General features: G+C 50.7%; 103 protein-coding genes and 1 riboswitch (2 of these 104 only partly in view). Of the genes, 62 read left to right on the top strand and 41 right to left on the bottom strand.

Annotated elements, in window-relative coordinates; translation table 11 throughout:
* From AB4124_RS07660 to AB4124_RS07645, 4 genes are all read left to right on the top strand, one after another.
* Positions 1 to 232: the end of an ABC transporter substrate-binding protein gene (locus tag AB4124_RS07660; protein WP_441972141.1), read on the top strand. 1,406 nt of this gene lie to the left of the window's left edge; 232 of the gene's 1,638 nt are visible here — the last part of the coding sequence; its start codon lies off the left edge, out of view; the stop codon is at positions 230 to 232.
* A 104-nt stretch (positions 233 to 336) separates the two neighbouring features.
* The gene (locus AB4124_RS07655) at positions 337 to 1,287 is read left to right on the top strand and encodes an ABC transporter permease (protein WP_441972139.1); all 951 of its coding nucleotides are present in this window, start codon (positions 337 to 339) and stop codon (positions 1,285 to 1,287) included.
* Positions 1,288 to 1,297: 10 nt separating this feature from the next.
* Positions 1,298 to 2,185 (top strand): carbohydrate ABC transporter permease, encoded by an 888-nt coding sequence (locus tag AB4124_RS07650; RefSeq protein ID WP_076322487.1) that lies wholly within the window; start codon positions 1,298 to 1,300, stop codon positions 2,183 to 2,185.
* A 274-nt stretch (positions 2,186 to 2,459) separates the two neighbouring features.
* Positions 2,460 to 3,620 carry a GntR family transcriptional regulator gene (locus AB4124_RS07645; protein WP_441972136.1) on the top strand — a complete coding sequence of 387 codons (1,161 nt, stop codon included), beginning with the start codon at positions 2,460 to 2,462 and terminating at the stop codon, positions 3,618 to 3,620.
* Between the two features lie 494 nt (positions 3,621 to 4,114).
* On the opposite strand, the gene AB4124_RS07640 is transcribed toward AB4124_RS07645, so the two are convergent.
* Positions 4,115 to 5,230 (bottom strand): glycosyltransferase family 2 protein, encoded by a 1,116-nt coding sequence (locus AB4124_RS07640; protein WP_441972134.1) that lies wholly within the window; start codon positions 5,228 to 5,230, stop codon positions 4,115 to 4,117.
* 91 nt (positions 5,231 to 5,321) lie between these two features.
* Here AB4124_RS07640 and AB4124_RS07635 point away from each other — a divergent pair, with 91 nt between their 5' ends.
* Positions 5,322 to 5,459, top strand: a complete 138-nt coding sequence (locus AB4124_RS07635) for a hypothetical protein (protein ID WP_430110298.1) — start codon at positions 5,322 to 5,324, stop codon at positions 5,457 to 5,459.
* A gap of 23 nt (positions 5,460 to 5,482) precedes the next feature.
* Here the strand turns inward: AB4124_RS07635 and AB4124_RS07630 are convergent, their stop codons facing one another.
* Positions 5,483 to 6,838: a sodium-dependent transporter gene (locus AB4124_RS07630; protein ID WP_379408508.1), complete on the bottom strand. Its 1,356-nt coding sequence runs from the start codon at positions 6,836 to 6,838 to the stop codon at positions 5,483 to 5,485.
* Between the two features lie 322 nt (positions 6,839 to 7,160).
* Here AB4124_RS07630 and AB4124_RS07625 point away from each other — a divergent pair, with 322 nt between their 5' ends.
* Positions 7,161 to 7,385: a DUF896 domain-containing protein gene (locus tag AB4124_RS07625; protein WP_441972131.1), complete on the top strand. Its 225-nt coding sequence runs from the start codon at positions 7,161 to 7,163 to the stop codon at positions 7,383 to 7,385.
* Positions 7,386 to 7,504: 119 nt separating this feature from the next.
* Here AB4124_RS07625 and AB4124_RS07620 read toward each other — a convergent pair whose 3' ends face one another.
* From AB4124_RS07620 to AB4124_RS07610, 3 genes are read right to left on the bottom strand one after another with little or no spacing between them, the layout of a single operon-like run.
* A complete protein-coding gene (locus AB4124_RS07620) occupies positions 7,505 to 8,800 on the bottom strand; it encodes a glycosyltransferase family 2 protein (RefSeq protein WP_441972129.1) in 1,296 nt (431 codons plus the stop codon).
* A complete protein-coding gene (locus AB4124_RS07615; RefSeq protein WP_339269699.1) occupies positions 8,793 to 8,936 on the bottom strand; it encodes a hypothetical protein in 144 nt (47 codons plus the stop codon). The genes AB4124_RS07620 and AB4124_RS07615 overlap by 8 nt, the downstream gene beginning before the upstream one ends.
* A gap of 44 nt (positions 8,937 to 8,980) precedes the next feature.
* Positions 8,981 to 9,856, bottom strand: coding sequence for a GGDEF domain-containing protein (locus tag AB4124_RS07610; RefSeq protein ID WP_441972127.1), 876 nt, complete (start codon positions 9,854 to 9,856; stop codon positions 8,981 to 8,983).
* Between the two features lie 305 nt (positions 9,857 to 10,161).
* Here AB4124_RS07610 and AB4124_RS07605 point away from each other — a divergent pair, with 305 nt between their 5' ends.
* Positions 10,162 to 11,061: a sigma-70 family RNA polymerase sigma factor gene (locus tag AB4124_RS07605; RefSeq protein ID WP_441972125.1), complete on the top strand. Its 900-nt coding sequence runs from the start codon at positions 10,162 to 10,164 to the stop codon at positions 11,059 to 11,061.
* Here AB4124_RS07605 and AB4124_RS07600 read toward each other — a convergent pair.
* The 4 genes from AB4124_RS07600 to AB4124_RS07585 form a co-directional block, all read right to left on the bottom strand.
* On the bottom strand, positions 11,030 to 11,476 hold the full coding sequence (locus tag AB4124_RS07600) for a carboxymuconolactone decarboxylase family protein (protein WP_009593821.1): 447 nt from the start codon (positions 11,474 to 11,476) through the stop codon (positions 11,030 to 11,032). The two genes, AB4124_RS07605 and AB4124_RS07600, sit on opposite strands and share 32 nt — an antisense overlap.
* A 215-nt stretch (positions 11,477 to 11,691) precedes the next feature.
* Complete coding sequence (locus AB4124_RS07595) at positions 11,692 to 13,338, bottom strand: DUF4179 domain-containing protein (protein WP_441972123.1); 1,647 nt, start codon at positions 13,336 to 13,338, stop codon at positions 11,692 to 11,694.
* The gene (locus AB4124_RS07590; protein ID WP_098741543.1) at positions 13,325 to 13,858 is read right to left on the bottom strand and encodes an RNA polymerase sigma factor; all 534 of its coding nucleotides are present in this window, start codon (positions 13,856 to 13,858) and stop codon (positions 13,325 to 13,327) included. The genes AB4124_RS07595 and AB4124_RS07590 overlap by 14 nt, the downstream gene beginning before the upstream one ends.
* Before the next feature lie 274 nt (positions 13,859 to 14,132).
* The gene (locus tag AB4124_RS07585; RefSeq protein ID WP_441972121.1) at positions 14,133 to 16,937 is read right to left on the bottom strand and encodes a glycoside hydrolase family 3 C-terminal domain-containing protein; all 2,805 of its coding nucleotides are present in this window, start codon (positions 16,935 to 16,937) and stop codon (positions 14,133 to 14,135) included.
* 347 nt (positions 16,938 to 17,284) lie between these two features.
* On the opposite strand from AB4124_RS07585, the gene AB4124_RS07580 reads away from it, so the two are divergent.
* Positions 17,285 to 17,800, top strand: coding sequence for a hypothetical protein (locus tag AB4124_RS07580; protein ID WP_076322477.1), 516 nt, complete (start codon positions 17,285 to 17,287; stop codon positions 17,798 to 17,800).
* Between the two features lie 114 nt (positions 17,801 to 17,914).
* On the opposite strand, the gene AB4124_RS07575 is transcribed toward AB4124_RS07580, so the two are convergent.
* Complete coding sequence (locus tag AB4124_RS07575; protein ID WP_441972119.1) at positions 17,915 to 18,664, bottom strand: Crp/Fnr family transcriptional regulator; 750 nt, start codon at positions 18,662 to 18,664, stop codon at positions 17,915 to 17,917.
* A 22-nt stretch (positions 18,665 to 18,686) separates the two neighbouring features.
* Positions 18,687 to 19,751 carry an FAD:protein FMN transferase gene (locus AB4124_RS07570; protein ID WP_441972117.1) on the bottom strand — a complete coding sequence of 355 codons (1,065 nt, stop codon included), beginning with the start codon at positions 19,749 to 19,751 and terminating at the stop codon, positions 18,687 to 18,689.
* A 159-nt stretch (positions 19,752 to 19,910) separates the two neighbouring features.
* Between AB4124_RS07570 and AB4124_RS07565 the strand changes: the two genes are divergently transcribed.
* The 5 genes from AB4124_RS07565 to AB4124_RS07545 are packed head-to-tail and all read left to right on the top strand — an operon-like array spanning position 19,911 to position 23,346.
* Positions 19,911 to 20,291: a NusG domain II-containing protein gene (locus AB4124_RS07565; RefSeq protein WP_076322474.1), complete on the top strand. Its 381-nt coding sequence runs from the start codon at positions 19,911 to 19,913 to the stop codon at positions 20,289 to 20,291.
* Positions 20,275 to 20,820 (top strand): Gx transporter family protein, encoded by a 546-nt coding sequence (locus AB4124_RS07560; protein ID WP_098741549.1) that lies wholly within the window; start codon positions 20,275 to 20,277, stop codon positions 20,818 to 20,820. Before AB4124_RS07565 ends, AB4124_RS07560 begins: the two co-directional genes overlap by 17 nt.
* Before the next feature lie 16 nt (positions 20,821 to 20,836).
* Positions 20,837 to 21,712: an energy-coupling factor transporter ATPase gene (locus AB4124_RS07555; protein WP_076322472.1), complete on the top strand. Its 876-nt coding sequence runs from the start codon at positions 20,837 to 20,839 to the stop codon at positions 21,710 to 21,712.
* Entirely contained in the window at positions 21,661 to 22,518 is an 858-nt protein-coding gene (locus AB4124_RS07550; protein ID WP_441972114.1) for an ATP-binding cassette domain-containing protein, read from the top strand. The genes AB4124_RS07555 and AB4124_RS07550 overlap by 52 nt, the downstream gene beginning before the upstream one ends.
* A 36-nt stretch (positions 22,519 to 22,554) precedes the next feature.
* Complete coding sequence (locus AB4124_RS07545) at positions 22,555 to 23,346, top strand: energy-coupling factor transporter transmembrane component T family protein (RefSeq protein WP_076322470.1); 792 nt, start codon at positions 22,555 to 22,557, stop codon at positions 23,344 to 23,346.
* A 58-nt stretch (positions 23,347 to 23,404) separates the two neighbouring features.
* Here the strand turns inward: AB4124_RS07545 and AB4124_RS07540 are convergent, their stop codons facing one another.
* The 7 genes from AB4124_RS07540 to AB4124_RS07510 all read right to left on the bottom strand — a co-directional run bounded on the left by AB4124_RS07540 (position 23,405) and on the right by AB4124_RS07510 (position 30,876).
* The gene (locus AB4124_RS07540) at positions 23,405 to 24,082 is read right to left on the bottom strand and encodes a hypothetical protein (protein ID WP_441972492.1); all 678 of its coding nucleotides are present in this window, start codon (positions 24,080 to 24,082) and stop codon (positions 23,405 to 23,407) included.
* 589 nt (positions 24,083 to 24,671) lie between these two features.
* The gene (locus AB4124_RS07535; RefSeq protein WP_441972112.1) at positions 24,672 to 25,676 is read right to left on the bottom strand and encodes a polyprenyl synthetase family protein; all 1,005 of its coding nucleotides are present in this window, start codon (positions 25,674 to 25,676) and stop codon (positions 24,672 to 24,674) included.
* Positions 25,677 to 25,707: 31 nt separating this feature from the next.
* On the bottom strand, positions 25,708 to 26,145 hold the full coding sequence (locus AB4124_RS07530; RefSeq protein WP_098741555.1) for a hypothetical protein: 438 nt from the start codon (positions 26,143 to 26,145) through the stop codon (positions 25,708 to 25,710).
* A gap of 119 nt (positions 26,146 to 26,264) precedes the next feature.
* Positions 26,265 to 28,148, bottom strand: a complete 1,884-nt coding sequence (locus AB4124_RS07525) for an FAD-dependent oxidoreductase (protein WP_076322467.1) — start codon at positions 28,146 to 28,148, stop codon at positions 26,265 to 26,267.
* 49 nt (positions 28,149 to 28,197) lie between these two features.
* The gene (locus tag AB4124_RS07520) at positions 28,198 to 29,106 is read right to left on the bottom strand and encodes an FMN-binding protein (RefSeq protein ID WP_441972109.1); all 909 of its coding nucleotides are present in this window, start codon (positions 29,104 to 29,106) and stop codon (positions 28,198 to 28,200) included.
* 155 nt (positions 29,107 to 29,261) lie between these two features.
* Positions 29,262 to 30,194 carry a dihydroorotate dehydrogenase gene (locus AB4124_RS07515; RefSeq protein WP_076322465.1) on the bottom strand — a complete coding sequence of 311 codons (933 nt, stop codon included), beginning with the start codon at positions 30,192 to 30,194 and terminating at the stop codon, positions 29,262 to 29,264.
* Positions 30,175 to 30,876: a dihydroorotate dehydrogenase electron transfer subunit gene (locus AB4124_RS07510; RefSeq protein WP_430110335.1), complete on the bottom strand. Its 702-nt coding sequence runs from the start codon at positions 30,874 to 30,876 to the stop codon at positions 30,175 to 30,177. The genes AB4124_RS07515 and AB4124_RS07510 overlap by 20 nt, the downstream gene beginning before the upstream one ends.
* A 164-nt stretch (positions 30,877 to 31,040) precedes the next feature.
* On the opposite strand from AB4124_RS07510, the gene AB4124_RS07505 reads away from it, so the two are divergent.
* The 5 genes from AB4124_RS07505 (at position 31,041) to AB4124_RS07485 (ending at position 34,958) form a co-directional block, all read left to right on the top strand.
* A complete protein-coding gene (locus AB4124_RS07505; protein ID WP_430204491.1) occupies positions 31,041 to 31,577 on the top strand; it encodes an NAD(P)H-dependent oxidoreductase in 537 nt (178 codons plus the stop codon).
* A 449-nt stretch (positions 31,578 to 32,026) separates the two neighbouring features.
* A complete protein-coding gene (locus AB4124_RS07500; RefSeq protein ID WP_441972106.1) occupies positions 32,027 to 32,356 on the top strand; it encodes a PadR family transcriptional regulator in 330 nt (109 codons plus the stop codon).
* Between the two features lies 1 nt (position 32,357).
* On the top strand, positions 32,358 to 33,680 hold the full coding sequence (locus tag AB4124_RS07495) for an FtsW/RodA/SpoVE family cell cycle protein (RefSeq protein ID WP_441972104.1): 1,323 nt from the start codon (positions 32,358 to 32,360) through the stop codon (positions 33,678 to 33,680).
* A gap of 181 nt (positions 33,681 to 33,861) precedes the next feature.
* Positions 33,862 to 34,668, top strand: coding sequence for an FtsW/RodA/SpoVE family cell cycle protein (locus AB4124_RS07490; protein ID WP_441972102.1), 807 nt, complete (start codon positions 33,862 to 33,864; stop codon positions 34,666 to 34,668).
* A complete protein-coding gene (locus AB4124_RS07485) occupies positions 34,629 to 34,958 on the top strand; it encodes an FtsW/RodA/SpoVE family cell cycle protein (RefSeq protein ID WP_441972100.1) in 330 nt (109 codons plus the stop codon). The genes AB4124_RS07490 and AB4124_RS07485 overlap by 40 nt, the downstream gene beginning before the upstream one ends.
* Positions 34,959 to 35,088: 130 nt before the next feature.
* Here AB4124_RS07485 and AB4124_RS07480 read toward each other — a convergent pair whose 3' ends face one another.
* From AB4124_RS07480 to nikC, 4 genes are all read right to left on the bottom strand, one after another.
* A complete protein-coding gene (locus tag AB4124_RS07480; RefSeq protein WP_441972098.1) occupies positions 35,089 to 36,093 on the bottom strand; it encodes an ABC transporter ATP-binding protein in 1,005 nt (334 codons plus the stop codon).
* Positions 36,090 to 37,103: an ABC transporter ATP-binding protein gene (locus AB4124_RS07475; RefSeq protein ID WP_441972096.1), complete on the bottom strand. Its 1,014-nt coding sequence runs from the start codon at positions 37,101 to 37,103 to the stop codon at positions 36,090 to 36,092. Before AB4124_RS07475 ends, AB4124_RS07480 begins: the two co-directional genes overlap by 4 nt.
* Positions 37,104 to 37,736: 633 nt before the next feature.
* A complete protein-coding gene (locus AB4124_RS07470) occupies positions 37,737 to 38,660 on the bottom strand; it encodes an ABC transporter permease (protein ID WP_339269737.1) in 924 nt (307 codons plus the stop codon).
* 19 nt (positions 38,661 to 38,679) lie between these two features.
* Entirely contained in the window at positions 38,680 to 39,576 is an 897-nt protein-coding gene (gene nikC, locus AB4124_RS07465) for a nickel transporter permease (protein WP_076322457.1), read from the bottom strand.
* 160 nt (positions 39,577 to 39,736) lie between these two features.
* On the opposite strand from nikC, the gene AB4124_RS07460 reads away from it, so the two are divergent.
* The 4 genes from AB4124_RS07460 (at position 39,737) to AB4124_RS07445 (ending at position 43,425) form a co-directional block, all read left to right on the top strand.
* Complete coding sequence (locus tag AB4124_RS07460; RefSeq protein ID WP_339269739.1) at positions 39,737 to 41,386, top strand: glutathione ABC transporter substrate-binding protein; 1,650 nt, start codon at positions 39,737 to 39,739, stop codon at positions 41,384 to 41,386.
* Positions 41,387 to 41,667: 281 nt separating this feature from the next.
* Positions 41,668 to 42,000, top strand: coding sequence for an ArsR/SmtB family transcription factor (locus AB4124_RS07455; protein ID WP_441972093.1), 333 nt, complete (start codon positions 41,668 to 41,670; stop codon positions 41,998 to 42,000).
* 76 nt (positions 42,001 to 42,076) lie between these two features.
* Positions 42,077 to 42,583 (top strand): SRPBCC family protein, encoded by a 507-nt coding sequence (locus AB4124_RS07450; RefSeq protein WP_441972091.1) that lies wholly within the window; start codon positions 42,077 to 42,079, stop codon positions 42,581 to 42,583.
* Between the two features lie 17 nt (positions 42,584 to 42,600).
* The gene (locus AB4124_RS07445; protein ID WP_076322454.1) at positions 42,601 to 43,425 is read left to right on the top strand and encodes an alpha/beta fold hydrolase; all 825 of its coding nucleotides are present in this window, start codon (positions 42,601 to 42,603) and stop codon (positions 43,423 to 43,425) included.
* 72 nt (positions 43,426 to 43,497) lie between these two features.
* Here AB4124_RS07445 and AB4124_RS07440 read toward each other — a convergent pair whose 3' ends face one another.
* Positions 43,498 to 44,355 (bottom strand): LysR family transcriptional regulator, encoded by an 858-nt coding sequence (locus AB4124_RS07440; RefSeq protein ID WP_430110352.1) that lies wholly within the window; start codon positions 44,353 to 44,355, stop codon positions 43,498 to 43,500.
* A 124-nt stretch (positions 44,356 to 44,479) separates the two neighbouring features.
* Here AB4124_RS07440 and AB4124_RS07435 point away from each other — a divergent pair, with 124 nt between their 5' ends.
* The 7 genes from AB4124_RS07435 to AB4124_RS07405 all read left to right on the top strand — a co-directional run bounded on the left by AB4124_RS07435 (position 44,480) and on the right by AB4124_RS07405 (position 52,121).
* Entirely contained in the window at positions 44,480 to 45,391 is a 912-nt protein-coding gene (locus AB4124_RS07435; protein WP_441972088.1) for a DMT family transporter, read from the top strand.
* Positions 45,392 to 45,624: 233 nt separating this feature from the next.
* Complete coding sequence (locus AB4124_RS07430) at positions 45,625 to 46,584, top strand: LacI family DNA-binding transcriptional regulator (RefSeq protein WP_071219137.1); 960 nt, start codon at positions 45,625 to 45,627, stop codon at positions 46,582 to 46,584.
* Positions 46,585 to 46,748: 164 nt separating this feature from the next.
* On the top strand, positions 46,749 to 48,002 hold the full coding sequence (locus AB4124_RS07425) for an ABC transporter substrate-binding protein (RefSeq protein WP_441972085.1): 1,254 nt from the start codon (positions 46,749 to 46,751) through the stop codon (positions 48,000 to 48,002).
* 162 nt (positions 48,003 to 48,164) lie between these two features.
* Complete coding sequence (locus AB4124_RS07420; RefSeq protein WP_076322449.1) at positions 48,165 to 49,040, top strand: carbohydrate ABC transporter permease; 876 nt, start codon at positions 48,165 to 48,167, stop codon at positions 49,038 to 49,040.
* The gene (locus AB4124_RS07415; RefSeq protein WP_076322448.1) at positions 49,040 to 49,876 is read left to right on the top strand and encodes a carbohydrate ABC transporter permease; all 837 of its coding nucleotides are present in this window, start codon (positions 49,040 to 49,042) and stop codon (positions 49,874 to 49,876) included. The genes AB4124_RS07420 and AB4124_RS07415 overlap by 1 nt, the downstream gene beginning before the upstream one ends.
* Complete coding sequence (locus tag AB4124_RS07410) at positions 49,873 to 50,634, top strand: polysaccharide deacetylase family protein (RefSeq protein ID WP_430137652.1); 762 nt, start codon at positions 49,873 to 49,875, stop codon at positions 50,632 to 50,634. The genes AB4124_RS07415 and AB4124_RS07410 overlap by 4 nt, the downstream gene beginning before the upstream one ends.
* A gap of 59 nt (positions 50,635 to 50,693) precedes the next feature.
* Positions 50,694 to 52,121: a serine hydrolase domain-containing protein gene (locus AB4124_RS07405; RefSeq protein WP_441972082.1), complete on the top strand. Its 1,428-nt coding sequence runs from the start codon at positions 50,694 to 50,696 to the stop codon at positions 52,119 to 52,121.
* A 72-nt stretch (positions 52,122 to 52,193) separates the two neighbouring features.
* Here the strand turns inward: AB4124_RS07405 and pruA are convergent, their stop codons facing one another.
* Positions 52,194 to 53,741 carry an L-glutamate gamma-semialdehyde dehydrogenase gene (pruA, locus tag AB4124_RS07400; RefSeq protein WP_441972080.1) on the bottom strand — a complete coding sequence of 516 codons (1,548 nt, stop codon included), beginning with the start codon at positions 53,739 to 53,741 and terminating at the stop codon, positions 52,194 to 52,196.
* Between the two features lie 204 nt (positions 53,742 to 53,945).
* Between pruA and AB4124_RS07395 the strand changes: the two genes are divergently transcribed.
* Positions 53,946 to 54,866: a proline dehydrogenase family protein gene (locus tag AB4124_RS07395; RefSeq protein ID WP_076322444.1), complete on the top strand. Its 921-nt coding sequence runs from the start codon at positions 53,946 to 53,948 to the stop codon at positions 54,864 to 54,866.
* Between the two features lie 58 nt (positions 54,867 to 54,924).
* Here the strand turns inward: AB4124_RS07395 and AB4124_RS07390 are convergent, their stop codons facing one another.
* Positions 54,925 to 55,389 carry a hypothetical protein gene (locus AB4124_RS07390; RefSeq protein WP_441972078.1) on the bottom strand — a complete coding sequence of 155 codons (465 nt, stop codon included), beginning with the start codon at positions 55,387 to 55,389 and terminating at the stop codon, positions 54,925 to 54,927.
* A 702-nt stretch (positions 55,390 to 56,091) separates the two neighbouring features.
* A riboswitch (cyclic di-AMP (ydaO/yuaA leader) is annotated at positions 56,092 to 56,259 on the top strand.
* A gap of 130 nt (positions 56,260 to 56,389) precedes the next feature.
* Here AB4124_RS07390 and AB4124_RS07385 point away from each other — a divergent pair.
* The 6 genes from AB4124_RS07385 to AB4124_RS07360 all read left to right on the top strand — a co-directional run bounded on the left by AB4124_RS07385 (position 56,390) and on the right by AB4124_RS07360 (position 63,825).
* Positions 56,390 to 56,800 carry a hypothetical protein gene (locus AB4124_RS07385; protein ID WP_379408669.1) on the top strand — a complete coding sequence of 137 codons (411 nt, stop codon included), beginning with the start codon at positions 56,390 to 56,392 and terminating at the stop codon, positions 56,798 to 56,800.
* A 150-nt stretch (positions 56,801 to 56,950) separates the two neighbouring features.
* Positions 56,951 to 57,028, top strand: a complete 78-nt coding sequence (locus tag AB4124_RS07380; RefSeq protein WP_076322684.1) for a potassium-transporting ATPase subunit F — start codon at positions 56,951 to 56,953, stop codon at positions 57,026 to 57,028.
* Between the two features lie 30 nt (positions 57,029 to 57,058).
* Positions 57,059 to 58,738 carry a potassium-transporting ATPase subunit KdpA gene (gene kdpA, locus AB4124_RS07375; protein WP_441972075.1) on the top strand — a complete coding sequence of 560 codons (1,680 nt, stop codon included), beginning with the start codon at positions 57,059 to 57,061 and terminating at the stop codon, positions 58,736 to 58,738.
* 21 nt (positions 58,739 to 58,759) lie between these two features.
* Positions 58,760 to 60,793, top strand: a complete 2,034-nt coding sequence (gene kdpB / locus AB4124_RS07370) for a potassium-transporting ATPase subunit KdpB (RefSeq protein ID WP_441972073.1) — start codon at positions 58,760 to 58,762, stop codon at positions 60,791 to 60,793.
* 81 nt (positions 60,794 to 60,874) lie between these two features.
* Positions 60,875 to 61,501, top strand: coding sequence for a potassium-transporting ATPase subunit KdpC (gene kdpC, locus AB4124_RS07365; protein ID WP_430110381.1), 627 nt, complete (start codon positions 60,875 to 60,877; stop codon positions 61,499 to 61,501).
* 2 nt (positions 61,502 to 61,503) lie between these two features.
* Positions 61,504 to 63,825 carry a histidine kinase gene (locus AB4124_RS07360; RefSeq protein ID WP_441972071.1) on the top strand — a complete coding sequence of 774 codons (2,322 nt, stop codon included), beginning with the start codon at positions 61,504 to 61,506 and terminating at the stop codon, positions 63,823 to 63,825.
* Between the two features lie 507 nt (positions 63,826 to 64,332).
* Here the strand turns inward: AB4124_RS07360 and AB4124_RS07355 are convergent.
* Complete coding sequence (locus AB4124_RS07355) at positions 64,333 to 64,878, bottom strand: helix-turn-helix domain-containing protein (protein ID WP_339269766.1); 546 nt, start codon at positions 64,876 to 64,878, stop codon at positions 64,333 to 64,335.
* Positions 64,879 to 65,213: 335 nt separating this feature from the next.
* Here AB4124_RS07355 and AB4124_RS07350 point away from each other — a divergent pair, with 335 nt between their 5' ends.
* From AB4124_RS07350 to AB4124_RS07335, 4 genes are all read left to right on the top strand, one after another.
* Positions 65,214 to 66,110 (top strand): MBL fold metallo-hydrolase, encoded by an 897-nt coding sequence (locus tag AB4124_RS07350; protein WP_441972069.1) that lies wholly within the window; start codon positions 65,214 to 65,216, stop codon positions 66,108 to 66,110.
* Positions 66,111 to 66,150: 40 nt separating this feature from the next.
* Positions 66,151 to 67,149 carry an alpha/beta hydrolase gene (locus AB4124_RS07345; RefSeq protein WP_441972067.1) on the top strand — a complete coding sequence of 333 codons (999 nt, stop codon included), beginning with the start codon at positions 66,151 to 66,153 and terminating at the stop codon, positions 67,147 to 67,149.
* Positions 67,150 to 67,269: 120 nt separating this feature from the next.
* On the top strand, positions 67,270 to 67,551 hold the full coding sequence (locus tag AB4124_RS07340) for a Rid family hydrolase (protein WP_441972065.1): 282 nt from the start codon (positions 67,270 to 67,272) through the stop codon (positions 67,549 to 67,551).
* Positions 67,491 to 68,402 carry a DMT family transporter gene (locus AB4124_RS07335; RefSeq protein WP_441972063.1) on the top strand — a complete coding sequence of 304 codons (912 nt, stop codon included), beginning with the start codon at positions 67,491 to 67,493 and terminating at the stop codon, positions 68,400 to 68,402. The genes AB4124_RS07340 and AB4124_RS07335 overlap by 61 nt, the downstream gene beginning before the upstream one ends.
* Positions 68,403 to 68,642: 240 nt before the next feature.
* Here the strand turns inward: AB4124_RS07335 and udk are convergent, their stop codons facing one another.
* On the bottom strand, positions 68,643 to 69,278 hold the full coding sequence (gene udk / locus AB4124_RS07330; protein WP_076322433.1) for a uridine kinase: 636 nt from the start codon (positions 69,276 to 69,278) through the stop codon (positions 68,643 to 68,645).
* 197 nt (positions 69,279 to 69,475) lie between these two features.
* Here udk and AB4124_RS07325 point away from each other — a divergent pair, with 197 nt between their 5' ends.
* From AB4124_RS07325 to comJ, 6 genes are all read left to right on the top strand, one after another.
* Positions 69,476 to 70,111: a carbohydrate-binding family 9-like protein gene (locus tag AB4124_RS07325; RefSeq protein ID WP_430110393.1), complete on the top strand. Its 636-nt coding sequence runs from the start codon at positions 69,476 to 69,478 to the stop codon at positions 70,109 to 70,111.
* A 159-nt stretch (positions 70,112 to 70,270) separates the two neighbouring features.
* A complete protein-coding gene (locus AB4124_RS07320; protein ID WP_441972060.1) occupies positions 70,271 to 70,858 on the top strand; it encodes a TetR/AcrR family transcriptional regulator in 588 nt (195 codons plus the stop codon).
* A complete protein-coding gene (locus AB4124_RS07315; protein ID WP_441972058.1) occupies positions 70,855 to 71,934 on the top strand; it encodes a DUF418 domain-containing protein in 1,080 nt (359 codons plus the stop codon). The genes AB4124_RS07320 and AB4124_RS07315 overlap by 4 nt, the downstream gene beginning before the upstream one ends.
* Before the next feature lie 267 nt (positions 71,935 to 72,201).
* Positions 72,202 to 72,801, top strand: a complete 600-nt coding sequence (locus tag AB4124_RS07310; protein ID WP_430110402.1) for an SMI1/KNR4 family protein — start codon at positions 72,202 to 72,204, stop codon at positions 72,799 to 72,801.
* 88 nt (positions 72,802 to 72,889) lie between these two features.
* Positions 72,890 to 73,540: a hypothetical protein gene (locus AB4124_RS07305; RefSeq protein WP_441972056.1), complete on the top strand. Its 651-nt coding sequence runs from the start codon at positions 72,890 to 72,892 to the stop codon at positions 73,538 to 73,540.
* 34 nt (positions 73,541 to 73,574) lie between these two features.
* Complete coding sequence (gene comJ, locus AB4124_RS07300; RefSeq protein ID WP_441972054.1) at positions 73,575 to 74,060, top strand: competence protein ComJ; 486 nt, start codon at positions 73,575 to 73,577, stop codon at positions 74,058 to 74,060.
* 184 nt (positions 74,061 to 74,244) lie between these two features.
* Here the strand turns inward: comJ and AB4124_RS07295 are convergent, their stop codons facing one another.
* The 4 genes from AB4124_RS07295 to fabF form a co-directional block, all read right to left on the bottom strand.
* On the bottom strand, positions 74,245 to 75,360 hold the full coding sequence (locus tag AB4124_RS07295) for a stalk domain-containing protein (protein ID WP_441972052.1): 1,116 nt from the start codon (positions 75,358 to 75,360) through the stop codon (positions 74,245 to 74,247).
* A 195-nt stretch (positions 75,361 to 75,555) separates the two neighbouring features.
* Positions 75,556 to 76,437, bottom strand: a complete 882-nt coding sequence (locus tag AB4124_RS07290; RefSeq protein WP_441972051.1) for a DUF3298 domain-containing protein — start codon at positions 76,435 to 76,437, stop codon at positions 75,556 to 75,558.
* Complete coding sequence (locus AB4124_RS07285; RefSeq protein WP_076322425.1) at positions 76,437 to 76,949, bottom strand: RNA polymerase sigma factor; 513 nt, start codon at positions 76,947 to 76,949, stop codon at positions 76,437 to 76,439. The genes AB4124_RS07290 and AB4124_RS07285 overlap by 1 nt, the downstream gene beginning before the upstream one ends.
* A 201-nt stretch (positions 76,950 to 77,150) precedes the next feature.
* Positions 77,151 to 78,392: a beta-ketoacyl-ACP synthase II gene (gene fabF, locus AB4124_RS07280; protein WP_441972049.1), complete on the bottom strand. Its 1,242-nt coding sequence runs from the start codon at positions 78,390 to 78,392 to the stop codon at positions 77,151 to 77,153.
* Positions 78,393 to 78,527: 135 nt separating this feature from the next.
* On the opposite strand from fabF, the gene AB4124_RS07275 reads away from it, so the two are divergent.
* A complete protein-coding gene (locus tag AB4124_RS07275; protein ID WP_441972047.1) occupies positions 78,528 to 79,367 on the top strand; it encodes a helix-turn-helix transcriptional regulator in 840 nt (279 codons plus the stop codon).
* A 789-nt stretch (positions 79,368 to 80,156) separates the two neighbouring features.
* Here the strand turns inward: AB4124_RS07275 and AB4124_RS07270 are convergent.
* The 3 genes from AB4124_RS07270 to vgb(C) all read right to left on the bottom strand — a co-directional run bounded on the left by AB4124_RS07270 (position 80,157) and on the right by vgb(C) (position 85,812).
* Positions 80,157 to 83,117, bottom strand: a complete 2,961-nt coding sequence (locus AB4124_RS07270; protein WP_441972045.1) for a DEAD/DEAH box helicase — start codon at positions 83,115 to 83,117, stop codon at positions 80,157 to 80,159.
* On the bottom strand, positions 83,114 to 84,760 hold the full coding sequence (locus AB4124_RS07265; protein WP_441972043.1) for an SWIM zinc finger family protein: 1,647 nt from the start codon (positions 84,758 to 84,760) through the stop codon (positions 83,114 to 83,116). Before AB4124_RS07265 ends, AB4124_RS07270 begins: the two co-directional genes overlap by 4 nt.
* Before the next feature lie 161 nt (positions 84,761 to 84,921).
* Positions 84,922 to 85,812: a streptogramin B lyase Vgb(C) gene (gene vgb(C) / locus AB4124_RS07260; protein WP_441972042.1), complete on the bottom strand. Its 891-nt coding sequence runs from the start codon at positions 85,810 to 85,812 to the stop codon at positions 84,922 to 84,924.
* Between the two features lie 903 nt (positions 85,813 to 86,715).
* Here vgb(C) and AB4124_RS07255 point away from each other — a divergent pair.
* From AB4124_RS07255 to AB4124_RS07235, 5 genes are all read left to right on the top strand, one after another.
* A complete protein-coding gene (locus tag AB4124_RS07255) occupies positions 86,716 to 87,795 on the top strand; it encodes a copper amine oxidase N-terminal domain-containing protein (protein ID WP_441972040.1) in 1,080 nt (359 codons plus the stop codon).
* Positions 87,796 to 88,204: 409 nt separating this feature from the next.
* A complete protein-coding gene (locus tag AB4124_RS07250; RefSeq protein WP_441972038.1) occupies positions 88,205 to 90,025 on the top strand; it encodes a cache domain-containing sensor histidine kinase in 1,821 nt (606 codons plus the stop codon).
* A complete protein-coding gene (locus AB4124_RS07245) occupies positions 90,006 to 91,577 on the top strand; it encodes a response regulator transcription factor (protein ID WP_430110800.1) in 1,572 nt (523 codons plus the stop codon). The genes AB4124_RS07250 and AB4124_RS07245 overlap by 20 nt, the downstream gene beginning before the upstream one ends.
* A gap of 98 nt (positions 91,578 to 91,675) precedes the next feature.
* The gene (locus AB4124_RS07240) at positions 91,676 to 93,001 is read left to right on the top strand and encodes an extracellular solute-binding protein (RefSeq protein ID WP_339269802.1); all 1,326 of its coding nucleotides are present in this window, start codon (positions 91,676 to 91,678) and stop codon (positions 92,999 to 93,001) included.
* Between the two features lie 45 nt (positions 93,002 to 93,046).
* On the top strand, positions 93,047 to 93,922 hold the full coding sequence (locus AB4124_RS07235; RefSeq protein ID WP_076322415.1) for a carbohydrate ABC transporter permease: 876 nt from the start codon (positions 93,047 to 93,049) through the stop codon (positions 93,920 to 93,922).
* A 129-nt stretch (positions 93,923 to 94,051) separates the two neighbouring features.
* Here the strand turns inward: AB4124_RS07235 and AB4124_RS07230 are convergent, their stop codons facing one another.
* Positions 94,052 to 95,164: an RNA-guided endonuclease TnpB family protein gene (locus AB4124_RS07230; RefSeq protein ID WP_441972489.1), complete on the bottom strand. Its 1,113-nt coding sequence runs from the start codon at positions 95,162 to 95,164 to the stop codon at positions 94,052 to 94,054.
* A gap of 219 nt (positions 95,165 to 95,383) precedes the next feature.
* Between AB4124_RS07230 and AB4124_RS07225 the strand changes: the two genes are divergently transcribed.
* Positions 95,384 to 96,253: a carbohydrate ABC transporter permease gene (locus tag AB4124_RS07225; RefSeq protein ID WP_441972035.1), complete on the top strand. Its 870-nt coding sequence runs from the start codon at positions 95,384 to 95,386 to the stop codon at positions 96,251 to 96,253.
* A 258-nt stretch (positions 96,254 to 96,511) separates the two neighbouring features.
* On the top strand, positions 96,512 to 97,576 hold the full coding sequence (locus tag AB4124_RS07220) for a bifunctional transcriptional activator/DNA repair enzyme AdaA (protein WP_430110436.1): 1,065 nt from the start codon (positions 96,512 to 96,514) through the stop codon (positions 97,574 to 97,576).
* A 123-nt stretch (positions 97,577 to 97,699) separates the two neighbouring features.
* On the opposite strand, the gene AB4124_RS07215 is transcribed toward AB4124_RS07220, so the two are convergent.
* On the bottom strand, positions 97,700 to 98,527 hold the full coding sequence (locus AB4124_RS07215) for a helix-turn-helix domain-containing protein (RefSeq protein ID WP_430110803.1): 828 nt from the start codon (positions 98,525 to 98,527) through the stop codon (positions 97,700 to 97,702).
* A 139-nt stretch (positions 98,528 to 98,666) separates the two neighbouring features.
* Here AB4124_RS07215 and AB4124_RS07210 point away from each other — a divergent pair, with 139 nt between their 5' ends.
* Together AB4124_RS07210 and AB4124_RS07205 are read left to right on the top strand one after the other, a co-directional pair.
* Positions 98,667 to 99,440 carry a sugar phosphate isomerase/epimerase family protein gene (locus AB4124_RS07210; protein WP_441972033.1) on the top strand — a complete coding sequence of 258 codons (774 nt, stop codon included), beginning with the start codon at positions 98,667 to 98,669 and terminating at the stop codon, positions 99,438 to 99,440.
* 25 nt (positions 99,441 to 99,465) lie between these two features.
* Positions 99,466 to 100,485: a Gfo/Idh/MocA family protein gene (locus tag AB4124_RS07205; RefSeq protein WP_441972031.1), complete on the top strand. Its 1,020-nt coding sequence runs from the start codon at positions 99,466 to 99,468 to the stop codon at positions 100,483 to 100,485.
* Between the two features lie 71 nt (positions 100,486 to 100,556).
* On the opposite strand, the gene AB4124_RS07200 is transcribed toward AB4124_RS07205, so the two are convergent.
* Positions 100,557 to 101,846, bottom strand: a complete 1,290-nt coding sequence (locus tag AB4124_RS07200) for a Gfo/Idh/MocA family oxidoreductase (protein WP_441972030.1) — start codon at positions 101,844 to 101,846, stop codon at positions 100,557 to 100,559.
* A gap of 125 nt (positions 101,847 to 101,971) precedes the next feature.
* Here AB4124_RS07200 and AB4124_RS07195 point away from each other — a divergent pair, with 125 nt between their 5' ends.
* From AB4124_RS07195 to AB4124_RS07180, 4 genes are all read left to right on the top strand, one after another.
* Positions 101,972 to 102,838: a helix-turn-helix domain-containing protein gene (locus AB4124_RS07195; protein ID WP_441972028.1), complete on the top strand. Its 867-nt coding sequence runs from the start codon at positions 101,972 to 101,974 to the stop codon at positions 102,836 to 102,838.
* A 425-nt stretch (positions 102,839 to 103,263) separates the two neighbouring features.
* On the top strand, positions 103,264 to 104,370 hold the full coding sequence (locus AB4124_RS07190) for a GIY-YIG nuclease family protein (protein WP_441972026.1): 1,107 nt from the start codon (positions 103,264 to 103,266) through the stop codon (positions 104,368 to 104,370).
* Positions 104,371 to 104,835: 465 nt separating this feature from the next.
* Complete coding sequence (locus AB4124_RS07185) at positions 104,836 to 106,680, top strand: sigma-70 family RNA polymerase sigma factor (RefSeq protein WP_441972024.1); 1,845 nt, start codon at positions 104,836 to 104,838, stop codon at positions 106,678 to 106,680.
* On the top strand, positions 106,677 to 107,837 hold the full coding sequence (locus AB4124_RS07180; RefSeq protein ID WP_441972022.1) for an extracellular solute-binding protein: 1,161 nt from the start codon (positions 106,677 to 106,679) through the stop codon (positions 107,835 to 107,837). The genes AB4124_RS07185 and AB4124_RS07180 overlap by 4 nt, the downstream gene beginning before the upstream one ends.
* Before the next feature lie 170 nt (positions 107,838 to 108,007).
* Here the strand turns inward: AB4124_RS07180 and AB4124_RS07175 are convergent, their stop codons facing one another.
* From AB4124_RS07175 to AB4124_RS07160, 4 genes are all read right to left on the bottom strand, one after another.
* Positions 108,008 to 108,517, bottom strand: a complete 510-nt coding sequence (locus AB4124_RS07175; protein ID WP_430137791.1) for a hypothetical protein — start codon at positions 108,515 to 108,517, stop codon at positions 108,008 to 108,010.
* A 25-nt stretch (positions 108,518 to 108,542) separates the two neighbouring features.
* Positions 108,543 to 109,505, bottom strand: a complete 963-nt coding sequence (locus tag AB4124_RS07170; RefSeq protein ID WP_441972020.1) for a phosphotransferase enzyme family protein — start codon at positions 109,503 to 109,505, stop codon at positions 108,543 to 108,545.
* A gap of 164 nt (positions 109,506 to 109,669) precedes the next feature.
* Entirely contained in the window at positions 109,670 to 110,350 is a 681-nt protein-coding gene (gene pgmB / locus AB4124_RS07165; protein WP_430202560.1) for a beta-phosphoglucomutase, read from the bottom strand.
* A 191-nt stretch (positions 110,351 to 110,541) separates the two neighbouring features.
* Positions 110,542 to 112,830, bottom strand: a complete 2,289-nt coding sequence (locus tag AB4124_RS07160) for a glycoside hydrolase family 65 protein (protein WP_441972018.1) — start codon at positions 112,828 to 112,830, stop codon at positions 110,542 to 110,544.
* Between the two features lie 111 nt (positions 112,831 to 112,941).
* On the opposite strand from AB4124_RS07160, the gene AB4124_RS07155 reads away from it, so the two are divergent.
* Positions 112,942 to 113,685: a helix-turn-helix domain-containing protein gene (locus tag AB4124_RS07155; RefSeq protein ID WP_076322399.1), complete on the top strand. Its 744-nt coding sequence runs from the start codon at positions 112,942 to 112,944 to the stop codon at positions 113,683 to 113,685.
* Positions 113,686 to 113,720: 35 nt separating this feature from the next.
* On the top strand, positions 113,721 to 115,343 hold the 5' portion of the coding sequence (locus tag AB4124_RS07150; RefSeq protein WP_441972015.1) for a sensor histidine kinase. The gene runs 180 nt beyond the window's last position; only the first 1,623 of its 1,803 coding nucleotides appear in the window; the start codon lies at positions 113,721 to 113,723; its stop codon lies off the right edge, out of view.

Here is a 115,343-nt window from a genome sequence, read left to right as displayed (position 1 = left end):
TCAGCGCGAAGCGAACAATCCGAATCTGGAAGTGATTCCTGCAGGCTTCTACGGAACCACCGAGACGATGAAGCTGAAGTGGGCCAACCTCCAAAAGCTCGAAGAAGAGACGATATTGAAAATCATCATGGGCCAAGCCCCCGTTGATGAATTCGATAAGTTTGTGGACACCTGGAAGCGTACCGGCGGCGATGAGATTACGGAAGAGGTCAACCAGATGAGCAGCAGATAAGGAAAGCATGAGCCTTGGCGCGGAGGGCTATTGGTGGTCATCCGCGGGGCTTTTCATTCGATAAGGCCTGTCCTGACAGGGACATGATGGAGGTGGAGCGGACGATGGCGCAAGTGGAAACAACCGTCAATTCAGAGCGGGAAGTACGATACCGGAGGAAAAAGAAACGAAGAACCTTTGACGAAATGACCTATCATGCGATGCTGCTGCCCGGCATGGTCATGCTGTTCATTTTCTCGATTGTGCCGATGTTCGGGGTGGTCATGGCTTTTCAAAAGTTCATCCCCGCGAAAGGGATATTCGGCTCCGCATGGGCAGGACTCGACAATTTCACGTATATGTTTCAACTGCCGGATGCCAAACAGATTTTTGTGAATACGCTGGTCATCGCGGTCGGGAAGATTGTTCTCGGATTGATTGTACCGATCGTGTTCGCCCTGCTGCTTAATGAGGTGCGTCTGAAGCTCTTCAAAAGCACGATTCAAACCATCGTGTATTTGCCGCATTTTATGTCATGGGTGGTCCTGGGTACGATGCTGACCATGATCTTTTCCTTTGACGGCATGATTAACAATTTCCTTGAGCTTCTGGGGCTGGAGCGGATCATGTTTCTGGCAAGCAACGACTGGTTCAGGCCGCTGCTCATCGTGACGGATACCTGGAAGGAATTCGGCTATGGGACGATTGTGTATTTGGCTGCATTGACGGCGATTAACCCGGCTTTGTATGAATCCGCCGCCATGGACGGCGCGAGCCGCTGGAAACAGACGCTGTATATCACACTGCCGGGCATGTTTCCGACGATCATCCTGCTGGGCACGCTGAGTCTCGGCAATGTGCTGAATGCGGGATTTGACCAGGTGTTCAACCTGTATAATCCGCTGGTGTATGAGACGGGTGATATTATCGATACGTTTGTGTACCGCATGGGTCTGATCAATATGCAGTATTCGTTCGCAACGGCGATCGGACTGATGAAATCGGTCATTAGCTTTATTCTGATCGTTATATCCTACAGGCTGGCCTCGAGGTATGCGGGGTACAGGATTTTCTAGGAGGGTTAGCATGATTCAATCCAAAACGCTGGGCTCAAGGCTATCCCGCCTGATGATTATGCTCGCGCTCGTTCTGATTACATTTGTGTCGCTGGCCCCCATCGTCAATACGATTATGGTGTCTGTCAGCAGCAGCACGGCTGTTAATGCTGGCAAGGTCTACTTTTTTCCGGTGGAGCTAAATTTCTCATCCTACGGGCAGATACTGAATGACACGAAGTTTTGGAAGGCGTTTCTAATATCCGTGGAACGGGTGCTGCTTGGGGGCGCGATCAACATGATATTGACCATCCTCATGGCCTATCCATTGTCGCGGAGCGTCACGCAGTTCCGATCGAGAAATAAATATATGTGGATTATCGTGTTTACGATGCTCTTCAGCGGCGGGATCGTTCCCTGGTATATGGTGATCAGCAAGCTGGGGTTGATCAACAGCATCTGGGCACTGGTTCTGCCGGGTGCGGTTCCTGTCTTCAACGTGATTCTCCTGATGAACTTCTTCAAGGGCATTCCGAAGGAGCTAGAGGAGGCCGCATTCATTGATGGTGCCGGTCCGCTGAAAATCCTGCTCAAGATCTTTATCCCGATTTCCATGCCCAGCCTGGCAACCATTACCCTGTTTGTCATCGTCGGTCACTGGAACAACTTCTTTGACGGAATCATCCTGATCAATGACAGCGAAAAAATACCGCTTCAAACCTATCTGCAGCAGCTCAGTCTGACGCGCGACCAGATGCAGAATCTCTCGGTCGAACAGCTGCAGCAATTCAATAAAATTTCCAACACGACCCTGAACTCAGCCAAAATTCTGGTTTCCATGATTCCAATTCTGCTCATCTATCCGTTTCTGCAGCGTTACTTAATCCACGGAATCGTTCTGGGGGCCGTGAAGGAATAGAACAGCTCAGCCGGTCAGGCTTATTAGCGTGCTCTGCTTGAGCGGGTACATCCAGTACCGGCAAATGGAATAGGTAGTCGACAGAGAACAGCGCCTCCAGCATGAGTCTTTCCGGCGAAAGACTATCCTGCGGCGCTGTTTTGTCATGGTTGGGACTGTTCCGATTGTATTTAATTTGTAAGCGGTATTCGTTCAACATGGACAATTTAAACATATCATGTTATATTGTTATATAAATTAGTAGGTTTTGGAGTACCGTTGGAGGGATATCAATTTGAAAGATGCAGCTTCCACGAAGCCGATGTATGAACAAATTTTTAATGAGATGAAGCGAAAGATCTCAACCCATATTTTTCGGATAGGCGATAAAGTCCCTTCGGAGAAGGAACTCGCGGATGAATACGGAGTTAGTCGAATCACAAGCAAAAAAGCATTGGATCTGCTGGCGGCCGAAGGCGTGATTGTACGCAAGCCGGGCAAGGGATCGTTCGTAGCTGATCCGGATGAGCCTGTGGTACACAGGGAACCTCTCTCCTCAGAGAGCACAGATGCTGCAGCGGCCAGCCGGGAGAAGATGATTGGTCTTGTCATTACGGACTTTTCTTCAAGCTACGGAACACGCCTGGTCTATAGCATGGAGCAGTATTCGAGGGAGAATGACTGTTTTCTGGTACTGCGCAGAACATTTGGAGACCAGGATAATGAGGAATTATCCATTCAGAAGCTGCGTAATCTCGGCGTGAACGGACTCATCGTATTTCCCGCCCAGGGCGAATATTTCAATGCCGAAATATTGAAGATGGTTATTGCCCGTTTCCCGCTTGTTCTGATTGATCGCAAGCTGAAGGGAGTTGCAGCGGCTTCCATCAGTACAGATAATCTTGGGGCAGCCGTGCAGGCGGTGGAGCATTTATTCGATTTGGGTCACCGTCATATTTCTCTGCTGTCTCCTCCACCGAGAGATACGACAGCAGTTGAAGAACGGATTGAAGGGTTCGTGCAGGCTCATGCCGCCCGGGGTATAGCGTCTGATAAGGAAATCTGGATTAGCGACGTGACGGCCACTTTGCCCAATGCCTTCCACGAGAGCAATATTGAACGCGAAATCCAGCGGATCGTGCAGCATTTGCAGGATCACCCTTCGATTACTGCCTTTTTTGCGATCGAATATAACATTGCTTTGCTAGCCAAGGTTGCGGCAGAGCGCCTCGGTCTGCGGGTGCCGGAGGACGTATCCATCATATGCTTCGACAGTCCGCAGCTAAATATCGGCGAGGGTTATTTGTTTACCCATATGCGGCAGAACGAGGAAGAGATGGGCAGGCTGGCGATCGAGACGGTATTGGGCATCATGAATCACGATGATGTAGCAGTTGAGAAGCAATTGCCGGCGGAATTGGTGGCTGGAGCATCTACCGGGCCTGTAAAGAAATAACCAGCAAACTTTGTCTAAACTTCTGTGCGGTGACGCGCAGCCACATATGCATGTATAGCACGATATAACGTAATCCACCTGATACCGCTATATCGCGGAATTGAATTTTGAATTCGTAGACGGTGCGTGATCGAGCACGGAATCGAACCGGATTTGGGGAAGAACAAATACAAACCATGCGCTCATGAATAGGTGAGTGCATGGTTTGTTTGAACTTCTGAATGAATGGATTAGACATGATGTGGAGACTGCAGGAATCCGATATAACATTTATAATTATTTTATATATTGACATATTAACTAGAGGGTTGGAAGGAATTAAACGACTGTAGGTTTTACTATCCACTTAATTGCGCGTAAACAATTTTGTTTTGCAGAACTATCCATATAAATCTCAAGCTTTCGTCTAAATCATATGTCATTATTTCTCGGGAAATAGCAGCTGTTAGCGAAATAACCGAAATAAATAGTAGTCACATCTAAATAATTCCACTCTAATCTTCTACTTCAATATCGCTCAAATGTATAGCTCGTGTATGCTTTGTAGGATTCCAATTTACGTTCTTCATTGTAATGAGTGACCAAAGGAACAGTGGTACGTAAGTTAGATTGAAGAAGTACAGGTACACATAGTTCCGGAAGATGCTTACTTTATTTTTCGAATCAAGAAACTGTGCGTACCCTACGTAAATGAATTGGAATAACAAACATATCATCCAAACTTGCCAAGGAATCAAATGATGAGCATCTAATAAGTCGGTAGCCATGGATATGAAAATAAGGAGACCTGTTGCAGCACTTAAAACAATCTTGCCAGGATTAATAAGGTACATAAAACCATCAAAAGCTTTGAAGTCTAGCTTGCTAATGAATCTCCAAATTAATCGGTGAGCGTATTTAAAGCAAACATCCCAATGCCCTCTTGCCCATCGGAGACGTTGAATGCAGGAAGATTTGAAACTTTCCGGCTTCTCGTCGTACACACGCGCAGAGTGACACCATTTAGCTGGTACACCTTCAAGCAAACACTGCATCGTAAACTCAAGGTCTTCTGTTAAGGAACGAGCGGTCCAACCGATGGTTTTGAACAGAGTCGTGTCTACGCAGAACCCAGTTCCACCGATCGCGTTACCTAAGCCTAATCTGGACTTAGCCAGCTGCCAAGAGCGGTTCATGAAAATGTAGCTTACAGAGTAACCTATTGTCACCCAGTTGTCATTGGGATTCTTAGAATCCAGGTAACATTGTATTAATTGATCCCCGTTCAACAAGTGGTTATTCATTTCCTTTAAATAGTTCAACGAGACCAAGTTGTCGGCATCGAAGAAGGCGATACTGTCAAAATCATCGATTAACCTATCTCCATACTGCTCAATGGCGTATTTGATTCCATAAGGCTTCCCCTTTTGTTCACCTGGCAGGTAGGTATGATCAATAACGGTAGCACCAAGTTTTCTAGCGATTTCACTAGTTTTATCTTTACATCCATCAGCAATAACGCACACTTCATAGAGCTCCCTCGGGTAGTCCATTTTATGAAGGTTCTCGACAAGGTGTCCGATAACCGCTTCTTCGTTGTGCGCAGGAACCATGAGAAGAAATCTTTTCAAAGGTTTATATTCCTTGAGTCTCTTTGGTTTTCCAAAGCCAAAGAGACTGATGAGCATCCAATATGCCCAGAAAAACAGTAGGAGGCATTGAATGAAGGTTAATCCAACACCAAATACATACTCAAAACTCATTACTTGCTCAACCCTTTTTACTGAAATTTTTCTAGATGGTGATGCGGGAGCACAATTAAATCCGGATAAAAAAGGCAACCCCATTCGCCCTGTGTGACGATGAGATTGCCTTGGCTACAATTAATCGAACTTGATCACACCCGTGGTATGAAGCAGCACCAAAAATACGAGTACTGGCGCGATATAACGGATCATGAATAGCCATACCCGGAACCAGCCGGCTTTCAGGCCAGCGGCATCTGCCGCCTTCTTCCAGAAGTATCCTGCAAAGAGAGTGGTGATCAGACCCCCGACCGGAAGCAGAATATTGGATGTGATGAAATCCAGCCAATCGAAGAAGTTTTTGCCGCCGATATCGGAAAGCCCAGGTACGATGCCGAATGACAACGCGGAGGGTAGACCGATCAGCATAACCAGTACGCTAATGGCGATTACGGCTTTAGTCCGTCCCCAATGCCAGCGGTCCATGACATACGAGGTTGGGACCTCCAGCAATGAGACGGAAGATGTTAATGCGGCGATGGCTAGAAGAATAAAGAACAATCCCCCGAAAAAAGAACCCAGCGGCATGGCCGAGAAGGCAGCTGGCAAGGCAATGAAGACAAGAGAAGGTCCGGCATTCGGTTCAATCCCGAAAGAAGCGGTTGTCGGGAATATAATGAGCCCGGCAATAAACGCATAAATCAGGTCACCCGCGCCGATGGCAAGGGTTGCTGGACCTAGCGATTGTCGCTTATCCACATAAGCGCCGTAGGTCAACAGAATCCCCATCCCCAGCGAGAGGGAGAAGAAGGCATGCCCCAGCGCGACCAGCGCTGCTTCCGGGCTCAACTTCGAGAAGTCAGGATTCAAGAAGAAGGAAACGCCCGCGCCAGCTCCTGGCAAGGTTACCGCACGGATCATTAGTACGATCAACAGAATGATTAGGCCCGGAATCAGAACCTTGTTGAATTTCTCGATCCCTCCGGAAATTCCTTTGGCTACAACCCATCCGGTAATAATAATAGCGGCGAATTGCCATATAATCGGCATGTAGCCTTCCGTAAACGTAGTAAATTGACCACCGAAATCGGTATTGTTGTACAGATTGCCGCTAAACGACATGACCGCATAATGTAGCGTCCAGCCTGCCACAATAACATAGAAGGTCAGAATGAGAAACGGTGCAATGACCTGGAGCAATCCAAGATGACCGAAGACTTTCGGTCCGCCCGCTTTAACGAAGGAAGTTGCAGCACTCCCGCGGCCAGCTCGTCCGATGGCAAGCTCGGCCAACAGCACGGGCAGACCGATCACGATGAGACAGATAATAAAGAGCAGGAAGAAAGCTGCGCCGCCGTGTTCTCCCGTAATGTAAGGAAACTTCCACATGTTTCCGAGGCCGACAGAGCTCCCGATCGCGGCCAGAATAAATCCAGCAGAGGAAAAACGATCATTTTTCCCCGTTGAAGCTGGGTTGTTGAGCTGAGATTTCATAGATGTTCCCCCAGTTGATTAAAGTTAAGTTCCTCTATTATATTTCAAGTTCTGGCAGAAAGGCATAAGTAATTTTTCCTAAGGGATGAGGGCCTGCTTTTTTTATTATGCTGCGAACACAAAGGTTTCAATACTAACAATAACCACGATTTGTAAATAAATAAACCTTAAACACCAAGTTTAAGGAAATGAAGAGGCTTTGGGTAGGGAAAAAATCACAAATACCCTTCCGGAAGCGAAAGTTGGCGGGGTTGACAAACATCTTATATTATTATATCTTTATATTAAGATAAATGAAAATCAAATAGAAAAGAGGGATATCATGATCAAAAGCTTAACCCGGATTAATGAATTGGCTAAAAAACAGCGGGAGGGGGTACTTACTGCCGCGGAAAAAGCCGAACAGCAAGTTTTGCGCACGGACTATCTGCGTGAAATTCGCGGACAGGTGCTAAGCACCTTTTCGGGATTAAGCATCGTGGATCCCGACGGAAATGACGTGACACCTGAAAAACTTCGTCATAAGCAGAAGAAGCTGAGAGAATAGTAAATTGCCGTGACTGTGTAACGACTTTACACAGTATGTGAGCATAATAATACAAAGAAGGGATCGCCATGTCATGGTGATCCCTTCTTTGTATTAAACACAGTTGCGTGAGGGAGCCTTTATCCAAACCGCTCCGTCTTGTACCACTTGGATTCCCTGCCCGTGATTTTATCCACGATCAAGGAGTAGAAGGCTTTAATGGATATGACGAGGAACAGCTGGGTGTAGGTGAAGTACGACACGCATGAGAGAATGAAGTTGCGTGTGTGGCTCTGCCCGATGTCCGTTGCGAGCGCCAGATTAATCTGCAGGACATAGATGTAATACATTAAGGCCCAAGCAATGATGAGATACATATACACATCGCCTTGAAACCGGAAAGGGGAGACGACGGCCGGGTTAAACAGGCCGATGATCTGATACACGATGTTGGCGACAAATATAATATCCGAGATGATAATAGCAATCATAAACCAGAAGTAACTGGCGGCATAATATAACACATGCAGCTTAATCCGCCAGCTTGTCCGGTCAAACAGATGATGAATGTTATCCGTGACGACGCTGTAGTTCCCCTTAGCCCAGCGTTCGCGCTGTTTCATATAGACCTTCAGATCCTCTGGCTCCTGCTGATAAGCTTCGGCTTGCGGAGCCAGCGCAATAAGCTGCCCTCTCGTCAGGATCTCGAACGAGATCGCGGTATCTTCCGTGATCGCATGCTCATCCCATCCGCCGATGTCCTGAATGAGCGCGGTTTTCACAATAAAGTTCGTGCCCGGAATGGTGCCCAGCTTAAATAGCTGCCATAGTCCGGTATGATGTACACGCTGTATGGTCACCAGCTCCAGATTGATGCAGCGAGACAGAAAATTCTGTCCGCGGTTTCGAGCCTTGTTGCGACCGAAAACAGCCCCGTAGCGTTCAGGCTGCTCCATCGCCTTCTGCGTCAGGAATAACAGCGCGTTTTTTTCAGGTGCGGCATCCGCGTCATAGACACAGATCCATTCACCAGTTGCCTGCTTAAGCGCGTCGTTCAGGGCGCCTGATTTGCCGCCGGTTCCGGTTCTCTCCAGTATAAGAAAGTCGCGGTCCAGGTAACGTTCATTGGCTTTCAGCGCCCTTAAGCGTTCGGCCGTATGATCTTTGCAATTGTCAGCGATGACAATCACCTGCATCTTGTGATGCGGGTAATTCATCTGCAGAATATGCTCTACCGTTGCCTGGATGACCAATTCCTCGTTATGCGCGGGCACCATGACCGTCACGGTGGGGAAATCCTCCAGATTGCTCGGATTCACCAGCTTCTGCCGGCTTTGTTTATGAATGAACACGATGGCTCCCGCCATGATGATGATCGATTCCAGCACGGCAATCCATATACTGATTATAGAGATGACCAGGAAAAAGTCAGTCACTGAACTTCCCCCGATCGTATTTTCGTTTGACCTTTGAACGGAAGCTTAAGGTAGCAATCGTCAGAATAACGATGGCTATGGAGAACATGATGCTGACTCCGATGCACAGAGGGATAAACCAGCTGGTATACGACATCGGCTGCAAGCCTCCTTTTGATTGATGATGGTAACTTAACTTCATTAAATATATTCCCCGATGAGGTCGGTTTCGGTATTCCGTTCTAATGCAGAGATGACGTCATCGATATTTTCGTATCGGCTAAATTGCTCCTTCTGAAATACGAGGCCGCCGGCGCGGACCACAAGCTTGAGGGACATGCCTTTCTTGTCACGGAAGGGGACGTTCATCATGGCGACTTTGATGCGCTCCATAAGGCTTTTGAGATATTCCGGCTTGGTGAGCGGGCACAGAATGATAAAGCGTCCTTCTCCAATGGAGAATTTATAGTCCTCATAACGAATCTGCTGCTGAATCGTGCTTGACAGTTCCATAATCAGCTTGGCAAAGCGGTGGGCTCCGACGTTTTCCCTGGTCAGGGGGAGGAAATCGAGCTTAAACATCATGATGCAGAAGCTGTACTGATCCGAATATCGATTGGCCAGATTGGCTTGTTTCACCAGCGTATCTTCGAAAGCATCCTTGCTGCCAAGAGAGGTGTCGATGTCGATATCCGGGTTGGTTTTCCTCAATTGCTCGAGACGCCTTATGAACCTTCGGCTTCGCACCAGAGCTAGCTTGATGAAGATAGCAATGGCGGTATTGGCGGGCAGCAGCAGAATCCAGGAGAGTGTGAGTGCATTGACCGGGGCCAGAGTGGACAACCATACGAAATAAGTGACCAAATACACAAACACCGTAACCGTCGAAACGCCTACCGGAAGAAAGAAGCCGATCAATAAGGCAGCCAGTGTACCGATACTGAACAAGAATTCCACGAAAGTAAATATTTGGTTTACATAGATGTTCCAGAATATGAACAACTGCTGGACCATGGCGAGAGCAATCAGCAGAAAATAACCGAGTTCGACGCGACGTAAAGGGGTGGACTTTTTCATGTTTTACCTACTTTCTAATCTCTTAAACCTTTTATCGCAGTAGTTAGGCCATTCCATATGTTATTTAAAAATTACCCAAATGTCGATAGATTTATCGAACGTTGACATAATCTACACATTGGATAACGAATTTAATGTCCACTGACCCTGGAATTCTCCTTTCAACTGACCCTTACGGAAATCTTGGCATATGGGGTAGAGTAGAGAATAACGTCTTCATGATGTCACAGGTGGTATATCCCGTTTGTCTTATAAGTGGTGTAGCTTTCATGCTAGAGAATATACAGAATAAGAAGGTGTGCCTGATGTTATTGGAGCAAATCTATACCGAATACAAGCCGATGATGTTCGGCCTGGCCTATCGGATGCTGGGGAGTGTGGCGGATGCGGAGGACATTGTGCAGGATGTTTTTTCCCAATTCGTGCAGATGGATCGGGGAGAAGTACTGAACGAGAAGGCATATTTGGCCAAAATGACAACGAATCGCTGCATCAACCTGTTGAAATCGTCCAGACGCCAGCGCGAAACGTATACCGGTCCCTGGCTCCCGGAGCCGATGCCGGACTATGACATGCTGACGCGGTCCGATCCTGCGGAGCGCCGTGAAACGATAGGTTATGCCTATCTGGTGCTGCTTCAACGGTTAACGCCACTGGAACGTGCCATTTATATCGCCAAGGATACGCTGGGTCTTGAATACCCGATCATAGCGGAGATGCTTGGAAAAACGGAGATCAGCTGCCGGAAGACCTTCAGTCGTGCCAAGCGGAAAATGGGGCAGGTCACGGAGAGGCCTAAGGGAGAAAACGCCCGGACGGAAACACAGGAACGCTTCGTTGAAGCATTCCTGCGGGCGTCCGATATGGGGAATTTCAAGCCGCTGCTGTCATTTCTGAAGGAAGAGGTTACGCTGCTATCGGATGGGGGCGGCAAAGCGAGGGCAGCCATCAATCCGATATTAGGCGTAGAAAGGGTACGTGCTTTCTTTGAGGGGTTATCTGCCAAAGGCTCGTTTCGGGAAGGGTTTGAACCTGTCACCGTAAACGGAGAGCCCTGCTTATTGCTAAAGCGGGACGGCCGGGTCTCCATGGTGCTGACGGTAGAGTGGGAACCCGACTTATCCCGCATCAGCCAGGTTTTTCTTGTGGTGAATCCGGATAAATTGCAGCTGTTTAATCAAAACAGCCCGGGAACAGACCTGTAGCGACACCGATCCGGTTCCAGGCATTAATCGTTGTGATCGCCATGACCAGGTCGACGAATTGCTTCTCGTCAAAATGCTTGCGCACGCGTTCGTATACCTCGGCCGGAACGCCGGCCTCGGACAGCTTGGTCACGCACTCCGTCAATTCGATGACGGCCCGTTCCTCGTCGGAATATATCGGGACTTCCCGCCACATCGGCAGAAGGAGGAGGCGGTCCACGCTTTCGCCCATGGAGAGCAGATCCTTGGAATGCATATCCACGCAGAAGGAGCAGCCGTTGATCTGGGATGCCCGGAGCTTAATGATCTCGTACAGCTTGTGATCGAGGCCGCTTTTTTGGGCCGCTTGCTCCAGGGCAAGCAGGGTTTTGAAGGCTTCGGGATTGGCCGATCGGTAATTCATTCGCAGTTCCATATTCAGTTCCCCTTTTTGGTATGATTTTTGATGTTCACCCATATGACAGTTGGCCGTTCAGAATTGTGACATGTCCAACGGAAAAAAGAAAGAAACCCTTCAAAGGTGGAGAACGAAAGACCGAAAAAGATGGGCGCTTCTTGGCAGAAGCGCCGTTCCGGGCAGCATTCATGTTCATCCAGAGGGTTTCTTTGTCGTTTATAACGTTGTATATGTTATTTTCCGGCCTTAAGCTGGACGCGCAGGACATCGTCTCGCTTATGAGTGGCATACTTCGAAATATACACCTCAAGCTCGGTCTTGTCGAAATTCTCATACACGTCCATATGTTTATTGTTGTCATCGCCGAACAGGCTGGTCATGGCTGGCATTCCATAGTTCCGGTCGTTGCCGTCAAGATAATAGGTTTGGTTAACGCCTCCGAACGCCGGATCTGCGCTGGAGGATTCCACATAGAGGTTATTCTCCTTCATGTAATAGATCCATGTGATCTGATAACCCGCAATGCTGGTCGTTATGGTCTGATGCTTAGCCGAAATATCGGTCAAGTGGATCGGACTCTTGTCTCCATCATATGCATCGACGCGGTGCTTGGCGATCAGGGACACAGGCTGGTTCGCCAGGGAGGCCGCATTCAGTCCGGTCATTTCAAATCGCAGCTCCGTTTTATTGTGTTGTCCCTGAACAGACCATATATTTCCGTTCAATAGCGTTCCGCCTATATCCAGTTGGTATTCCATGTAAGGAACCTGCGTGTATTTTTCTTCATGGGTCAGGATCAACCGGACTTGGGTTGGCGTAACGATCATTTCATGGATCTTCGTTCCGCCAGGGACTTGATCTACAGGGATATTCAGCGTTTCCTTAAACGTTCCATTATCCATTTGTTTCTTGGACAGGGCCATATCTAAGCTCCAAGTACCCTCTGCGGACTCAAGTGTGCGATCATAAGCAAGCTGGAAAGCAGTACCTTCTGCAAGCAAATGGTCGGACTCGAATATTTGCTGATTTACAAATTCTCCAGCTGCACCCGGGGTTCCATTAAAGGAAGGCTCGGTTTCCTTGATAATCTCACTCTTGTCATTGATGGCCTCTACTCGCACCCAGCCTCTACTGCTCATCTCGGGATCCGTATACGTAATGGCCGTTCGAAGCAGGACATTTCCATCGGATTGATCGAATGACTGCAGGCTCACGCTGTCAATGCCATCTTTCTGGATAGGGAATACCTGTGTATTGGAGTTACTAGGGTCGTAGTTGATGGACTGTTTTCCATCACCGGTAAAATGGATATTCTCCATGGCAAACTCAATATCCGCCATCTGGCCGTCAGCGACCCAATCGGTCTCAAAATAACCTTGGAATACGCCTAGCTCCTCATTCCATTGATGGGAGTAACGGCCCTCGATGGATTGGCCCTCCTTATCTTTAAGCCCAATATGATCAAAGGCTAATTGCTCACCAGCCCGTGAGCCGGGATTCAAACTATAGAGCAGGAATGTCCGGTTCTCATCGATAAACGCCGTGTGCACCGTTAAGGTGATGCCATCCTTTGTAACCGATTGCTCAATCGTCTGGCCAAGCCCCTGCTCTAGTGCGGTCTGGATACCGGCCCTGTAAGATAGAAGATTGGACCAATCATAGTTCAGGGCTGCATAGACTGGTGTAGCCATCAAGGCGACGGATAGCCCCGTGATGATTGCAATACGTTTTCGTTTTCGCTGACGAAGCGGAACCGATTCCCCCCCGGCCACCTTCATTTCGTTCTGCTCGATACTGCTCCACATCCGATCAAAATCCGGATAAGACACGTTATTCGCCTCTTTCATCTGGTTTTTCAGATTGTTCTCAAAACGATCCAAATTGGTTCTCTCCCTTCAGCCAAAAGCCGTTATGGTGTTCAAGCTTTTTGCGCATGATTTTCAATGCTTTGTGAAGCCTTGATTTAACCGTCCCGACTGGAATCTTCAACGTTTCGGCGATTTCTGCCATCGACAGCTCACCGATATAGCGGAGCGTGACAACGGCCATTAGCTTATCCGGAAGCTGCCGCAGCAATTTCTCCCATTCCGCCGCCGCTGCTTTTTCCAATACGATGGTGTCCACGGATTTAACCGATGCCGTGGTCTGCTCGTGGAGCCACTCGACCTGGCTTTGCTTGTCACGCTGGGTCTGATTCCTTCTAAGCAAGTTCAGGCAATGATTCATCGCGATGCGCATGATCCAGGCCCGTGTATGCTCAACACTTCTCCAATCCTGACGAAATACGGTGACAAAAACGTCGTGGCAGAGATCTTCCGCATCTTGCGCGTTACGCAGCATGTAGTAACAGGTGCGGTATACATCCTTGTTATAAGAATCGAACAACTCGCGTTCCGTCAATCCAAGGCACTCCTTTCTTCGCGTTATGTCTAATAAACAAATGACCCCTAGAAAGGGTTCATCTTTTTTTTGGCTGCCGTAATGCAGCGAAGGTTTGAGTCCGTCTCCGTAACTGTTAATTGATTTCATTCTAACAAAAAAGAACATCTGCCCCACGATATAAAAAGAAGGGCATATGTTCTATGGATATCTGTAAGTTTAGAAGCCGCTGACAGGCTCGTTAGAACCATCGATTAAGCATATTACAGAGGGTTATCACTGGATCGCTGGCGGTTTAAGCTATGCGGAACCAGCTGATTTGCACTTCGCCTTTAATGATAAGGAAGACGTCGGCTCGTCCAGTTAATCCTGTCAGTTGAGCTTGAACCGTAGTCCAGGCTTGGCGTCCGCCGGTCGGCAGAATCTTGCAGCTTCCAGCTGCAGGACCATCCGGGCTGCCGGTCGTAATGACGATTTCGCCGCCCTTGATATGCCCGCTCACCCTGGCCTCGAACATTGCCGGGGAATCACCGAGATCCGTTTCATGGAAAGCGATCCATCCCGTCTCGTCGGTTAAACGAATGCTTTCGCCGCCTTCACGGCATTCATCCAGGAAGACACCCTGGTAGTCGTCATAATTCACCGCTCGAACAGGCTCTCGCAGAGTGCGTGGAGGGATCGTCTCACCTTGGACTTGAAGGACTGCGGTTTCCGGCAATTGGCTGGAGGACGAACCAGCCATGAGCGTATAGCTCCCCTTTTCCACGCAGTAGCGATCCCGGGTGACATCCCAGAACGCCAGATCCTCCGCTTTGAGCTCAAAGCTTACCGTTTTCGAAGCTCCCGGGGACAGATGGATGCGACGGAAGCCTTTCAACGTTTTGGAAGGGCGAATGATGCGGGAGGAATCAGCCTTCACATACAGCTGAACCACCTCATCTCCGGCCAACGTGCCCTCATTCCTGACGGTAACGTTGACAGTTACGCTACCATCGGCGGTAATTTCCGACTGGCTTAGCGACAGACCACGGTAATGGAAGCGGGAATAGCTGAGACCATGACCGAACGGATACAGCACATCCCCGTCGAAATATTGATAGGTCCGTTTCCCTTTGATAATGTCGTAATCCATAAGGTCTGGAAGCTGTTCGATTGACTTATACCACGTCATATTTAAGCGACCGCCCGGATTGTAATCTCCATACAGAACGTCGGCAACCGCATGACCCAGCTCCTGTCCGGCATGAGACGTAAAGAGGATGGATGGCACATGCTCCTGTTCCCAGTTCACGGCGAACGGATATCCGCCTACGATGACAACCACCGTATTGGGATTGGCTTCATAGACCGCCTGAATTAAGGCTTGCTGAGCAGGCGGGAGGGTGATGTCGGGACGGTCGATCGTTTCCTTGCCGTTAATGAACGGACTGTTTCCCACGAAGACTATGGCGGTTTCAGCCGATGCTGCTGCCGCGACGGCTTCAGCGATGCCGTCTTGAACCGTCTCGATGGCCATTGGCGTTCCCGCATCTTCGCTGCTGCCTACCACAAGCCGTCCGTGCTCATCCAGTAGGATCGGTTTGCCCTCCCAATTGTTCATTACAAAGCTTCCATCCGGTAACACCTCGAAGCTGAAAGCCTCTTTAACGAACCAGCCGCGAGCTTCGTCGGCCGTTGCTTGCAGTCCCGTCTCGGTTTCAGTTACGAATTTGCCGCTGCTGGCGAGCCGAAGCGTCACGGAGCCCCACCCCCAGTCGTTCCGCTCGAACACCGCCGCTCCGGAGGGCTCAGCCGTGCTTGCAAACAGCCCGCCATACTCTTCCGAAGATAAGGCGATATATTTGCCGCTAACAGCAGAACGAAGACGTACCTGGTCTAATCCCGTATGAATATGGACGCTGCGTTCCCCCATTTTCTCCTGCACGCCCTGAAGCGGCGTTATCTGGTATGGAGGCGTACCGCTGTACCAATCCGTAAATGCTTCGTTAGCCAGGGGACCGATGACAGCAGCGGACTTCAACTGATCACGCTTAAGGGGCAGTAATCCATCGTTTTTCAGGAGGACGATCGATTCCCGGGCGGCTCGAAGAGATAATTCGGCATGCTCGGGCGCGCAGAGCTTCGACTCCGGCACATGGCTGTAAGGATTCCGTTCTTCCGGATCGAATTCCCCTAGACGGAAGCGGACGCGGAAAGTATTGCGCAGGGCATGATCCAGATCCTGCTCCTCAAGCAATCCTTGCTCTAATGCGTCGCGAAGAGCACGGAAGGAGATGTCCTGATCATCGGTAATGCTGTCGATACCGGCTTTAACGGAGCCGGCAACGGCCTCTGCATAGGAGGATACATATTGATGGTCCATGACAGTGCCCAGAACGTCACCCGCGTCCCCTACCACGAATCCGTCCATGCCCCATTCCTGTTTGACGATGTCGTTCACTTCATGGTTCAGGTTGCACGGCGTGCCGTTGATGCCGTTATACGCGGTCATCATGGAACCGGCTTTCCCTTCCCGGAACGGTGCCTCGAAAGCCTTCAGATAATACTCGCGTTTGTTCCTCGGATCGATGCTTACTGAGGCGCTGCCGCGGTCAACTTCGTTGTTATTGCCGTAGAAGTGCTTCAGGGTAGCTACCGTTTTGTAGTAGAAGGGATGGTCTCCCTGCATGCCCTTCACAAGCCCGGTGGAGAGTTCCCCGGTCAGGTGCGGGTCTTCCCCGTAGGCTTCTTCCGTGCGTCCCCATCGTGGGTCGCGTTCCAGATCCACCGTGGGTGCCCAGATGGTCAGTCCGTTGATGGCCCGGTCGCGTTGGTAATAGACGCGGGCTTCGTCCGCGATGACCGATCCGATCTCCCGCATCAGCTCGGGATTCCAGGTACACGCAAGCCCGGTATTTTGCGGAAATACGGTCGCTTCGCCGAGCCATGCCACGCCGTGAGCACCTTCGGTGCCATGCTTATATTTTTGCACGCCGAGGCGGGGGATTTCCGCCTGGTATTGGCACATTAATTCGATTTTTTCGTTCAAGGTCAATCGGGATACAAGATCATTAACCCGTTCTTCCAGCGGAAGATCCGGATTCTGGAATGGATATTTCATGGAGCAAAACCTCATTTCTATGCATAGTTGGAATGGAAACGCTCTCAGTTATACATGTGATAAGTTCATGCTTCTCTTAAGCCAATTAGTCCAATTCCATCATAGCGCGCAAAGCGGAGCCGTAATACACCGAGAATTAGTGCAGTTTTCATGTGGAAATTTCGAATCCTTCAGGACAGCTGATTTGACGACCTCATCGCCTCCGCGCCTCATCTTGTAAACTGGTGGTGTTTGATGTTTTGTAAGGGCTCCAGGAAACTTGGGGAGGAATGGGCTGCCGGGGATCGTCCTGTCCTTTTGTAACCCAGTCATTAGATCAAGCGTTAGATTAATAATGAATGAAATAAATGGAGGAGACGAGAGAAAGGAGTGATTTTATTCCAAGAGCAAAGAAAATCATAATTGCAGTATTAGTGGTGCTCTTAGCAGCTACTATGGCGATTATTTATTATTCTGTTCGATTGCCTTCTACAAGCGTCATTGCCCATTCTACTAAAATAGAAAAGATCTCTTTTCTATACCTGAAAGGAACTAACGTGATACCTTACCTCATCGAATTCGAAGACCAAAATGAAGAGCTTAATCAATTGATGAGCATTTTAGACTCCGTTTCGTATACGAGATCGTCGAGATCGTTTTTTAGCAGAAACATAAGAAATGATGGGGGGCCAACGTTTGCATTCATTATTTTTTACCGTGATCGTGACGGAGAAATAGATGATTATTTTTTGGATATCAATCAAAAAGGTTATGTTCTAAGGGGAGGGAAGAAAATATATAAAATGGTTGATCGGGAAGAGGAGGTCTTTGATCAGCTTTCCAGATGGCTGTTTGAAAGAGCTGTTAGAATGCCAGTAACTTAAAAGCTGAAAGAAATGAACACGGAATAGAACGAAGGATTTATGAAACCTCTCCGATGAAAGGGATGCTTAAGCGCCTCCGTTTCTTCTTGAGAGGTTTCTGTTTTCTTTCGTCCGTTACATTCTGCAAATCTCTTTGGGGCAGTCCTCGCAGTGGCAAATATTCCGCAAATAGTCGGGATCATTCAGAACGATGCGTCCCCGTTCGGTAGAAATCACGCCTTGATCCTTAAGCTCGTTCAATATCCGGTTAACGCTTTCACGGGTGGAGCCAATCATCTCCGCCATTTCCAAATTCGTAATCCGCTTGCCAATGATAGATCGTCCATCCTTGATTGTCTCACTCGTTCCGTACATATTGTACAGTCGCAGCAGCAGTGAGCACAGAGCGCCAGATTTACCATGCAGCAGAAGGTCGCGTAATTTGCTCTGCGCGGTGCGCTGCATGAGTGCCATCCAGCCCATATATTCCACGGCAAAGTCCCCGTTGGTGCGGATGACTTTATCCAGTTCGGCCTGTGGCACAATTCCGACCTCACTATCCTCCAAGGCTTTGGCTTCGAATTGATGAACAGCTCGTCCGAACGGATCGGGTTCACCGAACAGATCGCCGGGGATGTGAAGCGATAAGGTGGCCGACAATCCGTCTTCCAGCAGCTTGGATACCTTTAAGCTTCCACGGTTTACAAAGTACAGCCGATCCGCAGGATCATTCTCCTGGTATAGATAATCGCCGGCAAACAAACGGACAGGCTCAGCCATCTCCCTGATCAGAGCGAGATGCGGTTGTGAATAGACAGAGGAAGTACCCGCTGGAAACAACCCTCCATTCCATGTTTCGGACCTTGCAGCTCGATTCTGTTTCATACGATCTTCTCCTTCCATAAGTTTATTCGGCAAGCTGATAATCGTCATTGGTCAGCTTAAATGCATGGGTCAGACCTGAGGTGAGATAGATTTGATGATCGGTGGTGACAAAAATGGCTTCGGCATCGTCGCGGCTCTCGACGAACTGCCGTCCTTCCGTTAGTCCAAGCGAGAAGACGGAAGTTGACATGGCGTCGGCGTCCATGGACGTGTCGGTCACAATCGTTACGCTGAGCAGGTCATTATCGACCGGATAACCAGTGAAGGGGCTCAGAATATGGTGATACACCTTCCCTTCTGCTTCGAAGAAGCGCTCGTACACGCCGGAGGTTACGATTGTCTTATTGACGACCTTCAGTGTTCCCAGATGCCGCCCACGCTTTTCTCCGGGATCCTGGATGCCGATATTCCACGGTGAACCGTTGGGTTTCGAGCCCATGGCAAGGATATTGCCCCCAAGATCGATGATGGCCGAATGAAAATCCTGCTGCTGCAAATAATCCGCGATGACGTCCGCTGCATATCCTTTGGCGATGGCCCCCAGATCCAGCGACATTCCTTCTTTCTTCAGCAGAATGGCATGGGATGCAGGATTCAAAATGACATCCTTGTAGTTCATTCGCTTCATGGCAGCATCCAGCTCATCCTCTTCCGGCACAGCGGGGTGTTCACCGCCAATGCCCCAGAGGTCTACAAGCGGGCCTACGGTCGGTTCGAAATGTCCGCCGGAAGCCGCCGCATAATCGATGGCGGTTTGGACAACCTTGAAGGTTTCCTCGGATACGCTCACTTCGGACTTGCCCGCCGCTTGATTGACCCGATCAATCTCGCTGTCCGCCAGTTGCCGGTTCATGCGTTGGTCGATCCGATCCAGCAGTGCGCCTACCTCATCGAAATGCTGGGACGTCATCCGTTCATCGTAAACGCGGAGACTTACAATGGTATCGAATATAAAGTAACGTTCGGTTGCCGGTTCGTTGCTGGCGGCTACCTTCTGATCTGCTGTGGTTGTGCAGCCAATCGATCCCGTCATCAACAGGGTGAGCATGATCAACAGGCTGCTGTAGGAAAGAAGCTTCCTATACATGACAGTGCCTCCTCTTTTCAGTTCTGGTGCTGTTCTCAATCGAGTTCCGATGATCTCAGCGTATCAGACCCTTCCCTTGCTGAATGTGAGAAAAATCATTTCTGGCACTTGGTGCAGCCCTGATAATGAAGATAAGCAAAGCGAAGTGGAGAGATGCTGATGAAACGCGGAGATATTGGAATAGCGCTCGTGCTGATAGTGGTTGTCGCCTGGTTTGGAATATCCAAGTTTATGGGAGAAGACGGAGCGGCGCAGGGAAACTATGCCATGATCGAGGTGAATGGAAAGCATTATGATACGGTGGCGCTTACGGAAGAGCCCCGAGATATAGAAATCCGGACAGAACGGGGATATAACCTCTTGAGGGTCTCCCGCGAGGGGATCGAGATGGTGGAGTCGGATTGTCCGGATCAGCTCTGCATTGGGTTCGGTCACGTTCACGATGTTCATGGCACCATAGTATGTTTGCCCAATCGGGTGTTTGTAGAAGTGACTGGAGATCAAGTTGAAGGAAGTGAGCCGGATGCCGTTGTCTCCTGATCCCCATGCACTCCGCAAGCTGGTCGTAATCGCCATCTGCGCTTCCTTATCGGTGGTGCTTGGCATTGTGGAAGCCCTGATTCCATTTGCGGTCACGATACCCGGTGCCAAGCTGGGACTTGGCAATATTTTGGTGCTGACCTGTCTAGTCTGCCTAGGGGGCAGAGATGCCCTGTGGCTTATTGTTTTAAAGACATTGCTGACTGCCTTTATACTGGGAAGCTTTTCGACCTTTCTGTTCAGTATGTTCGGCGCGCTGGCGAGTTTTTTGGTGATGTATGTCATGCTTAGGCTCGGGGGCCATAATTTCAGTTTAACCGGCGTGAGCATCGCAGGTGGCATTGCTCATAATATTGGCCAATTAACGGCAGCTTCGCTGGTATTGGGAACAACCAAAATTTATTATTACTTGCCATTTTTGCTCGGGGCGGGTGTCGTGACGGGGATCTTTGTGGGATGGGCTGCAAAACATCTGATCGAATCCCTGCGACGTATCGATCCGTTTGGCATGTTTCACACGGAAAGTTAAGGAGGAGGCGTTAGGCATGGTGGACATAACCGATAAGTCAGAGCACGCGGTCCAACTCAAGCATGTATATTACGGACAGGGCTGTACGAACGTGCTCAAAGACGTCTCGCTGGCGATCCCCCATGGGCAATGGGTATGCATCGCCGGAAGGAACGGGGCAGGCAAGTCCACGCTGATTCGCCTGTTAAACGGACTTCTCCTCATGAGTCGGGGACGGATTCTTATTGATGGGCTGGAATTGAACGGCCGTACGTTGGGTGAAATTCGCCGTCATATTGGCATGGTGTTTGCCAATCCTGACGATCAGTTTGTTGGCCTTACCGTAGAGGATGATATTGCGTTTGGCCTGGAAAATCTGTGTCTGAGCCGGGAAGAGATGCTGCAGCGGATTCGGACCTATGCGGAGCGGCTGGATATCGTCCATCTGCTCCACCGCCATCCGGCTACTTTGTCCGGTGGACAGAAGCAGCGCGCTGCCATTGCTGCCGTGCTGGCGATGGAGCCTTCTATCATTGTCTTGGACGAGGCAGCTTCCATGCTGGATGAGAAGGCTAAGAATGAGCTGCTGGGTTTCATGCGAACCATGCATGCCGAAGGCCGATATACCATCATCTCCATCACCCATGACGTAGAGGAGATGGCCGAAGCAGACCGGATGATCGTGTTGGATGGCGGAATGGTCACGGCAGACGGAAGTCCAAGGGAGCTGCTGCTGCAGGAAGAGCTGCTCCAGCGTTGCAGGCTAAAGGTTCCTTTTGCCCTCCAGCTATGCAGGGAGCTGAAGGCGCGGGGGATTGATATCGGTGAGCTGGTTAGGGAGAAGGAGGTGCTGGAGGCGTTATGGTCATATCATTCGAAGAGGTTTCTTACCGCTACCGGGACCGGGGGATGAACCCTATTCTTGGACTCGACGGTCTTAATCTGGAGCTGGAGGAAGGCGGAATGATTGCCGTCCTCGGTGCGCCGGGTTCGGGAAAATCAACGCTTCTCCAGCATATGAACGGATTGATACGGGCAGATGAGGGCTTGATTCGCATATTGGATTTCCGCCTTGAATCGGGTGACAGCAAGAAAGTCCCTGCCGGTCTGCGGCAGCGCGTCGGCCTGGTGTTCCAATACCCGGAGCAGCAGTTGTTTGAAGAGACGGTGGAGAAAGATCTGCTGTTCGGGCCGCTTAACTTCGGGCGGAGTCCAGCCGAAGCTGCCGAGGCGGTCCGCAGAGCGGCTTCCTTCGTCGGATTAGACGAGGAGCTGCTGGCGCAGAGTCCATTCAAGTTAAGCTCGGGCCAGATGCGAAAAGCGGCCGTGGCTGCCGTATTGGCGGCTGACCCCGACATTTTGGCTTTGGATGAGCCTACGGCCTCCCTCGACCCTGCCAGCCGTGAGGATTTGATGGGGCGGCTGCATGGATTAACGAGGACCCAAGGCAAGACGGTTCTCATCGTCACCCACCGGCTGGAAGAAGTCGTGGCCTACGCGGACGAGTTCGTTGTAATTAAAGATGGCAGCGTCGTATTTCAAGGAACTGCCAAAGAGTTGGTACACCGGCAGGAGGTGCTGGAGCAGGCGGGACTGATGGCTCCGTCGTCCGTGCGGATGGCGGGCAAGTTGGCAGCTCAGCTTGGAGTACAGCCTCCGGAGATGCCACCGGATGCGGCGGCGCTGGCGGATTGGTACGCAAGCCAGCTTGAAATATAGGGCAGGGCGAAACAGAGGCGAAAGGAGGAAGCATGGATGAAGCGAAAAATTATCCTGGGCCGATATATGGAAGGTGATTCATGGGTTCACCGTCTGGATCCGCGTGCCAAGACGGCTGCCATGCCGCTCTTTATGGTAGCCGTGTTCCTGGTAGACGGATATATGGGGGTGCTCGCGCTGCTGCTGTTCACTGCGGCGGTGATCCGGGCTACGAGAATCCCGTACCGTTATTTCATTAGAGCCATGAAGCCGCTGATGTTCCTAATATTGTTCATCCTGGTATTTCATCTTCTCTATGACGCGGGAGGCGGGAAACTGCTAGATGTGGGCGCGTTCAAGGTGTATACCGGCGGATTGGAAAAAGGCATCGTGTCCGCATCACGGATGGCGCTCTTCATCATGTTGGCGGCGGTGCTGACCTTCACGACCCAGCCAGAGCAGCTGGCCCAGGGGCTCGGCAGCCTTCTGCGGCCCCTGACCTATATCGGCGTGCCGACCGATCGGCTGGTGCTGATGCTCGGCATTGCCCTCCGGTTTATTCCGACCATTTTCGAAGAAGCGGAGCGGCTGTGGAAGGCACAGCAGTCCAGGGGACTGGACCTGTCGTCGCGGTCGCTGAAGGAGAAGGCGCGGCTGATTATTGCCCTGCTGGTGCCTGTTACGACGGGCGCGTTCCGGCGCGCCATCGGGCTTGCCGATTCCATGGAAGCCAGAGGCTACCGGCTGGGTGCGCCGCGAAGCAGATTCAGGGCCTCTGTATGGAAGCGGGCAGACACGCTGTTTGTTGCATTGTTCCTGCTTCCTGTGGCCGCAGCCGCGCTGCTGTAGTTTGGGGCTTGAAGGAAAGAAAACCGCAGTCAATCTTTACGGACTGACTGCGGTTATTTTACTCGAATTTTATAGGGAACGCCTCACAAACACTCGTGGACGAGTTGCTGCAGCTTGTTGGCTCTGATTCGTTTCCAATGTCTGTTAATAGTTTTGAGAATTCACCCAGATAGGGCTGCAAGACATGTTTATTGTTATTGATTTTCCCTTGAACGATCCCAGCAAACCGTCCATTCTCCGTCATGTCTTTTGCGGTAACGAATTTTCCGTTCTTGTAATTCTCTACTCTATAGTATTCTTCATCCTCGAAACGTTGATTCACTCCAGTATAGAGCTCCATCATCTCATAGTTATCCATGCGATATACGCCTTCGCTGATGGAACTACCGTGATCCTCCATCGCGCTTGCATATGCGAACCCTTTGTAGCCGGGTTTAGACTTTTCCCTTTTGTAATAAATCAGGTGTTGAATGTGGCCGTGAGCCAATTTGGAATGCATCAGTTCATTCGCCTGCTCTCGATCCGATACGGAAAAAGCCAAGAAGGTGTTCCCATCCCGATATTCAAACCAAAGGGAGTCCAGGGATTGCATCACGGCATGACCCGACAGCAAGTCATGATCCTTGAAAATGCCCTTCGAGATTACATAAAATTCAAGATCAGGGTTACTCTCCTTGCGAACTCCACTTCCATCGGGTCGGTCGTTCTTCCATTTACCTTCGTATATGATTCTCATGTCCTCGGGAAGCCTGTCCGATATGTATTTGCCTGTGCCGGATCTTTGTCCATTGTACCAATCGCCGCTGTACACATCACTCTTCGATTAGTCTCCTCTACATTTGAATCTTGTCGCTGATCCGTATCTTTATGTATATCATCCACGGATGATTTACCCAGTCAAATCATAGATGAGAATCATGTCAAACATAAAGTTATAATATGGCAATTGAATATGTGAATTGGATATTTGGCCTATCTTTTTTTGTAGGTTTCACAATACAGCTTGTAGAGAATGAAACTATAAGAAAACACCGTTGCCGTGAAGGAACGATGTTTTCTGTCATCCGCATTAATGCATCGGCATCGGCGTATTCGTCGGCTCGATCCCCTGGTAGGCCTGATCCACGGACTGCCGGATTCCCTTCATGCTGGACATATGCGAAAGAGGCGTATCGGGATTCAGCAGGTAGTCGCTTTTTCTGTCAGATCGGCCTGCAAGCTTTTCCGCATACAGGACATGTTCTGCAATATCCTTTCATAATCGAACAGGGATGCATCCATCATGGATGCATCCCTGTTCATTTTGAGTATATGGATTCATGTCTTTAGGGCAGAAAATAATGGAGCAGGATCTGCAAATCATGCTGGGCCGGATGATCCGTAAAGTCGCCGATCATTCGCTGAGCCTGTTCCGCATACGATCGGGCAAGCGCCTCGCTTTGCTCAATGGCGCTGCTAGCGGCAATGCGGTGGATGACTTCATCCATGTCAGCCGCCACAGAGTGGGGGCCAAGCTGTCTGATTCCAGGTGCAAGGGCTGGATCGTTGAGGGCGTAAATCACCGGCAGCGTGATGTTGCCGTTTCGCAGGTCTGCGCCAGCCGGCTTGCCGATGGCCTCCTTGGGCTTCGTGAAATCGAGCAGGTCATCCCGGATTTGAAATGCCATGCCGAGCGACTCCCCGAATTGAAACAGCCGTTCAGCGGTTCTCGCATCCGCTTTGGCTGCTTCCGCGCCCGCTTTCAGGCAGTGGGCCATCAGCAGGGCGGTTTTGCAGCGCGTTTTCTCTAAATACTGCTCCAGCGTCAGTTCATAGTTAAAGCGGTGGTGCAGCTGATCGTATTCTCCCATACAGAGCTCGGTTACCAGAGCCGAAAGTTCGGCTAACCGGTAAGCATCCTCCTCGGAGACGCCATCACTACTCCTGTCTGACTCGTCATTCGGATTACCTGCGGCCCATTCGATGGCACGGGCAATCATGTAATTGCCGATATGCACGGCCGTCTGGACATCCGTGGTTTCATGCAGGGTCGGTAGCCCTCGCCGCATATCGGATTGATCGATGATGTCATCGTGTACCAGCGAGGCCATGTGTAAATATTCAAGCAGCACGGCGGTTTTCATTACGGCTGGATCATGCCCGCTTTCCCCGAAACGGCTGCCGAGCACGACCATGAGCGGACGCAGCCGCTTGCCGCCGGCGTCAATGAGATCTATGACGCTGCTCAGCACAACAGAGGGAGGAGTGAGGTCACGGTCTGAGGTGACCACCTCCCGGAGCAGGTTGTCGAAGGAAGCGAGATCCACTCCCATTTGGTTATGAATGTTCATTTGCATCATCGCTCCTTTCCCAGATGGCTCCTTACGCGCTCCGTTGCTCCAGATAGCTGCGGATTTCGCGCTTCAGCTCTTTAAGCAGGATTTCGGGTGAAACGTTCTTCATTAGATTCAGCTGCATGCGTTTATGAAAGGGGAGAAGCCGGGACAGCAGCTTCCACTCCTTCCGTTTGACGGCAATCCGGTACATAAGCCCGGTTAAATAATCGCCGTCCAGCAGCATGCGCGTCAATCTCTCGTTGTCCTGTGCCTGCAGCTTGCCGTGCTTGCTTAGAGCGGAATGAATCAGGATGCAGCATGCCAGCACCGTCATTTTCCGGGAATAGGCCAGTTCATAAGCGTTGAGCATATCGGCAATGTCCCTCACCGGCCTGTTATCCATCTCCATCCAATCGATATCCGTTCCGGAATCGATATGCGACCGAAGCAGGTCGATCGTATCCTGTAATAGCTTCATATCCATCGTTATTGACTCCTTCCGGAAGGCTCGTGTTGATTAAGAGTGTGAATGACGGCAGAACGGCCTATGAACCGAATCGGCAAGCATGATAAGACAAGCCGATTCTCTCGAATGGTGAAGGATTAGTCCGTATACACGTACCATCGCCTTACGATCGGAATTCGTTTCCATACCTTCTTCAGCCAAGGATATACATAGTAGTCAAGTCCGAACGTGCTGCCCGATCCGCCGATTAAGGCGATCCCAGCTGCCAGATACCACAGCATTTCGTTAGGTGCCATACCTGATACCCAAACCATCGCGCCCATGGCAACGCTGGCTACGGCTGCAGGTGCCGTGAACAATCCGACGATCAGCAGGATGCCGACGATCAGCTCAGCCAGGACCATCGAGGTCTGAAACACATAGGCGAGCGAAGTATAGCCGCCGTCGCCGGTGTAAAACATCAGGTCCATCGACCAATCGACAATGGATTTCATGAAACCCGGAACCGGCAGGGCGGAGACCGCTTCTGCGGTATAAGCGGAGGCGGCGGAGACCGCATCAGCCGCTCCAGCTCCGGCTGCTCCGGCAGCATCGGCGCCGGCAGCAGACGCTGCGCTTACGCCATCGGCTGCTTTGGCAGGAATAAGGAACACCTTATTCGGATCCTCAATAATCTTGTGGATTTTATCCCATCCCTGAGAGAGCCACATCCATCCGGCAAAAATCCGCAGCGGAACGAGCCAGAAATTCGGAGACCGTTTGGCAAAATGTCCCCCCACGAAGCTGCGATTGTTCCGAACATGGAAGAATTCATGCAGCAGGTAATGGTATACCTTGTTGAAGCCGCAAACCTGGAACAGATAGAGCATATTGATCATATGTTTGACCAGCATAGCCATGAAGCCGCTGAGCCTGAACATGTGGCCAGGAACACCCACGTTAGCTACTCCGTAGCGGCTGCCGATACAGACCATCGTTCCGTGGAACGTCGGTTTGTAGGATTTCATCGGTTTGTTCAATAGTTCAGCCACAATGTTATGTGCGATGACTGGGGCTGCGAGTTCCGCATTTTCTACCATTTGAGGTACGGGTGCAGCCGCGCCCTCAGGAATGTAGAAAATATTGTCCCCGACGACATAAACGTTCGGATGGGCAGGAACTTGAAGCTTGTCGTTGGTCAAAATACGCTTGCGGCCTTTTTGCTCGACATCCATATTGCCAACTACGTCGGAACCCTCAACCCCCGCGGTCCAGATAACCGTACGGGATTTGATGTCATTGCCGCCGACGGTAACGCCATCCGGTTTAACTTCTGTAATCTTCGAGCCTGTGATGATATTGACATCCATTTTGCGCAGCCGTTTCTCGGCTTTGCGGATTAACGGTTCGGGCAGGATCGGCAGGATCTTGTCGACCATGTCGGCGACATGAAGTGTAACCTCGCTTGGATCGACGTAGAACTCTTTGCATAATTGTTGAGTGAATTCGGCCAGCTCGCCGATCATTTCGACCCCGGTGAATCCACCGCCGACCACGACAAAGGTCAGCATTTCTTTGCGGACCTGCGGGTCGCGCTCCAGTACTGCTTTTCGGAACATATTCAGGGTATGTTCCTTCAAGCGGACCGCATCATCATACGACCACAAGGTAAAGGCGTGTTGATCTGCGCCCGGTATGCCGAAGAAGGTCGGCTTGCTGCCTGTTCCGATGACCAGATAATCATAGTTATAGGTTTGTTTCTCTCCACGGAGCGTTTGACCGTCAAAGTCAATGCCGCCGATTTCATCCAGCACCACGTCTACATTGCGGAATCCGGAGAACACTTTTTTCAGATCGATTTTGATGGAATCTTCTTCGACCCGATTCGCGGCCACTTCATGCAGCTCGGTCAGCAGTGTATGATACGGCTTGCGGTCGATGAGTGTTATCCGCAAATCTTTCTGTTTGCGCAGTCGTTTAGCCAGCTTCTTGGCGGTAAGTATACCGCCATATCCGCCGCCCAGCACGATAATCTGTTTCATGCGAATCTCCCCTCAAGGAATAGTTGTCTTATATCTATCACACTTGTTCTTATTTGGCGCCTTCGAGCGCTTTCGTTGCCAGCTCTACCAATCCGTTGACGTGGATCGACACACCGGAGATGGCATCGGTTTTGCCGTCTTCAGCCGTTACGATTGCTTGCGGATCTTGCTTTTCAATCAAATACTGCTCGGCTTGATAAGCCTGTTCATGCCATTCGGATTGAGCTCCGCCGTTCTTCATGCCGTATTCACCGGATTTGGAACGGGTAACTTTATCGGTACCGCCATCTTTATGAATGCCGTTCCAGCTGACCGTGGCGATCTTTCCGTTAATAACGGTAACGTCGACGGTTTCTTTCCAGCCGGACTTAGCGTCGAAATCAGCCGCTTCTGCGTGATAGCTGCCGTCTTTGTATGGTCCTGCTTCAACAGGTCCCGCTGCCAGCGCTTTTGCTGCCAGTTCTGTAAATCCGTTGACATGGATCGATACCCCGGATACGGCATCCGTGCGGCCTTCGTCGTTCAAGGCCAAGCCTTCAACCGACTGCTGAGCCACCAGGTATTCCTCCATTTTAGCTGCCTGCTCATGCCATTCTGCTTGAGCGCCGCCTTTTTCCTTCATACCGTAGAAGCCTTTTTCGGAAAATGTCTTTTTGTCCAAGCCGCCGTCCTTATGAAGCCCGTTCCAGTTGGCGCTGACGATCTTGCCGCCTTCGACCTTAATCGCAACGAGTTCTTTCCAGCCGGAGTCTTCGGCAAACTCGCCTTCAGCGTAATATAAGCCGTCCTGCAGGGTTCCTTCTTGTGCAGGCTGTTCCGCATTACTTGTGTTATCCGTGTTTTGGCTCTCTGCTGGTTTGTCCGTATTAACCGGCTCATTGTCACCGTTGCCTCCGCAGCCGACAAGCAGCGCAAACATCAACATGACGGAGAGGGATAGAGAGAGTGTCCTTTTCATTCTGGTTTCCTCCTAATTTTGTGAATTACTTCACAAATATTGTTCTTGAGTTCATTTTATTCTTAAAAAGAATAGTTATCGGTGAAAAAAATCACAAATAGTGTCGGTGCTTCATGTTCGAGGTGATCCTGTTGATTTATATGAAGGATCATAGGTCAGATAATGCCTCGAATGTCATCCAGCGAATGGATGCCTTCGCTTTCCATCAATTCAATCAATTCTTCGGCCAGGGTATCACCGGCCCGCAAATTGATGAAATTGTAGGTCCCGATCTGTACAGCAGCGGCGCCTGCCATGATGAATTCGAGGATATCCTCGGCGCTGCTGATGCCGCCGATTCCAACGACCGGGATGGATACCGACCGTGCCACCTGATGGACCATGCGGAGCGCGATCGGTTTAATTGCCGGCCCGGACAGCCCGGCGTAGGCTCTGTCAAATACGCTTCGTCGCTCCCGTATATCAATCGCCATCGCTTGGATCGTATTGATGAGCGAAAGACCATCAGCGCCTTCAGCTTCACACATGCGGGCCATTTCCTTTAAATCCCTTGCACCGGGAGAGAGTTTAACAAGCAGAGGCAGCGTGGTCGCTTTCCGGACTGCGCGAACCACCTCTTGAGCCTGCTCATTCTCAACGCCGAAGGCCAGCCCGCCTTCCTTGATGTTGGGGCAGGAGATGTTGAGCTCAATCATGTCGACAGCTCGTTTGCCGGATGACCGTAACTTGAGGCTGGCTTCGGTAAGCAGCTCGGCGCCCTCCGTATATTCCCGTATGGTGCCGCCGCCAAGATTGACAATGACTGCAGCCCCGTGTGAGGTCATCTCGGATAATTCATGCTCCAGAAAAGCGTGGATCCCCGGATTCTCAAGGCCAATGCTGTTCATGATGCCGGATGGCGTTTCGTAAAGCCTTGTTCCAGAATTGCCGATTCGTGGAGTCAGGGTCAGTCCCTTGGAGACAATGCCTCCAAGCTTGCGAAGCGGATACAGATCCGCATACGGTTTGCCGAATCCGAACGTGCCCGATGCCGCCAAAATCGGATTCGCCAGCGGGACGCCCGCCAATTCACAATCGATGGAGATCATTCCAGTTCACCTCCTTCGCCGGAAATACGGGGCCGTCGGTGCATACCTTGCGGCTTGCGCCAGCGGAGGTTAACGTGCAGCTGTTGCATGCCCCGATGCCGCAGCCCATTCGCTTCTCGATGGAGACGTGAAGCTTGGCGTTAGTACTCTCCGTTTTTTGGGCCAGACTGTGCATCATGCCAACCGGTCCGCATGCGAATATCGTGTCATAGCGGCTTGGGTCCACTGCATCTACAATGGTTCCGCCGGATTTGACGGTGACATTGCGGCTGATCTCGTGGAATCCGGTGACTCCGAAAGGTACGCTGGTGTATCCCAGATATACGTTGGCCTCGGGTATTTCCTTAGCTGCCAGCAGCAGCGGGGCTACACCAATGCCGCCTCCTACCAGTGCCGTCCGGCCTTGGGGCTTGGGGAATCCTTGCCCGAAAGGTCCTTCCAGCTGAATCTTGTCACCCGCTTGAAGCGCCGACAGCAGCCATGTACCGGTTCCCTGCACGCGATATAAAAAGGAAACGGAGTCCTCCGTCAGGTTATGGACGCTGATCGGTCGTGACAGCACGGGATAGGTATCCCAGCAGCGAAGCATGAAGAACTGTCCCATTCGTGCCGAATAACTGCCTTGAACGGTAAGTCGATATATGCGATGGGCCAGTCTGACATTTTGAATAACAAGGGCCACGTTCTCATTCTCCTCCCTTGGCGTACTTTTTCCGCCCGCTATGTTCCTTGCCTACAGTATCACAGACCGATAACGCTACCTGTGACATTTCTCATATTCGGGCGTTGTCAGGGCTTGATACCTTTTGTATACATACACGAGACAAAAAAGGATGGGGATCATACATGAGAACACTGGTGATCGTTGCACATCCGGGTCTGCATGAGGGATCACGGATCAATCGCGAACTAACCGAGACGGTGAGACATAATCATGAGGTGACGGTGCATGACCTCTATCAGCGTTATCCGGATGGACATATCGATATCGAGGCCGAACATCAATTGCTGCTCCAGCATGACCGCATCGTATTTCAATTCCCTTTCTGGTGGTACAGTTCACCACCCCTTCTGAAGCATTGGTTCGACGAGGTGCTGACCTTTGGATGGGCGTATGGCCCTGGCGGTGACAAGCTCCAGGGAAAAGAGTGGGGCCTAGCCGTTACGACTGGCGGGGCCGCGGAAGCCTACGGCAGCGAAGGATACAACCGCTACACGGTGGAAGAGCTAACCCGGCCCTATGAGGTGACGGCCAGCCTGGTAGGCGCGATTTACTTGCCGGTATTTACCGTTCATAATGCCATACAGCTGACGGATGAAGAGCTGCGGCGTCATGCGGAGGATTTTGCTCTGCATGTTACGGGTTCGGTGAGATCCAGATAAGGGTAGCTATTGAAAGCATGCAGCTGCTGCTCCAGTGATGGTTCGAATTAATATTCACGAATTCGGCCGTTTTCCAGAGGCCTGTTGTTCCACGCGAAATCATGAACGATTCAAGCTCGTTTATCCATTCGTGAAAAGAAAAACTGAATTGCTGTTAAATTAGCCTGGCGGTAGTAGCTGCCGGGCTTTTCGGTGTACTGGAAAATTTCTGTGGATTCCGGCATATTCCGAGCGATCAGGGGAAATTCCTCTGGGACTGCTGTGCTTCTGTTTATAGGCTACGCTGCTGTTCTCATAGAAAGGTAGGTGCGACGAGCGCTACGATTTGTTGATTGCACGCATCGCCCGATAATTCGAAAACATTCGTTGCATTGTGGAGACGCATATTTTATACTCATATACATAGATTTACGATACATAGATTATCTAGGTATTGGAGTGATAGAGGAATGGGCATTAACAAAGAGCTGCTGAAAGGCAGCACCGTCATATTATTGCTTACCGTGTTGAACAAGCGGGAAATGTACGGGTACGAGCTGATCAAGGAGATTGAGCAAAGCTCGGATGGGGTGTTCCTGATGAAGGAAGGCACGTTATACCCGATTCTGCACACGCTGGAGGCGGAAGGTTGGCTGGATTCCTCCTGGAGCCAGCATGATGGACGCAAACGGAAATATTACCGGATTACCGAGCGCGGCAGGGAGCAGCTCCAAGAGAAGACCAAGGAGTGGGTCAAGTTCCGTACGGCGGTGGATACGGTCATCGAGGAGGGAAGCTAGCGTGCGACCGGTTGAAGAATACAAGGTTGTTCAAGACTTCCTGACCCGGGTGTGCAGGCAGGTACGCGCAAGAGCCATGCATCCGGAAATCCGCGAAGAGCTGCTCGGCCATATCGAGGAGCGGACGGAGCTTCTGATGCTGGAGGGCAATGCGGAGGAGCCGGCGGTGCAGGAAGCGGTGAAACAAATGGGGGATCCGGGAGATATCGGCAAAAGCCTTCATTTGGCTCATCGGCCTCAGTTGGATTGGAAGCTGCTTGTCCTGCTGGCCCTGCTCTCGATGATTGGATTGTTCGGGGCACTGAGTATTGATTATGCGGGGACAGAATTCGTGTCTGACTTTTTTGAGAGAAAAGCTTGGTTCTTCGGAATTGGGTTGATCCTTCTCATTGGTTTCTATTTCCTGGACTACAGAAAGCTTAAGAAATACTCCGGGATATTGTTTTTTATCACGCTGTGCCTGATGGGACTTACGTTGATTCGGGGTGTTGACGTCAATGGACTAACGATATTCCTGGATTTCGGTCCAATCATGATCCCGATGCTCGGTGTAGCATCTGTTTTTCTTCTCCTTATCGCCTTGGCAGGCATGAAGCCTGCGACTCAGTGGGGGGTATGGGAAAGTGTATTTCACATCCTGTATCGGGGTGTGCTGCCGATCGTACTATACAGTATGAGCGGTTCGATGGTATATATGTTCATCTATTTGCTAGGATTCCTGGTACTGATCTGGACGACAAAAAGGAATATTAAACAATTTGCGATGCTAACGCTGCTGCCGTTCATTGGATTGGCCTATATCTTGTTTACAAAAAGAATATACCTCATGTGGAGATTTGAGGGGCTCGCAGACCGTGAGGGGGACGGTGGTTATTTCATGCGGGTCATCGCGGATGCCGTTTCTTCTGCCGGTTGGTTCGGTCAAGGCTTTGCTGCAGCGAATCCGGGAATCCCGTACGTTTATAGCGACTCCATATACCCCTATCTGATATATTGCTTCGGCTGGATGTTTGGCATTGTGGTTGGAATGGTCGTTCTTTTGTTCCTAGCCAGAGTGTGGAGTATATCCAATGTACTTCACGATTCCTACGGGAAAAATATCGTGACAGGTGTCATCGTTGTGTTGGGCCTGCGCCTGCTCATGCCGATCATTATGGGATTGGGTATGGTCCCCGTTATCAGCCTGGACTTTCCTTTTATCTCGTATGGCGGCGTCAACAACATGCTGGATTTTGCCATGGTCGGCCTACTCCTCTCCATCTACAGACGCAAAAACATGATCCCAAGCGATGTGGGGCAGGCGGCCCCGATGAAGGTGGCTTAGCGGAATGGCCGACCTAGGCAGCTTATATTTTTATCGAACAGACTTATCGTACAACACCTACTGTTTTTAACTCTCATAGATGACCAGATAACTCTCTTCGGATTGGCTCGGGTGGAACGGGATTCAATAAATCACGGATGTTCATCCGAGGTATGATTGAGCACCAGCCAAAAGCCTGCATTTGGCTCATCGGCCTCAGTTGGATTGGAAGCTGCTCGTTATGCTGGCCCTGTTCCTAATCATTGGACTGGTTGGCATGGTGAGTGTTTATTACGCGGATGAAAGGTATTCCGTTAGCCTAGTCGAGAGGAAGTTGTTTTACTTCGGAATCGGAGTATTATTCCTGATAGGTTTTTATTTTCTGGATTATCGAAAGCTAAAGAAATACTCGGCCCCTGTGTTTTTCCTTATTGTTATTCTAATGGTCATTTCATTGGTATATGGACAACTGCACGATAGGAGAACTGCCTATATCAACATAGGTCCCATTGGAGTCAATATGATCACTTTCTCCTTGATACCGCTTCTGCTCGCTTTGGCAGGGATGAAGCCTGCCAGCCAATGGGGACGGTGGGAGACGATATTGAACATCCTCTATCGAGGAGTACTGCCTGTGGTTCTCTATAGCATAAGCAGCTCTATTATATACACCTACATCTATGTGATCGGGTTCCTGGTTTTGACATGGAGAACAAGTAAAAGCATGAAACAATTTGCTGTGATTTCCACGCTGCCATTTGCAGGATTAGCTATTTTCCTCTGCACCCGGACGGATCATTTACTGTTACGGTGGAGAGAATTTATGAACCCTTCAGCCAAAGAAATGTGGTATATGGGGAATAACGCAGATGCCATCCAAGCAGCAGGCTGGTTTGGGCAAGGTTTTGGTCAAGCTACACCGAAGATCCCATATGTCCTTTATGATAACGTGTTTCCATACCTCATCTATTGCTTCGGCTGGTTGTTCGGGATCGAGTTGGCGTACTGATTCTGCTGTTTCTCGTTAGAATATGGAATATTTCTACGGTCCACAGGGATTCTTATGCGAAGTATATCGCTGCATTACTCATCGTTGTTTTTGGATTTCGGCTGCTATGGCCGCTACTCATGGGGCTCGGCATTCTTCCAAGGGTTACATTGGATCCAACCTTCTTCTCTTACAGCGGGATGAACCAAATCCTGGACATGGCAGCAGTCGGCCTGCTCCTCTCCATTTACAGACGTAAAAACATGATTCCAAGCGAGGTGGGAGAAGCGGCTCCTATGATGGTGGTCTAGTTGAGGCTGAAGATCATCTTTCAATTCCGGTTAGCAGGATAAAGTTTTGCAAAAGAAAAAGCGAGAGCTTGATTCTCGCTTTTTTCTCGTTTATAGAGAGGTGTCGTTATCCGGTTCGGTGGCGTATAAGTTACACCTTCTCCAGCGCACCGGATGCGATTTCTTCGATATAGTGGCAGGCCGCCTGATGGCCTCTGCGCTCATCGACTTCCCGAAGCAACGGGGCCTCGGACCGGCAGAAATCCGTGGTATACATGCAGCGGGTATGAAACCGGCAGCCGGAAGGCGGGTTGATCGGGGACGGAACATCTCCCTTGAGAATGATGCGTTCCTTCTTGCGCTCGGGATCCAGCGTCGGGATGGCCGACAGCAGAGCGCGGGTGTAAGGATGTTGCGGGCGCCGGAAGAGGGAATGTTTATCCGCGATTTCCACGATCGTCCCCAGGTACATCACGATAATCCGGTCGGAAATATGCCGAACGACCCCAAGATCATGGGAGATGAACAGATAGGTCAGCTTGAATTCGGTTTGCAGTGATTTCATCAGATTGAGCACTTGCGCCTGGATGGACACGTCAAGCGCAGAGACCGCTTCATCGCTGATGATCAGCTTGGGATTCACGGACAAGGCGCGAGCAATTCCGATCCGCTGCCGCTGTCCGCCACTGAATTCATGCGGGTACCGATTGGCTTGATAGGCGGCCAGGCCGACCGTTTCCAGAAGTTCGATGGCCCGGCCCCGCCGATCCTTTTTGGGAACGACGTTTTGAATGTCCATCGCTTCTTCTAGGACTTGCAGCGCTGTTTTTCTAGGATTCAGCGAAGCATAGGGGTCCTGAAAAATCATCTGCAGGTCTTTACGCCTTCGGTTCATCTGCGCTTTATTTAGGGAAAGTAGATCGGTGCCTTCGAACACCACCTCTCCAGCGGTTGGTTCGTCCAGCCTCAGGATGGCCCGGCCCGTGGTTGATTTGCCGCAGCCGGATTCGCCCACGATACTGACAGTTTCTCCCTCATGTACGGAGAATGAAATATCATCCACAGCTTTTACGACGTTGACGGCACGGCCCAGGATGCCGCCCTTGATCGGGAAATACTGCTTGAGGTTTTTAACGGTTAACAACTCTTTGCTCATGACAGAACGTTCACCTCGCTTTCCAGCTCCCATTGATCGGTGTATTTCCAGCACCTGACTTGTTGGTTATCATCCAGCGCATGAAGCTCCGGCAGTTTGTCATAGCACAGCTTGGCTGCATGGGGACAGCGGGGGGCGAAGCGACAGCCTTCCTGTGGGTCATATGGGCTTGGAACAGAGCCTTTAATCGGCTCTAGCGTTTCCTTATCGATATCATGCCGCGGCAGCGAGTTCATCAGGCCGATGGTGTAGGGGTGCTTCGGATGCTTGAAGAGGGTGCGCACATCGGTATACTCCACCACTTTTCCGCAGTACATGACCGCTATCTCATCGCAGGTTTCCGCAACGATGCCCAGATCATGGGTGATAAAAATAATCGACATCTGCAGCTTCCGCTGCAGCTCCTTCATCAGCTCCAAAATTTGAGCCTGAATGGTCACGTCAAGCGCTGTGGTCGGCTCGTCTGCAATGAGCAGATCCGGATTGCACGCCAGCGCCATGGCAATCATGACACGTTGGCGCATACCGCCGGACAGCTGGAAGGGGTACTGTCGGACTCTTTTTTCCGGGGAAGGAATGCCGACCAGTTTCAACATCTCGACGGCTTTGTCCATCGCTTGTTTTTTGCTCAGATTCTCATGGATTTGGTAGGCCTCCGCGATCTGATCGCCGACGGTGAAGACCGGATTGAGCGATGTCATCGGCTCCTGGAAGATCATCGAGATCTGATTGCCCCTTATTTTGCGCATCTGCCGGTCCGATTGTTCGAGCAGATTCACACCGTTATATAGGATTTGGCCACCGACGATTCGTCCCGGATGAAAGATCAGCCGCAGGATGGAGAGGGACAGTATGCTTTTGCCTGAACCGGATTCGCCCACGATGCCGAGCGTCTTCCCCTTGCGTACGGTAAGGCTGATATCATCCACAGCTTTCACTTCGCCCAGTTCGGTAAAAAAAGAGGTTTGCAGGTTCTTGATCGTAAGCAAACTTGATGTGTGCTGTTCCATCTTGTCTAAGCTCCCTTCGCTTTCAATTGGTCTTGGAATCATGTGTCCGGATTGGCTCCCAAATAGCTCGATTTTCGGTAAATAGCGGATCGTATGTCCTCGTGACTCCCAATTAGCCAGTTTTGCAGAAAACCGTGAATTCTCCGACCCTAAGGTCTCAATAACAGCTCGATTTCTGTAAATTACAGATCTTACGTCCGCATGGGCACAAAAATAGCTTGTTTTCAGTAAATCGAGTGCGTCCGTCTTCATGTACTCCAAAACAGCTAGATTCGTCTGGATTAGCGATGTATGAGGACTGTAGTTCCGCTATTACTTTATTTTCTGCATGTTAGTGGAAGTACGAGGACATGAGATCCGCTATTGCGAGAAATAGTTGGCTAAAATCGTGATTTTGGGTACATTAACGGATTGTGTGTCCGGATTGGCTCCCAAATAGCTCGATTTTCGGTGAATAGCGGATCGTGTGTCCGCACGGGCTCCCAAATAGCTCGATTTTCGGTAAATAGCGGATCGTGTGTTCACTTGAACCAAACTGTAGATCATACTAATCCACACGCTTGCCACACAATGTAGAGTTCACACTATTGACCACACTAATCCCACACTAATTCCACTTCTAAAACTCACCAATCAATCGAAATCAATGCGCTTGTTGAAGTATCGGTAGGAGATGTCCACAAGCAGGTTCACAAGCACGAACATGATCGAGAGCACAAGCACGGTTGCCTGTACGACCGGGAAATCTCTTGCCCGGATCGAGTCGATGACGTATCGTCCCATGCCGTTCACGGCGAATACGGACTCGGTCAGCACCGCCCCGCCTAGCAGGCCACCGAATTCCAGACCGATGACGGTAATGACGGGAATCATGGCATTTTTCAGGGCATGTCGGTAGATGATGACACGCTCTCGGACGCCTTTGGCTTGAGCGGTGCGGATGTAATCCTGGCCGATGACCTCCAGCATGCTGGAACGGGTCATTCTGGCAATGATCGCGGCGCCGCCTGTCCCGAGCGTGATCACGGGAAGGACGGTTTGCGACCACGTGCCCCAGCCGGAGGGACGGAACCAGCCTAGATCCACGGCAAAATATTGGATCAGCATGAGCCCAAGCCAGAAATTCGGCATCGATAGTCCGAACAGGGCAACGAACATGACGCCGATATCGGCGGGCGAGCTTTTTTTGACGGCGGAGATGATGCCGGCCAGAATGCCGAGAAATACAGCCAGGATCGTAGAGTATATGGCAAGCTCGACGGTGATCCAGAATCGGCTTTTGAATATTTCATCGGCGATGGGGCGGCTGCTGCGGATCGAATCTCCCAAATCTCCCTGCAGTAAACCACTGACGTAATTCCAATACTGAAGCGGCAGCGGATCGTTTAATCCCAGGTTCTCACGGATCTTCTCCACCTGCTCCTTGGGCGCCCCTTCCCCGATAATGACCTGCGCCGCATCTCCCGGAATGAGGTGCATCAGCAGGAAGACGACAATGGTTACACCAATGACAACAGGTATCGTCTGAATTAGCCTTCGAATGGAATAGATGAGCATGGCCCGGCAGCTCCCTTCATTATTTTTTCATTTTCGGGTCAAGGACATCCCGCAAGCCGTCACCCAGCAGATTAAATGCGATAACAACGAACACGATCGACAAGCCGGGGAACAGGGCAACATGGGGGTGATCCATAATATAGTTGCGCCCATCATTCAGCATGGCCCCCCACTCCGGCGTCGGCGGCTGTGCGCCAAGACCAAGGAAGGACAAGCCACTGGCGGTCAGGATAGCAACAGCGATCCGCAGCGTAGCCTGCACGATGATAGGGGATGTGATATTCGGCAAAATATGCCCGAAGATGATTCGTCCATCGCTCGCGCCCAGCGAACGCATGGCATCAATATATTCGAGCTTGCGGACGGCCAGCGTCGAGCCGCGCACGACTCTGGCAAAGGTGGGGATCGAGAAGATGCTGACGGCGATAATCACGTTGAACAGATTTTTTCCAAGAACGCTGACAACCGCCAATGCCAGCAAAATGCCGGGAAACGCCAGCATGACATCGGTCATTCTCATAATGAGTGCATCCCATTTACCTCCGTAATAACCGGATATGATTCCGAGTACGACACCAAAGGCTGCCCCGATGATGACCGAGATAAAACCGACCGAGAGCGTAAGACGCATGCCGTGGATAATCCTGGTGAAAATATCTCGCCCGTTGTGGTCCGTACCAAACCAATGGTCAGCGGACGGCTTCAGCAGTTTCGTAGAATAATCCACTTTGGTCGGATCATACTGGGTGAGCAGGGGGCCGAAAATTGCGACAAGAATCATCAGCAGGAGAAAATACCCCCCGAATAAGGCCGCTTTGTTCTTCTTCAGACGGTGGTAGAAAGATTTCCATTGAACGAGACGGGTACCACTAGGTAGCGATTCATGTGTTCTGGCATCAGCGGTCATGTTAGGCACGTGAAATCATCCTTTCTCCAAGTTTGGATGTCAGCATTGGTGTCGTAGAAACGTGAGGTAAATCTGGCTTCTACTGGTATAAATATCAAATAGTAAAATATATGTTAACTGTGTATAAAATATTTTCCTATTTTGATTGAGAAGGGGGAGTTTGTTTCACATGACAGGTAATAGAAGATTAAAGTGGCTTGTCTGCATCCTGGTCATGCTTACCGTAATAGTCTCGGCGTGCGGCAGTCCAAGCAAGAGCAGTAACCCTGAAACGCCGCCAAACGGCAGTAATACGCCAGCTCCGGAGCCGGGGGCCAAGGATCCTCCCAAAGGAACGGACGATACCGGTGCAAATGAGCTTGTGATTGCCTGGCTTTCTGATCCGCCATCCATGGACCCTCATATGTCGACGGACCAGCAAACGAGCGTAATGACAACGCATATTTATGACACATTGGTGATTCATGATAAGGATCTGAATATTCAGCCGGGGCTCGCCGAGAGCTGGAAAGCGATCGATGAATTGACCTGGGAGTTCAAGCTGAGACAAGGCGTGAAGTTTACGGACGGCTCTCCATTCAATGCAGAGGTGGTCAAAGCCAACATTGATCGTATGCAGGATCCGGAGGTTGCTTCTCCACGCGCGTCGCTTGTTGGCATGATTAAAGAGGTTAAAGTCGTTGACGAATACACGGTGCAGCTTGTGACCGAGTATGCTTTCTCGCCGCTGCTTGCCCATCTGGCCCATTCTGCGGTGGGCATGATTAGTGCCGAAGCCATCAAGCTGGATTACGAGAAGGTGAAGGCAGGCGAGAAGGGAGGCGCATATCTGGCACAGAACCCTGTAGGCACGGGCGTGTTCAAATTAGAGAGCTGGAACCCCGGACAGGAAGTGAAGCTGGTTGCGAATGCCGATTATTGGGGGGATAAAGCGAAGGTTGAACGGGTCACGTTCAAAGTCGTAAGCGAAGAGGGAACGCGGATCGCGGAGCTGGAAACCGGCTATGCGCATATTATCGATCCGGTGTCGCCGAGCAGCATCAGCCGCATTGAGAGCACTGACGGCATGTCTCTGAACCGTCAGGCTTCGCTGAGCTTGTCTTATATCGGGTTTAACAACGACAAAAAGCCGTTTAACGATGTGCGAGTACGGCAGGCCTTGTCGATGGCCATCAATAAGGATGAAATCATCTCGGGCATCTACGAAGGCACCGGAATTCCTGCTGTTGGTCCGCTGGCACCGGACGTGAACGGCTATGATGCTACCGTTAAGCCGATCGAACATAACATCGACAAAGCTAAAGAGCTGTTGAAGGAGGCCGGATACGAGGGTGGCTTCTCAACGACCATCTGGACCAATGATAATCCGGAACGGATTAAGGTCGCCGAATACGTACAATCCAAGCTGAAGGAATTGAATGTTGAAGTCAAAATCGAAGTGGTCGAATGGGGCGCATACCTGGCTCAAACCGCAGAAGGCAAGCATGATATGTTTATCCTCGGCTGGTCCACGGTAACGGCTGATGCCGACTATGGCATGTATGAGTTATTCCATTCCAAGAATGTAGGGGAGCCGGGTAACCGTACCTTCACGAAGGATCCGGAACTGGATAAACTGCTGGATGCCGGGCGTAAAGAGAACGATCCTGAACAACGCAAGCTTATCTATAAACAGGCGCAAGAGAAGCTGGTTGAGTTAGCGCCGATGCTGTATATCCATCATCAGGAGTATTTAAACGGTGTCAGCAGCAAGGTCGAGGGCTTCTGGCGGCATCCGAACGGCATCATGCAGCTGCATCAAGTGTCCATTCAGCCATAAGGATGTCTGAAAGCTTTATAGCTTTGAATCGTCATGATATAAGAGATATACATCAAGAGGCCCCTATGAGGGGGTCTCTTTTTTGATGTTGTTCGAGTGCTGGGACAGGAGATAGGGTTGACAGCAATGGTTCGTTATCTTTGCTCGTTGGCATCAAGATGATCATACAGCTTGCGAGCGGAAAGAATTGAGGTGATGTCACATTTATCACGTCAAAAGAATCAAAAAATAGATCATTATATACGTTGACATGTATATACAAATTGATGTATATTAAAACCATGAATACTTCAGCTATGCAATTAACCCTGTTCACGATCTCGGAGCCGAACCGCTTCAACATCATTGAACTTTTAAAGCAAGGGTCGAGATCGGTCAGCGACATCGTAGAGATTCTGGGAATCGGCCAGCCCCAAGTATCCCGCCATCTGCGGATACTGAGCGAGGCCGGGCTGGTGAAAGTCCGTAAGAACGCACAGCAGCGCATTTATAGTCTTGAAGCCCAGCCGTTTCAGGAGCTGGACGTCTGGTTCGATTCGTTCAGTCGATTGTGGGAAGAGCGACTCGACAAGTTCGAGGACTATATGAGCGACTTCAACGGAAAGGGGAGTTGATTCAACTTTTTTGCTAGATCCACAGGGAGATACGGCTCTGCATGCAGAGCCGATTTCACAAACAGGAGGAAGTCACATGGGCAGGACGACCATTGTCAAGAAAGACCGGGAGCAGCGGAAGCTAACCGTGGAACGTATCGTAACCATCCCTCTGAAGCTGTCCTGGCAGGGATGGACTAAGCCGGAACACATTGAACGCTGGTGGGGGCCGAGGAACTGGAATGCCACGGTATATGAGATGGATGTCAGACCGGGTGGCGTATGGCGCTACAGGCTGGCTCCTGATAAGGCAGGAGAAGGGGAAGAAGCCTTTTGCAAGGCGACCTACTCCGAAGTGACGGAGTTATCAAGGCTCGTATATACGGACACATTCACGGATCCGAACTGGAACCCCGTAGCAGGCAGCGACATGTTGACTTCGGTTACGTTTGAAGAGGCCGGGGAAGGGACCAGGCTATGCATCATTACCCATTTTGCGAGTGCAGAGGAACTGGAAACTGCTGAAGGCATGGGAATGGTAGAAGGATACACGGATACGCTGGAACGGTTTGAGAATGAAATTAGCTTGTACATAACAGGATAATAAAAGGAGAGATGACCATGAGTTATGCAATGTCGAATGACGGTACCCGAATTTTTTATGAAAAGAAAGGGACTGGTCCAGCTATTATCCTTGTAGCTGCTGCAGCTTCGGATCACAACGATACAACGCGTCTTGGGGAGTTTCTGTCTGAACAATTCACCGTCTACAATCATGACCGGCGGGGACGGGGCAGTAGCGCGGATACGGCTCCGTATGCCGTTGAACGTGAGGTCGAAGATATCGATGCCCTTATTCAGGAGGCGGGCGGGAGCGCGTATGTATTCGGAAGTTCTTCGGGCGCTGTTCTGGCTCTGGATGCGGCGAGCAGACTCGGAAGCAGCAAAGTTAGAAAACTGTTTCTATATGAGCCGCCGTTTATCATTGACGATAGCCGCGAACCCGTACCGACAGAATACGTGCAGCATTTGAATGCACTGATGGCCGAGAATCGACGCAGCGAAGCCGTAGAATATTTCATGACAGCAGCGCTGGGGATCCCCGCGGAATATATCGAATTCATGAAGGCAGATCCTTCTTGGCAAGTCATGGAGGGCATGGCGCATACATTGGCCTATGACGGCATGATTATGGGGAGCACGCAATCCGGTCAACCGCTGCCAACGGATCGCTGGGATGTCGATGTCCCGGTCATGGTGATGACGGGCGAGAACAGCGGGTCCATGTTCCATGGGGCCGCTAGCGCATTGGTCGACTTGCTCCCTCAGTGCGAGCACCGGATGCTGCCTGGTCAGGACCATTCTGCCGTCGTGATGGCGCCGGAAGTGCTGGCTCCTGAGGTGTCGGGTTTTCTGCAGCCTTCGGCAGACCAAATACCGAGATAAGTGTTCCTTTCTCATCAAGAAACCGTGACCCTTAGGGCCACGGTTTCTTTGTTCCCGTTCCGGTCGAAGTATTTATTCGGTCTTCTTAAACGGCTCAATAAAATGATTAAAGGCGCTGGTGCGAAACAGGTCGCGCCGGAATACAAAATGGACCTTGGAGCTGCGATAACGCTCGGGGATTTGGAAAGCCTGCAATCTCCCGGCATCCACCCAGTCCTTAACGGAAGACCGCGTTAGCAGCGAGATACCCAGCCCGGCGGCCACACCGCCCATGATGGCTTCCAACGTACCAAACTCCATAATATTCATGGGTCCCACGTTCTCTTCATGAAGCCATTGCTCCAACCGTTCACGATGGTAGCAGCCCTTGCCAAAGAACAGCAGCGGTTTGGTGAGCAAATCGTGAAGCGCAGCCTCCGTCGGTTCCGAGATGAGGACAAGCTCCTCGTCAAAGGCCCGGATTTCGTCAAAGTCTGGGTAATCCAGAGGCCCGCTGATAAACGCCCCGTCCAGTTCATACTCGTTCAGGGCTCGAATCAAGTCAGCTCTATGGCCTGTAATTAATGACAATTTCACGTCAGGATACCGTCTATGATAATCCAGCATGATGCCGGGTAGATGTACCGCGGCTGTGGTTTCCGATGAGCCGATCCGCAGCGGACCCGACGGTTCTTCCGAGAATTGCGTCGATTTCACGGCTTCGTCAAGCAAACGCGTAATCTGATCGGCATATTTGAGCAGATTACAGCCGGCCGAAGTTAAGGCAACGCCGCGGCTGAGCCGATAGAACAGAGGCGTGTTCAGCTCGGATTCAAGCTGCCGGATTCTAGCGGTCACGTTCGATTGCACGTAACCTAGGCTGGCGGCAGCCTTGGTTATATTTCCTTCACGGGCAACAGCCTGGAATATTTTCAGATCCCCACTCTCCACCTTAGGAGCCTCCTTATATCCATCATTCACAGTTATGGCTCGAATCTTATTTAATTATTTTACATGATATGAAGGTCGGAATAAACTGAGGATACACTTGGTTAAGGAGAGGGGAATTCATGGCATGAGCAAACCGCGTATGCTGTTTCTGACGATATTTACGATGCTGGTCGCTGGACTTAACTTCCCGATCGGCAAAATTGCGCTCTCCTTCGGTTCCCCATTCGTGCTGCTGGCGATTCGGTTTGTGGGAGCGGGACTTCTGATGCTGCCCTTCATTGTAAGACGGCCCCATCCCAAGAGCGGCACTGCCTGGCTGAAGCTGGCAACGATCGGGCTGTTTCAATCGGCACTCGTGATGAGTGGCATCTACCTGAGCATGCAGACGATATCCTCTGGCAGCTCCTCGGTTCTGTCCTCCAGCAACCCAATCTGGTTCATCGTGTTCAGCTTCCTGATCTTCGGTATAAGGTACCGTCTTCTTCAGTGGGCGGGCGTGATCATCGGTTTTATCGGCGTGTTCATTACGCAAGGCTTGCAGATGCAGATGCAGAGCGGATTCTGGTTTGCGCTGGACGCAGGGATGGCCTGGGGCATGGCGACGCTGCTAAGTTCCCGTTGGGGTAAGGAGTTTGACGCTTGGGTGATGGCTGCCTATCAGATGCTGATCGGAGGCATCCTTCTGCTCATCGCAAGTCCGCTGCTGGAACAGCCGCATTTTGTATGGGATTCGTCTCAGATCGTTAAGGAACTCTTTGTTTTGGGCTGGATGATTCTGATGAGCTCGATTGCCCAGTTCGTCACCTGGTATTATGTGCTGCGCAATAGCGATCCCAATAAAGCCAACGTGTATCTGTTCCTTATTCCCGTGTTCGGTGTATTATCCGGATGGCTTATACTAGGCGAGCAGCTGCATTGGTATACCTTGGCCGGTACAGTGTGTATCGGGCTTGGCATTTATCTGGTGAATCGGCCTAGACGAGTAGATAAAACAAAAGATCCATTCGCGATCAGGGAACGGTGTGGTACCGTATAAAGGGCAAGAAATCTAATGAATTCGGATTTAGCAGGTCACAGCGAATGGATTCGTGTGGCCTGTTTTTTGCTATGGCGAACAAAGGTTTTCTCGTCTGAACAGGTATCATGAGAAGCAATAACAAGGATGATGTTCCTAGGAAAACCTCGTCCAAACAAAATAAGTAAATTTTATTAAAAATAAATCCATGTTATATTAAATTTACTAACGCCTTTGGAGAGGGGATAGGATTCATGAGTGGTTTGAAGGAAATTGCAAAGCTCGCGGATGTCTCGGTGTCTACAGTGTCCAACGTGCTGAACGGGCGTAAGAACGTGGGGCGGGAGACGAGGGAGCGGGTGCTGAGATTATGCTCGGAGCACGGCTATTTTCCGCATAAGTCAACCAAATCCGATAAAAGCAACACGATTATATTTGTCTTCAGCGACTTTGATCGCGATTATTATTTAAAGATCATCAAGGGGATCAGCCATTGCCTGACGGAGAATGGATACGATCTTATCATCTGTACGAATAAATCCAGCACCAATTTTATGCGCAGTAAATTTGCAAGCGGTACCATAAGCCTCGATCGGAACATGACGGACGAATATTTAGTCTCGGTAGCCACGCCGCAGTTCCCTGTCGTTCTCATGGATCGGATTATTGATAATGAGTACGCCAACACCAAAAGCGTGATCGTGGACAACTACCCCGTGATGTGTGAAATGGTCCAGGCCTTGGTGGATAAACAGTTTACGAATTTTGGATACATTGGCGGCTTGGAGTTTACCCTGGATCACAAGGAGCGGTTCGCCGGATTTATGGATACGCTTGCGAAGAATGGCATCGTGTTTGACCGCCGCAATTACTTTCATGGCGATTACAGCGAGGAAAGCGGATATCAGGCGGCCAAAATTCTGATCCTGAGCAACGCCTTGCCGGAAGTGCTGGTCTGTGCGAATGACAATATGGCTCTCGGCGCGATCAAAGCTTTGGAAGAGAACGGAATACGGGTCCCGGAGGATATCTCGATCACCGGATTCGATAATTCGGATGCGGCGGCGATGGCCGGTTTGACCACGATTGCAATCCCGCGTTATGAAAGCGGTTATTTGGCGGCGAAGGAGCTGCTCGAGATGATCAAGGGCACAACGGGCAGGGAGCCTTTTAAGCTGAATGCCACCATTCAGTGGAGAAAAACGGTGAGATAAACTTTATGAGTACAACTAGTAAAATATCAAGAATTTTACTAGTTTTTTTACTTAGTATTTTTATGAAAACGCGTACAATTTTTATTGACATTCTAGGTAAACCGCCCTATGATGGGTTTGTAAACGTTTTACTTTATAGAGTCCTTAAGGGGGAGGCGTGTCACTTGAAAAAAGTAAAAAAGGTATTAAGCATACTAACAGCAACGGCTTTGGTTGCGACACTTGCAGCCTGTGGTGGTACATCTGACAAAGATTCTGGGGCAGCATCCGGGGGAGATAAGCTGAAGAAAATTACGCTCTTCCAATCGAAAGTTGAAATTACAGAACCTCTTGAAGCTTTGGTTAAAACCTATAAAGAAGAAACCGGCAATGAGGTTGAGGTATGGGGTGCCGCAGGTGACGCTTATTCGCAGCAGTTGGTAGCGAAGCTCAGCAGCAACCAGGGACCGACTATATTCAGCGTAGCTCCAGGGCCCGAGTCCGAGAAGCTGAAATCCTATTTCTCCGATTTGAGCGGTGAAGAGTATGTTAAGAACATTGCGCCTGATATGGAATTGAAGGTCGAAGATAAAACCGTTGGCGTTCCATACGGCGTAGAAGGTTTCGGTCTTGTGTATAACAAGGATATGGTAGATCCGGCTAACATGAAAGATCTGGATTCCTTCACCAAGACGCTGGAGCAGCTGAAAGCCGACGGCAAGAACGGTTTGAGTTTGTCCCAGGAGGCTTACTTCTTGATCGGACACATCATCAACACGCCGTTTGCTCTACAATCCGATCCGCTGGCCTTTATCGAGCAGCTGAACAAAGGCGAAGTGAAGATGGCGGATACGAAGGAGTTCCAAGAGTGGGCAAAATTCATGGACGTGATCAAGGCGAATTCCAAGAATCCGCTGGAAGTGAAATATGATAGCCAGATGGGTGACTTTGCAACGGGAAAAACGGCTATGGTGCATCAAGGCAACTGGAGTTATTCCATGCTTGCGGACTTCGGTGATTTCGGCTCCAAAGTCGGCATGATGCCATTCCCGCTCGCCGGCAATGACAAAATCGCCGTCGGCGTGGCCAGCTACTGGGTCGTAAACAATCAGGCGGATGCTGAGGAAGTCAAAGCTGCGAACGCTTTCCTGAACTGGCTCTTTACTAGCGACAGCGGGAAGAAAGCTATCGTGGACGATTTCAAATTCATCCCGGCTTTAACGAATATTGAAGCAGGCGATCTGGATCCTTTGTCTCAAGCGGTGCACGAAGCAACAACGAAGGGTGAGACGATCACTTGGGCGTTGAACTACTTCCCATCGGGAATCATCACCAATGACCTGGCTCCGGCTACGCAGGAGTACTTCATGAATCCGAGCATGACAGGAGAACAGTTCCTGCAGAAGCTGGATGAAGTGTGGGCGAAAGCATCGAAATAATCGAGGCGGGCGACCATCATCTGATATTACAATTCCATGAAAACGAAAGCCTAGCCTCAGACGTTCTGATGATGAGCGTTAGGCTTTTGTTTTTTCTAACACGACTTCAAGGTTTGATGCCGCCTTGCGGGAATCATCCGGAACGGAAAGAAGGTATGGATTATGAGCAAAAGAAAGGATAAAGCCTGGTTTGCCCTGTTTACGGTGCCGCTTCTGTTTATTTTCACGACCGTGGTCATCATCCCGTTCATTATCGGGATCGTGTACTCCTTCGTCAATTGGGACGGCATTCCGGCGAATCCTAAAGTATTCGTTGGGTTCGACAATTACGTTCAGCTGTTCCAGGACGACCGATTCCTGACATCGGCTTGGCATACGGTTCAATTCACGCTGCTCGCTCTGGTATGCGTCAACGTTCTGGGACTGGGCTTTGCGCTGCTGGTGACGACAAAGCTCCGCTCGAGAAATGCGGCACGGACGATGTTTTTCATGCCGAACCTGATCGGCGGCCTGATTCTGGGTTACATCTGGCAGTTTATTTTTACGGATGCCTTCAGCTTCCTGGGTGAGAAAACCGGGTTTGACAGCGTGTTCTTTAACTGGCTGCTGCATCCGCAGTTTGCACTGTACGCCATCGTTGCCGTATTCACCTGGCAGCTGGCGGGTTATACGATGATCATCTACATCGCGGGCATCCAGGGGATTCCGGATGAGCTGATGGAAGCGGCCAAGGTCGATGGCGCCAACATATGGCAGCGACTGAAGAGCATTGTGTTCCCGCTGTTAATGCCTTCGTTCACGATCTGTCTATTCCTGACACTGTCCGGGGCGTTCAAAATCTATGACGTGAACCTGTCGTTGACCAAGGGCGGACCGAGCAATGCGACGGAGATGTTTGCGATGAATATTTTCAACGAGATTTTTGCTTACGGTAATTATGGTTTAGGTCAGGCGAAAGCGATCATCTTCTTCCTGATTGTTGCCGGACTTACGCTGACGCAAGTTATCATCACGAAGAGAAGAGAGGTGCAGATGTAATGAAGAAATCAGGGAAATGGCTGCTTGACATCCTGCTGTTCCTCGTTGCACTGGTCTTCTTGTCTCCGGTCTTCATCATGCTGATTAACTCGTTCAAGGATCGTGCGGAGCTATATGAGAATGCACTCGCGCTGCCTTCTTCCTTCAGCTTTGAGTATTATAAATTGGCGATGGAGAAGATGAATTTCTTCACCGCTCTGGGTAACTCGCTCTATGTCACCGTCATCTCGGTGATCATTGTCATCGTGCTCGCCTCCATGACGGCATGGATGCTGGTGCGGACGGATAATAAGCTGAGCAAAATCATTTTCTTCACGTTTGTAGCGACCATGCTGATTCCATTCCAGACGCTCATGATGCCGCTGATGCAGGTGATGGACTGGATTCGAAGCAATCTGCACATTCCAATGCTCAATACCCATGAGGGCTTGATCTATATGAACGTCGGCTTTACGTCCAGTATGGCGGTTTTCCTGTACCACGGGTTCATCAAATCCGTGCCGGTTGCGCTGGAGGAGGCGGCAACGCTAGATGGCTGCTCCAAGCTGGGCGTGTTCTGGAGAATCGTGTTCCCACTGCTGAAGAACATCAGTGTGACCATCGCGATTCTGAACGTCATTGCGTTGTGGAACGACTACCTGCTCCCATCGCTGACGCTGTCGGATAAAGGGCTGCGGACGATTCCGCTCTCGACCTTCTATTTCTTCGGGGAGTTCACGATTGTGTGGAACCAGGCGATGGCCGGTCTGACGCTGACGATCATCCCGGTTGTCATTTTCTATATTTTCGCTCAGAAATACATCATCAAGGGAATTGCGGCAGGTGCGGTAAAATGAGGGGAATCATTACGAGAGCCGACGATTATGCTTCCAGCCGTTCCGCCAATCTAGCGATTACCCGGACGGTAGAGGCCGGGTTCATCAAAAATGTGTCCATCATGGCCCCCGGCCCTTATCTTACCGAGGCCGCGCAGCTGTTGGCGCATCGCAAGGACATTTGCTTCGGTTTCCATATGACGCTGAATGCGGAATGGGATAACGTACGCTGGGGACCTGTTGCCGCGAAGGAACAGGTTCCTTCGCTTGTCGATCGGGCCGGATATTTCTATCAGGACCCGATCCTGTTTCAGGATCATCCGCCTTCGCTGCAGGAGATCCTTGTAGAGTGCGAAGCGCAGCTTGATAAACTGACCGCAGCAGGCTTCAATATTTCTTATGTCGATTCTCATATGCTGCCGGAGCGCTTCATACCCGGGCTGCAAGAAGAGCTGGACCGCTGGATTGAAGCGAAGGGGCTAATCAACCATCGCGATTACTATAACTTTTTCCCGGGCGGCGTTCCGGACGGGGTCGAGTCGTTTGAAAGGGTGCTTGGCGGCCTGACGGAAGACCAGTACTTCTTCCTGTCCCATCCAGCCCTATATTCGAAGGAAATGGTGCAGTGCGGCAATGCTCAAGTGGATGGGGAAGAGCTGGCGCGCGGACGCGATCAGGAGGCTTCTTTTCTTGCACGGGAGGACTTAAATGAGATTAGTGAGCGACTGGGTTTCCGCGCTATACGTTATGATGAAGCGGTACCATTACCTGGTGTATAATGGAAGGGCCATAATGAATTTACCTTATGGATACAGGGAGAGGCGAAAGGAAGATGAACATGAAGATGGTTCAATTATTGCCAAGAAGCACCCCCGAAAATCAAGGAATCTCATCGCAGTCTATCGAACGCTTTATCCGATCGATTCAGGAAAAGGAGCTGGAACTCCACAGCTTCATGCTGGTACGGCATGGACATGTCGTAGCGGAAAGCTGGTGGAAGCCGTATGATGCGGACAAACCGCATATGCTGTTCTCGCTAAGCAAGAGCTTTACCTCTACAGCGATTGGACTTTTGGTCCAGGAAGGCCGGATTACGCTGGAGGATCGGGTGATCGGCTTCTTTCCGGAATACGCTCCTGAAGATCCCTCGCCGAATCTGTCCGCGATGACGATTCGCGATTTGTTGATTATGGGAACGGGGCACGACCAGGAGCCTGCCATGCAGTCCGATATTTGGGTGGCCGATTTTCTTAAACAAGCGGTTGAGCATGAACCCGGGACCCACTTTGTATATAACAGCGCAGCGACTTACATGCTCTCGGCCATTCTGCAGAAGGTCACTGGCATCACGCTGCTGGATTATTTGCAGCCCCGTCTGTTTGAGCCACTCGGCATTTATGGAACCACCTGGGAAAGCTGTCCGCAGGGGATCAACACCGGCGGATGGGGACTTAAGCTGAAGACTGAGGACATTGCCAAATTCGGTCAGCTTTATCTTCAGAAGGGGGTATGGGAAGGCCAGCGTCTGATCCCGGAAGCGTGGATTGAAGAGGCAACCTCCAAGCAGATATCCAACGGACCTGCGGATTCCTCTTCGGATTGGACCGAAGGGTATGGCTATCAATTCTGGATGTGCCGCAACGGGGCCTACCGCGGCGACGGTGCCTTTGGACAATTCTGCGTTGTGTTCCCGGAACAGGATGCGGTGATTGCGATTACCTCCGGCCTTGGAGACATGCAGGCCGTGCTGAATGAGATAGGGGAGCATCTACAGCCAGCGATGGGATTGGATGCACTGCCGGTCGACACCGGAGCGAAGGCTTCTCTTACTAGAACGCTGCAAGAGCTTAAGCTGGATCCGCCAATCGAAGAGGCGGTATCCCCAATCGAGAAGGACGTCTCCGGGATCGTCTATGATCTCGAGGAGAATGAGGAGAAGCTGCGTTCATTCTCCGTTCGATTTGAAGAAGATGGCGCAGTCATGGAGCTTGAGGGGGAACATGGCATCAATTTGGTTGTCTGTGGTCGTAACGAGTGGAAGTCGGGAACCACGAAGCTAATGATGACGGCGGATAACGAATATGCTGCCTCCATGACCTGGAAGGATGATCGGACGTTGAAGTTGACCATCCGGCTGACGGAGACGCCATTCTACTTAACTACGGAATGCACCTTCGGTGAGGAAAGCATTCATCTTGCATACTGGATGAATCAATCGTTCGAGGGCAAGGTGGTCCGGGAGATTAAGGGCAAGGTTAAGGCATAGAGCCAGTAAAATAAGCAGCGGCACATAAAAAACCTCTCCATCGTCATGGAGAGGCTTTTTTGCATGCCGTAATCAGAATCGCTCTGATACCGTCTTCGCCTGCGTGAACAGGAGCAGGTAATCAAGCCCGCCGGCTTTGGAATCGGTCCCGGACATATTGAAGCCGCCGAATGGGTGGGTGCCCACCAAGGCACCGGTGCATTTCCGGTTCAAATACAGGTTGCCGACATGGAAATCGCGCCGCGCCTGCTCTAGATGAGCGCGGTTGTTCGAGATCACCGCGCCAGTCAGCCCGTAGTCGGTGTTGTTGGCGATTTGGATCGCTTCGTCGAAGGAGGCGGCCTTCGTGAAGGCCACCACCGGGCCGAAGATCTCCTCTTGGGAAATACGGGCGGTGCTGGCCACGTCCGCGAAGATCGTCGGCTGGATGAAATACCCCTCCGGATCGCCCGGAAATCCGCCGAGTACCAGCGTGCCTTCGCCTTTCCCGATTTCGATATAGTCCAGAATTTTACGGTAGGCCTTATCGTCGATGACAGGCCCTACCTGCACCGCGGCGTGTAACGGACTGCCGATAACCAGCTTCTTGGAGCGGTCGATAACCTTCTGCAGCACGGTATCATAGACGTCCTCATGCACGATGGCCCTGGAGCAGGCGGAGCATTTCTGGCCGGAGAAACCGAATGCGGAGGCGGTGATCGCGTCTGCCGCGAGGTCCAGATCGGCCTCACTGTCTACGATAATGGCGTCTTTTCCGCCCATTTCGGCGATGACGCGTTTGATCCATTGTTGTCCGGGCTGTGTCTTGGCCGCGCGTTCCTGAATCCGCAGTCCGACGTCGCGGGATCCCGTAAAGCTGATGAACCTGGTCAGCGGATGATCCACCAGATAGTCGCCCACTTCCTGGCCCGGTCCCGGCAGGAAGTTAACAACGCCCGGAGGCAGGCTGACTTCTTCCAGTAGCTCCACGAATTTGGCGGCAATGACCGGCGTGGTGCTCGCCGGTTTCAGCACAACGGTGTTGCCCGAGACGATGGCCGCCGTGGTCATGCCTGCCATAATCGCGAGCGGAAAGTTCCACGGCGGAATGACGATGCCGACGCCGAGTGGAATGTAATAGAGATGATTTTCTTCCTCCTCATGAACCGTTAGCGGCTGGGGCGCGCTTAGGCGCTGCATTTCGCGTGCATAGAATTCCATGAAATCGATCGCTTCGGCCGTATCCGCATCCGCTTCGGCACGCGTTTTTCCAGCTTCCAGCGTCATCAGTGCGGAGAATTCAAACTTGCGTCGCCGCATGATTGCTGCAGCCTTATACAAATATCGTGCCCGTTCGCTCGGCGCGGTGTGTTTCCACGTCTCAAAAGTCCGTGCGGCTGTCTGAATGGCTTGTTCCGCAAGTTCGGTATCGGCTTGGGATAAAATGCCGATGACCTGACGTTTACGGGACGGATTGACCGACTTTAGGGTACGCTCCGTATGGATTTGGGCACCGCCGATAACCAGAGGGTACGTCTTGCCGAGTTCGGCTTCGACCGCGGATAGCGCAGCATCGTATAACTTGTTGTTCAACTCGTTTTTGAAGTCCAGAAATGGTTCATTCCGAAAAGGTACTCGCATGGGAGGCCCCTCCTTAACATGATATGATTCGGAGCTTTAGGTTTATGGTCCAGCTGCTGAATGCGTCATGGTGGGGTGTTTAGAATCTCTTGGTGAAAAGCTCGATGTTTAGATATGTATGTCTTTCTGCATGCCGTCATGATTTTTGCATATGAGTTAAGATAGAGTGCATTTTGGTTTGCCTTTTGCAAAGGGGGAGCTCGCATGGACGGAACCGAACTTTACCGTAAAGTGATCCTGACGGTGTCCGGTAATAAATTCGTGAAGTGGTTGTCGATCAAGTATGGCCGAAAACTGGCGGGCAGATTCATAGCCGGCGATACCTTGGACGAGGCGCTGGATGAAATTGAGAGGCTGAATGAGAAGGGCATTCTCGTCACGCTCGATCATTTGGGGGAGGGTATCACGACGCTGGACGAAGCGGCCGGGTACCGGGAGGAGTATTTAAAGCTTGTAGAAGGGATTGCCAAGCGGGGAGTGAAATCGAACGTTTCGCTGAAGCCGACGCAGATGGGCATGGCACTGGACCCCGAGAAGGCTTACGAGAATATCAAGCTGGTGGCGAAAAAGGCGAAAGAGCACCGCAACTTCGTTCGTCTGGATATGGAGGATTCGCCGTATACCCAGGCGACGATAGATATGACGCTGCGGCTCCATAAGGAGGGGCTGACCAATGTGGGGACCGTGATGCAGGCCTACTTGTTCCGTACGGAGGAGGACGTCAAGAATTTAATCAATGCCGGTGTTAATCTGCGGCTCGTGAAGGGGGCGTACAAAGAGCCGGGAACGATCGCTTTTCAGCAGAAGCGGGAGGTCATTGACAACTATAAGAAATTGATCAAAATGCATTTTGATCAGGGTGCCTACGTTGCGATTGCTTCGCATGATGACAACATCATCGACTGGGTGAAGGTGTTTGCCGAGCAGAGCCACATAGACAAACAGGAATTTGAGTTTCAGATGCTGTACGGGCTGCGGATGAACGATCAGGCAGCGCTTGCACAGGACGGCTACCGCATTCGGTGTTATATGCCCTACGGAACGATGTGGTACCCGTATTTTACGCGGCGGCTGGCGGAGAAGCCGGCCAACCTGATGATGGTGCTCAAAAATATGTTCAAGTGAGCGGGGGAAAACAATCAATTGAAAGTGAAGCGAGGACGGTAGCTCTCTAGCTACTGTCCTAGAAGAAATAATACGCCTCCGAGCAGTCCATCAGGAAGGAACGCTCCAGCGGCAAGCTGCCTAACCGCTTACGGGTGATGTGCTGTTGCCGATTGGTCTCCAGATCGGCGAGCGCCGATACGGCGAGCTGCATCCGGGCGGATCCCCACTGGTGCTGCTTCTGGGCATAGCGAACGGCCTCGGTCACGGACATGCCTTTCAGCCTCGTAAAGACGGCTGCCCAGCGGACTAGATCCGTGAATTCCCTGTTGCTTGGCAGCGCATATTCGGCATAACCGGCCGCGTCTTTGCAGCTGATTTTGAACAAACCGCAGTTCCAATCTCGTTTGCTCCAGGGGATAAAGCGTTCAGCCGAGCCCTGGTCGAAACGCAATATCTCCATATGGCGGATGGGCTCTACACTTAATGCGGGAACTTCGGTTTCGATAACGGATGTCAGTGCATCCTCGATGAATTTCGTCATGATCTACGCTCCTTTATAGGAATGTTATATGCACGGTAAAAAGGCCTGGTGAGCAGAGATCCCCCGCTCTCCAGGCCTTTTTGTCGTTAGAGGCCCTGCTCCATTGGCGATTTTGGTTCCCCCGTCTCCCCATCTGTGGGGAGCTCAGCGTATAACGAATGTTTCGAATAGATGGATGAATCATACGCCGGAGGAAACTAAAAGTAAATGATCATATGGGACGGATATATTCCGAAAATCGATGAAAACCGTGTAAGAAAACGTGTACATTCAGTCGTGTCATCGATTATCATGGCAAAATCTCGGTATCTCGATAGATTGCGATAAATACAAGAAAACAAGAGAAATACATAGTATAGAGTAGTATTCGAGAGATAATGAAGCGATACTGGTCAGTTCCTGTTCGACATAACGCCACATGTGTTTTTGCTCACATTTACTTCCTGCAGGGCCAGACGTATGATACGAACTATGAATTGACGGACATCAGCGACAGGCAAACGGGCAGCCGTTCCATGAAGGCCTACAGACAGTGTGAGAGCTCAGTTGGGCTCTTTTATGGATCGAATCTCGGGCGAAGGCGCCATGGGTCTTCGCTGAAATTGCAGGATGATGCGACTCTCACCGCTCGAACCTGATGCTGTGTTGTTTTGCCGGACCTGGATGTTTAGTCAATGGCTAATAGAATAACATGCTACTCGTTTTCAATTTTCGCTGAGTCCTTGAATGGAAAAGGAACGGGGGAACCAGTCGGGAGATGAATCTATCTCTCAGGGGTGAATCCCATGGACAAGATAACGGTCTATGGGTAGGGCGACTCTCACGCCCGAATCCGTCAGCTAACCTCGTAAGCGTATCGAGAGAGGCAACGATTGTCGTGGACTTGGGCCACGGTGTATTTCACCGTGTCCTATTAAGGAGCCTGCGGGAAGAGTTCTTCTCTTTCCACAGGCTTCTTTGTTGTTGTCTTCTCTTTCCGAACTTAGGAGGAGAACAAAAGATGGAGAAATCGCAGGAGTTTATCCTGGTATCCGCACCGAACAAGGCCGGGGAAGAATTTATCCGCCAGCTGATCTTTAAGCGCATTTCGTTTGTGGCCATAGCCAACAACCGGGTTGAACAGGAGAGGCTGCATGAGCTGGGCTGCACCAACATGATACTAATCGATACAAGGGACGAGCAAACCTGGATCATTCCCGAGTTTCCCGTCAGCAAGGTGTTTCTGTTCGAGAGCAGCTTGAATCTATGCTGCCGCTATTTACGGATTTGCCGGACCTGGACCACAGAGTCGATTTATGTGATTACCCATTCCAGCAATCCGCGATTGATATACAAAGGGCTGGGTGCCGATGTGGTGCTTCATACGAACCATCACCAGGTATCCTTCCTGATTTTGTCCATTGTCAGCTAAGGTCTTGGCTGATATCACAACGAGGTTTTAGGAGGTTATATTCATGCAGGATTTATATATGGTGCTCATATTGGGAGGAACCTACGGACTGTTCATGCTGTTCATGTCTTGGTGTGGGCGCGTGGTTTCTGAACCGGAGGCGGATTAACCATGATGATCATTTTGGTATGCACGCTCTTTATTTTTCTGTACTTGATTTATGCGCTGATTCACCCTGAAAAATTCTAGGGAGACAGCTGAAGGAGGAAGGCATTCGCCATGGGCATTTTACAAATTGCCATCGTTATACTCGTTCTGGTGCTGCTGGTAAAGCCGCTTGGAACTTATCTATATCAGGTGTTTCGCAATGAAGGCAATGGAACGGACAGATGGTTCTCCTGGGCGGAGAAACCGCTCTTCACACTGATTGGTTTGAAAGAACGCAAGGGAATGACGTGGAAAGGTTATGCCATCAGCTTTGTGATGACGAATATCGTGCTGGTCGCGTCTGGGTATTTGATTCTGCGGTTGCAGAGAGTACTACCCTTCAACCCGAATGGCATCGATAATATGGAATCGACCTTGTCGTTCTCTACGATCATCAGCTTTATGACCAATACGAATCTTCAGCATTACAGCGGGGAGTCGGGGTTATCCTATATGGCCCAGATGGCTGTCATTACGATGATGATGTTCACGTCTGCGGCAACCGGGCTCTGCGTGGCGATTGCTTTTATCCGGGCGGTGACTAGCAAGGGCTCAACCGTCGGTAATTTTTTTGAGGACTTCGTCAAAGCTCACACCCGGGTGTTCATCCCGGCTGCGTTCATCATTGCAATGGTACTGGTTGCGCTGCAGGTGCCGCAGACCTTGAAGCCTACGCTCAGCGTCACGACGCTGGAAGGTAGCGAGCAGCAAATAGCCGTAGGGCCAGTAGCTGCGCTTGAATCGATCAAGCATCTGGGCACCAACGGCGGCGGGTTTATGGGAGTGAACTCGGCACATCCGTTCGAGAACCCGTCCCCGCTGACCAATGTCATCGAAATCCTGTCCATGTGGAGTCTCGGGGCGGCACTTCCGTATACGTTCGGTTTATTCGCCAAGAGCCGCAAACAGGGCTGGATTATTTTCTCGGTGATGATGACCTTGTTTATCGCTTTCCTGTCGCTGAACTATGCCGCTGAAACCAATGGCAATCCGGCGCTGAACCGCTTGGGCATCGATGCCTCGCAAGGCAGCATGGAGGGCAAGGAGGTCCGGTTCGGGGTTGCTCAATCTTCTCTGTTCACGACGGTGACGACCGCGGCCACAACCGGGTCGGTCAACAACATGCATGATACACTCACGCCGCTTGGAGGGATTACGCCGCTGTCCCTGATGATGCTGAACTCTGTTTTTGGCGGAAAGGGCGTTGGGCTGATGAATATGCTTATGTACGCGATATTGGCGGTGTTCCTGGCCGGTCTTATGGTTGGTCGAACCCCCGAATTTCTAGGCAGAAAAATCGAGGCGCGGGAGATGAAGCTGATTGCGATTGTTATCCTGGTGCATCCATTTATCATCCTGGCTCCGACCGCCCTTGCGCTGATGACAGATGCAGGGCAGGCAGGCATTACCAATGCGGGCTTTCATGGCATCTCGCAAGTATTGTACGAATACACGTCTTCCGCTGCCAATAACGGTTCCGGATTTGAGGGTCTGTCAGATAACACGCCGTTCTGGAACATTACAACAGGACTGGTCATGCTCTTCGGCCGTTACATTTCGATGATTGCCCTGTTGGCGGTGGGCGGCTCGCTGATGCGGAAGCAATGGGTTCCCGAGACGCTTGGGACGTTCCGGACAGATAATAAGCTGTTTGCCGGCATTCTCATTGCAGTGGTTCTGATTATCGGTGCATTGACCTTCCTGCCTGTACTTGTGCTTGGTCCGATTGCTGAGCATCTGACGATCCGTTAATAGAAAAGGTGGCCTATTACCATGAATAATACGAGAAAAAAAGTGATGTCCAAAGAGATGGTTCGTCAGGCGCTCAAGGAGAGCTTCACGAAGCTGAACCCCGTCCTGATGATGAGAAATCCGGTCATGTTTGTGGTGGAGGCCGGCACCCTGGTTGTTTTGCTGATGACGTTATTTCCGTCCTATTTCGGGACAGAGGGCAGTATCGGATTTAATCTGACGGTGTTTGTGATTTTGCTGTTGACGCTGCTGTTCGCTAACTTCGCAGAGGCGCTTGCCGAAGGACGCGGCAAGGCGCAGGCCGACTCCCTTAAGCAATCCAAGCAGGAAATGACGGCTCATAAAGTGATGGAGAACGGAGGGGTACAATCCGTACCATCCACGGATCTTCGCAAAGGAGATATCGTGATCGTTACGCAGGGCGAGATGATTCCCGGGGACGGGGAGGTCATTGCGGGCCTTGCGTCCGTTGACGAATCGGCGATTACCGGCGAGTCCGCGCCCGTCATTAAAGAAGCCGGCGGCGATTTCAGTTCGGTTACCGGGGGTACCCGGGTTGTCAGCGATACGATCAAAATCCGGATTACGAGCGATCCGGGGGAATCGTTTATCGACCGAATGATTTCGCTTGTTGAAGGAGCCGCCCGCCAGAAGACGCCGAATGAAATTGCTCTGAACACGTTGTTGATCGTCTTAACGCTGATTTTCCTGATCGTTGTCGTTACGCTCGCACCGATTGGGAAGTATCTTGGCATCGAGCTGTCCGTTCCGGTGCTGATCTCGCTGCTGGTGTGTCTCATCCCGACCACGATCGGGGGCTTGCTGTCGGCGATCGGGATTGCCGGCATGGACCGGGTGACGCAGTTCAATGTGCTGGCGATGTCGGGCAAGGCGGTGGAGGCAGCCGGTGACATCAATACAATGATTCTGGATAAGACGGGTACGATTACGTTTGGTAACCGGATGGCCAGCCAGTTGATTCCCGTCGGCGGTGAATCGCTTGCCTCGGTTTCCCAGTGGGCAGCCGTGAGCTCGCTGCAAGACGAGACGCCGGAAGGACGCTCGGTATTGGAGCTGCTGAAGAAGGAAGGCCTCGAAGTGGATGAAAGCATGGCGGCTGGGGCAGAATTCATCGAATTTAAGGCTGAGACCCGGATGAGCGGCATGGATCTGAAGGATGGACGGAAAGTCCGCAAGGGCGCGGTGGATGCCGTCAAGGCGTGGGTGCTGTCTCAAGGAGGCTCCATCCCTTCGGATTTGACGCCAAACAGTGACGCCATCGCGACAGAGGGCGGAACTCCGCTCGCTGTCGCCGTGGATAACCGCATCTATGGTCTGATCTACCTTAAGGATACCGTGAAGCCGGGCATGAAGGAACGGTTTGAGCAGCTGCGCCGGATGGGCATCAAGACGATTATGTGCACGGGCGACAATCCGCTCACCGCGGCGACGATTGCCCGTGAAGCAGGTGTCGATGATTATATCGCCGAGAGCAAGCCCGAGGATAAGATTGCCGTCATCCGCCGAGAACAAGCCGAAGGGAAGTTAGTAGCGATGACCGGTGACGGTACGAACGACGCCCCGGCGCTGGCCCAGGCCGATGTGGGGCTGGCGATGAACAGCGGTACCACCGCAGCCAAGGAAGCGGCTAATATGGTGGATCTGGATTCAGATCCATCGAAGATTATCGAGGTGGTTGCCATCGGCAAGCAGCTGCTAATGACGAGGGGCGCGCTGACCACGTTCAGCGTCGCGAACGATGTCGCCAAATATTTTGCCATCATACCGGCGATGTTTGCAGCCGCCATACCAAGCATGAATGTTCTCAACGTCATGGGACTGGGTTCTCCCATGTCGGCGATTCTGTCTGCGCTGATCTTTAATGCCGTCATTATCCCACTGCTGATACCGCTTGCGATGAAGGGCGTAGCCTATAAGCCAATGAGTTCGTCGAAGCTGCTTCAGCGCAATGTGCTGATCTATGGCTTAGGTGGCGTGATCGTACCCTTTATCGGGATTAAGCTGATCGACATGATCGTCCATCTGTGGATTTAGATATGATCATCGTAGCGGGCATATCGAGATAACTCGAAGATTGCTTTACGTGGAAGATATCAAGGGAAGGATTGAGGAATTATGAATAATCCATTGCAGCAATCATCACCGGCGCCTCATACTAAGGCGGGTTCCGCCCGTGTCTCCCTGGGCATTGCCGTAAGAACGAGTCTTGTATTTATCGTGTTATGTGGAGTTCTCTATCCGCTGGTTACGACAGGAGCTGCGCAGCTGCTCATGCCGAAGCAAGCCGGCGGCAGCTTGGTCACGGATTCCGGCGGAAAGGTGGTTGGCTCGGAATTGATCGGCCAGAACTTTACGGAACCTCAATATTTTCACGGCAGGGTGTCCAGCATTGAATACAACGGAGCCGGCTCAGGCAGCAATAACTACGCACCTTCCAATCCGGATTTGATCGAACGAACGAAGGCTTCGATTGAAGCATGGAAGGAGAACAATCCGGACGTTCCGGTGAGCGAGGTGCCGATGGATCTGGTAACGAATTCCGGCTCCGGATTGGATCCTCACATATCGCCTCAGGCAGCGGATATTCAGATTCCGCGGATCAGCAAGCTGACCGGAATTGCGGAGGCAGAGCTTGATCAGCTGGTAAAGGAACATACGGAGGGACGGGACTTGGGCGTGTTTGGTGAACCGCGCGTCAATGTATTGAAGCTGAATCTGGCTCTTGCCGAGCTTCTTGATTGATCATGGACCCATTTCGGAGAAAATCGCCGGAGGAAATCTTAAGGTCGATTGCGAAGCTCCACCATGGGAGACTCAAGGTATATATCGGGGCTGTGAGCGGTTCGGGAAAAACCTATCATATGCTTCGCGAAGGACAAACTCTGAGGCTGCAAGGCATCGATGTCGTCATATGTGCCGTATCCACGATGCAGCGTCCGGAAACGGTGGAGCAGGTCCGGAATTTGGAGCGGGTGCCCAGCATTCATTGGGTGGAGGACGGCGTAGAGAAGAAGGATCTTGATCTGGATCTGCTGGTGCAGCGCAACCCGGAGGTGGTGCTTGTTGATGGGCTTGCCCATCGGAACCGGAAGGGAGCGCGGCATGCCACGCGGCTGGATGACATCCGATTCCTGTTAAGCCGGGGGATCAGCGTCATCACGACGGTCAACGTGTATGAGCTGGAGGACGTGCAGGGCATTGCCTCCAAGCTGACAGGCATTAAAGCCAGCCATACGGTACCGGCCGATACACTGGAGAGCGCCGATGAGGTGGTGCTCATTGACGTAACACCCGAAACGATGCTGGAACGGGCACAGGATGGCCTGCTTGGAGGCGGCAGCGTATGGAAGCAGGGCAATCTGGCCGTGCTCCGGGAGTTGACGCTCCGTCTTGTTGCTGAAGGAGTGAGCCATTCGCTGGAGCGGTACCGCAAGGAACATGGGCTCGTCGGTCCATCGGGAGCCCTTGAGCGAATACTGGTGTCCACCCAGTACCATTGGAACGGGTCTATCTATATGCGACGCGGGCAGCAAATCGCGAAGCGATTAAACGGCGAGCTGTTGGCCGTCACGTTTGTGAAACCGGGATTGGAGCTTACCAAAGAACAGGCTGCCTTTAAGCGTTCCATGGTTAAGCTCGCGGTGCGGATTGGTGCCAAACTGGAGGAACTGCCCCTTCGTTCCCGGAGGAAGCTGGCTGACGTGCTTGTTCAGTATGCGGTGGAGCACCATGTTACACGCATTGTTCTTGGCCATTCGAAGCAGACGCGCATGCAAGAGCTGTGGCAGGGCTCGATCCTTCAGGATCTGCTGAAGAAGACGCGTGGGATGGATATTTTTATGGTGGCAGATCGGGCGGCACATGACGGGGAGCGGATCATCCCGGCTCGGCTCCATCCGCAGCGGCTCCCTTCCGAATCGTTCCATCGCTTGAATGAACAAGAGCTGGACCGGAAGATGGAGCAGGTCAAGCGGGGGCGGTTTAAAGTCTATATCGGGGCTGCCCCGGGTGTGGGCAAGACGTATGCGATGCTGCGCGAAGGCAACGATCTGCTGAAGAAGGGATTGACGGTTCTGGCTGGATTGCTGGAGACGCACGGCCGGAAGGATACACGGGCACAGGTAGCTGATCTGGAGGTTCTTCCGCGAAAAAGGGTGGACTACCGGGGATCGCTCCTTGAGGAGATGGATACCGATGAGATCATTCGCCGCAGACCGGACGTGGTCCTCGTGGATGAGCTGGCGCATACGAACGTGCCTGGGAGCAAGTACAAGAAACGGTATAAAGATGTGCTGGACATTCTGTCCGCCGGCATTTCCGTCATTACGACCGTGAACGTGCAGCATCTGGAGAGCTTGAATGATGCTGTCGAGCAGATTACAGGCGTCCGCGTCCGCGAGACGATACCGGATCATATTCTGCAATCGGCCGATGAGGTCCAACTCGTCGATGTGACGCCGGAGTCTCTGCAGCAGCGGATGAAGGACGGGAACATTTATGCGAAGGAGACGGTGCATCAGGCACTCAGCCATTTTTTCAAGACGGGAAACCTTATTGCCCTAAGAGAGCTTGCCTTAAGGGAAATTGCCGATGATGTGGACGAGAGACTGGAATCCTGGCAGCGCAGCGGCTCGCTTCGGGGGCCGTGGCGGCGCGAGGAGGTTATCTATGTCATGGTTGGCAGGGGCCCGCAAGCGGAGCGGCTCATTCGACGCGGCTTCCGGATCGCTCATCGGCTGAAGGCGAACTGGTATGTGGCGTTTCCTCTGGAACGTCATCACAGTCTGTCCCATGACGACGAGCAGCGCCTGACGGCGATTCAGACATTAACGGAGCGACTTGGGGGAACCTTCATGATGCTGCCGGTAAAAAGGGGGCCAGCATGCGCCTTTTCTTCTCAATTGGTCGCAGCAGCAGACGAGGTTAAGGCAACCCAATTCATTATCGGCCAGCCGCAGATGGCCGGATGGAAGCTGTGCGCTCAGAGGAGAATGATCCGGGGCCTGCTAAGAAGCGCAAGGCATATGGATGTGCTCGTGGTTGCGGATTACGATCCGCATATTTGATGGTTGAACTGCCGGGAGCTGAATGCTTTGAGAGCACCGGTGAGTCAGGAAACGGTGGAAATGCTGAAAGTGCAGGAAGTGCAGGAAACGTGGAAAACGCAGGAATTGCAGGAATCGCAGTAAGCGCGGATAACGCAGGAATCGCGGATAACGCAACATTCCGGAAACAAGAACGCAGAGAACCCAACAAATGCGGAAGCGGAAAAACTCAAGCAATACGAGCGGGAAAATACTAGCGCAAATGACACGGATAACACCAAAAGGGGGCTGTCCCATAAGTAAGTTTGCTCACTCGATAACAGCTTGATAGGTGAAAAAGCAGGGGGAATAAAAGAATGGCGGTGCCAGGGAGGTCATCCCTGCACCGCCATTTCTGTACCTCATCCGCAAATATCCTGTATTAAACAATCAACTCTGGAACCTCTTTTAGATTTGCAATATTCCTATATTCTATATGCCCCTGGACGATTCCCACTATTGGGCTCGTACAGATTTGATTCCGTTCCGTCAAAAAGTAGGCGGAGTAGAAACTGCTATTAGCAACGTTTCGCCTTCCCAGATATTCTTATAACTATGGGGGATTCTGGCATCATAATAGATGCTGTCCCCTTCTTCGAGCCTATAACGTTCATTGCCCAGTACAAACTCCAAACGCCCGGAGTGAACAAATAGAAATTCCTCGCCATCACTATGGCCGACGCTGACGTCGCCGTAAGCTGCTCCTTCCTCCAGCACCCCCCATATCGGCCCCATTTTGTTGCTGCTTCCTTGGCTGAGCGCGTACCAGGTAATGCGGGAGCCTTCGGAATGCACCAAAGGTTTACGCTCATTTTTTCTAACGACAATGCTTCGATTCTCCTCACCAAACAAATCCGTAAAATTCACGTTTAATGCATTCGCTATGCGCTTCAGAACGCTGATGGACGGATTCGCCTTATCGCGTTCAATTTCACTGAGAAAAGACAAGGATATGGAGGCTGCTTGGGCTACCTTCTTAAGCGTTAATTTCTGTTTTTTTCGTGTACTTCGAATTGCTTCTCCGATCGAATTCATGTGCCAGTCTCCTAAATTTCGAAATTATTTCGCTGACAGCGAGATTTACTATTTTATAATAGGTGTAAATATGAGCAATATCAAGCTCTTTTACTAGGGTGGAATTACGGTGTAAAAACGTTGATTTGGCGCTATCATTGGACTAAGATTTAATCAAGGTTGACGATCGAATTTCACCCGGGTATCTGCACATCGTTCACTCAACAGAATAATTTTCATTTACAGCGAAACTTTTGAAGGTAACAAGATACTAATCACATGATTGCAACAGAAAACCGTTCCTTGTTACTCGAATTCATAGAAACGTGTCAGAAGGACGAAAGGGGCATAAAAGAATGACTACCAAAATTCCCAAAGTCTATCAAGTAGGTGATGTTACAGTTACGCGTGTCACGGAAATGATGCTTGGCGGTATTCCGCCAGAAGTGTATTTTCCGGGATCGTGGGACCGCATGTTCCTGGAGGAGAATCGGGACTCTCTTCCGTCTGGCCTGATCGATGGCAATTCTCAGCTTATCGTTAGCATTGGAACATGGGTGGTGAAAACCACGAACCATACGATCCTTATCGATACAGCTACAGGGAACGATAAAAATCTGCCTCTTAATCCGGACCTTGCCAATCTCCAGCTCCCTTATCTCAAGCGGCTGAAGGAGGCGGGGGTTACGCCGGAGGAAGTGGACTACGTTCTGCTGACGCATCTTCACGTGGACCATGTTGGTTGGAATACGAAGCTTGTGGACGGAAAATGGGTGCCGACTTTCCCAAATGCCAAATACGTATTTCCCCTTGCGGAGCAAGAATATTACTCCAGCGAGGCCAGCCACAACAAAGCAAACGAAGTAAACTTTAACGTTTACGAAGAAAGCGTATTGCCCGTTGTCGAAGCTGGCTTAACGCAAACCATCGGCCCTGAGGGCGGGCATTTTCTTGAAATTTTCAAATTCATTCCGACACCCGGCCACAGTATCGGCCAAATGTCCATCAGTCTCAAATCTGACGGAGAAGAAGCTTTGTTTGGCGCCGATGTGATGCACCATCCGTTCCAGGTTTTTAATCCGGACTGGAACTCCATGTACTGCGAATTTACCGATCAAGCCCGTATTTCACGGCTTCGGGTACTGGAATACATCGCGGATCGCCCGGTCATTTATTTCAGCACGCATTTTCCGGAAAGCGCGGCGGGATACGTGACTCGAAACGGCGACGGCTACAAGTGGGACTTTATTTAATACGACCTGACGCAAACACAATACGAAAGGTGCTGAGCTTATGACAAACCATGATTTTCTTAACGATGTAACCATCTTGACCGAAGACCTTCGTATCGCGAGCGATACACCCGGGATTGAGCTTTATGTACGAAATAAACGGCCAGCTTCCATGAATACCTTCTCTAACGAAAAAACAATCGTGATGGTTCATGGCGCTACCTATCCAATAGGCAGTCTGTATGACGTGGAGCTAGACGGTTTCTCTTTCCTAGACTACCTTGCCAGCCATGGCTATGATGTTTACGCTGTGGACGTTCGCGGCTACGGCGGCTCGACAAAGCCGCCTGAGATGGAGCAGCCTGCCGACCTTAATCCTCCGTTGGTTCGTACGGAAACGGGAGTCCGAGATTTTGGTACAGCAGTGGACTACGTTTTGAAACGCCGAAATTTAACGAAAGTCAATGTTTTGGGAATGTCTTGGGGAGGAACGGTTGCGGGAGCTTATACCAGTCAAAACAACGATAAAGTAAACAAGCTTTCGCTTGTTGCCCCACAATGGTTGAGCTCTAAACCGGTTCCTATCGATACCGGCGGTCCGCTTGGTTCGTATCGCCTTGTTGCTGCCGGCGGCACGAAGGAACGCTGGCTAAGCGCCGCGCCAGAACATAAGCGCGGCGATTTGATTCCGGATGGCTGGTTTGAACAATGGGTCAAAGCAACTCTTGCTTCCGACCCGGGGAGCCTAACCGATCATCCTGAGCATATTCGGGCGACCAATGGCCCTATCCTGGATATTCGCGAATACTGGACGGCAGGTAAAGCTTTCTATGAGCCAAAAGAAATCACTGTTCCCGTCCTTCTTGTCCATGCGGAGTGGGATATCGATGTGCCCCTTGAATTGGCTCAGAATTTCTTCACTTCCCTGACAGGAGCAGCCTATCGCCGCTGGGTCGAAATCGGAGAAGGAACGCATATGGTTTTGCTGGAGAAAAACAGGCTTCAGGCTTTTCAAGCCATCTGCGGTTTCTTGGATGAAACGTACGCGCCAGCGAAGTAAATATGCCACTGCAAGAGCGGGTTTTAGTTTTATCGCTTGCCTAATTTAGAGGCCCGCGGCATTGTCGCCTCGGGCTCTTTATTCACCGAATTTACAAAAGACGGAGAGGAACTTAATACAATGAGCCACACCGCAATAACAACAACGAAAGCACCTGCAGCTATCGGTCCTTATTCGCAAGCCATCGCTTTTGGAGATGCCATCTATACGTCGGGCATGCTTCCGATTGATGCTGAAGGAAATCTCAAAGAAGGCATCGTGGACCAAACCCATCAAATATTAAAGAACCTGCGGGCCGTCTTAGCGAAGGCTGGATTTTCTTTGAAAGAAGGCGCATCTGCTTGCGATCTTATTTGCTTCTCTTGTTTTGTGCAACACTTTACGGGAGCAATTTCGTATTAGGCTCGCTGCTACTGCAAGCATTTCCCGCCTTGCACCTGTCGGCATACCGACTTATGGTTTCATCGGTGTTCCTGCTTATATATTTGATTGCAACCCATCGCTTGACGAAGATTACGTTCCGTGACTCCGTTTATTTGGTACCATTCGCTCTTATCGGGATGCTGCTGCACCAAGTTTCTTTCTTTACGGGACTTCGGACAACGGACGCAACGACGGCTTCGCTCATCTTATCGTTAGCTCCGATTTTCACAGCGCTGTTTGCCCGCTTATTTTTGAGGGAACCGTTTACGATACGTATGACCGCAGGCTCGATTGTTGCCCTTGCCGGCGTCTTCTTCGTTGTTGGACATGGCGGAAGCTTAGGCATTGACATCACCGAAGGCATCTGGATCATGTTTATCTGTATGTTGGCATTATCGGGATCTATTATCCTAATGAAAAAACTGACCGAACGTATGGACTCGTTTGTCGCAACCGTGTACACCACAGTGCTGGGGGGTATTACCGTATACCCGGTAGCGGTCTGGAGCGAGCCTCACGTGCAGGTGGAGCCTGGCTTCTGGTGGTGGGTTCTCTTAATCGGATCAGCGCTGCTTATTCAAGGCTTATGCGCGATCATCTGGAATGCACAGATCCGCAAGGTGGGGGCTGCTAAAGCCTCCCTGTTTCTGAATTTGCAGCCGTTTGTCGCCATGGTTTTAGGTTATATCACGCTCGGCACCCCGGTTTCCTTAACGCAAGTGGGAGGATCTGTTCTAATTATTTGCGGCGTAGTTCTAGCTACCTTACAGGGGTACAAAACAAGGAAAACGCCTGACGATAAGCTGGAATTATCCCCTGCGGAGAGGTAATGGCCTATTCTTAAAAATTTATAGGTACGAAAGCAACATTATCGAAGCGAGCTAGAAGGCGGCAATTGACCAAAATACAGAAATGGTGGTGCCAGGGATGACCTCCCTGGCACCACCATTCTTTTATTCCCCTGCTTTTTCACCAATCAAGCTGTCTTATCGAGTGAACAAACTTACTTTTGGGACAGCCCCTTTTTTCTATGCTGCCAAACTGACAAATAGCTGATTCGCAGGCTTGTCCTATTCCCCCGACAGCGTGCGGTCGCCGGTCAAATATTTCTCGGTTAAGATGGAGAGCAGACGAATGCCAACCTCATTCTCTCCGCCTTCGGGAATGATCAGGTCGGCGTATTTCTTGGAGGGTTCAATGAACGCCTCATGCATCGGCTTGACGGTTGTCAGATACTGATTGTGAATCGACTGGATGGTCCGGCCGCGGTCTTCGATATCGCGTACGACCCGGCGAAGCAGGCGTACATCGGGATCGGTATCCACAAACACTTTAATGTGAAGCAGCTTGCGCAGATTCTCATCGGACAGCACGTGAAGGCCTTCAATGATGACGATGTTGTTCGGCTTCAGTTCGAGGGTCTGATCCGTGAAGCGGGCATGGGCAGTAAAATCATACACTGGTGCGAATGCGGGTTGTCCGCTTTTCAAAATGCCGAGATGTTCGACGAGCAGCTCGTTGTCAAAGGCGAACGGATGATCATAGTTAATCGCTTCGCGTTCCTCGAAACTGAGTTCCTTATGATCCTTGTAATAGTTATCCTGCGAAATGAAAGTCACTTTATCTGAACCAAGACGGTCAATGACAGAGCGGGCAACCGTCGTTTTGCCCGATCCGGTGCCGCCGGCGATACCAATTATGAGCATGGCGAATCCATAACCCTCCCTAGAGTTTGCAATTTTATTATTGTAGCACAGCATGCGCTTATTTTCACTATGGGGACATAGAGCAAAAGATGGGATTTCCCGTATGTTCTTTATTCTTACCACGGAATAGCGAACCGAATCTGTATGTCTTATCATAGAGGATAGATTAACCATTGAATTTTTTCGGAGGGATGATCATGCATTATACGGCAATTTACCCATGCAAGCCCGTTATATATATTCAGCAGGGAGAGCATCAGGGGAGCATCGATTGGGACCGTTATGAAGCAGTGGCCTTAAGTGATACCGTGACCGGGCTTGCTACGAGAGAAGCGACCGAGGTTCGCGCCTGCTGGAGCTCCGAATGCTTCTATGTACGGTTTGTTTGCCAAGATTCTCATATCGTATCGGAATATCAGCATCGGGATGATCCGCTGTATGAACAGGATGTCGTGGAACTGTTTATCGATGAAGCAGGAACGGGAACTGAATATATCGAGCTTGAGGTTAGTCCGAACAATGTTATATTCGACGCCCTGATCCGTAATGATGGAGGGAAGTCGATCACAAGCAGCGATATTCATTGGGATCTTACCGGTCTTCAAACCTCGGTAGAACATGACGGTAAGGGAAATTTGATTTATGAAATTCGCATTCCGGCTGCGAACTTCAAGAACGCTCCGCAAGCGGGACGAAGCTGGGGCGTGAATTTTTACCGCATTGATGAGGACACCCAAGGATACCGGGAGTATCAGGCATGGAGCCCGACCGGTGAGGTGAACTACCATATTCCTTCGCATTTTGGGAAGCTGGAGTTTGTCGATGTCATTTAGCCTATCAATGTAACCGGAATGCCGCATCGGTGGATTTTCATATCCGCTTTGCGGCATTCTTGTGTTTGCGAAGAGAATCATGTTGCAAATAAGATCATCCTGTATTATCATTCACTTACCGACCGGTAAGTAGAATTTTGAGGAGTTGTTCAGATCAAGATGAGTAATCCATCAACGTACGAGGTTATTTTAGATACAAGCTATCGCTTGTTTGCGGGACAAGGTTTTGAGAAAACGAGCATGGCGATGATCGCCAAGGAACTGGATGTATCCAAGCCTGCGCTTTATTATCACTTTTCTTCGAAGGAAGCTCTTATTGACAAGCTTTTTGAAGAGATTTGCCGCAGCATCGGCTTTCATGTTTATTTTCAACTGGAGAATTATACGGTGGAGAATTTCGGCGCGAGGCTTACCTCTGACGGATTGAACATGATTCATAAGCAACAGGAAGATGAGCACTACACTCGAATTATGAATCAGTATCAGGCCTTGGGTTATCGCAATCCTAAATATGCACGGCAGCTAATCGGCATTCTGGAAGGGTTCACTTCCGGCTTTACGGAGCTGCTGCAGCATGGAGTTTCCATTGGAGCTTTGCCAGAGGGCAATATGGGAGTTCAGGCACAGATGCTAACGATGATCATTGACAGCTTGGATAACTTCATGAGTTACGGTCTTGAGTACGATTATGAGGTGATCTGGACGCAAGTGGTCAACCAGGTGATGTCAGGAGCTGGCGGGAAATGAGCTCTAAGACAACGCGTTTAACCGCACTCGATTATGCTCGCGCCTGGGCTATCTTTGGCATGATTATTGTCAATTATAAACTTGCCATGGAGGTGGGGGATCATGGAGCAATTTGGCTGCACACCATCGCCGGTCTGTTTGAAGGAAGAGCTTCTGCATTGTTCGTGGTGCTGGCCGGCATCGGAGTGTCCTTAATGACTGCGAAAGCCAGGTTGTCCCGGGACCAACACATGATTCGAGAGAATCGGAAGACATTGGTGAGGAGAGCCGTATTTCTGTTTATTGCCGGGACAGTTCTGCTGCTGACCGGATGGAGCGCCGATATATTGCACTATTATGCGGTATTTTTGCTTCTGGCCGCGGTACTCATAACGGTATCGGACAGAACGCTCCTAATCCTGACTGGACTCGTTCTGATCGTATCGTCATCCATGTTGATCCTGCTGGACTACAGCAAGGGCTGGGACTCCGGTTTTCATCGATATGCCGACTTTTGGACCGGGGAAGGGTTCATACTCAATTTGATGTTCAACGGATATCATCCTCTTTTTCCATGGAGCAGCTTTTTCCTCATCGGCATGTGGCTTGGAAGAAAGGGCTGGTGGGGCGGCAACCACAGACGGAAGCTCATGATTTATTCATTGTCCGGGGCGGTTATATTTGAGCTGTTATCGTATTTCCTCATTCACTGGACGTCCCCGTGGCTTGATGCCGTTTCGGCGAGTTATCTGTTTACGACCAAGCCGATGCCGCCCACGCTGCTGTATGTATGTTCTGCCGCATGTCTGGCCGTTGCCGTGATTACGATCTGTTTTTATATCGTTGAGCGTTTTGAGAAGAACCGTCTGACAGGGTGGCTTATATGGACCGGGCAGCTCTCGCTCTCCCATTATCTCGGTCATATCTTCATTGGGTTGGGGCTGCTGGAAGCGGTCGGGTATTTGAACAATGGCCATCTGGGCTTTGCGGTTGCTTACGGCTGCGGTTACTTTGTGATGGCTGTCATCTTCTCTTGGGCATGGAGAAAGCGAGTGAAGCGAGGTCCCATGGAGCTGCTTATGCGAAAATGGTGTTAACTCTCCGGTAGGAGAGCGGGCTATCTCTATCCCACTTACCCTGTATCGAATTAACTGATACCGCCATGAAATAACTGTGCTTCAGCAGCCATAAATATCCTGGGGTGTTTTCATAAAAGAACCAAAACCAACATCTCAACAGGGATTTTGTCCCTTTTTTTGCATGCCGCAGGACATGTTGTTTTCATTGCAGCGTTCTATATACTTTTAGTAAAGGGAAGCACCCCGCTTGGAGTAAGTGGACATGTAATAAACGGAGGTTATTTTATGAATGCTGTCATCGATGGACTGATGCTCGAGCTGGAGCAGCAGTTGGAGGAGAAGGTCGCCGAAGATCTTCGGGATCTGCTGGAGGAATATAAACAATTGGAGGGGGCTGCTCCTGACCAGTTGCAGCTTTTTGAAGCGGAGTTCGGGATCACGTTACCGCCGGACTTTCGTTCGTTTTACAGTAAGAAGAACGGCAGCGGATACGGGTTTCACGTGCTTTATCCCGGTAACGAGGGGGATGGAGAATACCCGCCGTTTTACCTGATGAGCCTGGAAGAGATGAAGGAAGTCAAATCTTATTTCTGCGAGCGGGATGAACCGCTGGATGCGTATTACAGTTCGGAGGAAATACAGCAGCTGGATCCGAAGATTAAACCGTATCTGTTTCACAAGGCTTGGTATCCGTTTGCCACGATGGCAGGCGGGTCGCTGTATCTAATGCTGGATTTCGATCCGGCCGAGCCGGGAACGTCCGGGCAGATCATCATGTACGTGCATGATCCTGACTTTGTGTATTATATCGCGCCTTCCTTCACGGAGCTGCTTCGGGCGTCCAATCGCAATTTGCGCACCGACATTGAAGAGGTGGACTACTGATGGAACGCCAGAAAGAGCTCTTGATGCTTACATAAGATGTCGTTGTGCGTGATAATCAGAAGAAGAACTGGCGAGGGGAGGTGGCAGCATGAAAGGCAGGCGGGTCCTCTGGGGAGTGATCATACTGGTGGCAGCCACGCTGTTGATACCCGGCTATTTTATTGCGCGCACGTATGGGCTTTTTCAGAATGAGGTGGTCCTGACCAAATACCAGCTGGCCGTTGATGTGGATGGTGAACAAGTGGATGCTTGGCCGCTGCTGGCCGGTTTCGCCGCAACCGATAAGCAAGGGGAACTTCGTCCGTTGTACTACAGGTTGGAAGGGTCGGACCTCAACATGCTGTATCAATTGGCATACGGGCAGTTCGAGGTGGAGGTTTTGGAGGACAATCCGTTCTTGGCAGGGCGGGTTCAGTATGGCCATCTGGAGAGCGACTATATCGAGACGCAAAAAGAGTATGTGAACGCAAAGGAATACCGGCAGGACATGATCTTTTATAATGACCGTAAAGAGCCCATATTTACATACGATCCGGACGCCAAAGCGGATGAGGATATGGTGAAAGAGATTATCACCGCAGGCATGACGCGTTCCAACGGCCGAGGAGGATCGGGAGTCGTCGAGGATAAGTATCTGAATGTCACCCGATTGTTCGAGGAGAAGCTGGGCATCAGCATGCGGGTTCAGGTGGATAAGGACCGCAGGCTGGCCACGATCCATATGGAGCGGCTTAAATAGAATGCAGATATCCAAAAAGCGAGGTGCTATACATATGCAGCATACAAAAATGACCCAAGAGGTGGACCTCACCATCTCGCACCATCAGATACAAGTCCGCTCACGGGACTTTGATGAGGATTTGTGCCAATGGGGAGAAACCAATATCAAGCAGGGCGTTGTCATTCATCCCGGTTATCTCACCTTTGATCCCATCCCTGACGATGCTTTCGGTGCTTGGGTGAAGCTGGCCTTGAAAGAAGCGTTCATCGAAGATCCGAACGCGCAGCGGCGGATGGTCGTGCCGTTTGATGTTCTGGATCCCGGGAAGCTGGAGCTGTTGTCCGTCATGTCGGACGCCGTTATTGAGCTTCCGCTGCAAAAGGGGCGATACGCACTGTATTTTGAGATTTGCGAGGATGACGAAGTGTATTATCGTTTCACTTTTGTACATGAGGGAGAAGGGATTCATGCCCGGTATCTGATGGATGATGAATGGGGCGGCAAGGCTGGAGAAGCATTGTCGTTGGGGTATTGCTGACGGAATTTTGCGTTATAACAGGGACAAGGAAGGCCTAGTTAAGGTAAACGTTCTTCAGAGCTAACAGAAAATAAGAAGAGGCCGTCTCCGTGTTGGAGAGGGCCTCTTCTTTACCGCATGCTGTGCTGTCCCTGCTTTTGGAAAGATGGTGTGCGAGGCACAGGCTTTGAATGGAGTGGATCTATTATTTTGCAGCGGTCACCGTAATCTGGCCATGCTTGCTTTGATCTGCCTTCAGGTTCAGAACGTCTGTCAGGAAAGCAAGTGGAACATAGATGTGGCCTTTTTTCATTACAGGAGCCGAGCCCAGCGAACGTGGGGCCATTTTACCCAAAGTGTATGCATCCTTGTTCAGCTTCACCGCGCTCCAGACAGCTCCTTTGGAGATTTCGGTGGTTTTGCTCTTGCCGTTCCACTTGACATTGAATTGCAGCTGGCGCAGCACGGATACCTGAACCATGATCTTGCCGTTTTTATCTTTGAAATAAGCGCCTGATTTCACTACGGCTGCAGCAGGCTTTTTGTCTGATCCTTTACCCGGCAGCTTTATGGCAAATTCCGGTGTACCTGTGGATCCAGGGGCGATGCTGTATTTTTGGAATACGATATAGGCTATTCCGTCCGCGACATAGAAGGATTGCTCCGCGTCTATGCCTTGAAATCCGTCTTCGTTCGCGAAGTATTGGTCCTGATCCGCGGCAATCGCGGTTTTGACAGCTTTATCCACGATGGATGTGTAATCTTTACCGAACAGGTCTTCGAGCGTCACGCGCTGGGCTTCGACTTCGTTCGTGAAGTTGTACGTATCCACACGAGGATCACCATTGTTCATTCCGATGCCTTCGGTGATGACCTTAAGGGAAATCAAGCTGTCGTCTTTACCATCCGATGTGAGCTCATAATTAATGGTCAGCTGATAAGGGTGCATGGTATAGCCATTCTTTTGTGCATTTGCAGCCGCTTCCGCCGCTTCTTTCTCCCATTTGTCCATATCCTTGGAAGCATGGGATTCGATAATGTCATTCAACTGGTCTTGATATTTGGTGTCAGTCAGACCTTGGAATACAGGGATCTTAATATTGGTTTCCAGCCATTTTTCCTTGGATTGCAGTGTTTTGGATGTTACTAGTTGCGGGGCAACGGTTGGAGCGGTCACCCGATTCGTGCTCGCTGCAGCTTTGGTTTCGGCATGGACATGAGCGGATGGCAGACCCGAAGCGGAGATCATAAGGATGCCCGCTAATCCGGCAGCCGCCAGGGTTTTAGTTAATGGGGTTGTTGTTTTCATTGTTTTTTTCATTATATATTACCTCCAGGTTTAGGGTTTAATATCTACAATTTGTGATCTGAAACGGAGAAGGCAGAATCGTTCTGGAGAAGCGAAGCGGTCCCCTTTGTCCCCGGATTTCCACTGACCCATAAAATTTCAAAAGAAAATCTGGGGGCAACAGGGATCGGAAGAACGATCTAACATTCCTAGTGATGAACGGCGGATCTATCGGATGTATTCGCTGCTGACGAGCTGGTCTGCGATTACTTCCGTTGGGATCGTAAATTCCACGACGCCCATATAGCCGGGTGCAACATCGTATTCATTAAAGCTGATGACCAGTTTGCCGTTTTGGTTGATGTAGAAGTTTTGGTCCTTGGCGATCGTTTGGAACAGATCCTCCGGTACATCGGACTCCACACCGGGCTGCTCCACCCAGTAGATGTTGTCCGGATTATTCTGCATCTGCTGGCGCATCTGCTCCTTGATATTGTCACTGATGACCTGGATATAACGATCATCCTTGAACAGACTTGGCAGCGTGATCACCATCTGGTTCTTCTTGTCGATCGTATCGTATTTTCTGGATTCGGCAGAGCTTCCAGCAGATTCGACAATATAGCGCGAAAGTGTCAACAGCTGTTCAGTGTCGGTGATCACTTCATAACCGCTATCGAGACTCAGATGGGCGCCGCCTTCTTTATTTAGCAGGGCGACTTCGTCTTTGAAGTTCTCATACAGCTTTTTATTTTCTTCCAGGTATTTGTTATTCAGGGTTTGCTCAAGCTCTGTATTTCCTAAGTTGGCAATGCCGGGTGTTTCAATATGCACTTCCGTGTTATCGTCTTGCTCGGCATATTCACGGATGGTGATCACCTTGATGATATGGCCCAGAACCGGCACATCGGACATGGCCTGGGCAAAGGCAGGGCTGGTATTCACTCCGGCGAACAGTAGCATGCATGCAGCTGCGCTACTAGCGAGCCAGGGCAGCGCTCTATTTTTTTTTCTTCTGGTTGCTATGGTCTTGTTGACAATCGAGCTTAGTTCGTCAGGAATAGGAGTGCTCTCGTACTGCTCTTTCATCCTATTCAGCTTGTCATGCATTATCGTTGTGCCTCCTCTTGATCTTCCTCGCTTAAGTTCACCCGCAGTCTCTGTAGTCCTTGGTATAATCTCGTTTTCACCGTGCTGACGTTCTCGTTGAGCACTTCGGCAATTTCGTCAATCTTCATATCTTCAAAAAATCGGAGTATGATGACGACCCGATACTTGTCGGGTAGTTCCTCCAAAGATTGGGCCAGATCCAGATTCGGATAGTGGTCATGGCTGCCGGGTAATATAACCTCCAGGTTCTCGTCATCCATGACATGGACTTTTTTCTGTTTTCTAATGAAATCCAGGGAGGTTGTTACAATAATTCGGAAAAACCAGCTTTTTATTGAACCCGTCTGCTTCAGCTTTTCCATGGATAAAAATGCTTTGTGGATCGCGTCCTGAACGATATCGAGGGCATCCTCTTTATTTCTAACGTAGCTGTATGCCAGCCGGTAGGCGCTGTCCTGATTTTCGGTTATACATTGAATAAGAAGCTTCTCAAGCTTCCGGCCGCCACTCATGTAAATATGACACTCCTTTGGGCCCGCGCGGGTAACCATCAATTGCAATTGACTTACGGAAGCAAGACGTGCGAGTCTTGCAAAAAGTTTGATTCTGCGAAAAAAAATTAAAAAAGTGTTTCTGTCTCATTATTCAGCCCATTCTTCCAGAATCGCAACAAGAAAAAGACCCCAGTTTTCACTGGGGTCTGGAACTCATGGTTATTCATGCTCATATTTCTGGATAACAATCGCCGAATTATGTCCGCCGAAGCCAAAGGAATTCGACATGCCAATCCGGAGCTCGGCGTTTCTCGCCTGGTTCGGTACATAATCCAAATCGCATGCTGGATCGGGATGCTCCAGATTGATTGTCGGCGGTATGATGCCTTCTTGCAGAGATTTCACGAGTGCAATGGCCTCCACGCCGCCGCATGCGCCCAGCATATGTCCGGTCATCGACTTGTTGGCCGTTACCGGAATGCGATACGCCTCCTCGCCAAACACTTGCTTAATGGCCGCTGTCTCCGAACGGTCACCGATGACCGTGCTTGTGGCATGGGCGCTGATGATATCCACGTCGGCTGGAGAGAGGTTCGCCTCGGTCAGGGCCAGCTTCATCGCCCGTGCCGCGCCGTTGCCGTCCTCCGGTGTGGCGACCATATGATAGGCATCCGAGCTGGCGCCGTATCCGATGACCTCGCCCAGAATTTCAGCGCCTCTGCCCAAGGCATGGGAGAGGGATTCCAGAACGAGGATGCCGGCACCTTCCGCCATGACGAATCCATCCCGGTCTGTATCGAACGGCCGGCTGGCCCGGCCCGGTTCATCGTTACGGGAGGAAAGAGCGGTTGCATTCGCGAAGCTGGCTAGCGAGATGTCGGTCAATGCGGCTTCGGATCCTCCCACGATGATGATGTCGGACCGGCCGGCTTGGATGTTAAAGAATGCCTCGCCGATCGCCGTATTGCCGATCGAACATGCCGTAACCGGTGCCAGCGTGGAGCCCAGCGCCTTGTATTTAATGCTGATGAGCGCGGCCGCCATATTGGGAATCATCATGGGAACCAGGGTAGGGCTTACCCGCTCGGGTCCTCGCGAAGACAGCGTGTCGCTCTGATTCATTAAGGTTTGAATACCGCCGATGCCGGAGCCGACGTATACCCCCATCCGTTCATGATCGATCTGATCAAGATCGAGTCCCGACTGACTTATAGCTTGATCCGCCGCTGCCAAGGCAAACTGGCAGAAGCGGTCCAAACGCCGAGCTTCCTTAACGCCAAACAGCGCGTTTGCGTCAAACTCCTTCACGGCACCCGCTATGTTTACCTTTTGTCTTGATGTATCCATTGTTTCTATATGTGTAATACCGGACTCTCCCCGAACAAGCCGGGACCAGAACGTCTCAACATCATGGCCCAGCGGCGATATGACGCCCATACCGGTGATAACAACTCTTTCCATGGATAAACAGCCTCCTTAAGACTTTATAACTTGTCAATCTTAAGGTTATAATGTCACGTGTAGTATCCTATTACAAGATACCGTTTATCCTAGTATAAATACTGCTATCCTTAATGAGTGAAGGGGGCTTGTACAATGAATTCCCAGGTTAGGCTGCAAGCGTTGTCGGCATTCTTGAAAGGGCAGCGTGCCAAAATCTCACCTGAGTCGGTCGGACTTCCGCCCGGAACTAGACGGAGAACACCAGGCTTGCGCAGGGAAGAGGTCGCCCAGTTGGCGGGTGTTAGCACCACTTGGTACACCTGGCTCGAGCAGGGGCGCGACATCCAGGTATCGTCGTCCGTGCTGGATTGCATCGCCAATGCGCTTCAGCTAAATGCGGATGAGCGCAGATATCTGTATTCGCTGGCGCTGGAGAGCGGGGCGGAGCCTTATACGGTCAAACAAGAAGCGGTGCAGATCAGTCCGTCCCTGCAAAAAATCATCACTGAGCTAAAATATTGCCCCGTCATGATATCGGATCGGATGTGCAACATCGTGGGGTGGAACCGTGCGGCTGCATACGTGTTCCTGGATTTTGACCGCATTCCGCCCGAGGAGCGGAACATGATCCGGCTGCTCTTCACCCGCAGGGAGTTTCAACGGCTGGCGGTAAATTGGGAGCAGTTCGCCAGCGGCTTCTTGTCGATGTTCCGGTCCTATTACGGTCAATATGTCGAGGATGAGTGGTATGACCGTTTTCTGGAAGAGATGAAGCAGGGGCATCCCGATTTCAATCGGATGTGGGAGCAGAGCCAGGTCAGCTACGCCCCGGAAGTACATCTGGAGTTCCGGCATGCCAAGGCCGGAAAAATGGTATATGAGCTCACGTCGCTCAAAGTGTACGGAAATGATGATCTGCGGTGCAGCATTTATACGCCAGCTCCGGATTCGACTACGGAAGCGAAGCTGCGGCAGCTGATGGAGGAGAAGTAAGCGGAGGGAGTGGGGGGCAGGCCGGAAATACCGATCCCGCGCCAGCATTTACTGTTCTTGAAGTAGTCAACTACTCGCTGTTCCTATCGGACTCCAGTTCCGTTATATGATGAGATCACGCCATAATTTAAACCGCAGCGGACACAAGATCCGTTATTGGGCGCATATCCGGCATTTTTATGCTGTTTTGGCGCAAATAACGGATCCTATGTCCGTTCAGTATCTAAAAATGATGAATTTGTCTTAAATAGCGTATTCTGTGTCCGTTAATACAAAGAATCACTCTCCTCCTACCTAATTACCAGCAGGTTGCCAAACGTTCTGGTGCCGGCCATCTTGTGCGGTTGAATCGGAGTTCTCCTTGTAAGTGAATCACTTCAAGACTGCCGGATTACCTGCGTAATCGAGAGTACCTTAAGTTGAGTGGATTTCCTGTGTAAGCGAAAGCACCTCAAGTTGAAATGGATTACCCAAGACAAAGTACTTCAACTGGTTTGAATTTTAGAAACCTTAGCTATACAAGCTTCATGCGCGTAAACAAAACGAAATTACTCTAAGTATTAAACTCCTCCAAATAACAAAAGCCCCGTGTCCGCACACGGGGCTTTCTGCTATTCAACGATATCGTCGTTGAAGAGCGACACCTGGTGGCTGCCTAGGAGTTCCACAGGCATTCCGCTGTGCTCCACCTGTTGGGGCCGTATGCCCAGATCGAGGTTCTGATCTATGAGGAAGAATTGCCGCAGATCCATCGAATGTCGCCTATCCGTGTACTTCTTGATCCGGCGATTACGCCCAGTCGCGCCGCAGCGTGAAGAGATCCTTCAGCTCATCGGTGGACAGCTCGGTAATCCAGCCCTCGCTGCTTGAGATCACCTGATCGCTCAGCTGCTGCTTGCTCTCCAGCATCTCATCGATTCGCTCTTCGAGCGTCCCCATGGAGATGAACTTGTACACCTGGACATCCTTGGTCTGTCCCATCCGATAAGCGCGGTCGGTAGCCTGATTCTCCACCGCAGGGTTCCACCAGCGGTCGAAATGGAACACATGATTCGCCGCGGTCAGATTCAGACCAACGCCGCCGGCCTTGATCGAGAGAATCATGACATTCGGTTGCTCTTCGGGCGGCAGCGTCTGGGATTGGAATTGCTCGATCATGCGGTCGCGAGTCCGCTTGGGCGTGCTGCCGTTCAAGTACAGCACGGGCTCCCCAAGCTCTTGATGGAGCACCTGCCGCATCATCTCACCCATACCGATATACTGGGTGAAGATCAGGCAGCGCTCGCCCTCTTCCCGCAGCTCCTTCACCATGGACAGCAGCCGCTCCAGCTTGGCTGAACGGTTGACGACAGCTTCGGTGTCGAGCAAGCCGCCGCCTCCCGGCAATTCCGGAAGCGGCTCCTTCGTAAGCAGAGCCGGATGATCGCAGAGCTGCTTGAATTGTGTAAGAGCTGCCAGGATGGCCCCTTTGCGCTCGATGCCCTCGAGCTTTTGCATGCGTTCCAGCAGGCTGTTCACGGTTTGATCGTAAAGCGCACCTTGCTCAGCTGTGAGATGGATATAGGTCTTCATCTCGTTTTTGTCCGGCAGGTCGAGCTGAATTGCAGGATCCTTCTTCTTGCGTCGAAGCATGAAGGGCTTGATCAGCTTCTGCAGATCAGCCGTGCGCTGTTCGCTCTTGTCTTTTTCGATGGCTTGGATGAACCGGAGATTGAACGCGCGCAGGCTGCCGAGATATCCAGGATTGATGAAGTCATAGATGGACCACAATTCAGACAGCCGGTTCTCAATCGGTGTGCCGGTTAAGGCAACGCGATGCTTTGCCGGGAAACTTCGCACGGCGGCGGATTGCTTGGTGTCGGCATTTTTGATATTTTGGGCCTCGTCGATGCCGATCGCTTCCCACTTCATGTCTCTTAACATTTCTTGATCGAGCGTGGCCGTCGCATAGGAAGTAAGGATAATATCGGCTTGGTAAGCCTCTTTATAGAAATCCTCGCTGCTGCTTCGTTTGCCGCCGTAGTGAAGCATGACCTGGAGCGACGGGGCAAACCGTTCAAGCTCCTTCTGCCAATTGCCCAGCACCGAGGTGGGACAGATCAGCAGAGAAGGGAGGCGTCGCTCTTCACGCTGCATCGCCGTCTCCTTCACGTGCAGCAGGTAGGCGATAAACTGCACGGTTTTGCCAAGACCCATGTCATCGGCAAGGCATGCCCCAAGCCCGTAACGCCGCAAAAAGGCAAGCCAGGCAAAGCCGTCATGCTGATAAGTCCGCAGCTCGGCCTTCAGCCCAGCCGGGACAGGAAGGTTCGGCCATTCGCTTTGTCGGCCAAGCTGGCCGATAAGCTTCACGAGGTGCTCGTTTAGCTCCACCTCAAGCTTGATCCGTTCCGGGTCCCGCGCTTCCTCAGCATCCTGCTGAGTCTGCCCTGACTCATCGTTGTTCCCGAGCAGATGCAGGTGCAGAATATCCTGGAACGATAGGCCTTCCTCACGATCTACGCCCGCCATCATCTGGCGGATTTGGGCGACCAGAGCGGGATCCAGCGGAATCCACTGGCCCCGGAACCGTACCAGCCGTTCGTTCCGGGCAACAAGCTCCGCGAATTCCGCTTCGGAAAGGGTAGCTTCGCCGATGGCAATGCGCCAATCGAAATTGACCAGCGCATCCAAGCCGAACAGGGAACCGCCGCTGCTTCGCTCGGCGTTCTCACCCTCGCCCGAGCGTACCTTCGCCCGCAGCTTGGGCTTCTTCTTGCTGGCGGCTTCCCACCAAGCGGGCAGCAGGACCAGCCAACCTGACTGGAGCAGCCGCTGGCTGTCAACGGTCAGGAACTGCCATGCGGCCTCGTCGGACAGAGGCGTACCGAGTGCGTCTTCAGCTGGAGCGTGAAGCACCCTTGCCGGCAGTGCTGCCTGCAAACCTTGGAGCCAGCCGGGGGACCGCTCCTTGATATGGGGTGTCCATGTCTCCGGCCATGATCCATATGCCTGCCCATCTTCAGCCAGACGAACGGCTGCAAGCGATGCAGCGTCTTGCTTGTCTTGCAATACAAGCCGAAGGCGCCATGCGGCTTCTTCTTCGTCAGGCTCCAACAATTGCAGCAGCGGTCGGAATGGAGCGGTATCCGGCCGCCATCCGATGGCGATCAGCCATGACTTGTCGTCCATGCCTTCGGCTGCCGTGCGGTTCGGCGAGAAGAGAAGAGGGTATTCTCTGCGCAGGTCAGCCGCCGCCTCTTCGCTGCCGTAACACTGATCTTGAACGGCGGCAGAGAACGCCGCCCGTAAGCCCTCATTCCATATCTCGTCTGCATTCAGCAGGGAAAGACGGGACAACTCTTCCGCTGTGAACGCCTCCGGATCCCAAATCCATTGCAGCTTGCCTGATTTGAAGGCACTCAAGCTGGGCGCGTATTGCTTGTCCTGAATGCAAGCTGCCAGCGAAGGAGCAATTTCAATGAAGGGAAGACAATCCTCGTCCCATACCCATTCAATATGCTCGAGCAGTCGTCCATCCGCAAAAAACGGTATGACCTGCTCGGAAGGTAGGATGATCACTTCCATATCCTGAACGGATTGAACGGTGAGCTCTGTTCCGTAGAAGGAAGCTTCGTGCCACGCAAATAAACGGTGCTTCAGGTATTGTCCGGACACGTAACCCCGCATGACGGTAGAGCCGTATATGACGGCATCTCCGTATTCGCTTAACGCCATGTGGACAGTGATGGTTTCTGTGTGTCTGCTCATGATATCAGCTTTCCTCTCCGCAGCTCTTCCTGGAATGCACGAAGCCGGCTGTTTCGTACGGACAATGAGATAATGAACAGATCCCAGCGCTCCTGCTGCTTGAGCTTTTTATATAGCTTGGCCAACCGTTTGAGCAGCTTGACCGCTGCTTTATAGCCGGCTCGGTTCTTATGAAGGATGTACCGCTCGACGGCCTGATGGTAAAAAGGCAGCAGCAGCTCGGGCGCATTCTTCTCAATCGGCGCGAGCTCGCTGACCCGGAGCTCCAGCGGCTCCCGGCCTGTGCTTAATTGGTAGTCGATCCATTCCCGCCATCTGCCGTGCGTGATCAAGGCATTCTGATAGATGTCCTTCGCATAAGGAAGCATGTCGGCAAGACTGCTCCACATCTGTTCAGCCTCCTCGGGCAAGTGCTCTATGACGGCATCCCAATAGAACTGATAGCTGCTGAGATGCTCGTTGCGGTGACTGCCAAGCAGCGGGCCGATCTCCGGGAGCCAGTGAGCCAAGCGTTCCCATTGTTGCCAGGAATGCAGCATGTCGAAGAAGCCCAGGACGGAAGCCGGGGACAGACTGCTAACCTTGTCTGCTTCCTTGATCAGGCTCCAAGACGTTTTGTCTTGTCCGAGGTAGAAGGACATTAAGCCCTGCGCCATATACCACGAGGCACGCGAGAGGGTGCTGCCGAATTCGGCTTCGGCTGCCTGTAACTGCTCTAACTCCGCCTGGATTAAGCTGTTGTCCTTTTTGGCAAACGGATAGATCCAGTACATCCAGAGCTGCATATAGACCTGGGCGTAAAATTTGCGGTTCCGCGGCTCGCTCAGCATGCTCCGCCGGACATGCGAAATGGTCTCAGTCAGTCGCTGCTTGAATGCCTCTCCATGTTCGCTGCTCTCAAGCCCTTCATGGAAGATGCGCTCGATTCTGGCCAGGATATGATCCGCTGCTACCTGCGTATGATAGCCGATGTAGGATCCGGAAGAATTCCAGGCACTAGCGGGCTGCTTGACCAGCTTCTCGAGAATAAAGAGATGAGCATGAAGCTCGTATAATGATCCCATTTCCGGCGGCATCGGCGGTTTGATGTGATGGAGGGAGGCCAGTGCATTTTTGGCGTAAAACGAGTTCTGCGTATTAGCTCCCAGCGAAGCCGTGCAAACTTCGAACAGCTCATGCCATGCGGAGATCGGCAGCTCGGGCAAATGGTCCGCCTTGACTCTCCATTTTGATGCTCCGGCAGACGGCCGTTCTTGCGCTGGGCTGAAGCCGGACTCGCTTCGGTCATACGAAGAGGTGGAAGCATACGTGGTGGAATGGGCATTAACTAGGGCGTGAATGGAACGACCCTGAAGCTGAGCATAGTCAAGCAGAACAGCCACCATATGCTTGCAACCTTCATTAACGGGACAACTGCATGTGCTGTCACTCAGCGAATGAAGATGGAGCTGGATACGGTAAGTTTCCGTTCCATCAACGGCAGCCTCAATTATCCCGGAAGCCTCTGTCAAATCGCTTGTGTGAACACGACCTTGCTTGTAATATTGAAACCCCCGTTTAATAGTCAAATCGCTGAAGTAACCGGCGGTTTGTTGAATGAGCGTCTGCCACTGTATATCATTTAACGTTTGGTTTGGGTTCATTATTGGACTCTCCTAAGAGAAATAATTCTAAGTATCCATTTAATCTATCATATTCGCATAGATGAAGAAACAAGCCGGGACAGCTTTGCACTGGAAAAGCCCGGCAACAGGCTGCTGAACGGGCTTTTTTATGGGTGGAGCAATATGTTGGCATCCTAAGCCTAATATTGAATCGTAAACCGTCCGATCTGATCGCATTCCTCGGCGAACCAGACCTCGCCGCCGGAATCCACGGTAATGCCATGTGGTTCCGCGGAGGGGGTAGGGATCGGGTACTCGGTAATGTCCCCGTTACAGGTAATTCGTCCGATTTGATTGGCTCCCCATTCCGTAAACCATAGATCTTCGCAAACCCCCGCCGTGATGGCATGGGGTCTGGCATTCCCGGACGGGAGCTTGAATTCAGTGAATTCCCCGGCCGTTGTGATCCGACCGATTTGATTGCCGTTGATTTGAACAAACCATAGGGCGCCATCGGCACCTGCCGTGATGCCGACCGGGCCGGATTGCTCTGTTGGAATGCGGAATTCGGTAATCTCTCCGTCCACCGTAATCCGTCCGATGCAGTTGTTCTGGTTTTCCGTAAACCACAACGCGCCGTCCGGACCGGCTGTAATATAGGAAGGGTACGCCCCTTTGCATGGTAAGTCATATTCCGCGATAACGCCTGCCGGCGTTATATTTCCGATTCGGTTGCCGGTTAGCTCGGTGAACCATATGCCTCCATCCGGACCTTCCGTCAGGCCGTAAGGAGACGAGTTGGCTTCAGGTAGTTCGAATTCCGTAAATGTTCCTTCCACTGTCATTCTTCCGATTTTATTCGCTTTGTACTCCGTGAACCAGAGGTCACCGGTATGGGGAGATAGGATGGACATGACCCCGGCATCCGGAGTCGGCACTTCGAACGTGCGCATATCCCCATTCTTGATGAGCCGTCCGATCCGGTTCCCTTTTTGTTCCGTGAACCATATGGTCCCATCTTGTCCTGTCGTAATACCATAAGGTCCCGACTCCCGATTTGCTGTCTTGTACTCCTGTGTTATGATCTGCATGCAAACATGCCTCCCTGTATAGAAAGTTGTTAGGAATGCTTTAAGACGGATTCTTCATTTGTCTAAGCGTATCCAAGTCTCACGTTCCGGTTTCCTGGAATTCGTAAGGTTCTCCTGGATTCGGTGCTGTCATGGATGATCCATCCTCTCATATTAGGTTTTTAAATAAAAAAGCCTCCCACTCCGAGATTTCGGAATAGGAGGCTGAATACGGACAAAAGAAGATACCGGCTTCATGAATAAAGAAGCTTCAAGCATCTACCCGTCACATATAAAAAAAGCCGCACGAATCCTATCCCGAAAAACCTCATATCGAAGTGTTTTTCCAATGTTTGGGACAGGATTAGTTGATCATCGGCTTTTGGTTCACCCTTTCATTTCTGGTTGCCTAGACTTTACCACAGGAGATTCAGTAGTTTCAATCCTAAATGATCTGAAGTTTACATTCACAACCGTCGGTTTCTTTTCTCATCGATATAAAGCTCGACAGCTGTTATGGCACGAATCAAAAATTTAATAAGCAGATACAATGCATACAAACCAAGCAGCTTAAAAAGTCCGTTTATGATTAATATCAACATAGGCCATAAACTAAACATGGAACTCCCCACCATACAGCCCACCTCCCTTCAACATTTTCCGAACAGGACCTTCCTGGCACCGGCATCATAACCAATTTGAACTCATTATATTCCATAATATAACAATCATATCCGATTCTAACATAACAGAAGGATCGTACTTATGTTTTTACATAAGATGGGGCAAATTCTTGGAGGCTCTGCAGGAAGGGGACGACAGAGGAAGTATTTTCATTATTTGTTGATATGGACTAACCAATCCCGGTCACGATGCGTTAAAGTGTATAAGGATTCATATTTTCAGCTAAGGAGATTTAAAGACATGACAACCCAGAAATGGACAAAACTGGCGGCAAGCGGCGCAATAGCGGCCACAATGCTGTTAAGCTCGATGGTACAGGCTCAGGCTGAGGCTGGGCACAAGAAGGAATTGGGATTAAATGTTAATCATTATGTTGTCACGATGGACGTTAAACCTGTCATCGTGAATGGTACGGCGCTGGTCCCTTTGAACACGGTGAGGGAATATTTGAAGCCTATGCACCTCCGCTGGAATAACAAGAACAAAACGCTAACTGTCAACACAGGCACCGATCAAGTCACCCTAAAGATGGGGAGCAAGGAAGCCAAGGGAAAGGGGAAGATCTACACCTTGTCTGTTCCCGCTCAACTAAAGGATGGGCGCGTCATGGTTCCTGCTCGATGGATGGCGGAGCTGTATGGTGCACAGGTAAGCTTGGATACAAAGGCCGGGATGGTCTACATCTATACACCGGAGGTTGACGTGTCGACGGCTGAGGAGAACCGGGATGTGAAGCTGTATCCGGTAAGCGCAACGAAATACGGCAGATATGAAGGAATGGTGGTCGAGGTCGAAGGAAGGAAGCAGGTCTTTAAGGACTGGAACGGCGGAGATGGTATGCGTAAACCCGTCATTCAATATCAGGATGTTACAGGCGATGGCAAGCCGGAAGTTGTGGTGTTCTATGTGAACGGGACCGGCACGGGTCTTTACATGGGGGAGATGCATGTAGTCGACGCCGAGACTCTGAAGGAAATTCCTATCGAATCATTGGAACAGGCGGTATCGAGCCATGTGCAATCCAACATTGAGAAGTATGCAGACCACTTTGTGATCAAACTTTTGATCGACGGGAAGGAGTATGTCGAAAGGATCGAGGATGATTCCAAGGATAAAAGCTACCTATATGATAAGGTTGGCTTCGGGGCCGTCGTCAGACACAAACTAGCGGAAGGCCAGCTTGTTACGGAAGCTGCGGGAAGCATCAGCCCTGCCGGCTTCGCTGGCGATCTCCATATAACATACCGATTTCAAGAAAAGTTGAACCGATTTGTGGTGGATAGCATTGAATATAGTAGTCTGGAAGAATGGGGGAAGTAACGGTTTATTGATGTGGAACTTTAGATCTACATATAAACGCATATCTGATAAGACGTTATGAACATGGACTAGAAGCATAAATCTTGATAGAATGATGTGCTTCGCTAATCAAAAGGGTGCTACGGCGCCCTTTTTTTGCTTTTTTAATGTCCAGTCCATCCCATTTATTTCCTCCACACTCTCCAAAAAGGAACCAGAGAGAATGGCGCATATAGAACCTATGCAAGAAGAATTCATCCTCTTTCATAGGTCTTTATTACCATTTACTTGAGTCTTAAGATTCCTCTAAGATAGTTAATAAACCTGACACATTTTTGCTAGGGGAAGAGAGTGATTTCGTAAGTAAACGCATTCAATGTTAAGTAATATAACAAGTCCATACCATGAGGGCTTTGAACGAGGTGTTTTTATGCAGCAATGGCTTGGGAAATCGCTAAAGCATAAATTGTCGTTACTTATTATTATCGCTACGCTGGTGCCGCTGCTGTTTCTCGGTATTTTCTCTTTTAACATAGCCAAGAGTCTGACGGAGGAGAAGGCCAAGATTACAGGAATGAATACACTTCGACAGCTGGAAGCTTACCTGGATACGATGGTCAAAGACGTGGAGAACATCTCGCTGTTTCTCATCGGGCATACCGGTGTTCAAGCCTATCTGAAGACCGAACAGAGCAACTATGTCCAGCAGACGACGGTTATTAATTTTTTGACGAATCTGGCCTTTTCCAAAGATTATATCGCCAACATCATTGTCGAACCGCTCGGCAGCAAAGATGCGATCTCGCATAAGTCCTTGGTTCGCTCCGAGTTCCGGAATATTACCGAAGTGGTCCCCGATTATTACGAGCATCATCCCAAATGGTGGTCCTTTGTACATCGGCAGTGGACTTTTGAAGGCGTTAGGAAAGTCATTACGTTGGCCAGACCGATCCGGAGCACGGATAAATATAAGCCGATCGGGAATCTGCAGATCAACCTGGATCAGGGCGTCATTGCCAATCAATTCCGGCAGGCCGTCCTGGAGAAGACCGGGTTTGTCCTTCTTCTTGATGAGAATAACCGGATTATCGCCGGTCCGCCGGATATGGAGACCAATCTTACACTTGCAGACTATTATCCTTCGATTGGAGAGTTTGAGGGGCTCAGCGGAAATATAGACTATGGCGAGGGGAGCAACAAGAAGACCATTCTCTATAAGAAAATGTCCAGTGTGAACTGGAAACTGGTCGGCATCATACCCTCACAGGAATACCGTTCCCAGAACCAATACTTCATCAAATTGACGGCGGTTGCCGTCACCGTGGCTATACTGCTTGCCATTATACTGGTTCTTTTCCTGATCCAGAAAATTACGAATCCGCTGTCCGTGCTAACAAAGTTTCTCAAGAATTCAAGCCCGGAAGAGCCGCTGCCTGCTCTCCCGGTTAAGACGGTCGATGAGGTCGGGCAGCTCATTATCAGTTACAACCGGCTCAGCTCTCGGATTGTGAAGCTTACCGACGAAGTGAAGCTGAACGAGTCGCTGAAGAAGGAGGCGGATATGCATGCGCTGCAGGTGCAGATTAATCCGCATTTCCTCTACAATACGCTGTCATCCATCCATTGGCTGGCGCTGATGAACCAGGATGTGAAAATCGCCGAGATGGTGGGATCGCTCAGCGATTTCCTGAGGTTCAGTCTCAATAACGGGCAGGAATATTGCACGATTCAGCAGGAAATTATGCATGTCCGTCATTACGTGAATATCCAAACCATCCGCTATCCGGAAAAGTTCAAGTTTGAGGTTCATGTGGAGGAAGAGCTGTATCAGCACACCATGTTAAAGCTGCTGCTGCAGCCGTTGGTTGAAAACTCCATGCTGCATGGTATTTTGAGCCGTGACGGGATGGGGACGATTACGATTCGCGGGCACCGCGAGCCTGAAGGGATCCACTTCGTGGTGGAGGATGATGGCATCGGAATGACGACGGAGCGCCTGAAATGGCTTCAGGATCAGTTGGTTGAGAATCCGCTTCAGTACGAGAAGGGGCAGACCCCGCGCGGAAGCTACGGGCTGCGCAATGTCCATAAACGGCTTCTCCTTCATTACGGCAAGGATGCGGGCTTGCGTGTGGAGAGTACGGAAGGAGTCGGAACACGTGTGATGTTTACGATACCTGATTTATCTGAAATTCAACAATCTGAATTATCCAGTAAAGGGGATGGCGACATTGAAGGTACTGATCGTTGATGATGAAGTGATCATTCGAAATGGTCTGAGTACAGTGATCAATTGGGCCGATAACGGCTTTACGGTGCTGACGCCCGCGGCTTCAGCGGAGGAAGCCCTTCAGCGTATTCCTGTTGAAATGCCCGAAATTATTTTTACCGATATTCGCATGACAGGCTTGAGCGGACTGGATATGGCACATGAAGTCAAGCAGCAGTATCCCGAGATCGAAATCATTGTTATATCGGGATATGATGAATTTTCATATGCGCAGCAGGCGATGCGGGAAGGCGTAAGTGACTATTTGCTGAAGACGAGCAGGCCCGGGGAAATTATTGAGGCTGCTGTCCAAGCCAGGGAACGGCTGTTACAGCGCAGGCTTACACAAGCGAAGGGAAGGGCGCAGGAGTTGGTAGTCAGCCGGGGTTTCCTGAGAAGGCTGCTTGCTTCCGGCACTCCGCTGGACGAGCATGCCGAGGCCGAATTGTGTGAGCGATACCCGGAGCTGCGTTTGGAATCGAACGGCTCGGTGCTGCAGATTTGGATACTGTCGGTATATCCGCTGCATCCAGAAGAAGAGGAACAATCGAACGTTAGCGAGCTGCATCGATTAATCGGCACGGAGTTGGCCGAAGTGCTGCAATGTGCGTGGCTGGAGTGGAACGGCTCCCTGCTTCTGTTGGTGCGGGCAGAGCCGAGTAATGGCTGGGGGCGGGTAGATTCCGCTCTGCGGAAAATGGAATCCATGCACGCCTGCCGCATCAAGGCTGCCAGCGGCCGACGGGTCGCAAACGCCAGGGAGCTGCACATTGCGCTGGCTACCGCGGTAGAGGCCAGCTCCTACGAGTGGCTGCTGCAATCGGAACGGCATATCCGCTATGAAGATATCGAAGGACGTACAGGCATCCGCACGGTCTGTTCGATGGAAGAAGAAACCAAGCTGTCATCCCTGCTGCGTTCGGGAGAATCCGCCGACTTGCAGGCATGGGTGACGGATTTGCTGCGGCGCATCCAAAGTCAGGACCAGGCAACGCCCGGCTCGGTTCAGGCTTACCTACATTCCCTGATCGTCTCGGCACAGCGCTGGCTTATACGGGCTGCAACGTCTATCGGCTATACCAGTCCGGTGAAAGTGGAAGAGACGTACGATATCCGCGAGTTGACCAAGAATCCGGAGAAGGTGCTGGTCGATTCGCTCGGGCTCATCATGAAGGAGTACCGTGATATGGTGTCGACGACAAGTCCCGTCCAGCGAGCGATCTCCTTCATTCATGAGCATCTGGGACAGAGCTTGTCTCTCCAACAAGTGGCCAAGCATGTTCATATGAACCCCAACTATTTCAGCGAGATGTTCAAGAAGGAAACCGGGCAGAATTATATCGAATTCGTGACCCAGGCGAAACTGCGAAAAGCGATGCACCTGCTGCGGGAAACGCCAGCCAAAATCAGTGAAATTGCGAATGAAATCGGCTATGAGGATATTAAGTATTTTAACCGTCTGTTCAAGAAATGGACAGGACAAACCCCGTCGGAGTATCGGGCAAATCCTGAATTTTGTCCCTCTATCGACTGAATTATATCCCCTATGTAAGCGTTATATCCTTTTATATACTTGGACTAATCATCTAAGACGTTTCATCATTTTCGTATATTAAAAAAGGGGGATTGACCATGAGACCAAAACGTAAAATAGGTCTTGTTCTGCTGATGATGTCACTGGTCCTTGCAGCTTGCGGAGGCGGGCAAAGCAAAGAGCAGGCGGGAGGAAATGAGAGTAATCAAGAGAAGGTCAAGCTGACAATCTGGCATAACTTTGCCGGTGATGACCTGCGTGCAAAATCAGTCCGAAGCTTTATCGATCAGTTTGCTCAGGACCATCCTGAAGTTACGCTCGATGCACAAGCGATTCCGCCGGACGGTTACCGTCAACGTCTGAGTACGGTTGCGGCTGCGAATGAAATGCCGGATGTATTCTTCGTATATGCAGGAAGTCAGTCAGCTGAACTTCATCAGGCGAAACTGCTTCAGCCGATTACAGAGGTGCTCGATGCGCATTCGGATTGGAAGGATAAATTCCTGCCGGGAGCGTTTGATCCCTACGAGTTCGAGGACGGCCAGATATACTCTGCTCCACTAGGCATGTCCGCAACTTCGATTCTCTATTACAACAAAGCATTGTTTGACAAACATAACGTAAAAGTTCCAACGACTTGGGAAGAAATGATGGCGGCGGTTAAAACGTTCAATGATAACGGCATTACGCCGATCGCACTCGGAAACAAAGCGCCATGGGTTGCGCAATCCACCATTATCGGATCGATTGCCGATCGTGTGACAGGCACCGAATGGTTCAAGAAAGCGGCAGCACAGGATGGTGCGAAATTCACCGATCCTGAGTTTATCGAAGCGCTTGGATATTTCAAAGAGCTGGTAGATAACAAAGCCTTCCAGGAAGGCGCGAACAGCATCGACAACACGCAAGCCGAGCAGTATTTCATCCAAGGAAATGCAGCGATGATGATCAGCGGTGCATGGACACTCACAAACCTGGCGGCTTCTTCTTCGGAGGAGCAAATGAAGGATATTGAAGTGACGACACTGCCTTCGATCCCGGGCGGTAAAGGTGAGGCTAACACCATCTCCGGCGGAGCTGGCGGCGGTCTGGCCCTTAGCAGCAGAACGGAAGGGAAAGCGAAAGAATTGGCGCTGGAACTGATTTATGCGGTCAGCGGACCAGAAGCGCAAAAAGCGATTGCCGAGAGCAACTCCATGGTAATGTACGATACCGAAATCGACCAGGCCAAAGTTACTTCCTTGTACTACAAAGCCTTTAACCTGGTGAAATCCACAAGCATTACGCCGGTATACGATGCTTATCTGTCTGCAGAAGCGGCTGAAGTCATCAACAACGGTCTGCAGGAAATTATGATGGGCGGCCCCGTCGAAGGTGTGGCCCAGAAGCTACAGGATGCGCAAGCCAGATCCGCTACTCCATAAGAAACCGTTCATCACTGCACAAGGATTAGGAGGGAGGAGGCTGCCATGCCTACAGCGATGAGAAGCAAAGGATTTATAGCCATAGCTCTTCTTCCTGCGCTTCTGTTGTTTCTGATATTTGTCATTATTCCGGTCTTCTGGTCAGCTTACTACGGATTTTTCAGTTGGAAAGGGTTCGGAGACGCCACATTTATCGGTCTTGATAATTATAAAGAGATGTTCAAGGATCCGATCTTCTGGCGGGCGCTTCGAAACAACCTGATTCTGGTCGTATCATCCATTATCGGTCAGGTTCCAATCGCGTTGATTCTGGCTATTGTATTGTTCAAGAATTCGTTCTTCTCCAGGTTCATTCGGTCTGCCGTATTCATGCCGATGGTTCTCTCCACAGTTGTTGTCGGTCTCATCTGGGGTTACATTTACCATCCTCAGTTCGGAATCGCCAACTATGTGCTGGAGATGCTCGGTCTGGAGTCATGGACCCGTGCCTGGCTGTCCGATCCAAAAGTCAACATGCTGGCGATATCAATCCCGATTAACTGGGCGAACATCGGCCCTTATCTGGTCATCTTTATCGCAGCACTGCAAAATATTTCACCGGAGATCCATGATGCGGCCAAAATCGATGGGTCCACCGGCTGGAACAAGCTGATGCAAATCACGCTGCCGATGATCTGGAGCACGGTTGTTGTAACCATTGTGCTATGCATCTCGGGAAGCCTGAAAGCTTTTGACCATGTCATCGTCATGACAGGTGGCGGACCGGCGCAATCGACCGAGCTGCTAGCCACTTATATGTACAACAGCACGTTCAGTGTGTACCGTTACGGTTACGGCTCCGCCGTCTCCACGATGATTATGATCGTCAGCGCCATTCTTATCGCGCTTAACTATTTCGCAACGCGCAGAAAGTCAAGTTAACATCAACAACTCATGACTGAAGCCAAGAGCTTGTAACTGCCCGGAAGTGAGAGCGGCGGTTAGGCCTCCTTCCTTAACATGGCGTTACGATAGGCAGGTTGACCGCTGCCCGGCTGTACAGGAGTATACCTACACAGCCACTTCAGCGATGTACTTCATTCCAATGCGCTGAAGATTCATGGCCCCAATTCGATCATCATTAGAGCTGTAGCCGCACTCCCTGCAACAGAAAAGGTGCTTCTTCCTGTCGCGGTTCGCTTTATTCGTATGCTCGCACTTCGGGCATTTTTGGGACGTGTATTTCGGGTTCGCTGCGATCACCTTGGCGCCTGAACGAATCGCTTTGTACTCTATCATCTGACGAAGTTGGTAAAACGACCACGACACGGTCTCGTATCGATCCCGGATGCGAACACGCTCTGTCACTTGGCGAATGCCTGTTAAATCTTCCACGACGAATAAGGTATTTGCTCCGTACCGGTCAACGAGTGCCTTCGATATCCGATGGTTGACATCGGTCATATAACGGTTTTCTCGTTGTCCGATTCGCTGGATCGCTCTGCGGGCAGAAGCTGTTCCAATCTGTTGTAGCCGCTTGCGAAGCCGCTTGTATTTTGAGCGTTGATTCTTGATCCTTCTGCCGTGAAAGAATGCGGTTGTTCCTTGCGAATCATAGCTGACGGCGATAAAGTTGATACCCATATCCACGCCGACGATTCTTTCGATGTCATGCACGGACGGTTCGTTCACAACTTGGGTCACGGGGATATGCAAGAAGAACTTCCCCCGCTTATGGACCAGTTTGGCTGTGCCAAATGCCCATGTTCCATCCAAATAATGTTCCATACCTTTGCTTTCGAAGGGGACTTTGATTCTCCCGGATAAGGTATTGATCGAAAACATTTGGTTACTCATGGAGTAATCGCGGTTCCAGACCAAATCGAGTTCCGGTCTCTTGAATCGTACAAGAGTCCAGGGATGTCCATTTCCTTGAATGGACTTATAGCGGGCAATGACCGTCTTCATCACAGATTGCGCCATTTGAGAGCGAAGCTGAAAATCGGCACGAAGCTTTCGATACGTCAAGAGATGCAGCTTCTGTTGATGAAGCACCTTCTCATCGAAGACGAGTTTCGATATAAATTGGCTCGCCAGCTGATATGCGCGGAGCGTCTGGCATAACAACTCTTTCTGCTCTGGTGAAGGTGAAATTTTAATTTTGGCAGTGACCGTTAGCTTCAACAAGGCCTCTTCCATCCTTTCCGACAGGGTATAAAGTAAAGGAAATGGGACTATCATTTATTAACCACTATACCAAACATTTGTTCCCATTCAAAGTGATTGTTTGTTTTTAGAGAAAGAAAGAGCATTCGCGATGATTCTAAGGAGGAGAAAGAAACGTATTCCTCTCATGACTGAAGTCACGAGTGTCCTTACGCAAAGTATGAAGGAGGGAGCGGTATGAATTTACAGACGACCGGGACCGAAAGTACCTCAGGGAAACGCGTCATCACGAAGGGGTTAACCGGGTTCGTAAAATTGCTGCTGATTGTGTATGCGATTCTTACGCTCTATCCCTTGTACTGGCTTTTTACGAGCGCGTTTAAATCGAATCAGGATTTCTTCACCAACCCTTACGGCTTGCCGAAGGAGTGGATGACCGAGAATTTATTCCGGGCATGGGAGCTTGGAAATATGGGCAGAGCGATGCTGAATTCAACGGTTGTGACGATTACAGCTGTCGTTCTGACCATCCTGCTCAGTGTACTTGCGGCATATGTATTGTCCAGATTCGAGTTTCGGTTCAAAAAGCTGGTGGTCGTGTTGTTTACGACCGGGCTGCTGATTCCGATTCATAGTACGCTGGTGCCCCTGTTTATTATGATGAAAAATATCGGCCTGCTCGACACGTACGGTGCGCTCATTCTGCCTTATACGGCATTTGAGCTGCCAATCGCGATCTTCTTGGCGATGGCTTACATGTCATCCATTCCAAGAGAGATTGAAGAAGCGGCCATGATTGACGGCAGCGGCTGGTGGGGAATCTTCGGCAGAATGATTCTTCCGCTCTGTACGCCGATCGTGGCAACGATATCGATTCTGGCATTCCTTCGATTCTGGAATGACTTCTCCTTCGCACTCGTATTTATCAATACGCAAGCGCTGAAGACGCTGCCGCTCAGTCTGTCCTTGTTCTCGGACGGCTTCGGCACAGATTACAGCTTGACGATGGGAGCGATGGCGATCGCAGTCATTCCAACGATTGTGGCCTACCTGATCTTGCAGGAGCAGATCATGAAGGGTATGGTGGCAGGGTCCATCAAAGGTTAAATCTTTGGTCTTAAGGAAATTCAATATTCTTAAAAGAAAGGCCTCTTCCGGTTCAAAGGAAGGGGTTTTTCGTATTATTAGGTCAACTAGGATTATCAGGTTGGCGTTTCTCCCTCGAAAATATTCATGCACGATTTTCGGCTACGCCATGCCGGCATATCCAATATAATAGGAAGACAAGGACAAAGAGAGCATGAGATGATGGCTTGCAAGCGATAGCCACAGTGTACGAATATGAGATCGAGGGAGGAACCCCAAGTGATATCGGCTGCGAATCAACAGGAGTATTATCAGGCATTAGTGGAAAAGAAATCGGAGTACGAGGGCGTTTTTTATGTGGGCGTGAAGACCACGGGGGTGTTCTGCCGCCCGACATGTCCGGCCCGAAAACCAAAAATGGAAAATTGTGAATTTTACGAGACGGCTCAAGAAGCGCTGCTTGCTTCCTTCAGGCCCTGTAAACGATGCCGTCCGCTATCACACCCCAATCAGGTGTCCGACCTGGTCCGGCTGCTCGTTGAGGCGGTGGAAGAAAATCCGGAGAAAAGGTGGACCAACCAGGATTTTCAGAAGCTGTCCGTGGATGCCTCGACGGCGAGACGCCAATTCAAGAAGCGGTTCGGGATGACCTTCGTCGAATATGCACGGGCACGGCGGATGGGACTTGCCCTGAAGCAAATCCGGGAGGGGCATGCCATCATCGATGCGCAGCTGTCGACCGGCTATGAGTCCAGCAGTGGCTTTAGGGATGCTTTTTCGCGCATTATGGGCGCAGCGCCTACTCGATCGGGGAATAACAAGATCTTAAAAGCGTCGTGGCTCGACACGCGCCTTGGACCGATGATGGCCATCGCGGATGAGGAGGCGCTGTATTTGCTCGAATTCGTCGACCGCCGGGGCCTGGAGCGTGAGGTTGAACGTCTCCGGCAGAGAACCAAGTCAGCTATCATTCCGGGTTATACAGCTCCGATCCGTTCGATCGAACTTGAACTCGGCGCGTATTTTGACGGGGAATTAACGGAATTCAAGACACCTTTGTTTCTATTAGGATCGCCGTTTCAAAAAGAAGTATGGGATCAGTTACTGCAGATTCCACCTGGACAGACGTCTTCGTATGGCGAGCTCGCAGCAACGATGGGAAGGCCTACCGCCTATCGTGCCGTTGCTCAAGCGAATGGCGCCAACCAGCTCGCGATTGTCATTCCATGCCATCGGGTGATCAATACGAGCGGCGAATTGGGCGGATATGGCGGAGGATTGTCGCGCAAGCAGTGGCTGCTGCATCATGAGAAATCGATGAGTGCTGCAACCATACATGAATAGCTGTCTTCCAATACGAGCAAGGAAAGAAATTAGAGTTCTGGAATACGCAAAGCAGCCAAGCTCCTGCCTTTAAGGATGAGCATGGGCTGCTTTTTTATTACCTCATTATATAGAAGAAAAAATTCAGCGGGGGCCTTTTGCTTGTTCCGGCCTGGCCGGTACCGTTGCCGTTGCCCGGAACTTGACCGGGGACACGCCGTAGTTGGCCCGGAATACCCGGTGAAAATAGGAATAGCTAGCAAAGCCGCAGGTTTCCGCGATTTCCTCCAGCGTCATGGTGCTGTATTTCATGCGCTCGACGGCTGCATTCAACCTGATCTCCAGGGCGTACTGGATCATCGTTTTTCCGTAATATTCCTTGAACAGTTTAACGGCACGGGATAAACTGAGTCCCACATGGGAAGCAGCCTCCTCCAGCTTGAAGGTGATGGTGGCATGTTCCTCTACGAATCGCTTCAGCCGCAGGGCGGTAAAGGCAAGACGATCGGTCGGCTTGATCTCGGTAATGGCCCGGTCCAGGCAGAGGCAGAGACTCCGCAGCAGGTAGTCGGTCAGCTCCCCGATTTCCCCCTCAAGTCCGCGCCGCTTCTCCAGCAGCATCTGTCTCCACAGGTCCAGCAAATGATCGTCGAGCCCGACATGGCTGACGACAGGGCGGGGGATGCGGTTCCACCAATCATCAATCCAGGTGCCGTCGCAAAATATAAAATAATCCCCGCTGGACACGCGGCCATCCTCGCCATCTTCCTTCACCCGCAGCTCGTATTCATCGCCGGGCTTCAGCAGCAGCAGGTCGCCTGCCTGCACGTGGTGCTCGATGCCGTTGCAGTAGATTTCGCAGGAGCCTTCGGTTTGGAGACGGAACAGATAGGTCGTCAAGCCACCACGATGGCTGTTGCTGAACTGCTGAAAGTGATAGGAATAGTCGCAGATGAGCAGTCTTGCTTCCATCATGGTAACAACCCCCAGTAAAAATGTAAGCAGATAGTTCATGTTGCAGCAATATTGTTTATGTTCATTTTAGCCTATTTGCATGTATGATAGTAGCAGATAGAGCAGTAACTCATTTTTGGAATCGAGGTGCGCTATAATGAGAAGAATGAACATTGGTTTGCAAATGTATACGCTGCGCGATGAGACAGCACAGGATTTCCGCGGTACGCTTCGCAAAGTGGCTGAATTAGGTTATGAAGGGGTGGAATTTGCAGGGTATGGAGACATTCCAGCCGAGGAAATGAAAACGCTTCTTCAAGAACTTGGCCTGAAAGCGATCGGCAGTCACGTAGGCCTGCACCTTCTTCGTGCAGATCTGCAGAAGGAAATTGATTACCTGAAAACCATTGGCGCTAAATATATGATGTGTCCATATGTGGCCGAAGAAGATCGTAAAGATGCCGAGGATTGGAAGAACCTCTTCTCCTTCCTGGAGGAAGTAGGGGCCGAAGCCCGCAAGCAGGGACTGATTTTTGGATACCATAACCATGCATTCGAATTCGAAACCGAGGTCGATGGCCAGTTCGTATTTGATGCGATGTATTCCGCAACGACGCCGGAAGCCGTGCAAGTGGAAATGGACGTATGCTGGGTACAATTCGCCGGACAAGATCCGCTTGCTTACATTCCAAAATATGCAGGCCGTCTTCCGCTGCTTCACCTGAAAGATTTTAGTAAGGATTCAGAAGGCAACATGAAAACACTGGAGCTGAGTCAAGGCTCGGTTAACCTGCCGGGCGTCATTCAAGCTGCATCCGATGCAGGCACGGAATGGTTGATCGTTGAGCAGGACGTATGTCAGAATCCGCCGCTGCAAAGCGTAGAGAACAGCATGAACTGGCTGAAACAGAACTACCTGAACCAATTCTAATCTATTTGCACAAAGGAGACTTTCAATGAGTAAAATTAAAGTGGCTGTGTTTGGCTGCGGCGCAATCGCCCAGCGCAGACATATTCCTGAATACGCGAACAATGCTAACGTGGAGCTGGTTGCTTTTGCCGATCCGGTAAAGGAACGCGCCGAAGAAATGGCAGCCCAATATGGCGGTAAAGCTTATACAGACTATCAAGAACTGCTGAAGAACGAGAAGCTCGATGCCGTTAGCGTATGTACGCCGAACTATCTGCATGCTCCAATGAGCATCGCGGCTGCGAATGCCGGTCTTCATGTGCTGGTGGAGAAGCCGATGGCAACAACGGCTGAAGAAGGAGAGCAAATGATCGAGGCAGCCCGCAAAAATGGGGTTTACCTGATGGTAGGCCACAACCAGCGTCTCATGCCTCCCCACGTGAAGGCGAAAGAAATCCTGGATTCCGGCAAGCTCGGCAAGGTGCTTACCTTCCGTACTTCCTTCGGCCATGGCGGTCCGGAGAGCTGGAGCCTCGATGGTCGAGACAGCTGGTTCTTCCGCAAAGAAGAAGCGATTATGGGCGCTATGGGTGACCTCGGCGTGCATAAATCCGACTTTATCCGTTATTTGCTGAACGATGAAATCATGGAAGTGGCGGGTTTCATCGGAACGGTTCATAAAGACGGAACCGATGTAGACGACAACGCGACTTGCATCGTTCGCATGAAGAGCGGGGCCGTAGGCACACTGATGGCGAGCTGGACGCATTACAGAGCCGGTGATAACGGAACGGTATTATGGTGCGAGAAGGGCGCCATGATGATCGGAACCGTTAACGGTGATGAAGTGGTTGTTGAGCTGACCGACGGTACAGTGGAAACCTACAAGGTTGGCGCCATGGCAACCAATGAGAAGCAGGTTCCGAGCGGCGTCATCGACACTTTTGTCGAATCCATTCTTACGAACACGCCTCCTAGCATTTCCGGCGAGGAAGGACTGCGTTCCTTGAACGTGATCCTGGGTGCATTCGAATCCCAAGAGACCGGTAGAATTGTGAAGCTGTAATATGATATACAGAGGAGAGCCGTCTGCGGACGGCTCTTTTTTCTGTTGTGTGTGGAGCAGCCTTATACGGCCTAAAAACGAACCAGATTGTTGATTCGTACAGGCATGCCGGTTGCGATGGCGCGGTTAGCTGCAATTCCTGTTAGTATGGACCTCGCCCCATCGATATGGTTGGCCGCCCGGGCGTACGGATCTTCCACGGGCTCTCCGAACAAATCATTCAGAAGAACCGGGTCGCCTCCGCCATGCCCGCCTTTTTTCTCTTCGACATGAACCTCATAAGGGGCATCGAACATTGGAAGCACCCGCAGCGTTTTTCCGATTAACGCGCCTTCCTGATTCTTGTCCCCCAGCGAATTCACGTAGGATTGTTCGACAATGTTCATCTCGATCCGGCCCTTGGTGCCGTTAATTGCGATGCGATAGCCTTCCCACGGCTGATAGGCCACCAGCGAATACGTTAAAATGGCTTTGTTCTGATATCGTACGAGAACGCCCATCGTATCCTCAATATTAATGCCGTCGCCGAAAACGCTCTGGTCCCGCTGATAGCCATCTTCCGGCTCAGCATCCAGATACATGGCTTTGAGATGCGCATCGGAATCCAGATGGAGCGCGAAAGGATCCTCTTTCGCAACCTTGTTGCCGGTGGCACGATTGTAAAATTGCGTTACGCCCCGTGCTTCGGCATTCTCTCTACCATAGTACATGAGATCTCCAAATGCAAAAACGGTTTCAGGATGCGAGCCGATCCAGAAATTGACTAAGTCAAAGTGATGGGTGGATTTATGGACGAGCAGTCCGCCGCTGTTCCGCTTGTCCCGGTGCCAACGCCGGAAGTAATCCGCTCCGTGGCGGGTATTCAGCAGCCATTCGAAGTGAACCGAGGTCACCTGGCCGATGGTATTATTCATGATTAACTCCCGTACCTTGGTATGATGGGGAGCGTAACGGTAGTTGAAGGTGACCCTGATATTTTGTCCGGTCCGCTTGGCGGCATCCAGGATGGCTTGGCATTTCTCCTCGTCGATCGTCATTGGCTTCTCGGTCACGACATCGCATCCAAGCTCCATCGCGCGGATAATGTACTTGTGATGGGTCCGGTCGATGCTCGTGACAATGACGAAGTCGGGCTTCTCGTTCTCGATCATCTGGTCGAATTGGTCCGCGGTGTATGTAGGCACCTCGGCGTATTTATATTTTTCCCGCAGCAGCTGATTCGCGTAATTCATGCGAGTCTGGTTGATATCGCAAAAGGCAGCAAGCTCGGATCTGTCACGGAAATTCTGGGCCAGGGCGCCATAAAAAAATTCGGCTCGGCCGCCAGTTCCGACCAATACATAACGTTTCTTGTCAATCATCTCTATCGCCTCCTTGAATATAGATATAGCCTATAACAAAGAAGTACTTCTTTCGCCGCATTTTATGCTTAATCGCTTTAGAACACCGCTTATTTTGCTATAATCCAAGCAAAGGGGGCAGCGACATGACGAAGCCGTTTCGAGCGGATTACCACGATCCCAGCGGATATTTGGACATTGAATATGACCGCCGCATTGGATATTTCTCCATGACGGTTGACCATCTTCATGATCATTACGAGTTGTACTACCTGTTATCGGGTGAGCGCATATACTTCATTAAGGACCGTTCCTACCGGGTCAGAGCCGGGGATCTCGTTTTCGTGGACCGGAATGCCGTTCATAAGACGCTAGACAGCGGCCGGCCCGATCATGACCGGGTTGTCCTTTATATAAGTCCGGAGTTATTTGCGGAATTGACCGTATCACCCGACCTGGCCGAAGGACTGAAGGAGCCGTTCGGCTGGGATGTTCCGATTCTAAGGCTTCCTTCACCGGGATGTGAAGTCATGGAGCGAATGGTCGGTGAAATGGTGGAGGAGATGGTCCGTCCCCAGGCGGGAAGCAGCTGGCTGCTGCGGCACCGGACGGTTGAATTGCTGCTCTTCGCCTACCGTAACCGGTATCTGGGAACGGTTCGCTCCGCCGATACCGAGCCGGTTCTTCATCCGAAGACCCAGGCGGTCGTCCGGTATCTTAACGACAACTACCAGAAGGCCTTAACGCTGCCCGAGGTTGCAGCGACATTCCGAATCAGTCCGCACTATCTCAGCCGGCTGTTCAAACAGACAACGGGGTTTACCTTTAGCGATTATCTTAATCTGCTTCGGGTCAAGGAAGCGCAGCGGCTGTTGCGGGAGAGTGATGATCCCATCACGGATATCGCCATGCGCTCGGGATTCAGCAACTTCTCCCACTTTGGTAAGATGTTCAAGCGGGCGGTTCAGATGTCGCCGAGGCAATATCGGCAGCAGTATCGAATGCGAAGTTAGAGGGATATGGCTATGTCTTCTTTCTGGCTCACTAGAAAAAGCTGAATTGAAATAGATAGTCTCTATTTTACTACAGCGAGGAGCAAGCCCTGATTTTGTGTATGACTCAGATTTTCTGCGCTTCCTGCCGAATGAGGTCGCGCAGCGTGCGTATTGCATCAATGAAAAAGATTATGCGCGTGCCGTCGCGCCTATTCGAGGGTCTGTTATTTTGGGGCCGCCGGTCGGGTGCGGGAGCACGACAACCAATCAACTCTATGCGAGAAGGGGTAATAGAGGCTATAGCCCTAGTCCCTAATAGAGGCACCACATTCATCGAGTTGATGAGCCGGTGACTGTGGTGCTTTTTGGTGTGCATATGGTATCTTGGAATTGAACGGAAAACGCCATGTTTAATAGATTCGTTGAGAGGATCGACAGTCAAAATGAAAACAAAAATACAAGAGTTGCCGCTGTCGCCGGGCGTATATCTCATGAGAGATTCGCGGGGAACGGTCATTTACGTTGGCAAATCCAAAAGTCTCAAGAAGAGAGTACAATCGTATTTTTACAACAATAAATCGCACTCCCCAAAAGTGAAGAAGCTGGTTCAGCATGTCAAAGATCTGGAGCATATCGTCACCGACACGGAGTTTGAGGCGTTCATGCTGGAATGCAGGCTCATTCAGGACATAAAGCCGATGTATAACCGTAAGATGAAAAATCCGCTAGGCTATAGTTATATCGTATTGCGGCAAAAGCGAGATTGGCGATGGCTGGAAATTACAGATACACTGGATGAAGGCGGTCACGACTGCTCTCGTTTTTTCGGCCCCTATACAGCCAGCAGACATAGTCTTGAACATGCAGTGCAAAAGGTTAAGGAATGTTGTAAAATCGCCTGTAATCATACACCTGCCGCTTCTTCGGCAAATACTCCCTGCTTGAATTATTCGATTGGCCTCTGTCTTGGCAAGTGTCTTGGCGGCGAAACCGCGCGGCAATTTGATGAAATCATGGATCGATTCATTGCTCTGCTTCAGGGGGACGACCGACGTTTATATGATGAAATGGAGCGAAACATGCTCGACGCCGCAGAGCGTTTCGATTTTGAGCAGGCTGCAAAATACAGGGACGGCATGGAGGCGGTGAACTTGCTCTTAAGTAAACGGCATGTGATCGAGTTCGCCGAAGAGAATCACAGCATTGTTGTCTACGAGTATTTAAACGAAGATACGCTCAAGTTATTCCTGATTAAGGGGAACGTTGTGCTGCACAGCGAGCGATGCTCTGTGGCTGCAACAGTGGACATGGAATCGTTGAGGCAGAGGGTCAAAGCCTTGATTCTCAGCTATTTCACGAGGGATATGGAATGCGATGCTACCGAGGTTACCCGGGAAGATATCGATGCTGCACAAATCATCTACAGCTATTTGCAGAGCAGCGCCTGCAGCTATCTTGTTCTTCAGGATTCATGGATCGAAGAGGGCGGGGAGCCTGATATGGAGGCTGCACTGCGGAATTTTTTGAATAACTATGTTGTGTCATCTTAATGATCATGAACCGGGTTGAGGCAGCCCGGTTTTTTATTACCAATAAATTTCCAATCTTCTAAACTCAAGACGAGTTGGATCTCATTTCAAAAAGACGTTCCCGAATGATCAAGGGACGTCTTTTTGTGTCTCGTTTATCTGTGAATTCCAGACGGAGGAATTGCAAGCACAGCATCATCGCATTCTAGAAGTGCCGCAGTAGATCGTATCGGAATAAATCGCCAAAGTCATAGACCGATTCCGACATGAAATCGATCGCCTTCCATCTATTGCCAAAATGATATTATATTATTACACTCGCGTTAGAGAATTGATGTAATCCCTGTTTTTTACATGAGCTGATTTCTCAATTAAATCAAACTCTTTTAAAAAAAATCCGAAGTTTTGTTCAATTCATGAGTGCCGCAGGCATCTTCTTCTATAGGACCATAAATAACCGATCAAGAGAGGAGGAAGGGGAGATTTATGCTGGAAACCACGGCAGATGGGACGACCATCGAGACGATGGAGGACCGTTTCTTAACAGAGCGGGCGAAGGCAGGAGATACGGAAGCCTTCGGGGAGCTTGTTCGACGTCATCGAACCTCGGCTCGTTCCTGGGCGCGTTCCATGACCCGGGATACCCACATGGCAGAGGATATCGTGCAGGATTCGTTAATCAAGGCGTTCCTGCATGTCGGACAACTGATCGATTCTTCCAGATTCATGGGCTGGCTGCAGGCCATTGTCCGCAGGCAGGCGCAGATGAAGCTGCGACGCGGCGGTCCTTATCGAATCGAACAGCCCTTCACCAGCCTGAAGCCATCCCAAACGATGGATTCCGCCAATATCGATTGGGGCGATGTGGATCATATTTTGCAATTTCTGTCTGTGAAGCTAACGCACAAACAGAATGAGTTGAATCCGGAGACGTTGTACTTACGCAAGGAAACGATTGAAATGATCCAGTCCTTCCTGCACGGCTTAAGCCGCAAGGAACGCGGCATTTTTGAAGCTTATTTTTTTAAACAATGGTCTCCTGATGAGATCGCTGCGATGTTCCAGACGACAACCCAGTCGGTCTATACCTACATCTATAGGGCCAAACGCAAGGTGCGTGAGGAGCATTCCCGCATGCTGATCCCTGCTTCTTCAGGGAAACCGGATCAGGAGGAGAATGGAGGAAACAGCTGGTTGAAAAAGTTGCCATTGCCTAGAACTAGAACGAGGAAAACGGCGTCTTCCCTTATCGATACCGTCTCCATGATGCTGGACATGATGAATCATACATATAGTGTGAGCGAGCTGATGGGACGCTCCGGTTATGCGTTCCGCTTGCGAATCTCCGGATTGTCCACCTATGCTGACGGTGCGTTTGTATTCGATTGGCAGGAGGTATTAAGGCAGCTGTTTGATGGAATGGGATATGAAACTGCATTTGTGATCGGTCAGCTTCCGGATGAAGGTATTGTTCCACTGGTACCCGTAGCCTCCGCCTTTCCTTTTGCGAAGTCAAGGAGTCCTGAGGTCATGAACTTTGTCAGGGAATACTTGATTGCGGGAACGCCGGTGATGTTTTTTGATACCTACGTTCAGAAGCCTTTTACGTTTGAATGGAGCCTGATTTACGGTTACGATGACGGTCGGCAGGAGCTTTATGTGACGGACCCGTCGGCTCCTTACATGAAAACCATAACGTACGAAGAGCTGACAACAAGCAGCTTGCGTTTTTTGTGCGGAATTAAAAAGAGACCCGAACAGGTGAATGATACGAGGCGGGTTGCATTGCCTTCTATGGAGGAGCAGCTAAGCCGTATCGCCAGAGTCGCCGTAGAGGGTGACGGTTATTCGCCGCGCACCCCATTTCCTCATTATGTGCAGGGTTTGGCGGCTTATGATGCCTGGAGGAATCACCTGAAGCAGGGTGAAGCGCATATCAATCTGCATGGGATGAGCTATTTGATTCGCGTGTATGGGGATGCCCGGAGGCATGCGATGGCGTATCTGCACGATCTCAAGGATACATGGAGTGTGCACAAAGAAAGGGACTGCCATGTGACGGCTGATAGCGGAGCAGTCCATGATTCGCCGACATTGCCTGTGTATCAGATAGATGAAGCCTATGATCATCTCATAACATGTTATGAAGAATCCGCAAGGATGTGGACGGAGTTGGAAGCGCTTTTCCCATTTCCTTGCGGCACCGGCCGTTCAGATCCGGAAGCGATCGTGGCGGCAAGCGATCTTTTGAAACGGGCTCATGAACAGGAAAGGGAAGCCATGCGAAGTTTGCAATTCGTGATTGATAATATAAGGAGTGATCATAAGTGACAACACCAACTGAGCTTCGCCTCATCACAGAAGCAAATGGACATGATCTTAAATATGTGCAAACGGTGATTCAATCATTCGAAGTTTTCAGGCCAGACGTCAAAGTGGTGCTGGTCCAGGCGGAGGACAGCTATGGTGTGATGGAACAATTCCATCACGAAGGGGCTGATCTGCTGCATATCCGTGAGGGTGGTTATTCTACTCAGTTACGTAAAGGTGTTGTTCAAGATTTGCTGCCTTATCTGAGGAATGATCCGGTGCTGAAGATGGATGATTTTTATCAGGGAGCATTGACGCAGCCGATGTGGGAGGGCCAGCTAGCTGTGTTGCCGGTTGTGGATGTCGCAGTACCCCAAATTTTTTATAACAAAAAATGGTTTGCCGAAGCGAATGTACCCTTTCCTACGAATGAATGGACAGAGGATCAATTTCTTGATGCTGCGGTCCGCTTGACGCGGCACGGAGAGAACGGGGATGAATCACGGTATGGTTTTTACATTTATCCGGATGTAGAATTTTTGGAGCCGTTTCTTATGCGCAGGAGAGGGCGGCATTTGTCGGAGGACGGTTCTGTGGGCAGGGGCTATACGGATAGCGAGATTGCGCATGCAGCGTATCAATGGATTGTAGATCTTTACCGCAAGCATCGAGTGGCTCCTATGCCGGGCGTCCAAGTGGACAACATATTCCGTTCGAATCGGTTTGCCATGATCTATGACTTTAGCTGGCATAACGGGATTGCCTACGATCCCGAGTTAAGTGAAACCTATGGTGTGGTAGGATTGCCTCATGCACAGGGCGGCAGGGATATTTATACGATGTACTCGACAGGCTACGGAATTCCTGTCACGTCCAAGCATTCGGAGCTGGCATGGGAATTGCTGAAAGAATTAGCGCTACCTTCTTCGGAGGAAGCGAGGCGTGCTTATTGGGGTGTGCCCATCACAAAAACATTGGCTAAGGAGCTTGGACGTACCGGTAACCCATGGTGGGGGCCGGCGTTGTACGCTATCGACCGAATCGAGAAGAATGCTTATCTCTCCAATCAGGTATGGAATCTGTCCAGGCAGCAAATGAATCAGGATATTGAGCGGATGATCAAGGGAGAAGCCGGCGTTGAGAAGACGTTATCCCGCTGGGCGGAGATTGTATCGTAGGAAATCTATCAGTTTCTGGAATTGGTTTTTATCACATTAGCCTCTATCCAACACGGATAGAGGCTTTGGTTTACTTATTTATTTTCAAAAGAGAGTCCTGGGGAACACAGTATAATTATCGACATCAAAGAGTTTGGCTCTCTTCATCGATTTAATTTTGCCTTGAGCATTTAGCCGTTATTGAAAAATCGCCCCATCGGCATCTCCCTCGTAAAAGTGATGCCCCAATACTTATATTTCACTTCGATCCGGGTGATGGGCTCATCGTTATAAAGACGGATGCCGTAATTAAGCGGAATGCGCGAACCTTGATCGAGCGCAGCTCTCTTCTCGTCCGGCACGAGCTCGGGCTTTAACGGCACCTCCCGAATATCGACGAATTCGATATCGGGATCTTCATCAAGGCCTTCTCCACCGACCAGATGAAGGGAATAACTGACGCCCAGCTCGGCTTTGGCAGGCTTCCGTCCATCGTTCACCCGCACGTCCAGCAGCTCCACATCGGCGAATCCTTCATTGATCACCTCGAAGATCATGGTGTTTTCATCCGTAAAGGATGTAAATCCACCCACCTTGATTGGCGTGGGCCGTAGGAACAGCAGGTATAGAATGAAGGCCGAGAGGAGTAACCCCAGGCCCAAATAGCCGAGCCGGCGGAGAGGTTTGGATTTTGGTTTCATGGTAGAGCAATCTTCCTTCTCTATATTAAATGGACAGCTTCACAACCGATTTGCCTGCCTCAATATCAGCTTTCATCGCTAAGAGATAATTCCGGGTGCGCTCGTTCATCTCATTCCAGTTTACGAATTTGGAGAAGTAGACAAAGGAGTAGATATTGCGGAAGTCGATGAAAAATGGAATTCGCTCGATCCAATCCTCACTCAGCGTATTCTCTTGGAGGTAGCCGGATAAGAACGAGTCGAAGAATCTGGCGACAAATTCGGCTTTTCCGCTTTCAGGTACAGTCTGAACCGCATGATAGATGGCAATAGCGATATCGTAGGCAAACCAATGACAGGAGACATCCCCGAAGTCGAAAAAGATAATCTCCCCGTTATGTACGTGAAAATTGTTATGGTGGAGGTCATTGTGAACGAAGCCGTAGCCTTCCTGGTCTCGCGGGAGGGCCTCAAGTTCCTTAAGATACTGCTTCCACTGTGCATGGACTTTTTCACCTGCAGCCTCCGGGAACCCATTGGTAAATATTACATGATCATTCCACTGGGGAAAGGCCATTTGGTGAACAAGCGAAGCTGCGGTGGAGTCCTTTTTCCCGAGTTTATGCATACGGCCCATCCCGCGCCCCCACTGCTTGATCATGGGGAAATCCGATGCCAAATCCGTTAATGGGCTGCCTGGAGCCTTTGTAAAAGCAATGACATAATATCGCTTCGACTCATGAGTTATCTCTTCAATAAGAAGATCCTGAGCGGATCGAACCGACTCCACTATGTTCAGCCCATGCTCGGCAAGATAGGCCATCCACGTGAGCTCGCGAATGATCGAGGCTTTGCGGTATTTGGATGCGTCCAAGAATTTAATAATGAAGGGGCGTCCGTCTTCACCGTTGTATTCAAATACATTCTGATCGAATCCCCCAAGTAACTTCAGTGAATAAGAACCTTGTCCGAATCGCTCGGCACCTTGATCCAAAACAGCCTGTTCCATGGAAAGTCCCCTTTATCGTATTCTCGATATGCCCGTCTGACTGACATACCGGATAAGTTACAGGTATTCACTACCAACTACAAGTCTACCGAAGATGGTGATCGGTTGCAATAAGGGGTGGACACATGAAAAAAGGGCGCTCCCTAATGAGCGCCCCTTTTAATCTATGATCTGCCTTCAAACGTCTGCGCCAGTATACGGAAGTCCAGCTCCGCCGTGCTGGACAGCACGACATCCGCGTGCGGGAAATGCGCGGCATTGCCGATTGCCACGGCGAACATACCGGCGCCCTTGATGGCATCAACGCCGGATGCGGCATCCTCCACCCCGATGCAGTCAGCAGGCTCTACGCCAAGCTGCGCGGCAGCGGTGAGGAAGATCTCCGGGTCCGGCTTGTTGTTCTTCAGCTTGGTCACGTCGACGATGACGTCGAACTGGTCCATGACGCCAAGCCGGGTCAATACGGCAATGGCGTTCTTGCTGGCGGACGCGATGCCGGTCTTCAGGCCGCTAGATCGGATGTCTGCCACAAACTCCGTAATGCCGGGCAGCAGGTCGGCTGGCGTAATCGTTTCGATCAGCTCGACATACAGCTTATTTTTGCGGTCGGCCAGCTGTACCAGCTCTTCATCCGAATAGCTTACAGGCTTCTCCGCTTGGCTTAACAGCAGCTTTAAGGAGTCCATGCGGGATACCCCTTTGAGATTCTCGTTGAACTCTCGCGTGAAGGGAATGCCCAGCTCGGTTGCCGTGGCTTTCCATGCCTGATAATGATACTCCGCCGTATCGGTAATGACGCCGTCCAAGTCAAAGATGACAGCTTTCAACTTACGTGTTTCGTTCATGTTTTTACAGCTCCTTTTTGAGAAATCAGAAAGTATAAAATCGATGCATGGGACCTCTCTGATAACGCAAGAAAAATGACGGCTTACCGCAGTCTGTCTTCATGGAATATATATCGATAGATCGTTTTCTTCGTAAACCGGGAGTGATGCCATACGTATAGGTAGGGCATCACCCCACGGCCTAAACCTAATTACTTGCTCTGAAGCGCATGTTTCACAGATTTCCCTTCTTCAAGCGTTACGGCTTTGTCGTACAGCTTGATCTCGATGGAATCCCCTTCAACAATCTCCAGGGTCACGCCGTCCTTCTCGATGGATACGCCGATGAGGCGGCCGCGGAAGTTCAGGCGGAAGGCATACTTCTCCCAGTCCTGCGGAATGGCCGGGGAGAGGGAAAGTCCGCTTTCCTTCAGGCGCATGCCGGCAAAGCCGTAGACGATGGACATCCAGGTACCGCCCATGTTAGCCATGTGCAGGCCGTCCTTCGTGTTGCCGTGCGTATTGTCCAGATCCAGGCGTGCCGTCTCGATGAAATACTCATACGCCTTGTCCATGCTGCCGATCTTCGAAGCCATGATGCTGAAGATGCAGGAGGACAGGGACGAATCATGCGTCGTGATGCCTTCATAGTACTCATACGAACGCTGGATCGTTTCCAAGCTTTGCTCGTCTTCCAGCAGGAAGTGAGCAAGCACTGTATCCGCCTGTTTACACACTTGGTAACGGTAAATGGTCAGCGGATGGTAGTTCAGCAGCAGCGGATATTTGTCCTCCGGCGTGTTGTCGAAGTCCCATACCGCCTTGCGGAGGAACGTATCATCCTGCGGGTTAATGCCGAGTGCCTCGTCGTACGGCAGCAGCATAGCGTCCGCCGCTTTGGCCCATGCCATGATCTCGTCTTCCGTGATGCCAAGCCGGTCACAGAGGGACTTGAAGCCCTGAGCATCATAGGATTTCAGGATAGAGCAGCTTTTGGCAGCCCATTTCAGGTTATGCTTCGCCATGACATTGGTGTAATAGTTGTTATTCACGCAGCAGGTATATTCATCCGGCCCCGTAACCTCATCGATATGGAAGGCGCCGTTATAATAGTGGCCGATGTCGGCCCACAAGCGGGCGGTTTCGATCAACACCTCGGCCCCATAGGACATGAGGAAATCCCGATCCTGTTCGGCGAGATAATACTGAATATAGCTGTAGGCAATGTCTGCGCTGATATGATATTGCGCCGTTCCCGATGGGAAGAAGGAGGAACATTCCGTTCCAGAGATCGTGCGCCACGGGAACAGGGCGCCTTGCCGGTGACCCATTTCCCTAGCTCTGTCTCTCGCTTGCTCCAGCGTGGAATAGCGATACAGCAGCAGCTGGCGCGCAATGTCCGGCTGCGTCATCAGGAATACCGGGAACATGTAAATTTCCGTGTCCCAGAAATAGTGACCTTCATAGCCTTCGCCGCTCAGTCCTTTTGCAGATATGTTGCTGTGCTTGTCCCGACCGGCGGATTGCAGCAGCTGGAACAGGTTGAAGCGGATGCCTTCCTGCAGCTGGTCATCGTTCTGAATCAGCACATCGGCCGACTTCCAGTAGTTATTCAGATACTCGGTCTGCTCAGCCAGCAAGTCCTCAAACGAGGTATCCTTCAACTCCTCCTGCAGCTGGATTCCACGTTCGATCATGTCCTGCCCGTGACGAAGACTGTCGGTATACAGATTGTATTTCGTAAAGTGGATCGGTCCGGTCAATGGAATAGTAGCTGTGAATGTAACCTCTCCGGTTCCGGCTTCGAGCTGAACGTCGGCGTCGGCATCCAACTGGTGACGGGTCACACAAGCTGCGCGCAGCTTGGAGGCCATCGTCTCATCAACAACATAGGCGTCGCTGCCCTTCACACCGGCATCGATGACGGTCATCCGTTCCGCATGCCCTGCGCCGACCCGGGGATCATTGGCATTGGTGTAGTTCTTCACTTTGCCGTTCACGGTGGAGACGATGCGAACCTGACCGTTGAAATTAACCGGTTCGATCCGTACATGGATGGCAAACAATTCCCGGTGCGTGAAGGACACCAGACGGCGGAAGGCCAGCTTGATCTCTTTGCCTTCAGGCGATTTCCACTGTACGATTCGCTCCGAATACCCCTTGTCCATATGCAAGTGGCGCTCATGTGAAGTGATCGTGCCGTGATCAAGGCGGAAAGGTTCTTTTTCTTCACCTAAATAGATCAGGACCGTTTGGGCATCAATATTGTTAACGAGTTTTTGCTGTGTATCGGGAAAGGCGAAGAGCTTCTCGCCGTAAGGGATGTCAATCACGTCGTGGAAAGCGTTCAGATAGGTGCCGCGAATGGTGGACAAACTCTCTCCGTAGCCTTCTTCGAAGTTGCCACGCACACCCAAGTAACCGTTTCCGAGTGCAAAAATACTTTCCATATTCAGCAACGCTTGCTGTGACAAATCAGGATTTGATATATTCCAGGTCATGGTCTACACTTCCTTCCTAGCATGGTTATGCTTGAATTCTAGAGCTAATCGGGGTTATGTTATACTAAAATATCAAGGTTTTTATCAATATTTTTAGGTGGTGTGGAAATAATGAAAGAGCCTTCACGCTCGGGAAACCGTCCGTTTTATCTGTCTTCCCGTATGCATTATTTGCGCGAGAATTTTATCCATCCCCCATTTGATTATGAGCACGAGCTGCTGGAAGCGATCCGCTTCGGCGATGAGAATAGAGCCATGGATATGCTTCGTAAGATTAACGAGCTGGAAGCGGCTGTGCTGGCGACGTATCCGCTTCGGTCGAAGAAGAATGCCTTGATTGCTTCCTGTACCTTATTTACCCGCGCAATCATCCGGGGCGGCGTGGATCCTGAGATTGCTTTTCACTTAAGCGATACGCTGATCCTTGAGATCGAGAAAATGACCGATGTGGAGCGGCTGGTTCATTTTGAGTATGAAATGCTGGTGCAGTTTGTTTCGATGATTCGCTCCGAGAAAGAGGATGTGTCCTTCTCTCACATTGTGAACCTGGCGATCTATTACATTAGGGAGCATATTTTTGAGGAACTGACCTTGCAGAGAGTTGCGGAATATTTGAAAGTCCACCCAAGCTATCTATCCGATCGCTTTAAACGGGAGACGGGCGTATCCATTACAACCTTTATTAATCGGCGGAAGATTGAGGAGTCCAAACATTTGCTGGCTAATACGAACCAGTCAATATCCGAAATCGCGTTTACGTTCAAGTTTTGCAGCCAGAGTTATTATACGCAATTGTTCAAGAATTTTACGGGGATGACGCCGAGAAAATTCCGGATAAGCGGGACGGCGCGATAAAGGATGATCCCAACGAGAAGAGAGAGACACGGCTCATGAAGAAACTAAAGCAGAAGATACTTCACTTAAGTCTGGAGAAGAAACTGATCGCGGCGTTCTCCGCCTTTATCATCGTTCCCCTCCTGCTGATCGGCGGCATCGTATCCTGGGTATACGTGGAGAATAACCGGAGTACGATGATTGATGCCGCCGTGGAGAACAACAAACAAATTATTAAAAATATCGACACCTCCCTGCAGCCGCTGCTGCGACTGTCGATGTTTCCGATTCAGGACTCCACGGTGTATGCCATTATGCGCAAGGATTACGGCAAGGTGACGTATCCATTGCTTGAACGGGGGCAGGATTTCGATAAAGTGAACGGCTTGATCCAGAGCGGGATCATGCTGTACTCGGATTTGATTGACTCCGTTGTCATCTATCACGAGAACAGTCAGTCGATTATTGGCCGAAGCAACAGGGAATATATGAACTTCGCTTATTTCAAGGAGCAGTTTACCCGTGAGCCTTTTATCCAGAAGATCAGAGGAGCCCATGGTCGCCTTGTCCCTGTAGGGATTCGTCAGGAGCGGCTGCTGTCAGCCAAGGGAATTCCGGTCGTGTCGGTTGGCCGGGCCATCATGGATCCGTACACGAAGGAGGATCTTGGGTTTATCCTCTTTAACATTTCGGTGGATAAACTCAAGACGCTGTGGAGCGATACGGCATTTTCCGAGAATACGAATTTCTATCTGATCGATGAAGCCGATCATATCGTGCATAGCGTCCACCCCGAGGAAATCGGGCTGTCGGCCTCCGAAGTATTGGGGAATGATTTTCAATATAACGCAGACGGCGAAGTGAACACGAAGATCAATCGGGATACCTACATGATTTCTTCTTCCTCTTCTTTGGCTAATTGGAAGGCGGTTACGGTCATTCCGAAGAAGGATTTGTTCTCGATTGTCTATCTTATGGTTGCCATCTTAATTGCCGCATTGATTCTGCTGCTCGTGCTGTCCATCCTGATCTCGGCACGCATTGCGACCACGATCATGAAACCGCTGGCGGTGCTGAACAGCAAAATGAAGCTTGTCTCCCAAGGTCAGCTTGACGTAAGCTTTGATACGAGACAGCACGGCGAAATCGGTGTGATCAGCCATACCGTAGACCAGATGCTGCAGGAAATTCGCGATTTAATCGAGCGGATCTATGTGGAGGAAGAGGAGAAGCGGAATCTGGAGATGAATGCGCTGCAGTCGCAGATTCGTCCGCATTTTATATATAACACGCTGAACGTCATCAAGTGGATGGCCAAGATCCAGGGAGCAACCGGCATTGAAGAAGCGCTTCAGGCTTTCTCTTCAGTCATCAAGTTTACGGTGAAGAAGGAAGGCGACTACGTGACCATTGCTGAGGAAGTCCAATTCATGGAGAACTATACGAAAATTCTTGATTTCCGTTATTTTAATAAATTTGATGTCTCGTATGAGGTCGATCCAGCCGTAATGAATCATAGGACCCTGAAGTTTCTGCTTCAGCCCCTTGTGGAGAACGCGGTGTTCCATGGCTTTGAAGGTATCGATTACAAGGGCAGCCTTGTGATATCGATTTATGAGGAACGAGACGCGCTCATCATGGAAGTAAGTGATAATGGACGCGGTTTTCCGGAGGGTGGA

The organism is Paenibacillus sp. 2KB_20, from assembly GCF_052115765.1.
In the GTDB taxonomy this organism is placed as follows: domain Bacteria; phylum Bacillota; class Bacilli; order Paenibacillales; family Paenibacillaceae; genus Paenibacillus_AQ.
The sequence above is the reverse complement of the archived record's forward strand: the minus strand, read 5'-3'. Positions and strand labels throughout refer to the sequence as shown.

Bases quoted from the DNA above. Each gene is read 5' to 3' on its own strand.
- AB4124_RS07655 (WP_441972139.1), top strand. From the start codon at position 337: ATGGCGCAAGTGGAAACAACCGTCAATTCAGAGCGGGAAGTACGATAC.
- AB4124_RS07650 (WP_076322487.1), top strand. From the start codon at position 1,298: ATGATTCAATCCAAAACGCTGGGCTCAAGGCTATCCCGCCTGATGATT.
- AB4124_RS07635 (WP_430110298.1), top strand. From the start codon at position 5,322: ATGAAGGTTAATCCAACACCAAATACATACTCAAAACTCATTACTTGC.
- AB4124_RS07630 (WP_379408508.1), bottom strand. From the start codon at position 6,838: ATGAAATCTCAGCTCAACAACCCAGCTTCAACGGGGAAAAATGATCGT.
- AB4124_RS07625 (WP_441972131.1), top strand. From the start codon at position 7,161: ATGATCAAAAGCTTAACCCGGATTAATGAATTGGCTAAAAAACAGCGG.
- AB4124_RS07615 (WP_339269699.1), bottom strand. From the start codon at position 8,936: ATGTCGTATACCAGCTGGTTTATCCCTCTGTGCATCGGAGTCAGCATC.
- AB4124_RS07610 (WP_441972127.1), bottom strand. From the start codon at position 9,856: ATGAAAAAGTCCACCCCTTTACGTCGCGTCGAACTCGGTTATTTTCTG.
- AB4124_RS07605 (WP_441972125.1), top strand. From the start codon at position 10,162: ATGTTATTGGAGCAAATCTATACCGAATACAAGCCGATGATGTTCGGC.
- AB4124_RS07600 (WP_009593821.1), bottom strand. From the start codon at position 11,476: ATGGAACTGCGAATGAATTACCGATCGGCCAATCCCGAAGCCTTCAAA.
- AB4124_RS07585 (WP_441972121.1), bottom strand. From the start codon at position 16,937: ATGAAATATCCATTCCAGAATCCGGATCTTCCGCTGGAAGAACGGGTT.
- AB4124_RS07580 (WP_076322477.1), top strand. From the start codon at position 17,285: ATGGAGGAGACGAGAGAAAGGAGTGATTTTATTCCAAGAGCAAAGAAA.
- AB4124_RS07575 (WP_441972119.1), bottom strand. From the start codon at position 18,664: ATGAAACAGAATCGAGCTGCAAGGTCCGAAACATGGAATGGAGGGTTG.
- AB4124_RS07570 (WP_441972117.1), bottom strand. From the start codon at position 19,751: ATGTATAGGAAGCTTCTTTCCTACAGCAGCCTGTTGATCATGCTCACC.
- AB4124_RS07565 (WP_076322474.1), top strand. From the start codon at position 19,911: ATGAAACGCGGAGATATTGGAATAGCGCTCGTGCTGATAGTGGTTGTC.
- AB4124_RS07560 (WP_098741549.1), top strand. From the start codon at position 20,275: ATGCCGTTGTCTCCTGATCCCCATGCACTCCGCAAGCTGGTCGTAATC.
- AB4124_RS07555 (WP_076322472.1), top strand. From the start codon at position 20,837: ATGGTGGACATAACCGATAAGTCAGAGCACGCGGTCCAACTCAAGCAT.
- AB4124_RS07550 (WP_441972114.1), top strand. From the start codon at position 21,661: ATGGTCATATCATTCGAAGAGGTTTCTTACCGCTACCGGGACCGGGGG.
- AB4124_RS07545 (WP_076322470.1), top strand. From the start codon at position 22,555: ATGAAGCGAAAAATTATCCTGGGCCGATATATGGAAGGTGATTCATGG.
- AB4124_RS07540 (WP_441972492.1), bottom strand. From the start codon at position 24,082: ATGAGAATCATATACGAAGGTAAATGGAAGAACGACCGACCCGATGGA.
- AB4124_RS07535 (WP_441972112.1), bottom strand. From the start codon at position 25,676: ATGAACATTCATAACCAAATGGGAGTGGATCTCGCTTCCTTCGACAAC.
- AB4124_RS07530 (WP_098741555.1), bottom strand. From the start codon at position 26,145: ATGGATATGAAGCTATTACAGGATACGATCGACCTGCTTCGGTCGCAT.
- AB4124_RS07525 (WP_076322467.1), bottom strand. From the start codon at position 28,148: ATGAAACAGATTATCGTGCTGGGCGGCGGATATGGCGGTATACTTACC.
- AB4124_RS07520 (WP_441972109.1), bottom strand. From the start codon at position 29,106: ATGAAAAGGACACTCTCTCTATCCCTCTCCGTCATGTTGATGTTTGCG.
- AB4124_RS07515 (WP_076322465.1), bottom strand. From the start codon at position 30,194: ATGATCTCCATCGATTGTGAATTGGCGGGCGTCCCGCTGGCGAATCCG.
- AB4124_RS07505 (WP_430204491.1), top strand. From the start codon at position 31,041: ATGAGAACACTGGTGATCGTTGCACATCCGGGTCTGCATGAGGGATCA.
- AB4124_RS07500 (WP_441972106.1), top strand. From the start codon at position 32,027: ATGGGCATTAACAAAGAGCTGCTGAAAGGCAGCACCGTCATATTATTG.
- AB4124_RS07480 (WP_441972098.1), bottom strand. From the start codon at position 36,093: ATGAGCAAAGAGTTGTTAACCGTTAAAAACCTCAAGCAGTATTTCCCG.
- AB4124_RS07475 (WP_441972096.1), bottom strand. From the start codon at position 37,103: ATGGAACAGCACACATCAAGTTTGCTTACGATCAAGAACCTGCAAACC.
- AB4124_RS07470 (WP_339269737.1), bottom strand. From the start codon at position 38,660: ATGCTCATCTATTCCATTCGAAGGCTAATTCAGACGATACCTGTTGTC.
- AB4124_RS07460 (WP_339269739.1), top strand. From the start codon at position 39,737: ATGACAGGTAATAGAAGATTAAAGTGGCTTGTCTGCATCCTGGTCATG.
- AB4124_RS07455 (WP_441972093.1), top strand. From the start codon at position 41,668: ATGAATACTTCAGCTATGCAATTAACCCTGTTCACGATCTCGGAGCCG.
- AB4124_RS07450 (WP_441972091.1), top strand. From the start codon at position 42,077: ATGGGCAGGACGACCATTGTCAAGAAAGACCGGGAGCAGCGGAAGCTA.
- AB4124_RS07445 (WP_076322454.1), top strand. From the start codon at position 42,601: ATGAGTTATGCAATGTCGAATGACGGTACCCGAATTTTTTATGAAAAG.
- AB4124_RS07435 (WP_441972088.1), top strand. From the start codon at position 44,480: ATGAGCAAACCGCGTATGCTGTTTCTGACGATATTTACGATGCTGGTC.
- AB4124_RS07430 (WP_071219137.1), top strand. From the start codon at position 45,625: ATGAGTGGTTTGAAGGAAATTGCAAAGCTCGCGGATGTCTCGGTGTCT.
- AB4124_RS07420 (WP_076322449.1), top strand. From the start codon at position 48,165: ATGAGCAAAAGAAAGGATAAAGCCTGGTTTGCCCTGTTTACGGTGCCG.
- AB4124_RS07415 (WP_076322448.1), top strand. From the start codon at position 49,040: ATGAAGAAATCAGGGAAATGGCTGCTTGACATCCTGCTGTTCCTCGTT.
- AB4124_RS07410 (WP_430137652.1), top strand. From the start codon at position 49,873: ATGAGGGGAATCATTACGAGAGCCGACGATTATGCTTCCAGCCGTTCC.
- AB4124_RS07405 (WP_441972082.1), top strand. From the start codon at position 50,694: ATGAAGATGGTTCAATTATTGCCAAGAAGCACCCCCGAAAATCAAGGA.
- pruA (WP_441972080.1), bottom strand. From the start codon at position 53,741: ATGCGAGTACCTTTTCGGAATGAACCATTTCTGGACTTCAAAAACGAG.
- AB4124_RS07395 (WP_076322444.1), top strand. From the start codon at position 53,946: ATGGACGGAACCGAACTTTACCGTAAAGTGATCCTGACGGTGTCCGGT.
- AB4124_RS07390 (WP_441972078.1), bottom strand. From the start codon at position 55,389: ATGACGAAATTCATCGAGGATGCACTGACATCCGTTATCGAAACCGAA.
- AB4124_RS07385 (WP_379408669.1), top strand. From the start codon at position 56,390: ATGGAGAAATCGCAGGAGTTTATCCTGGTATCCGCACCGAACAAGGCC.
- AB4124_RS07380 (WP_076322684.1), top strand. From the start codon at position 56,951: ATGATGATCATTTTGGTATGCACGCTCTTTATTTTTCTGTACTTGATT.
- kdpA (WP_441972075.1), top strand. From the start codon at position 57,059: ATGGGCATTTTACAAATTGCCATCGTTATACTCGTTCTGGTGCTGCTG.
- kdpB (WP_441972073.1), top strand. From the start codon at position 58,760: ATGAATAATACGAGAAAAAAAGTGATGTCCAAAGAGATGGTTCGTCAG.
- kdpC (WP_430110381.1), top strand. From the start codon at position 60,875: ATGAATAATCCATTGCAGCAATCATCACCGGCGCCTCATACTAAGGCG.
- AB4124_RS07360 (WP_441972071.1), top strand. From the start codon at position 61,504: ATGGACCCATTTCGGAGAAAATCGCCGGAGGAAATCTTAAGGTCGATT.
- AB4124_RS07355 (WP_339269766.1), bottom strand. From the start codon at position 64,878: ATGAATTCGATCGGAGAAGCAATTCGAAGTACACGAAAAAAACAGAAA.
- AB4124_RS07350 (WP_441972069.1), top strand. From the start codon at position 65,214: ATGACTACCAAAATTCCCAAAGTCTATCAAGTAGGTGATGTTACAGTT.
- AB4124_RS07345 (WP_441972067.1), top strand. From the start codon at position 66,151: ATGACAAACCATGATTTTCTTAACGATGTAACCATCTTGACCGAAGAC.
- AB4124_RS07340 (WP_441972065.1), top strand. From the start codon at position 67,270: ATGAGCCACACCGCAATAACAACAACGAAAGCACCTGCAGCTATCGGT.
- udk (WP_076322433.1), bottom strand. From the start codon at position 69,278: ATGCTCATAATTGGTATCGCCGGCGGCACCGGATCGGGCAAAACGACG.
- AB4124_RS07325 (WP_430110393.1), top strand. From the start codon at position 69,476: ATGCATTATACGGCAATTTACCCATGCAAGCCCGTTATATATATTCAG.
- AB4124_RS07320 (WP_441972060.1), top strand. From the start codon at position 70,271: ATGAGTAATCCATCAACGTACGAGGTTATTTTAGATACAAGCTATCGC.
- AB4124_RS07315 (WP_441972058.1), top strand. From the start codon at position 70,855: ATGAGCTCTAAGACAACGCGTTTAACCGCACTCGATTATGCTCGCGCC.
- AB4124_RS07310 (WP_430110402.1), top strand. From the start codon at position 72,202: ATGAATGCTGTCATCGATGGACTGATGCTCGAGCTGGAGCAGCAGTTG.
- AB4124_RS07305 (WP_441972056.1), top strand. From the start codon at position 72,890: ATGAAAGGCAGGCGGGTCCTCTGGGGAGTGATCATACTGGTGGCAGCC.
- comJ (WP_441972054.1), top strand. From the start codon at position 73,575: ATGCAGCATACAAAAATGACCCAAGAGGTGGACCTCACCATCTCGCAC.
- AB4124_RS07295 (WP_441972052.1), bottom strand. From the start codon at position 75,360: ATGAAAAAAACAATGAAAACAACAACCCCATTAACTAAAACCCTGGCG.
- AB4124_RS07290 (WP_441972051.1), bottom strand. From the start codon at position 76,437: ATGCATGACAAGCTGAATAGGATGAAAGAGCAGTACGAGAGCACTCCT.
- AB4124_RS07285 (WP_076322425.1), bottom strand. From the start codon at position 76,949: ATGAGTGGCGGCCGGAAGCTTGAGAAGCTTCTTATTCAATGTATAACC.
- fabF (WP_441972049.1), bottom strand. From the start codon at position 78,392: ATGGAAAGAGTTGTTATCACCGGTATGGGCGTCATATCGCCGCTGGGC.
- AB4124_RS07275 (WP_441972047.1), top strand. From the start codon at position 78,528: ATGAATTCCCAGGTTAGGCTGCAAGCGTTGTCGGCATTCTTGAAAGGG.
- AB4124_RS07270 (WP_441972045.1), bottom strand. From the start codon at position 83,117: ATGAGCAGACACACAGAAACCATCACTGTCCACATGGCGTTAAGCGAA.
- AB4124_RS07265 (WP_441972043.1), bottom strand. From the start codon at position 84,760: ATGAACCCAAACCAAACGTTAAATGATATACAGTGGCAGACGCTCATT.
- AB4124_RS07255 (WP_441972040.1), top strand. From the start codon at position 86,716: ATGACAACCCAGAAATGGACAAAACTGGCGGCAAGCGGCGCAATAGCG.
- AB4124_RS07250 (WP_441972038.1), top strand. From the start codon at position 88,205: ATGCAGCAATGGCTTGGGAAATCGCTAAAGCATAAATTGTCGTTACTT.
- AB4124_RS07240 (WP_339269802.1), top strand. From the start codon at position 91,676: ATGAGACCAAAACGTAAAATAGGTCTTGTTCTGCTGATGATGTCACTG.
- AB4124_RS07235 (WP_076322415.1), top strand. From the start codon at position 93,047: ATGCCTACAGCGATGAGAAGCAAAGGATTTATAGCCATAGCTCTTCTT.
- AB4124_RS07225 (WP_441972035.1), top strand. From the start codon at position 95,384: ATGAATTTACAGACGACCGGGACCGAAAGTACCTCAGGGAAACGCGTC.
- AB4124_RS07215 (WP_430110803.1), bottom strand. From the start codon at position 98,527: ATGGAAGCAAGACTGCTCATCTGCGACTATTCCTATCACTTTCAGCAG.
- AB4124_RS07210 (WP_441972033.1), top strand. From the start codon at position 98,667: ATGAGAAGAATGAACATTGGTTTGCAAATGTATACGCTGCGCGATGAG.
- AB4124_RS07205 (WP_441972031.1), top strand. From the start codon at position 99,466: ATGAGTAAAATTAAAGTGGCTGTGTTTGGCTGCGGCGCAATCGCCCAG.
- AB4124_RS07200 (WP_441972030.1), bottom strand. From the start codon at position 101,846: ATGATTGACAAGAAACGTTATGTATTGGTCGGAACTGGCGGCCGAGCC.
- AB4124_RS07195 (WP_441972028.1), top strand. From the start codon at position 101,972: ATGACGAAGCCGTTTCGAGCGGATTACCACGATCCCAGCGGATATTTG.
- AB4124_RS07190 (WP_441972026.1), top strand. From the start codon at position 103,264: ATGAAAACAAAAATACAAGAGTTGCCGCTGTCGCCGGGCGTATATCTC.
- AB4124_RS07185 (WP_441972024.1), top strand. From the start codon at position 104,836: ATGCTGGAAACCACGGCAGATGGGACGACCATCGAGACGATGGAGGAC.
- AB4124_RS07175 (WP_430137791.1), bottom strand. From the start codon at position 108,517: ATGAAACCAAAATCCAAACCTCTCCGCCGGCTCGGCTATTTGGGCCTG.
- AB4124_RS07170 (WP_441972020.1), bottom strand. From the start codon at position 109,505: ATGGAACAGGCTGTTTTGGATCAAGGTGCCGAGCGATTCGGACAAGGT.
- pgmB (WP_430202560.1), bottom strand. From the start codon at position 110,350: ATGAACGAAACACGTAAGTTGAAAGCTGTCATCTTTGACTTGGACGGC.
- AB4124_RS07160 (WP_441972018.1), bottom strand. From the start codon at position 112,830: ATGACCTGGAATATATCAAATCCTGATTTGTCACAGCAAGCGTTGCTG.
- AB4124_RS07155 (WP_076322399.1), top strand. From the start codon at position 112,942: ATGAAAGAGCCTTCACGCTCGGGAAACCGTCCGTTTTATCTGTCTTCC.